82 protein-coding genes, 2 tRNA genes and 4 pseudogenes (1 of these 88 cut by a window edge) are annotated in these 91221 nt (G+C 70.1%); 48 read left to right on the top strand and 40 right to left on the bottom strand.

Annotation, left to right across the window (positions count from 1 at the left end; all coding sequences use genetic code 11):
• A pseudogene (locus SSQG_RS42725) lies at window positions 1-109 on the bottom strand (SigE family RNA polymerase sigma factor); the annotation flags it as partial.
• A gap of 651 nt (window positions 110-760) precedes the next feature.
• On the opposite strand from SSQG_RS42725, the gene SSQG_RS16495 reads away from it, so the two are divergent.
• Window positions 761-1729: a daunorubicin resistance protein DrrA family ABC transporter ATP-binding protein gene (locus SSQG_RS16495; RefSeq protein WP_003990931.1), complete on the top strand. Its 969-nt coding sequence runs from the start codon at window positions 761-763 to the stop codon at window positions 1727-1729.
• A complete protein-coding gene (locus SSQG_RS16490) occupies window positions 1726-2544 on the top strand; it encodes an ABC transporter permease (RefSeq protein ID WP_003990930.1) in 819 nt (272 codons plus the stop codon). The genes SSQG_RS16495 and SSQG_RS16490 overlap by 4 nt, the downstream gene beginning before the upstream one ends.
• Here SSQG_RS16490 and SSQG_RS16485 read toward each other — a convergent pair.
• From SSQG_RS16485 to SSQG_RS16465, 5 genes and pseudogenes are all read right to left on the bottom strand, one after another.
• Window positions 2525-5664, bottom strand: a pseudogene (locus SSQG_RS16485) (ATP-binding protein). The gene SSQG_RS16490 and the pseudogene SSQG_RS16485 overlap by 20 nt on opposite strands.
• A gap of 336 nt (window positions 5665-6000) precedes the next feature.
• Window positions 6001-7023, bottom strand: coding sequence for a LacI family DNA-binding transcriptional regulator (locus tag SSQG_RS16480; RefSeq protein ID WP_039932876.1), 1023 nt, complete (start codon window positions 7021-7023; stop codon window positions 6001-6003).
• Window positions 7024-7087: 64 nt separating this feature from the next.
• Complete coding sequence (locus tag SSQG_RS16475) at window positions 7088-7921, bottom strand: ATP-binding cassette domain-containing protein (protein WP_003990927.1); 834 nt, start codon at window positions 7919-7921, stop codon at window positions 7088-7090.
• Window positions 7918-8931, bottom strand: coding sequence for an ABC transporter permease (locus SSQG_RS16470; protein ID WP_003990926.1), 1014 nt, complete (start codon window positions 8929-8931; stop codon window positions 7918-7920). The genes SSQG_RS16475 and SSQG_RS16470 overlap by 4 nt, the downstream gene beginning before the upstream one ends.
• 156 nt (window positions 8932-9087) lie before the next feature.
• A complete protein-coding gene (locus SSQG_RS16465) occupies window positions 9088-10104 on the bottom strand; it encodes a sugar ABC transporter substrate-binding protein (protein WP_003990925.1) in 1017 nt (338 codons plus the stop codon).
• Window positions 10105-10353: 249 nt separating this feature from the next.
• Between SSQG_RS16465 and SSQG_RS16460 the strand changes: the two genes are divergently transcribed.
• From SSQG_RS16460 to SSQG_RS16445, 4 genes are all read left to right on the top strand, one after another.
• Window positions 10354-11340 carry a carbohydrate kinase family protein gene (locus tag SSQG_RS16460; protein WP_003990924.1) on the top strand — a complete coding sequence of 329 codons (987 nt, stop codon included), beginning with the start codon at window positions 10354-10356 and terminating at the stop codon, window positions 11338-11340.
• Window positions 11341-11355: 15 nt separating this feature from the next.
• The gene (locus tag SSQG_RS16455; RefSeq protein ID WP_003990923.1) at window positions 11356-11661 is read left to right on the top strand and encodes a putative quinol monooxygenase; all 306 of its coding nucleotides are present in this window, start codon (window positions 11356-11358) and stop codon (window positions 11659-11661) included.
• 108 nt (window positions 11662-11769) lie between these two features.
• Window positions 11770-13398: a helix-turn-helix domain-containing protein gene (locus tag SSQG_RS16450; RefSeq protein ID WP_039932875.1), complete on the top strand. Its 1629-nt coding sequence runs from the start codon at window positions 11770-11772 to the stop codon at window positions 13396-13398.
• Between the two features lie 357 nt (window positions 13399-13755).
• Window positions 13756-15219: an amino acid permease gene (locus tag SSQG_RS16445; protein WP_003990921.1), complete on the top strand. Its 1464-nt coding sequence runs from the start codon at window positions 13756-13758 to the stop codon at window positions 15217-15219.
• Between the two features lie 100 nt (window positions 15220-15319).
• On the opposite strand, the gene SSQG_RS16440 is transcribed toward SSQG_RS16445, so the two are convergent.
• Window positions 15320-15889 (bottom strand): DinB family protein, encoded by a 570-nt coding sequence (locus tag SSQG_RS16440; protein ID WP_003990920.1) that lies wholly within the window; start codon window positions 15887-15889, stop codon window positions 15320-15322.
• A 94-nt stretch (window positions 15890-15983) separates the two neighbouring features.
• On the opposite strand from SSQG_RS16440, the gene SSQG_RS43455 reads away from it, so the two are divergent.
• Entirely contained in the window at window positions 15984-16109 is a 126-nt protein-coding gene (locus SSQG_RS43455; RefSeq protein WP_276327075.1) for a hypothetical protein, read from the top strand.
• A gap of 553 nt (window positions 16110-16662) precedes the next feature.
• Here SSQG_RS43455 and SSQG_RS16430 read toward each other — a convergent pair.
• Together SSQG_RS16430 and SSQG_RS16425 are read right to left on the bottom strand one after the other, a co-directional pair.
• Window positions 16663-17757 carry an alanine racemase gene (locus tag SSQG_RS16430; protein ID WP_003990919.1) on the bottom strand — a complete coding sequence of 365 codons (1095 nt, stop codon included), beginning with the start codon at window positions 17755-17757 and terminating at the stop codon, window positions 16663-16665.
• Window positions 17758-17885: 128 nt separating this feature from the next.
• Window positions 17886-18614, bottom strand: coding sequence for an SDR family oxidoreductase (locus SSQG_RS16425; RefSeq protein WP_003990918.1), 729 nt, complete (start codon window positions 18612-18614; stop codon window positions 17886-17888).
• Between the two features lie 73 nt (window positions 18615-18687).
• Here SSQG_RS16425 and SSQG_RS16420 point away from each other — a divergent pair, with 73 nt between their 5' ends.
• A complete protein-coding gene (locus SSQG_RS16420; RefSeq protein ID WP_003990917.1) occupies window positions 18688-19065 on the top strand; it encodes a MerR family transcriptional regulator in 378 nt (125 codons plus the stop codon).
• Window positions 19066-19207: 142 nt separating this feature from the next.
• On the opposite strand, the gene SSQG_RS39220 is transcribed toward SSQG_RS16420, so the two are convergent.
• The 4 genes from SSQG_RS39220 to SSQG_RS16405 form a co-directional block, all read right to left on the bottom strand.
• Window positions 19208-19462, bottom strand: a complete 255-nt coding sequence (locus SSQG_RS39220; RefSeq protein WP_003990916.1) for a hypothetical protein — start codon at window positions 19460-19462, stop codon at window positions 19208-19210.
• A 253-nt stretch (window positions 19463-19715) separates the two neighbouring features.
• Entirely contained in the window at window positions 19716-20582 is an 867-nt protein-coding gene (locus SSQG_RS16415) for an alpha/beta fold hydrolase (protein WP_003990915.1), read from the bottom strand.
• 118 nt (window positions 20583-20700) lie between these two features.
• Complete coding sequence (locus SSQG_RS16410; protein WP_003990914.1) at window positions 20701-21099, bottom strand: hypothetical protein; 399 nt, start codon at window positions 21097-21099, stop codon at window positions 20701-20703.
• A gap of 91 nt (window positions 21100-21190) precedes the next feature.
• Window positions 21191-21391, bottom strand: coding sequence for a hypothetical protein (locus SSQG_RS16405; protein WP_039932872.1), 201 nt, complete (start codon window positions 21389-21391; stop codon window positions 21191-21193).
• Window positions 21392-21717: 326 nt separating this feature from the next.
• On the opposite strand from SSQG_RS16405, the gene SSQG_RS16400 reads away from it, so the two are divergent.
• The gene (locus SSQG_RS16400; protein WP_003990912.1) at window positions 21718-22413 is read left to right on the top strand and encodes a DUF4190 domain-containing protein; all 696 of its coding nucleotides are present in this window, start codon (window positions 21718-21720) and stop codon (window positions 22411-22413) included.
• Between the two features lie 314 nt (window positions 22414-22727).
• On the opposite strand, the gene SSQG_RS16395 is transcribed toward SSQG_RS16400, so the two are convergent.
• From SSQG_RS16395 to SSQG_RS16380, 3 genes and pseudogenes are all read right to left on the bottom strand, one after another.
• Window positions 22728-23309, bottom strand: a complete 582-nt coding sequence (locus tag SSQG_RS16395; RefSeq protein WP_003990911.1) for an HD domain-containing protein — start codon at window positions 23307-23309, stop codon at window positions 22728-22730.
• 14 nt (window positions 23310-23323) lie between these two features.
• Window positions 23324-23998, bottom strand: a pseudogene (locus SSQG_RS16390) (transcriptional regulator); the annotation flags it as partial.
• Between the two features lie 609 nt (window positions 23999-24607).
• On the bottom strand, window positions 24608-25045 hold the full coding sequence (locus SSQG_RS16380) for a hypothetical protein (RefSeq protein WP_003990907.1): 438 nt from the start codon (window positions 25043-25045) through the stop codon (window positions 24608-24610).
• Between SSQG_RS16380 and SSQG_RS16375 the strand changes: the two genes are divergently transcribed.
• Window positions 25036-25539, top strand: a complete 504-nt coding sequence (locus tag SSQG_RS16375; protein WP_106434171.1) for a potassium channel family protein — start codon at window positions 25036-25038, stop codon at window positions 25537-25539. The two genes, SSQG_RS16380 and SSQG_RS16375, sit on opposite strands and share 10 nt — an antisense overlap.
• Window positions 25540-25702: 163 nt before the next feature.
• The gene (locus tag SSQG_RS16370) at window positions 25703-27067 is read left to right on the top strand and encodes a chloride channel protein (protein WP_039932871.1); all 1365 of its coding nucleotides are present in this window, start codon (window positions 25703-25705) and stop codon (window positions 27065-27067) included.
• Window positions 27068-27224: 157 nt separating this feature from the next.
• Here the strand turns inward: SSQG_RS16370 and SSQG_RS16365 are convergent, their stop codons facing one another.
• Window positions 27225-27509: a hypothetical protein gene (locus tag SSQG_RS16365; RefSeq protein ID WP_003990905.1), complete on the bottom strand. Its 285-nt coding sequence runs from the start codon at window positions 27507-27509 to the stop codon at window positions 27225-27227.
• Window positions 27510-27981: 472 nt separating this feature from the next.
• Between SSQG_RS16365 and SSQG_RS16360 the strand changes: the two genes are divergently transcribed.
• Window positions 27982-29400 carry a DUF2252 domain-containing protein gene (locus SSQG_RS16360; RefSeq protein WP_003990903.1) on the top strand — a complete coding sequence of 473 codons (1419 nt, stop codon included), beginning with the start codon at window positions 27982-27984 and terminating at the stop codon, window positions 29398-29400.
• A gap of 1524 nt (window positions 29401-30924) precedes the next feature.
• Here SSQG_RS16360 and SSQG_RS38525 read toward each other — a convergent pair.
• A pseudogene (locus tag SSQG_RS38525) lies at window positions 30925-31137 on the bottom strand (GNAT family N-acetyltransferase); the annotation flags it as partial.
• A gap of 53 nt (window positions 31138-31190) precedes the next feature.
• Between SSQG_RS38525 and SSQG_RS16355 the strand changes: the two are divergent.
• Window positions 31191-31487, top strand: coding sequence for a tRNA-dihydrouridine synthase (locus SSQG_RS16355; protein WP_158681053.1), 297 nt, complete (start codon window positions 31191-31193; stop codon window positions 31485-31487).
• A complete protein-coding gene (locus SSQG_RS16350; RefSeq protein ID WP_003990900.1) occupies window positions 31484-31870 on the top strand; it encodes a TraR/DksA family transcriptional regulator in 387 nt (128 codons plus the stop codon). The genes SSQG_RS16355 and SSQG_RS16350 overlap by 4 nt, the downstream gene beginning before the upstream one ends.
• A 183-nt stretch (window positions 31871-32053) precedes the next feature.
• Here the strand turns inward: SSQG_RS16350 and SSQG_RS16345 are convergent, their stop codons facing one another.
• Entirely contained in the window at window positions 32054-32407 is a 354-nt protein-coding gene (locus SSQG_RS16345) for a hypothetical protein (RefSeq protein ID WP_244299150.1), read from the bottom strand.
• Window positions 32408-32453: 46 nt separating this feature from the next.
• On the opposite strand from SSQG_RS16345, the gene SSQG_RS16340 reads away from it, so the two are divergent.
• The 7 genes from SSQG_RS16340 to SSQG_RS16315 all read left to right on the top strand — a co-directional run bounded on the left by SSQG_RS16340 (window position 32454) and on the right by SSQG_RS16315 (window position 37939).
• Entirely contained in the window at window positions 32454-33035 is a 582-nt protein-coding gene (locus SSQG_RS16340; protein ID WP_039932867.1) for a hypothetical protein, read from the top strand.
• A 277-nt stretch (window positions 33036-33312) separates the two neighbouring features.
• Window positions 33313-33624 carry a putative ATP-grasp-modified RiPP gene (gene tgmA, locus SSQG_RS16335; RefSeq protein WP_003990897.1) on the top strand — a complete coding sequence of 104 codons (312 nt, stop codon included), beginning with the start codon at window positions 33313-33315 and terminating at the stop codon, window positions 33622-33624.
• Window positions 33621-34619 carry an ATP-grasp ribosomal peptide maturase gene (gene tgmB / locus SSQG_RS16330; RefSeq protein WP_003990896.1) on the top strand — a complete coding sequence of 333 codons (999 nt, stop codon included), beginning with the start codon at window positions 33621-33623 and terminating at the stop codon, window positions 34617-34619. Before tgmA ends, tgmB begins: the two co-directional genes overlap by 4 nt.
• The gene (locus SSQG_RS44005; RefSeq protein ID WP_425314994.1) at window positions 34576-34719 is read left to right on the top strand and encodes a DUF6959 family protein; all 144 of its coding nucleotides are present in this window, start codon (window positions 34576-34578) and stop codon (window positions 34717-34719) included. Before tgmB ends, SSQG_RS44005 begins: the two co-directional genes overlap by 44 nt.
• 869 nt (window positions 34720-35588) lie before the next feature.
• A complete protein-coding gene (locus SSQG_RS16325; RefSeq protein ID WP_003990895.1) occupies window positions 35589-36056 on the top strand; it encodes a hypothetical protein in 468 nt (155 codons plus the stop codon).
• A gap of 763 nt (window positions 36057-36819) precedes the next feature.
• On the top strand, window positions 36820-37248 hold the full coding sequence (locus SSQG_RS16320) for a hypothetical protein (protein ID WP_003990894.1): 429 nt from the start codon (window positions 36820-36822) through the stop codon (window positions 37246-37248).
• Window positions 37249-37714: 466 nt separating this feature from the next.
• Window positions 37715-37939 (top strand): hypothetical protein, encoded by a 225-nt coding sequence (locus tag SSQG_RS16315; protein WP_003990893.1) that lies wholly within the window; start codon window positions 37715-37717, stop codon window positions 37937-37939.
• A 90-nt stretch (window positions 37940-38029) separates the two neighbouring features.
• Here the strand turns inward: SSQG_RS16315 and SSQG_RS16310 are convergent.
• From SSQG_RS16310 to SSQG_RS16300, 3 genes are all read right to left on the bottom strand, one after another.
• Window positions 38030-38105, bottom strand: a tRNA-Arg gene (locus tag SSQG_RS16310).
• 90 nt (window positions 38106-38195) lie between these two features.
• The gene (locus SSQG_RS16305) at window positions 38196-39911 is read right to left on the bottom strand and encodes an IclR family transcriptional regulator domain-containing protein (RefSeq protein WP_003990892.1); all 1716 of its coding nucleotides are present in this window, start codon (window positions 39909-39911) and stop codon (window positions 38196-38198) included.
• Window positions 39912-40023: 112 nt separating this feature from the next.
• Window positions 40024-41250, bottom strand: a complete 1227-nt coding sequence (locus SSQG_RS16300; RefSeq protein WP_208865650.1) for a M6 family metalloprotease domain-containing protein — start codon at window positions 41248-41250, stop codon at window positions 40024-40026.
• A gap of 690 nt (window positions 41251-41940) precedes the next feature.
• Between SSQG_RS16300 and SSQG_RS16295 the strand changes: the two genes are divergently transcribed.
• Both SSQG_RS16295 and SSQG_RS16290 read left to right on the top strand, forming a co-directional pair.
• On the top strand, window positions 41941-42585 hold the full coding sequence (locus tag SSQG_RS16295) for a TetR/AcrR family transcriptional regulator (protein WP_039932864.1): 645 nt from the start codon (window positions 41941-41943) through the stop codon (window positions 42583-42585).
• Window positions 42586-42749: 164 nt separating this feature from the next.
• Complete coding sequence (locus tag SSQG_RS16290) at window positions 42750-44294, top strand: MFS transporter (protein WP_003990889.1); 1545 nt, start codon at window positions 42750-42752, stop codon at window positions 44292-44294.
• Between the two features lie 142 nt (window positions 44295-44436).
• Here SSQG_RS16290 and SSQG_RS16285 read toward each other — a convergent pair whose 3' ends face one another.
• The gene (locus SSQG_RS16285; protein ID WP_003990888.1) at window positions 44437-44970 is read right to left on the bottom strand and encodes a MarR family winged helix-turn-helix transcriptional regulator; all 534 of its coding nucleotides are present in this window, start codon (window positions 44968-44970) and stop codon (window positions 44437-44439) included.
• A 90-nt stretch (window positions 44971-45060) separates the two neighbouring features.
• Between SSQG_RS16285 and SSQG_RS16280 the strand changes: the two genes are divergently transcribed.
• Complete coding sequence (locus SSQG_RS16280; protein ID WP_039932861.1) at window positions 45061-45846, top strand: dioxygenase family protein; 786 nt, start codon at window positions 45061-45063, stop codon at window positions 45844-45846.
• A gap of 45 nt (window positions 45847-45891) precedes the next feature.
• Here the strand turns inward: SSQG_RS16280 and SSQG_RS16275 are convergent, their stop codons facing one another.
• Window positions 45892-46410: a GNAT family N-acetyltransferase gene (locus tag SSQG_RS16275; protein ID WP_003990886.1), complete on the bottom strand. Its 519-nt coding sequence runs from the start codon at window positions 46408-46410 to the stop codon at window positions 45892-45894.
• Window positions 46411-46602: 192 nt separating this feature from the next.
• Here SSQG_RS16275 and SSQG_RS16270 point away from each other — a divergent pair, with 192 nt between their 5' ends.
• Window positions 46603-47601 carry a sigma-70 family RNA polymerase sigma factor gene (locus SSQG_RS16270; RefSeq protein WP_003990885.1) on the top strand — a complete coding sequence of 333 codons (999 nt, stop codon included), beginning with the start codon at window positions 46603-46605 and terminating at the stop codon, window positions 47599-47601.
• 338 nt (window positions 47602-47939) lie between these two features.
• The gene (locus tag SSQG_RS16265) at window positions 47940-48653 is read left to right on the top strand and encodes a TetR/AcrR family transcriptional regulator (protein WP_003990884.1); all 714 of its coding nucleotides are present in this window, start codon (window positions 47940-47942) and stop codon (window positions 48651-48653) included.
• 186 nt (window positions 48654-48839) lie between these two features.
• Here SSQG_RS16265 and SSQG_RS16260 read toward each other — a convergent pair whose 3' ends face one another.
• Window positions 48840-49811 (bottom strand): helix-turn-helix transcriptional regulator, encoded by a 972-nt coding sequence (locus SSQG_RS16260; RefSeq protein ID WP_003990883.1) that lies wholly within the window; start codon window positions 49809-49811, stop codon window positions 48840-48842.
• A 62-nt stretch (window positions 49812-49873) separates the two neighbouring features.
• On the opposite strand from SSQG_RS16260, the gene SSQG_RS16255 reads away from it, so the two are divergent.
• The 4 genes from SSQG_RS16255 (at window position 49874) to SSQG_RS16240 (ending at window position 55440) form a co-directional block, all read left to right on the top strand.
• The gene (locus SSQG_RS16255; RefSeq protein ID WP_003990882.1) at window positions 49874-51379 is read left to right on the top strand and encodes an MFS transporter; all 1506 of its coding nucleotides are present in this window, start codon (window positions 49874-49876) and stop codon (window positions 51377-51379) included.
• A 152-nt stretch (window positions 51380-51531) separates the two neighbouring features.
• Window positions 51532-52293, top strand: a complete 762-nt coding sequence (locus SSQG_RS16250) for a DeoR/GlpR family DNA-binding transcription regulator (protein WP_003990881.1) — start codon at window positions 51532-51534, stop codon at window positions 52291-52293.
• Entirely contained in the window at window positions 52290-53237 is a 948-nt protein-coding gene (gene pfkB, locus SSQG_RS16245; RefSeq protein WP_003990880.1) for a 1-phosphofructokinase, read from the top strand. The genes SSQG_RS16250 and pfkB overlap by 4 nt, the downstream gene beginning before the upstream one ends.
• Window positions 53238-53382: 145 nt before the next feature.
• Window positions 53383-55440, top strand: coding sequence for a PTS fructose transporter subunit IIABC (locus SSQG_RS16240; RefSeq protein ID WP_003990879.1), 2058 nt, complete (start codon window positions 53383-53385; stop codon window positions 55438-55440).
• Between the two features lie 322 nt (window positions 55441-55762).
• Here SSQG_RS16240 and SSQG_RS16235 read toward each other — a convergent pair whose 3' ends face one another.
• The 4 genes from SSQG_RS16235 to SSQG_RS16220 form a co-directional block, all read right to left on the bottom strand.
• A complete protein-coding gene (locus SSQG_RS16235; protein ID WP_003990878.1) occupies window positions 55763-56509 on the bottom strand; it encodes a DUF6227 family protein in 747 nt (248 codons plus the stop codon).
• Window positions 56510-56688: 179 nt separating this feature from the next.
• Complete coding sequence (locus SSQG_RS16230) at window positions 56689-57903, bottom strand: L,D-transpeptidase (protein ID WP_003990877.1); 1215 nt, start codon at window positions 57901-57903, stop codon at window positions 56689-56691.
• A gap of 164 nt (window positions 57904-58067) precedes the next feature.
• On the bottom strand, window positions 58068-59108 hold the full coding sequence (locus SSQG_RS16225; protein ID WP_039932857.1) for a P1 family peptidase: 1041 nt from the start codon (window positions 59106-59108) through the stop codon (window positions 58068-58070).
• A gap of 80 nt (window positions 59109-59188) precedes the next feature.
• Window positions 59189-60472, bottom strand: a complete 1284-nt coding sequence (locus SSQG_RS16220) for a low temperature requirement protein A (protein WP_003990875.1) — start codon at window positions 60470-60472, stop codon at window positions 59189-59191.
• Window positions 60473-60528: 56 nt separating this feature from the next.
• On the opposite strand from SSQG_RS16220, the gene SSQG_RS40345 reads away from it, so the two are divergent.
• Window positions 60529-60705, top strand: coding sequence for a hypothetical protein (locus SSQG_RS40345; RefSeq protein WP_003990874.1), 177 nt, complete (start codon window positions 60529-60531; stop codon window positions 60703-60705).
• A gap of 52 nt (window positions 60706-60757) precedes the next feature.
• Here the strand turns inward: SSQG_RS40345 and mscL are convergent, their stop codons facing one another.
• The 6 genes from mscL to SSQG_RS16195 form a co-directional block, all read right to left on the bottom strand.
• Window positions 60758-61216, bottom strand: coding sequence for a large conductance mechanosensitive channel protein MscL (gene mscL / locus SSQG_RS16215; RefSeq protein ID WP_003990873.1), 459 nt, complete (start codon window positions 61214-61216; stop codon window positions 60758-60760).
• A 123-nt stretch (window positions 61217-61339) separates the two neighbouring features.
• A complete protein-coding gene (locus SSQG_RS16210; protein ID WP_167545786.1) occupies window positions 61340-61939 on the bottom strand; it encodes a hypothetical protein in 600 nt (199 codons plus the stop codon).
• Between the two features lie 257 nt (window positions 61940-62196).
• Window positions 62197-63090 (bottom strand): S-methyl-5'-thioadenosine phosphorylase, encoded by an 894-nt coding sequence (locus SSQG_RS16205; RefSeq protein WP_425315017.1) that lies wholly within the window; start codon window positions 63088-63090, stop codon window positions 62197-62199.
• 108 nt (window positions 63091-63198) lie between these two features.
• Window positions 63199-63519 (bottom strand): FmdB family zinc ribbon protein, encoded by a 321-nt coding sequence (locus SSQG_RS39205; RefSeq protein ID WP_003990870.1) that lies wholly within the window; start codon window positions 63517-63519, stop codon window positions 63199-63201.
• A gap of 67 nt (window positions 63520-63586) precedes the next feature.
• Complete coding sequence (locus SSQG_RS16200) at window positions 63587-64906, bottom strand: MFS transporter (RefSeq protein WP_003990869.1); 1320 nt, start codon at window positions 64904-64906, stop codon at window positions 63587-63589.
• A 320-nt stretch (window positions 64907-65226) separates the two neighbouring features.
• Window positions 65227-66789, bottom strand: a complete 1563-nt coding sequence (locus tag SSQG_RS16195; protein WP_003990867.1) for a potassium/proton antiporter — start codon at window positions 66787-66789, stop codon at window positions 65227-65229.
• 217 nt (window positions 66790-67006) lie between these two features.
• Between SSQG_RS16195 and SSQG_RS16190 the strand changes: the two genes are divergently transcribed.
• Complete coding sequence (locus tag SSQG_RS16190) at window positions 67007-69823, top strand: penicillin acylase family protein (RefSeq protein WP_003990866.1); 2817 nt, start codon at window positions 67007-67009, stop codon at window positions 69821-69823.
• A gap of 46 nt (window positions 69824-69869) precedes the next feature.
• Here the strand turns inward: SSQG_RS16190 and SSQG_RS16185 are convergent, their stop codons facing one another.
• Window positions 69870-70457, bottom strand: a complete 588-nt coding sequence (locus tag SSQG_RS16185; RefSeq protein ID WP_052310292.1) for a 5-formyltetrahydrofolate cyclo-ligase — start codon at window positions 70455-70457, stop codon at window positions 69870-69872.
• Between the two features lie 132 nt (window positions 70458-70589).
• On the opposite strand from SSQG_RS16185, the gene galU reads away from it, so the two are divergent.
• The 7 genes from galU to SSQG_RS16150 all read left to right on the top strand — a co-directional run bounded on the left by galU (window position 70590) and on the right by SSQG_RS16150 (window position 76097).
• Window positions 70590-71492, top strand: a complete 903-nt coding sequence (galU, locus tag SSQG_RS16180; protein ID WP_003990864.1) for a UTP--glucose-1-phosphate uridylyltransferase GalU — start codon at window positions 70590-70592, stop codon at window positions 71490-71492.
• A gap of 4 nt (window positions 71493-71496) precedes the next feature.
• Window positions 71497-72834 (top strand): gephyrin-like molybdotransferase Glp, encoded by a 1338-nt coding sequence (gene glp, locus SSQG_RS16175; protein ID WP_003990863.1) that lies wholly within the window; start codon window positions 71497-71499, stop codon window positions 72832-72834.
• 62 nt (window positions 72835-72896) lie between these two features.
• Entirely contained in the window at window positions 72897-73406 is a 510-nt protein-coding gene (gene moaC, locus SSQG_RS16170) for a cyclic pyranopterin monophosphate synthase MoaC (protein ID WP_003990862.1), read from the top strand.
• The gene (locus SSQG_RS16165; RefSeq protein ID WP_003990861.1) at window positions 73403-73939 is read left to right on the top strand and encodes a MogA/MoaB family molybdenum cofactor biosynthesis protein; all 537 of its coding nucleotides are present in this window, start codon (window positions 73403-73405) and stop codon (window positions 73937-73939) included. Before moaC ends, SSQG_RS16165 begins: the two co-directional genes overlap by 4 nt.
• Before the next feature lie 23 nt (window positions 73940-73962).
• Entirely contained in the window at window positions 73963-74583 is a 621-nt protein-coding gene (locus tag SSQG_RS16160) for a GNAT family N-acetyltransferase (protein ID WP_039932853.1), read from the top strand.
• Between the two features lie 172 nt (window positions 74584-74755).
• A complete protein-coding gene (glpR, locus tag SSQG_RS16155; protein ID WP_003990859.1) occupies window positions 74756-75940 on the top strand; it encodes a gephyrin-like molybdotransferase receptor GlpR in 1185 nt (394 codons plus the stop codon).
• Between the two features lie 83 nt (window positions 75941-76023).
• Window positions 76024-76097 (top strand) — tRNA-Ala (locus tag SSQG_RS16150).
• 66 nt (window positions 76098-76163) lie between these two features.
• On the opposite strand, the gene SSQG_RS16145 is transcribed toward SSQG_RS16150, so the two are convergent.
• On the bottom strand, window positions 76164-76640 hold the full coding sequence (locus SSQG_RS16145; protein WP_003990858.1) for a GNAT family N-acetyltransferase: 477 nt from the start codon (window positions 76638-76640) through the stop codon (window positions 76164-76166).
• Window positions 76641-76700: 60 nt separating this feature from the next.
• On the opposite strand from SSQG_RS16145, the gene SSQG_RS16140 reads away from it, so the two are divergent.
• Window positions 76701-77504: an exodeoxyribonuclease III gene (locus SSQG_RS16140; RefSeq protein ID WP_039932851.1), complete on the top strand. Its 804-nt coding sequence runs from the start codon at window positions 76701-76703 to the stop codon at window positions 77502-77504.
• Window positions 77505-77563: 59 nt separating this feature from the next.
• Here the strand turns inward: SSQG_RS16140 and SSQG_RS16135 are convergent, their stop codons facing one another.
• Both SSQG_RS16135 and SSQG_RS16130 read right to left on the bottom strand, forming a co-directional pair.
• Window positions 77564-78583, bottom strand: coding sequence for a recombinase family protein (locus SSQG_RS16135; RefSeq protein ID WP_158681051.1), 1020 nt, complete (start codon window positions 78581-78583; stop codon window positions 77564-77566).
• A 459-nt stretch (window positions 78584-79042) separates the two neighbouring features.
• Window positions 79043-79687: a MerR family transcriptional regulator gene (locus tag SSQG_RS16130; protein WP_003990855.1), complete on the bottom strand. Its 645-nt coding sequence runs from the start codon at window positions 79685-79687 to the stop codon at window positions 79043-79045.
• Window positions 79688-79817: 130 nt separating this feature from the next.
• Here SSQG_RS16130 and SSQG_RS16125 point away from each other — a divergent pair, with 130 nt between their 5' ends.
• The 4 genes from SSQG_RS16125 (at window position 79818) to SSQG_RS16110 (ending at window position 83464) form a co-directional block, all read left to right on the top strand.
• Complete coding sequence (locus SSQG_RS16125; RefSeq protein WP_003990854.1) at window positions 79818-81380, top strand: flavin-containing monooxygenase; 1563 nt, start codon at window positions 79818-79820, stop codon at window positions 81378-81380.
• The gene (locus SSQG_RS16120; RefSeq protein ID WP_003990853.1) at window positions 81377-82300 is read left to right on the top strand and encodes an alpha/beta fold hydrolase; all 924 of its coding nucleotides are present in this window, start codon (window positions 81377-81379) and stop codon (window positions 82298-82300) included. Before SSQG_RS16125 ends, SSQG_RS16120 begins: the two co-directional genes overlap by 4 nt.
• On the top strand, window positions 82297-83181 hold the full coding sequence (locus SSQG_RS16115; protein ID WP_003990852.1) for an SDR family oxidoreductase: 885 nt from the start codon (window positions 82297-82299) through the stop codon (window positions 83179-83181). The genes SSQG_RS16120 and SSQG_RS16115 overlap by 4 nt, the downstream gene beginning before the upstream one ends.
• Before the next feature lie 76 nt (window positions 83182-83257).
• The gene (locus SSQG_RS16110) at window positions 83258-83464 is read left to right on the top strand and encodes a hypothetical protein (RefSeq protein ID WP_003990851.1); all 207 of its coding nucleotides are present in this window, start codon (window positions 83258-83260) and stop codon (window positions 83462-83464) included.
• Between the two features lie 111 nt (window positions 83465-83575).
• On the opposite strand, the gene SSQG_RS16105 is transcribed toward SSQG_RS16110, so the two are convergent.
• Window positions 83576-86836: a S41 family peptidase gene (locus tag SSQG_RS16105; protein ID WP_003990850.1), complete on the bottom strand. Its 3261-nt coding sequence runs from the start codon at window positions 86834-86836 to the stop codon at window positions 83576-83578.
• 179 nt (window positions 86837-87015) lie between these two features.
• Here SSQG_RS16105 and SSQG_RS16100 point away from each other — a divergent pair, with 179 nt between their 5' ends.
• The 4 genes from SSQG_RS16100 to SSQG_RS16085 all read left to right on the top strand — a co-directional run.
• On the top strand, window positions 87016-87615 hold the full coding sequence (locus SSQG_RS16100; protein ID WP_003990849.1) for a TetR/AcrR family transcriptional regulator: 600 nt from the start codon (window positions 87016-87018) through the stop codon (window positions 87613-87615).
• Between the two features lie 104 nt (window positions 87616-87719).
• On the top strand, window positions 87720-89972 hold the full coding sequence (locus SSQG_RS16095; RefSeq protein ID WP_003990848.1) for an MMPL family transporter: 2253 nt from the start codon (window positions 87720-87722) through the stop codon (window positions 89970-89972).
• Window positions 89973-90054: 82 nt separating this feature from the next.
• Entirely contained in the window at window positions 90055-90570 is a 516-nt protein-coding gene (locus SSQG_RS16090; RefSeq protein WP_039932848.1) for a YbaK/EbsC family protein, read from the top strand.
• Window positions 90567-91221 carry the 5' portion of a DMT family transporter gene (locus tag SSQG_RS16085; protein WP_003990846.1) on the top strand. It continues 191 nt past the right edge of the window, so only the first 655 of its 846 coding nucleotides appear in the window; the start codon lies at window positions 90567-90569; the stop codon falls past the right edge of the window. The genes SSQG_RS16090 and SSQG_RS16085 overlap by 4 nt, the downstream gene beginning before the upstream one ends.

Raw genomic sequence — 91221 nt, 5'->3', positions numbered from 1 at the left:
CCTCCGCGGCATGCCGGTCCCCTCCGGTGAGCAGCACCGCGAGCCGCAGCAGCGCGGTGGAGCGCATCGCTACGAACTCCCGGAACTCGTCGTGATTCGAGGCCTTCATCGACCCTCCCCTTCTCAAACGACCACGACGCGACGAGCCGCCCGGGGCTATCCCTCAGCGAGCGAAATTGTCTGCCCACTCCTGTAGTTGATACGAACCCCTGGTCGGCGAGAGAGGGACACGTGACCACCCTCCCGCAACCGTCTTGTGCCGATCCTTGCGCTGCCTCACCCTCTAGGTATGCATCGACGGGGGCGCGTAGGGCGCGTAGTCATCAAGAATGCCGACGGCAGCCAGACGATCCGCGAGAGGGGCAGGAAGACCCGGCACATTCCCGCCCCCGCTCAGCCGACCGCCACGCCACGCGAAACGGACGCGGCCCCGTCGGCCGGGCACCTCTGCCACGTACTCATCCGCTCCGACGCGGGGTCCTACGCATGCCCGTACTGCAAGGCGCGGTACACCGTGAAGAAGAAGGCCACCGAGAGTCGCCGGCCGGAGCCCGGGACAGGCCTCGGACTGGACCTGACGTAACTGAACCTGGCCCAGGTAGAAGGCGCTACCTGCCGCCGGCCGACTTCGTCGCGGCGGTGCTGTCCTGCGAGGGGACCTGAGGCGAGCAGGCCCCATTTCACCGCTTCGGCCGTCGGTGACGGATGCTGAAACCGCGCTGAAAGGTCGCTGAACGCGCCGCCCCGCAGACTCCGGGGCATGACGACAACGACCCACGCATCCGCCATCGCGGCCACGGGGCTGCGGAAGTCCTTCGGGGACAAGCTGGTCCTCGACGGCATCGACCTGTATGTGCCCGCGGGCACGATCTTCTCCCTGCTCGGCCCGAACGGCGCCGGCAAGACCACCGCCGTCAAGATCCTCTCCACCCTCATCACCGCCGACGCCGGCGACATCCGCGTAGGCGGCCACGACCTCGCCACCGACCCCCACGCCGTACGATCCGCGATCGGCGTCACCGGGCAGTTCTCCGCCGTCGACGGCCTGATCACCGGCGAGGAGAACATGCTCCTCATGGCGGACCTGCACCACCTGCCGAAGCGTGAAGGACGGCGCGTGGCCGCCGAGTTGCTGGAGCGCTTCGACCTCACCGAGGCCGCGAAGAAGCCCGCCTCCACCTACTCCGGCGGCATGAAGCGCCGTCTCGACCTCGCCATGACCCTGGTCGGGGACCCGCGCATCATCTTCCTCGACGAGCCCACCACCGGCCTCGATCCGCGCAGCCGCCACAACATGTGGCAGATCATCCGCGAGCTCGTCTCCGACGGCGTCACCGTCTTCCTCACCACCCAGTACCTGGAGGAGGCCGACGAACTCGCCGACCGCATCGCCGTGCTCCACGACGGCACGATCGCCGCCGAAGGCACCGCCGAGGAGCTCAAGCGGATCGTCCCCGGCGGACACGTCCGGCTCCGCTTCACCGACCCGGCCGCGTACAAGTCGGCCGCCTCCGCGCTGCGTGAGGTCACCCGGGACGACGAGGCGCTGGCGCTACAGATCCCCAGCGACGGCAGCCAGCGCGAGCTGCGCGCCGTCCTCGACTGGCTGGACTCGGCCGGCGTCGAGGCCGACGAACTGACCGTGCACACCCCCGACCTCGACGACGTGTTCTTCGCCCTCACCGGCCCGGCCCGCACCCCCGACCAGACCAAGGAGAACGTCCGATGAGCACCTCCCCGGCTCCCACCCGCCCGACCCGGATCTCCCTCGCCGTACGCGACTCGAACACGATGCTGCGCCGCAACCTCCTGCACGCGTGGCGCTACCCGTCCGGAACGCTGAACCTGCTGCTCACACCGATCATGATGCTGCTGCTCTTCGTCTACATCTTCGGCGACGTGATGAGCGCGGGCATCGGAGGCGGCGGCGCCGACCGCTCCGACTACATCGCCTACATCGTCCCGGGCATCCTGCTGATGACCATCGGCAGCACCGTGATCGGGGCCGCGGTGTACGTCTCCATGGACATGAGCGAGGGCCTCATCGCCCGCTTCCGCACGATGGCCGTCTACCGAGGTTCGGTGCTGGTCGGGCACGTCGTCGGCAGCGTGCTCCAGTCGGTCGCCAGTGTGGTCCTCGTCGGTGCCGTCGCAGTGGCCATCGGCTTCAGATCCACGGACGCCACGGCCCTGGAGTGGCTGGCCGCGTTCGGGCTGATCACGCTGTTCGCCCTGGCGCTCACCTGGATCGCGGTCGGCATGGGCATGGCCAGTCCGAACCCCGAGGCGGCCAGCAACATGGCCATGCCGCTGATCCTCCTGCCGCTCATCTCCAGCGCCTTCATCCCGGCCGACACGATGCCGGGCTGGTTCCAGCCGATCGCCGAGTACCAGCCGTTCACCCCCGCCATCGAGACCCTGCGTGGACTCCTCCTCGGCACCGGGATCGGCAACAACGGGTGGATCGCGCTCGCCTGGTGCCTCGGCCTGACCGCGCTCGGCTACCGCTGGTCGACGGCGCAGTTCAACCGCGACCCGAAATGAGTGCGCGGGCTGCCTCCCGCAACCCGTCCCGCTCCAGGGCGGCGTACTCCGACACCGCGTCGGCGTACGCCGCCCTGTCGGCCTCCTCGGCGGCCCGCCGGGCACGGCCTGCGGACATCGTGGGAAACGTCTGCGGCACGCGCATCCGCTCCGCCAGCGCCAGCAGCCGCACCGCCGAACCGTCGTCGCCCGCGGCGAGCCGGACCAGGCCGAGGGCCAGCACATCGGCGCCGGACACCGGGATCTCCCCGGCCGGGCGGGAGCCGTCGGCGAGCAGCGAACGCAGCCGTCCCTCCAACTCGGCCACCAGACCGGCGACCGGCTCCAGCCGCCCGGCGTACGCGTGCGCGACCACCGCGTAGACCTCGATCGCCCGCGCCCACGCCTCCGTGCCGGAGTCGGCGTGCGGCGAGCCGCTCGCGCGCAGCCGCTCCGCGGCCATCCGCCACCGCTTGAGCCCCAGCTCGGTCAGCCCCCGGGCCAGCGCGATCTCGGCCCGGGCGGCCAGATCGGTCGTGAAGGCCGAGGTCTGCTCCGACGGCCGGCTCCGCTCCACCTGCCGCTGCCACTCCTCGGCCTCGTCCGGCTCACCGCGTTGCAGACAGGCCAGCACGAGGCCCCGGCGCAGGCCCGTCGTGGGGCGACTGGTCGCTCAGGTGCTCCCAAGGCGTCCAGCGCCGCCAGCAGATGCCGGTACGCCTCCTCGCCGAGACCGGCGTCCCCGCACAGCTCGCTGCAGCGGGAGTGGCCGAGCAGCTTGAGCGACGGGTTGGGCACGGCGTCGACCGCGGCGAGCAGCCGGCGGGCGGAGGCCAGCGCACGCTCGTGCTCGCCTTCGTGCTCCCAGAGATAGCTGGCCACGGCCTCGGCGACGCCCGCCAGCAACGGCGCGTCGCTCGCGCACAGTTCCTCCAGGGCCTCGTAGCCGGGCGGGCGCATGTCCGCAAGCGCGCACAGCACGACGGCGAGTGCCCGCAGCAGCGTGTCCGGCTGCGCGGGCGGCAGCCGGCGCAGGGTGACGAGATGGCGCGCCTGGAGCGGGCCGTACCCGACGAACGGGGCGGTGACGCAGGCGACGCAGAGGGCACGGGTGACCTCGGTGTGCCGGGCGTCGGGGCGGTAGTGCGACAGCGGCGCCGCGGTGTCGGCGGCCAGGGCGAAGACCCGGTGGAAGGACGTCGAGTCGGTGAGCCAGATACCGGCCAGCACCGCGCCGGCCGCCGCGGTGGCGGCGTGGTCCTCGCGGGCGAGGGCGTAGCGCAGGGCGAGCACCAGGTTGTCCTGCTCCGCGCGCAGCCGCGGCCAGTGCCGCAGCGGCTCACCGCCGAACAACACGTCGTGGTTTTCCAGTCCGAAATCCCGTGCCCAGCCCAGGAACCGGTCGGTGACCGCCTCCTCCTCCCCGGCCGCCGCGCGCCGGGCGGCGCTGAACTCCCGCACCGTCTCCAGCATGCGGAAGCGGATCCCGGCCGCGGTGTCGCCGGCCTTCAGCAGCGACTGGTCCACCAGCTGCTCCAGCAGGTACAGCGCGTCGACGCCGTCCCCCAGCAGGTGTTCCGCCGCGCTCTCGGTGAAGCCGCCGGGGAAGACCGACAGCGCCCGCAGCGCCGCCCGCGCGTCCTCCTCCAGCAGATTCCAGCTCCACTCCACGACCGCGTGCAGGGTGCGGTGCCGCTCGGGTGCGTCCCGGGCCCCGCCGCGCAGCAGCGCGAACCGGTCGCCGAGGCGGCGGGCGATCTCGGGGACGGACAGCACCCGTACCCGCGCCGCCGCCAACTCCACGGCGAGCGGCAGCCCGTCGAGATGCCGGCACAGCTCCGCCACCGCGTCGGGCGGCAGCTCGACGCCGGGCCGCGCGGCCCGGGCCCGCTGCCCGAAGAGCTCGATCGCGATGTCCGCGCTCAGCTGCGGCAACTGGTACACCGCTTCCGAGCTCAGCCCCAGCGGTGACCTGCTGGTGACCAGCACCCGCAGGCCCTCGGACCGCGCCACCAGCTCCCGCACCAGCTCGGCCGCGCCCCGGACCACCTGCTCGCAGTTGTCCAGCACCAGCAGCGCGGGGCTTGCGCCGAGGGCGGCGACGATCGAGGCGGGCACATCCGCGCCACCGCCGTACGCCCCGGCGCCCCCGGGTGGCGCGTCCCCCCGGCCGAGGACCGACGCCACCTCGACGGCCACGTCCTCGTCCGCACGGACCCCGGCCAGCGAGACGAAGTGCACCACCCGCTGCTCCGCCCGGCGGCTGACGGCGTAAGCGAGCCGCGTCTTGCCCAGCCCACCGGGACCGACGATCGAGACCAGCCGCGAAGAGCGCAACAGCCCGCCCACCGCCACGAGGTCCCCGTCCCGTCCCAGCAGCGGATTCGGATCATGCGGCACTCCGTACCGGACCGCGGGGGCCTCGGCCTGAAGCAGCTCCTGATGCACGCCCTTCAGCCCGGCGCCCGGATCGGTGCCGAGGTCGTCCCGGAGCTCGCGGCGGTACGCGTCGTAGCGGGCGAGCGCCGCCGACGGCCCGGCCGTGGCCGCCTCGGCGCGCAGCAGCTCGGCCAGTACTTCCTCGTCGCGGGGCGCCCCGGCGAACACCTCGGTCAGCGGTGCCACGGCCTCGGCCCGGCGCCCCACCCGGCCGAGCGCGAGCGCACGCGAGCGTACGAGGGAGTCGTAGAGCGGCGCCCGCTCGGCCCGCAACTCCGCCACCGGGTCACCGGGCACGACGTCGATGACCGGGGCGGCGTCCCAGAAGGCAAGGCCCTCCTCCGCACTCGCCAGAGCGGCGGCATGATCCCCGGCCCGCGCATACCGCGCGCCCGCCTCGGCACACCGCACCACCACCGAACTGTCGACCTGCTCCTCACCCAACGCCAGCCGGTACCCGGTCGGGGTGCTGACGACGACATCGGCCCCGAGCTGGGAGCGGGTCCGGGAGACCAGGATCCGCAGCGCGTTGCCCGGGTTGGCCGGCAACTCGTCCCGCCACAGCCCCTCCACCAGCCGCGCGGTGCTGCAACCGGCGCGCAACTCACCCGCGAGCAACGCGAGCAGCCCGCGCAGCCGGGGCGCGGTGATCTCCCGCCCGCGATAGGCCACGCGCGACAGGAGGATCAACTCGGTCTTCACTTGGTCAGGTTATCGACAGGGGGTGTCTGGGCGGCTGGTCAGCGCAGGGGCCGGCCGGGCGCGCGCAGAGCCGCAGGCCATCCACGAGAGCTCGGCCACTCCTTGGTCACCATCACACCCGCACGTACACGAGCTTGTCCCCCGAGCCGGACCTGGCGATCGCCGAAGCCGCGGCCCGGCACCCTGGCTGGTCTGAGTAGCGAAGGAGGCATGGAAGGTGAGAGCGGGAGGCAACGGGTGGGCCGTTCTTGCCTCGAGCCGGTGGGGTCGTGCTGCGTCATGGCGGAAGCCCTCACCCGCGAAAACGGAAGTCCCCCCGCGAGAAACGCAGGCCGCCTACGGCTTGGGCGCCGGTTGCTCCCCCGACCCTCGGACGATCAGGCGAGTGGGCACGGTGATGGTGCGCGCCCGGGTGCGGTCGCCGTCGAGCCGGGCCAGGGCGGTGGCCGCGGCGCTGCGGCCGATCGCTTCGGGGTCCTGGGCGACGACCGTCAGGGCGGGTTCCAGGGCTTCGGCGAGGGACACGTCGTCGAAGGCCACGACGGCGACGTCCTTGCGTTTGCTGCGGGCGAGTTCGGCGACGATGCCGAGCGCCATGATGTTGTTCCCGGCGAACAGGGCCGTGGGGGGATCGGGCAGTTCGAGGAGTTGGGCCGTCACCGCCTCCGCCCCCTGCTGGTCGTGTGCGCTCGCGACGAGTGAGCGATCGTGGGCGATGTCGGCCGTCCGCAGGGCCTCGCGGTAGCCGGCGAGGCGCTCGCGGCGGGTGTAGAGCTTGGTGGGCAGGTCGCCGACGAAGCCGATACGGCGGTGGCCGTGGGCGATGAGGTGGGCGACGCCCTCCTGGGCCCCCGCACGGTTGGAGCTGACGATGCTGTCCGTGGACAGGCCGACCCCTGGCCGGTCGAGGAAGACGATGGGCAGCCCCGCCGTACGGTGCGACTTGAGGTCGGAGTGGTCGGCGCCCACGGACGGCACGACGATCAGGATGCTGACGCGCCGGGCGAGGAACTGGGCAGTCAGGGCGCGTTCACGCTCGGGGTCGTCCGCGGACGAGCCCATGAGCAGCGTCAGTCCGCGGTCCCGGACCGTGTCCTCGATACCGCGGGCCACGGCTCCGAAGAAGGGGTTGGCCAGGTCGGGGACGACCAGCCCTATGGTCGTGTCCGGGCCGCCGACGCGGATGTTGCGTGCCATGAGGTTCGGCTGGAAGCCGAGCTTGGCCACCGCCGCGAGCACCTGTTCCCTGGTTTCGGCTGAGGCGGGACCGTCCTCGTTGAGGACGCGGGAGACGGTCTTGGCGCTGACGCCCACTTCTCGGGCCACGTCTGCCAGGGTCGGGCGGCGGTTCGCTGCCATGGAGGAAACAGTCTCCTGTGCTCGTCGGTCCCGGCCGCGGCCTCGGCCGGAACTTGTGAGTGCTTCAGTTGGCCTGGACTCCCGCGGCCTTCGCGGCCTCGGAATCCGCTACGACAGTATCTCCGGCCTCGTCGACGTTCAGCGCACCGGTCATGATGGCCACGACCTCCGCCATGGAGTAGTCGGACGGCTTGATCACGGCGGCGCGCCGGCCCAGCCGGTGGACGTGGATCCGGTCGGCGATCTCGAAGACGTGCGGCATGTTGTGGCTGATCAGGACGACCGGCATGCCCTTGTCCCGGACCCGGCGGATCAGGTCGAGGACCTGACCGGACTCCTTGACGCCGAGGGCCGCCGTGGGTTCGTCCATGACGACGACGCTGCGGGCCCAGGCGACGGCGCGGGCGACCGCGACGGCCTGCCGCTGTCCGCCGGAGAGGGTCTCGACCGGCTGGGTCAGCGAGCGCAGGCCGATCTTCAGGTCGGCCATGTGATCGGCCGCCTCCTGACGCATGCGCTTCTTGTCGAGCATGCGGAAGGCGCTGCCGAGGAGGCCCGGTCGGCGCAGTTCGCGGCCGAGGAACATGTTCGAGGCGATGTCCATGGAGGCGGCCACGGCGAGGTCCTGATAGACCGTCTCGATGCCGTGGGCGCGTGCGCTCTGCGGGCCGGAGAACTGGATCGGCTTGCCGTTCAGGCGTATCTCGCCCTCGTCCGGCACCACCGCGCCGGTCAGGGCCTTGATGAGGCTGGTCTTGCCGGCGCCGTTGTCGCCGATGACGGCGAGGACCTCGCCGGGCAGCAGGTCGAAGTCGGCGCCGTCGATGGCGGTGACGTGGCCGTAGCGCTTGACCAGACCGCGAGCCTGCAGAACGGGGGTCTCAGTGGTGGTGGTCATCGGACCTTCCTCCGGGAGATCTGGTCGACGGTCACCGCGAGGATGACCAGGACACCGGTGATCAGCGTCTGGTAGATCGAGGCGACGCCCATCAGCTGGAGCCCGTTGCGGAAGACGCCGACGATGAGGACGCCGATGAACGTGCCCAGGACCGACCCGCGTCCGCCGAAGAGGCTCGTGCCGCCGAGGACCACGGCGGTGATGCTGTCGAGGTTGTCGGTCTGCCCGGCCTGCGGGTCGCCGACTCCGGTGCGGGAGATGAGCAGCAGGGCGGCGACGCCGTAGAGGAGACCGGCCACGGTGTAGACACCGATGGTCAGCCGGGAGGTGCGGATGCCGTTCAGTCGCGCCGCTTCCGGGCTGTTGCCCAGCGCGTAGACGTGCCTGCCCCAGCCGGTGCTGCTCAGCGCGTAGGCGAGGAGGAGGAACAGGGCGATGGTGACCAGCGAGCCGTAGGTGATGTCGGTCTTGCCGAGCGGGAAGGTCTGCCCGAGGGCCGTCAGCGGGCCGGGCAGGTTGCTGACCGTCTGCTCCTCGGAGTAGATGTGCGTCAGCGCGAACGCGACGTTGAGCATGCCGAGGGTGACGATGAACGGCGGCAGCGGGATCTTCTTCACCAGGGCCCCGTTGAGCATGCCGAAGCCGCCGCAGACGACCAGGCCCAGCGCGATCGCGGCGAGCGGTGGCAGGGAGCCCTCGGCGGCCATCTTGGCGATCACGATGCTGCCGAACGCCATCACCGCCCCACAGGACAGGTCGATGCCCGCGGTCAGGATGATCAGGGTCTGGCCGATGGCCAGCGTGCCGACGACCATGACCTGCTGCACGATCAGCGAGAAGTTCCCGCCGGTGAGGAACTGGTCGGTCGAGACGGAGAAGAAGACACAGGCCAGCAGGAGCGCGACCAGCGGGCCCGTGGTCGGTTGCGTGAGCAGTCTGCGGACCGTGGTCGGCGCTTTGAGCTCCGCGTACGGCGTGGACGTGGAGGGTGGCGTGGACGTGGCAGTCATGCGAGGTCCTTGTCGGAAGACAGAAGTCCTTGTCCGTCCTTGTCGGGCGACAGGACGACGAGGGGGCGGCCTTCCCAGGTCGGGGAGGAGGGGCAGGCCGCCCCGCTGAGGGGTGTCGAACGGCAGCGGCTACGAGGCCGGCCGGGGGGCGGCGGCTCAGCCCCAGCAGTTCTCCAGGCCGTAGGCGGTGTCCTTGGAAGCGACCCCGTCCTGCGCCTTGTCGGTGATCAGGGTGACGCCGGTGTCGGTGTAACCCGATGCCTTCTTGCCGTCCTTGGCGTAGGTCACCACGGCCTTGACGCCCTTGGCGGCCATCTTCAGCGGGTACTGCTGCGAGGTCGCGGCGATCTTGCCGTCCTTGACGGCCCGGGTGCCGGTGCAGCCGCCGTCGACGGAGACGATCAGAACGTCCTTCTCCCGGCCCTTGGCCTTGAGCGCGGTGTACGCGCCCAGTGCCGCCGGTTCGTTGATCGTGTAGACGACGTTGATGCCGGGTTCCTTCTGGAGGCAGTTCTCCATCGCCGTCTGGCCCTTGGACTGGTCGCCGCCGGTGTCCTGAGCACAGGCGACGTCCTTGTCGGTGGCGCCGAAGCCCTTGAGGAAACCGTTGTGCCGCTGAACGCCGACGGACACACCGGGCGCGAGGTCCAGGGCGGCTATCTTCGCGGTCTTGCCCTTCATCGCGGCCTTGGCGTACTCGCCGATCAGCTCACCGGCCTTGAGGTTGTCGGTGGCGAAGAGGGCGTCGACCGCGCTCTGCGGCTCGGTCGGGGTGTCCAGGGCGATGACCAGGACGCCCTTGGCCTTGGCCTTCTCGATCGCGGGCACGATCGCCTTGGAGTCGCTGGGGGTGATCAGGATGCCCTTCACACCGGAGGCGACCATGTTCTCGATGGCCGTGACCTGCCCGGCGTTGTCGCCGTCGAACTTGCCGGCCGCGGTCATGAGTTTGACGCCTTCGGCCTTCGCGGTCTTCTCCGCGCCCTCCTTCATCTTGACGAAGAACGGGTTGGTGTCGGTCTTGGTGATGAGGCCGACCTTGACCTCGCCCGAGCCGGTGCTCGCGCTGCCCGATCCCGATCCGGATCCACAGGCGGTCAGGGCGAGCGCTGCGACACCCGTGCACGCAGCGGCTCTGAGCAGAGAGGAGGGCAGACGAGAGGTGCGTGACATGAACGACTCCAGCGGGATGTCGGGCGGTTGGCCGGCAGCGGGGCCTGCCGTCCCGCGATGTCAACGATGACTGATGTCATCGTTGACACTGCTTGGCGAGGATGATGGACTCCGTTCCCCGGCAACGTCAATGCCTTTCACTCGTCACAAATCGGCAACGTCCCCCGGCGGTCGCCCGCCCGAAGCCGCTCGTCGGCGTGCCCGGGTCATGCCCCTTTGTGCTCCGCCCGTTCCGAGAGAAGAGCAGCCATGAGTCCACCCCAGATCACCGTCCTGGGAGAATGCGTCGCGGACGCGTTCACCGAACCCGCGAGTGCCCGCGACGAACTCGCCCTGCGCGTGCTGCCGGGCGGCGGCCCCGCCAACACGGCGGTGGCCCTGGCCAGGCTCGGCACTCCGGCCCGCTTCCTCGCGCGGCTGTCCGGCGACGTGTTCGGCCGCCTCTTCCGGGCCCACCTCGCGGCATCCGGCGTGGACCTCTCCCACGCCGTCGAGGCCGCCGAGCCCAGCACGCTCGCCGTCGCCGAGCTGGACGCCCAGGGCCGGGCCGAGTTCTCCTTCCACGCCCAGGCCACCGCCGACTGGCAGTGGACGCGAGCGGAACTGGCCCGGGCGGACCTGACCGACACCGCCTGTGTGCACACCGGGTCGCTGGCCCTGGTCAAGGAACCCGGGGCGGCGCTGGTGGAGGACTTCCTGGCAGCGGCCGCCCCCGGGGCCACGATCAGCATCGACCCCAACGTCCGCCCGCTCCTGATGCACCCCGAGGCCTACCGTGCCCGCCTGTCCCACTGGTGCTCTCTCGCGGACGTGCTGCGGCTGAGCGAGGACGACCTGGAGCTCCTCCTGCCCGGAACGCCGCCCGAGCAGGCCTGCGACACCTGGCATGCGGCGGGCGCGCGGCTCGTCGTGATCACACGCGGCGCCGACGGCGCCCTGGCCTCACTCGACGGGGAGCGGGTCCAGGTGCCGGCGGTGGCGACTCCGGTCGTCGACACGGTCGGCGCGGGAGACTCCTTCACCGCCGGCCTGCTGCACCACCTCGGCGCGCACGGCCTCCTCGGCGGCAGACTGACGGACCTGAGCCTCGCCGATGTCGAGGCAGCCTGCCGGTTCGCCGTGCAGGTCGCGGCCCTGACCTGCTCGGTCGCCGGGCCCAACCCGCCCTGGCAGGACCAGCTGGCGCCGTTCCCGACGGACGACGCCGTCGGTCGGCCTCTCGATTCCGCCCACTGACAAGGACAGGAAGCCATGACGAAAACCCTGCTCGCCGAGTTCACCGCCCGAGAAGGAACGGAGGACGAGGTCGCCCGCCTGATCGGGGACTACGCCCTGAAGGTGCGCGAAGAGGAAGGCAACCTGGCCTTCGACGTCTACACCAAGACGGCCGAACCCCGCGCCTACTGGATCTTCGAGGTCTACCGCGACGAGGACGCCTTCCAGGCCCACCTGAACGCCCCGTACGGCGCCCCGTTCAACGCCGCCCTCATCCCGCTGATCGAGGAGGACGCGTCCGTACTCACGTTCCTCAGCCCGTGTGCTCCCTCCCGCGCATGACGCCCATGCCGTCGTACCCGTCGCGGTCCACACATGCTCCAGGGCGGTGTCTGCCGCCGGACAGTTAGCATCAGGACTCCGGCGTGGCTCCCAGCAAAGGCGACGATCATGGATCCGGCCGCGGTAACTCCGCTTCCCGCGGGCATCAGCCTGCGCGAGTTGCTGATGGCTCTGGGCGATTCCCTGGTGGAGGTGCAGGCCGCTCCCGCCGGACTGGACGTCGAGATCCGTGGCGTGGCCCTGCTCGATCCCGAGGAGCCGCCGACCACTCGGCCGGGCGAGCTGGTCCTCGTCATCGGTGCCCGTGGCCGAGCCGCCTATCCCGCGCTGCGGGCCGCCGGGCGGGACGGAGCCGCCGGCGTCGTGGTCAAACTGGATGGTCCCGGTCAGGCCGCGGCTCTCAGCGAGACCGCCACCGAGGCCGGGGTCGCCCTGCTCTCGCTGCGCAGCGCAGCACGCTGGGAACAGGTGCACGCGGTGGCCCGCGCCGCCCTCGACGACGCGCCCCCGGGCCACCGCGGCGAAGCCGACGAGAGCGACCTGTTCTCGCTCGCCCAGACCACCGCCATCCTCACCAGCGGCATCGTCAGCATCGAGGACGCCGCCAACCGGGTGCTGGCGTACTCCCGCTCCACCGACTCCGACGAGATCGACGACCTGCGGCGGCGGTCCATCCTCGGCTGGCAGGGACCCGAGGCGTATCTGGCGAAGCTGCGCGAGTGGGGGGTGTTCCAGCACCTGCACTCCAGCGACGAGGTGATCAGCATCGACAGCCACCCCGAGCTGGGGATCCGCCGTCGGCTCGCGGTGGCCATCCGGTCCGGGGACCGGCAGTTGGGGACCATCTGGGTGCAGGAGGGCTCGACACCGCTGTCCGAACACTCGGGCCAGGCACTGCTGGGTGCCGCCCGGGTGGCCGCGCTCCACCTGGTGCGCCGCCGCCGGGAGCTCTCGGAGAACCTGACGTTCACCCGAACCCTGCTGGCCGGACTCCTGGAGGGGAACACCGGGCCACAGCCGCTGGCCACCCACCTGGGATTCGACGCGACCCGCCCGGCCGCCGTCCTGGGCTTCTCCTACGGAACCGCGGAGGCCGTCGCCGCACCGGAGCTGACCCATGCCGAAGTCACCAACCTGGTCTCCGTGCACATAGCCGCCCGGCACCGCAGCGCGCTGGTCGCGCAGGTCGACCCCCGCATCTACGTGCTCCTGCCCCAGCTTCCGCGCAGCATCGACATAGCCACGCTGCGCGGCTGGGGCCAGGAGATCACGGACGCCGTACGCCGACACCTGGGCCTGCCGTTGCGTGGCTCGGTCGGTTGCGTGGTGCCCACGCTCGGCGACGTCACGGAGTCGCGCCGGGAGGCCGACCGCATCCTCGACGCCATGCTGGGAGCCGACGTACACACCGCGGTCGCCGCGTTGCCGGACATCCAGTCGGAAGTACTGGTCAGTGAGGTGCTGACGCTGCTGTCCGGCCATCCCGAGATACGGGATCCACGACTGACCGCCCTCGTCGCCCACGACAGCCGGCACCAGGGCCGCCTGGCGGAGACCCTTCTGACCTACCTGAACTCCTTCGGTGACGTACGGGCGGCCGCCGCCCAGCTGCATGTGCACCCCAACACGCTGCGCTACCGCCTTCGCCGGGCCGAGGAGCTGACCGGTCTCGACCTGAGCCGTCCTGACCAGCGTCTGCTCGCCATGCTCCAGCTGCGGCTGCCACCCGGCACCTGATCCCGCTTCCCCTCCGCATTGGCGGGCCGTACAGCCATCGGCGCCGAATTCGTCGTACTGGACAAGCCCGCCGCCCCACGACTCCTCATACGCTGGCGCAAATCTCCTCCCGAAAGTGACACGGACCGCATCTCATGAGGAGGCGGAGCGCAGCGCGGCCGTGCGGTGACGACCCCATCACCTGCACGGCATCCGGATACCGCGCCGTCGCACCCTGAACGCTTTCGGAAGCTGCAAGGCCATGGCCCTCCCCCCGCCATACCGGCCTGCCCGTCCCCGCCGTCGAGGCGATGCCCCAGGAACCACGGCAGCCACTCCCCACACGGCTTCCCAACCACCCAACGGATGGATGTCGACATGACCACACGTCCCCCAGATGCTCCGGCCGCTGACACCGCCCCACCTGCCGACGGTCACTCCCCGGAGCAGGCAGGCCTGAAGGCCGGTCTCAAGAACCGCCATCTGTCCATGATCGCCATCGGTGGTGTGATCGGCGCCGGCCTGTTCGTGGGCTCCGCCTCCGGTATCGCCGCCGCGGGGCCCGGCATCCTGCTGTCGTACGCGCTGGTCGCGGCCCTGGTCGTGTTCGTGATGCGGATGCTCGGCGAGATGGCCGCGGCCTACCCGACCTCCGGCTCCTTCTCCGCTTACGCGGACCGGGCGCTGGGCCGCTGGGCCGGGTTCTCGATCGGCTGGCTGTACTGGTTCTTCTGGGTCGTCGTGCTCGCCGTGGAGGCGACGGCGGGTGCCGTGATCCTGGAAGGGTGGGTGCCGGCCGTGCCGCAGTGGGCCTGGGCGCTGATCGTGATGGTGGTCCTCACCGCCACCAACCTGATCTCGGTCGGTTCCTTCGGCGAGTTCGAGTTCTGGTTCGCCGGCATCAAGGTCGTCGCCATCGGAGGCTTCATCATCCTCGGCGGCCTGGCGATCTTCGGTGTGCTGCCCGGCTCCGACCACCCCGCGACGGGCTTCGGCAACCTCACCGAACACGGCGGCTTCCTGCCGAACGGCGGCGGAGCGATCCTCACCGGCATCCTGCTGGTCGTCTTCTCCTTCATGGGGAGCGAGATCGTCACCCTCGCCGCCGCCGAGTCCCCGGACGCGCGGCGGGCGGTCGCGAAGGCCACCCGGAGCGTGATCTGGCGGGTCGGCGTCTTCTACATCGGCTCGATCCTCGTCGTGGTCTCCCTGCTGCCCTGGAACGACCCCGCGGTCGAGAAGAAGGGGTCGTACGTCGCGGCCCTGGACACGATCGGCATCCCGCACGCCGGCGAGATCATGAACTTCATCGTGCTGACCGCCGTGCTGTCCTGTCTCAACTCCGGCCTCTACACCGCCTCCCGTATGGCCTTCTCCCTCGGACAGCGCGGCGACGCCCCGCGGTCCTTCGTACGGACGAACGCGCGAGGCGTCCCGCAGGTCGCGATCCTGGCCTCCGTGGCCTTCGGCTTCGTGGCGGTCGCCTTCAACTACCTGTGGCCGGACACGGTGTTCCAGTTCCTGCTGAACTCCTCCGGTGCGGTCGCGCTCTTCGTGTGGCTCGTCATCTGCTTCTCGCAGCTGCGGATGCGGGGGATCATCCTGCGCGAGAACCCGGAGAAGCTCGTCGTCCGGATGTGGCTGTTCCCGTATCTGACGTGGGTGACGATCGCGATGATCTCGTTCGTGCTCCTCTACATGCTCACCGATGACAAGGAGGGCGGCGGACGGAGCCAGGTACTGCTCTCCCTGCTCGTGGCCGCCCTGGTGATCGCGATCTCGCTGGTGCGGGAGCGGAGGCGTCGCCCGGAAAGCGCCAATGACGCGGTGGCGCCCCGGTAGCAGCCGCGGACGCCGCGCTTCGGAACAAGGACGTTTGCGGGGTCGACAGGGCGTATCGCCCCCCATGTAGAGGGGGCGATACGCCCTGCTGCGCCGTCGGCTAACCCATGGTCTTGGCGCCGTCCAGGGACTCGCGGATGATGTCGGCGTGGCCGGCGTGCTGGGCGGTCTCGGCGATGACGTGCATCAGTACTCGGCGGGCCGACCATCGCGCGCCCGGCTCGGACCACGGGGCCTTCGGTAGCGGTTGTGTGGCGTTCAGGTCGGGAAGGGTGGCGACCAGTTCGTCAGTTCGGCGTGCTACCTCGGCGTAGTCGACGAGCACGCCGGTCAGCGTCTCGCCGGGCAGCATCCGGAACTCGTCGGCCCGTCGGGCCCAGTCGGCCTCGGTCATGGCGGTGAAGTCGGGCATCGCCGACGGGCCCTCCAGGATGAACTGCGCCCAGGTTCGCTCGACCGCAGTGACATGTTTGATCAGGCCGCCCAGGCACAGCCGGCTGGCGGTGGTCCGGCGCCCGGCCTGCTCGTCGGTGAGGTCACGGGTGGTGAATCGGAGGAAGTGCCGCTGCTTGGCCAGGGACTCCAGCAAGTCGGCGCGCTCGCCGGTGGGGGTCGACTCATGGGCCGAGTCGTGTGCGGCCGGTTCGTTGACAGTCGCGGTCTCGCTCATGGTCGTTACCTCCGTGGTTCGTGTTCCGACGGGCAGGGAGGACGCTAGGGGCCATAGAGGTCAGGTTCTGACCTAAATCCCGGGAGAGGTGAGGATGTTGAGGCTTGACCTGGGGCTGCACCTGTCGAGGACCGAGCAGGGGGCGGGCAAGTACCTGCGCTGCCAGGGCCTGTCGACGGTCGAGGGCGCCGAGGTGCTCTTCGCTGACCGTCCGAGATGACGCTTACGCGAGTCGGATGGTAGACGTGGCGGACGTGTTGCGTCAGGGGAGGGTAGGGGCATGGGTGGGCCTGCGATTCCGGTAGCCGTTATAGCTGCTTTTGTTTTTTGCTTTTCCGTGGTGGCCTACAGGCGGGGCAGGGCGCTGCGCACGCGAGGGATACGTGCACCAGCAAAATGCGTCAACTCCCGGAAAGATGAAAACGGGAAAGCCTACCTTCTGGTTCAATTTCCATCGGAAACCGGAGCGATGCTGCAAACCAGCGTCGGGCCTTTCGTATGGCCTCCCGCCACGGTGGGGGGAGCACTCGAGGTCATCTATGACCCGAAGGATACGAGCAACACCGTAACCCCCGAGCAGATGACGAGCGGAAGGACGCTTCTGTCATTCGCTATCGGTTCTGGGGTACTGCTTTTCCTCTGCTTCGCCGTGATGCTTATCGATTTCGCCGGCTGAGGTAATCGCCGGTAATCGCCCGGAACACTTCCTTGCCTTCGCCGGGATAGCCTCGATTCTGATCTGCTACCGCCGTCTTTCCCGTCTGAAGTGATGCTCAGGTATTGGCCCCTCGTGCTGTGACCTGCCAGCGGTCGATCACCTTGCGGTCTCGGACGACCAGCAGCTCATCGGCGAGATTCACCGGCGTGCAGATGTGGTTGGGGACGACGGCGACCACCGACCCAAGGCGCGGCCCTCTCACGCCTTCCGGAAGGCGGACCACGGCGTGGTGCTCCCACAACCCGGTAATGGATCCCTGCGGGAACTGGGGCAGGTAACCGTGACCCGTCACCCAAGGCGACCGGTCGGAGCCAAGGGCCTTGCTGCCGACGTCCAGCACGAAGCGGTCCGGGGCGGGAACGCTGATCACCGTCGACGCAGCGACCAGCGCCAGATCCTCCACCCCACAGGTTCCGATGGCCAGCTGGGTGGCGTCATTGAAGACGTAGACACCCGGCCGCAATTCGTTCACTGCCCCCGGCTGCCACTGTCCCGCCGTCGGCGTCGACCCGCCGCTGACCACACGGACGTCGAGCCCGAGATCCCGCAGCACCTGTGCGGCCTGGCCCAGCGTGCGCTCCTCGTCTCGTGCGGCGTGCTCTCGTGCCCGCGCGTCGTGTCCGTAGCCGTGTCCTGGGAACGTGAACACGCCCGCAACAAGGAGTCCCGCGTCGGCGGCCGCCTTCCCCACCTCACCAGCCATGTGAGGCTGCACTCCTGTGCGACGGCTCCCGCTGTCGACCTCGACAAGTACCTCGACAGGCCGGGCGCTGCCGTGCACGGCGTTCCCCAGCCGCTGTGCGCCTTCGATCGACTCAACGCCGACTCTCAGGGCAATGCGGTCCGCCAGTCGGCGCAGCCGCTGCGCCTTGTCGGCATCGAGCCACACGGGGTATGCGATGAACAGGTCGTCCACGCCGACCCGAGCAAATGCCTCGGCTTCGCCGATCGTGGCCACCGACAGCCCGCGCGCACCAGCCCGAAGCTGAAGGTCCCCGATCTGCGCGCACTTGTGGGCCTTGGCGTGCGGACGCAGGACGAACCCTTGAGCCCGCGAAGCCTCAGCCATCCGCTCGATGTTGCTTTCCAGCACATCCGGATCGACCACGAGCGCCGGCGTAGCCAGCCCATCGGGCAGCAGTATCGCCATCTCTTGCCTCCCACCATGGAACACGTCGAGATGATCATGGCAGGTCTGCAGAGGAGGGCCACGGGGCCATCGCCCCAGGTGATACGTACCAATCGAGACGACCGAAGTCAGCGCGGCCCGAGGACCCCTCAGGCCGCCATCAGCGCCGCCAGGGCGCGGTCCATCGCGGCGTTGAACTCTTCCGGCGTCAGCGGCAGCCGGGACTTGACGTCCCGACTCCACTGGTCGGCGAGGACCTCGGCGGAGCCCGCCTCGACACCGTCGAGTGCCGCGTCGGCCAGATCCAACGGCGCGATCTTGTCCACGGGCCAGCCCGCGGTCATGTCGGTGTCGGCCAGGCCGAGGTGTACCGCTGTCACCAGCGTGCCCTGCTCGGCGAGTTCCAGGCGGACGCCGTTGGTCATGGCCCAGGCGGCGGCCTTGGTCAGGTGGTAGGCGTTGGAGCCCTTGACCCCGAACCACGACATGGCGGAGAGGACGTTGACGATCGCACCCCCGCCGTTCCCGGCGAGCGCCGGCGCGAACTCACGGATCATTCCCAGGTGCCCGAACACGTTGGTCTCCAGCTCCTGCCGTACCGCGTCCAGCGAACCGGTCACCAGGTCGGTCCCCGTACTGATTCCCGCGTTGTTGATGAGTAGCGAGACGTCCGGGGCGGCCTCGGCGGCGGCCTTCACAGCTGCGGGATCGGTGATATCGAGGGGCAGCACCTCGACCCCGGGCAGGTCCACGGTCTCCGGCCGGCGGGCCGTCGCGTAGACCTTGCGGGCGCCCCGTTCGAACAGGCGCTGGGCGAAGGCGCGGCCCAGGCCGCGGTTGGCTCCGGTGACAAGGGCAACTGAGTTGTTGATGTCCATGCCCGGTACGCTAAAACCTGACGCTAACGTCAGAGGCAAGTGCTGGCCATTAGAGCCTGGGGGAGGAATCACCATGACCGTCGGGCAGGCCGCGGACGAGCGGCTGCTTCGCATCGGCGAGGTGGCACGGGGTGCTGGCGTCTCAGTACGCGCCGTGCGCTACTACGAGCAGCAGGGGCTCCTCATCGCGGAGCGCAGCCCGTCCGGCCAGCGCCTCTACCGCCAGGACACCGTCACCCTGGTGCGCTTCTTCCAGCAGATGTTCGCCGCCGGTCTGACCAGCCGAAGGATCGCGGAACTCCTTCCATGCTGGGACACCGGGCACACCGACGCCGAGCAACGAGCCATGCTGCGTGCCGAGCGCGACCGCATACAGGCCAAGGTCGACGACCTGCAGGCCGCTCTGGACCGCCTCGACGAGGTCATCGCGATCACGGACACGCACCCGTAGGCGCGGTCGGTCGGACGTCGCACCAGCGATCTACGGCTGGAGTATTAGGGGTTCGATCCGGGCCCGCTTCGGATGCGGCCTGCGACTGGTGCGACGGCCGGACAGAGTCGCTGGAGTACGCCCCCGTCCGGCGTCGTTGATGTCAGCCGTGGATGTCAGAAGTTGGCGGTTGCGTGGCGTCGCTACGGCGAGGGGTTGGTTTCCTGCGACTGGCGAGGCGGCGCCAGGCCACCCACAGATTGATCACAAGCAGGACCGCTCCTGCGATGGGCCAGCCCATGGATCCACCGTTGCGGTAGGTCTCGATGCCCACCGCCAGCAGCATGACGCCGATTACTGGGCCCAACAGGTCCATGAAGGCGTCCAGACGACTGGCGATCTTCGAAAGGTTGGTCACGGCTTGGTCGTGACATTCAACGCGGCACCTGCAAAGGCGCAAGGTCAGGAACGCACGGAACTGCCGCTGTCCGTCAGCTCCCCCGAGAGCTTTTGCCCGCTCTTGCCTTCGGGCGGGAGGGGGCTTCTCGTCAGGCCCAGATCGCGGCGAGGGCTCGGTCAATGTCCGACAGCCCCTCCAGCCGTTACCCCGGAGGGCCAGACGATTCGCTGGTAGCCGGACCGAGGGAGCTCGACCGCCAGGTTGATGTCACTTATCCCAGCACGCGCCCGAGGAAGCCGCGCAGGTAACCCGCGACGACGTCCAGGTGGCTCTCCAGAAGGAAGTGACCGCCGTTGACCAGGTGCACCTCCGCGTCCTTGGCGTCGCGGGCGAAGGCCAGCGCGCCCGCGGGGCCGAAGATTTCGTCGTTGCGGCCCCACACGGCGAGCACCGGGACCCCGCTGGTGCGCAGGAATTCGTGCAGCAGCGGGTAGAGCGGGCGATTGTTCTGGTAGTCGCGGAACAGCGCCAGCTGGACCTCGTCGTTGCCCTCGCGGGAGACGAGGGCGAAGTCGTGCTCCCAGGTGTCCGGGCTGACCAGGCTCGGGTCGGGCACGCCGTGCACGTACTGCCAGCGGATGGCGTCGACGCCCAGCGCGGCGCGGACGGCGGGTTCGGTGTCGGGGCCGGGGTTCGCCCCGTAGGCCCAGACGTCGGCCCAGAACGACTCGACGAAACCGTCCTCGTAGCCGTTGCCGTTCTGGGTGACGATGGCGGAGATCCGTTCGGGGTGCTGGAGCGCGAGGCGCCATCCGATGGGGGCGCCGTAGTCCTGGACGTAGAGGGCGTAGCGGTCCAGGCCCAGTTGGTCGAGCAGGCCGGAGGTGAGTTCGGTGAGGGCGTCGAAGGTGTAGGTGAACTCCCCTACGAGGGGGGCGTCGGAGCGGCCGAAGCCGAGGTGGTCCGGCGCGATGACGTGGTACTTGTCGGCCAGTAGCGGGATGAGTTCGCGGAACATGAACGAGCTGGTCGGGTAGCCGTGCAGCAGGACGATCACGGGGGCGTCGGCGTGGCCGGCTTCGCGGTAGAAGATCTCATAGCCGTCGACAGTGGCGGTCCGGTGGTGCACCGAGTTCATATCTGACTCCTTTGAAATGCGTACTCTGGTTGGTTTCTCGCCCTGCACCCGCGACATCGACGAATTCCGCGCGGTAACCGGCAAGCCGTGACCTGCGGGTGCCTTGCCCTGAGCCGGGTCACATCACGGCGTCGGTCTGCAGTGGGCCCGCGGTGACACGGAGCGTCCGGATGCGCACCGGCTCTTCCTGGTCGAGGTAGAAGATGTGCATGAAGGGGGCGCGCACCACCCGCTCCGGTTCGCTCTTCTTGGCCATGACCGCCTCACCGCGCAGCAGACGGACGCCGTCGCCCGCGGTCCAGAACTCCAGGACCTCATGGCTGATGACCAGCGGCGCGTCGATCTTGACGAAGAACTCCTTGATGGCCTCGACGCCGTGGATGTGCGCGGCGCCGAAGTACATGTCGGTGTTGTCGGTCAGTGGTGCGAAGCCCTTGCCGAACTCCAGGGTGTCGATGGCGTCCATGAACTCCAGTACCCAGCCGGGGACGGCTGTCGCTTGTGCGTTGTCTGCCATGGTGTGAACTTCCTGATGGGACTGCGGCGCGTGACCCTTGCCGACCCGCCTTCCCTACCCCCGCGGATCTGAACGCCGTCCCGCGGGGGCGTCAAAAGGCCATCGCTGCGACATGGGAAGAGAACAACCCGTCGACCACCTCGCCGACCTCGCGGCCGTCGTATGCGACGAGAAGCGGGTGGCGCGCACCACCGAGGTCCTGCACCGCCTCGAGAAGCGCAACCACGCCGTCTACGAGCACGGCGGCCGGCTGAAAGCGTTTTTTGACGGAGTACGGAGAGGAGCCGGGCACCTCTGGAAGCGGCCTCACTGCCTCACTCGATCGCTGCCCACTGGGGGGTCACTGAGCTCGGCGAGCTCCTCCGCACTGCGCTCCAGAGCGCGGTCGACGCCCTCCCGGCGTACCACGGGATAGCCGTCGTAGGGACCTTTAAGTGCTCCCGGAAACGGCCTCTCTGACGCCCACCGCAAGCTCACTCACTGACAGGCAGCGGGGCCCGACCTCGCAGCCCCCGGCAGTTCATAACGATCAGGTGAATAACACCAGCTCGAGGCAACCACACAGCAGCTCCACAAGTCACACACCCGCAAGTCACAACGCAAGTCCCAGGGGGGACCATGAGCCAGCAGTACCCGCCCCAGCCCCAGCAGCCCGGCTACGGCGAGCCTCAGCAGCCCGGCAGCAACGGCCTGGCCACCACCGCACTCGTCCTCGGCATCATCGCCGTCGTAGTCAGCTTCATCCCTGTCCTCAACGTTGTCGTCTGGCCGCTCGCGATCCTTGGCGTCATCTTCGGCGCCATCGGCCTCTCCAAGGCGGGCAAGGTCCGCAAGGGCAAGGGCGCCGGCATCACCGGCCTCGTCACGTCGGCCGTAGCGATCGCGATGTTCTTCGCCATGAACGCCCTGTTCTTCTCCGCCGTCGACAAGGCCAGTGAGGAGCTGGACAAGTCGTACGACTCCACCACCGTCGGCGACGGCAAGTCCAAGACCGGCGGCGCCAAGGAGTCCGAGGTCATGAAGGACTTCAAGGTCACCAAGTGCGACGTTGTCACCGGCGACCTCGGCATCAAGGAGATGGCCATCCACGTCGACTACGCCAACAACGGCGACCGCCGGTACTCGTACTTCGTTGAGGGCGAGGTCCTGGCCGACGGCAAGAAGGTCAACGACTTCATGTCAACCGCCGAGAACCTCTCCCCGGGCCAGAAGTTCACCGACAAGGACGCTGGTGCGCTGGTGAACGCGGACGAGATCAAGGACGCCAAGAAGCTCGAGTGCAAGACCATCAAAGCGTCCCGAACCGACTTCTGATCGCTGACGTCGCGCGACGCTGACCCCCCACCCCCAGGCCTCGCCGCGCACCCCGCAGCGGCGGGGCTGGCTGCATCATGGAGACCATGGAGTCGCAGCACGGCCCGGGCGCCGGACGGGCTGGAGCGGGGCGGAGACATGAGCGCAGGCCCGACCGGGGGCCGGGCCGCGCGCGGGGAGCGGAGCGAGCCGCCTTGAACAGGTAGAGAAAGTTGCAACTCAGTCGGTCGGCTGCGGCCTGAAGTCGAGTGCAAGTTGATCGGACAAGGCGGCAGTTCAGTGTTCGGCAGCCGCTGGATGAGCAGCAGTAAGAATCAGTTCGACTCGCCCAGCGTGCTGCGCAGCCAGTCCAACGGGTCCGTCGCCAGCAGCTGGTCGGCCAGTTCGTTCGCGGTCTTCGTGACGAGGCGACCGCGGCTGTTGTCGATCCACCGCTGTGCGTGCTGATAGCCCTGGGCTTTGTACTCGATGCCCTGCAGCATGCATTCGAGCTTGTCCGCGTCTCGTGCGCAGATCGCTTCGGGGGATTCCCGGGCCTCGTACTCACTGATCAGTTCGCGCACCGTGGACGCGAGCGCCTCGGGCATACCCGCCACCTGGTCGGCGGTGACCACCGCGGGGTCGGCTTCACCGGCACCGTACTTCTTGGCCAGGTGGTTGACGTCCCCGGTCCTGGTCTCCTGCGAGTCGTGCCACACCGCCAGGAACGCGGCACGGGCCGGGTCTGCCCCCTCCAGTTTGGCGATGATCGATGCGATCAGCGAGGTGCGCCAGGAGTGCTCGGCAACGCTCTCCGGGTCGCGCACGCCAGCCATCCACCACCCGGTGCGCTTCGACTGCTTGAGCGTCCCCGCTTCGTACAGGAACCGTGCCACCTGGGTCAGCTCTTCGGTCACGGTCGAGTCTCCTCTCACGCCTCAGCAAGGCGGATCGCATACCTGATGCTGTCCAGTTCACGGCGAGCGCGAGCCGACAACTCCCGGCTATCCAACATCACTGGCAGCCGGTCGCGCAGGGCTCGGTTTGCTGCCCCGGGCTTCAGCAGGTTCGGCCGGATGGCAAGCAGGGACCACAGGGAGTGGACGGTCAGGTCGACGTACCCGTGGTGAGGAGCCAGCCCGTTTACGAGGTGGGAGAGCAGCTTGTCCCCGGGCCACTGTCCAGGCTCTCGGGAAGCGATGAAGTCGTCGGACAGTTCGAGGTGGCGGCTTTCGCCCACCCAGTACGCCCAGTAGTTCAGGTTCGCGGCCTCGCCACGGTCGTCGTCCAGCAGGACGGTGTCGATGAAATGGCCCATCCGCTCACGGTCGCCCTGCCGTGCGGCGACGGCCGCTACCGAGCGGGCGTTCAACCAGTCGATGAGCCACCCTCCGGGCCGTTCCGTGGCCTGCTGGTGGGCGAGCCACTCGGAGGTGTCGGGCTGGTCGTCATAGCCGTACAGGTACAGAGCCTGGCGCCGCAGCAGGAACTGCTCCTCGCTTCGCGCCTGTTCTGCGGTGTCCCGCATCCGGGCGAAGAACTTGCGGCGGTTGGTGGCCGGCAGCTGGGGCGCTGACGGTACGGGGCCTCGGCGCGGCCGCCGGGGCGTCCGAGCGCTGCAGCCGTCCCCAGCCGTTGCCGTCACTGCCGCCGAACATGCTGGCGTAGGCCTGACCCGGACATCACCTGTTGCAGGCGGCAACGACACCCAGAATCACAAGGGCGACTAGGAACATCGCCACGCAGCCGCCTACCGCACTCTCCGTCTCAGCGATGATTCCCTTGGGCTTCGGTCGAGACCTTTCGTAGTCACGCATGCCCCGTGCCACCGCGCGCCTGATCTCGTCTTCGTCCACGTGCTTGCCCCCGCGTCCCGCAGCGTCCCGAACCAGCACGGGCAACATACCCGCTACAGCACCGCTCCCCTGGCTTCTTCGTCCCGAAGCAACTTGGGTGGGGGTGCTGCCTTGGGCTGGTGTGGCTCTCACCTGTGCTGATGGTCGCCAGACGTTCGCGGTTGTTCGCCGGTGTCCGTGGGCGTTGCCACGCAGTTAAAGGCTGTCCCGCAACTCTGGAGACGGCTTGCCGATGTCCGGTTCGTCCCGCTTGGCAGGAATCCCGGTGAGACCGCGAGTCGGGGTGGAACCGGACAAGTCGATCCGGCTGTGGTGATCTACCAGCCTTTGCTCCGAGTTACGGGACAACGCTTAGACACTCACGGATGCCGCTCAGGCAGGTCCGGCCTTGCCCCGTGGCGTTCGTAAAGCCGTCGTACCTGCTTGATCCAGAACCTGTCCTTCTCATTCTTCGACGCACTCATGGGCAGGAGTTGAAGCTCCTTGGCGAGCTGGTAGAAGCCGGGGCCAGCATCGTTGGCGGTCAGGTAGTTGACGAGAGCCGACAGCATCAGCGGGGGATCAGAGGGTGCGATCTGTTGGTCTCGTTCCACGATCAGACCGAGCAGATGTCCCATAGCTGCTCGCTCGTCGGCACGCTCAAAGTCGAAGAGTCGACAACCAGTTCGCCTGGCCAAAGTGACGTTGAGCTCGGTGTACGAAGTGAGCTTGCCCAACTTCGCCCGCTCAACGAGGAACTCGCGCCCTGAGTCCACCAGGCAGTCCCACTCGCTGTCCTCGCGGCCATATGCAGACATCCCGCCCCCTGTGTGTCATACCGGTCCGTGCGAACGTACCACTGGACAAGGGGCTCGACCTCGGTACAGCGATCGCGCTGGCCGTAAGTCTCGTGCTTCTCGCCGGCGTACTCGCCCGGCAGATCCGGATCATCACGAGATCCGATCATCCCCGGCTACGCGCCATCGAGACCCTGGCCACCGTCGGGCCGATCTTCCTGATCATCTTCTCGGCGGCGTATGTGATCCTTTCTCAGAATCGAGCAGACTCGTTCTCGGAGGTGTTAGGGCGCACCGACGCCTTGTACTTCACCGTCACCGTGTTCGCCACGGTCGGATTCGGGGACATCACCCCGGTCACAGGGACGGCACGGGTTCTGACCATGGTGCAGATGCTGGCCGACGTGATTCTGGTGGGAATGGTTGCCCGGATCCTTCTCGGCGCCGTCCAGATCGCAGAAGATGGCCGGGCAGGCGGCTCCGGTGAGCCATCGGCCGCGGAAGGCCAAGGGTGAGAGGCCGGAGTCACCTCCATGGGCGGCCTCGAAATGTCTGCGCGGGAACGGCGTGCCAGGCTCGGAACCGAGCCTCTCGCATCGGGTGGCAGGGCGTTTCAGGTTCGCCAAAGCGGCCGGTGAGACCGCCGACGAGGTCCGCGTTCGCGAGGAGACATTGCGCATGCCGGTCGCCAAGGCTGGACTCGGGGCCGCGTCGCCGCCGGACCCGCAGACCCTTCTTCGAAGCCGCGAGTACCTGCGGCTCCTGGTGCTGGCCGCACTGATCGGTGTGCCGGTGTCCGCGGTGGCGTTCGGCTTCCTGGCGCTGGTCGGCGAACTTCAGCCACTGATCTACACGGATCTGCCCAAGGCGCTGGGTTTCGACGGAACGCCGCTGTGGTGGCCGCTGCCGCTGCTCGCCGTCGGGGGACTGCTGGTGGGACTGACCGTTCAGTACCTGCCGGGACACGGCGGCCACGAACCGACAGCCGGGTTCAGGGCCGCCGGCGTGCCCACACCCATCGAGCTGCCCGGGATCTTCCTCGCCGCACTGGCGACGCTCTGCTTCGCCGCTGTCCTCGGGCCCGAGTCCCCTCTGCTGGCGCTCGGCGGAGGACTCGCCGCCGGCGCCGTGCGCATGGTCAAACGCGATCCCCCGGAGCAGGTGAGCGCGGTGTTGGGCGCGGCGGGCAGTTTCGCGGCCATCAGCTCGCTCCTCGGGTCTCCCCTGCTCGGAGCGTTCCTGCTGATGGAAGCCTCGGGGCTGGGTGGGGCGACGATGGCGCTGGTGCTGCTGCCTGGCCTGTTGGCATCGGGTATCGGCGCACTCATCTTCATCGGACTGGGAAGCTGGACCGGGCTGGGCACCTACTCGCTGGCACTGCACGACGTCCCCAAGGCCACACTTCCGACAGCGGCGGAGTTCGGCTGGGCTCTGGTCATCGGTCTGTCGGCCGCATGCGTGGGCGTGGGGATCCGATGGCTCGCCGTCCGGCTCAGGACGCACGTCGAGAGGCGGCGGGTGCCGGCCACGGTGGTCATGGGCCTGGTCGTGGCGGGGCTGGCGATCGGCTACGCGGAGGGGACCGGCAAAGCAGCGAGCGACGTGCTGTATTCGGGGGACACGGCGTTGGACCCACTCCTCACGCACAGCGCCGCATATTCGGCGGGAGCGTTGTTGCTGCTGGTGGTGTGCAAGGGGTTGGCCTATTGCGTATCGCTCAGCAGTTTCAGGGGAGGTCCGGTCTTTCCCGCGATGTTCGTGGGAGCGGCGGGCGGCATCCTGTTCTCTCACCTGCCAGGACTGACGCTGGTCGCGGGGTTCGCCATGGGTATCGGAGCGATGAGTGCCGCGATGCTGAGACTTCCGCTGGTCTCCGTCCTGCTCGCGACACTGCTGATCGGGGCGCAGGGGCTCACCGTCATGCCGCTGGTGATCGTCGCGGTCGTGGTCTCGTACGTCGCGACCGCCAGGCTCACTCCTCCTCCTGCGCCGGAAGCGGGCCACCCGGAGCCGGGCCAGCGGCCAGGCCGCGCGCAGCAGTGAACTCGCGGGGGGGGGGCGTCCGCCAGAGCGGGCCTGCGTCAAGCAGCACCCCGGATTCGGTCCGGAGACCCCGTAGTCCCAGGCTCGGCAGGAACCAGCACTCCACCGGCGCCGGGCCCAGGACCGATGGGTGGAGCGGCTTCGCGGCTTCGCCGTACTAGTGGGAGACCGACCCGTTCTGGGCGTCCGACGCGGACTGCCACGCCCGCACACCTGCTCGGGACGCCTCCTTGGCCTGGTTCCACTTCGCGGCCGCCTGCTGGGCCGGGGGCACGTCCATGTCGCGGATCATGCGCCGACCTGCGGTGAACAAGGCGAAGGCCCCGATGGCCATACCGGCGCACGCGACGACGGCGCCGGCCGCGGTGAGCACGGCACCGGTCTTGACGAGACGGGTGTCGATCTCGATCGTCCGCTGAAATGGGTCGTGCTGCTGCTTCATGACTCCACCATCCAACGGGGGAACGCAGCTCGCATCCCGGCCAACGGCTCAGAACGCCGTACGCGATCGGGTGTGCAACGCCAGGACGGCCGTCGGGCCTGCCTCGGACGACGCGCGATCGTGGGCCCCGGCTCTGCGCAATCAGGCCGAGCACGCTTGCGCCGGCCGTGAAGCTGTACGTGCTCATGGTGCTCCCCGGGTGTCCGACGGCCGGGTCGACACCAAGTCGTCCGGAGCACCGTCCGGAGTTAAGTTGGACGTGGATACGCCCATCTCATTCGGCGGGCCGGAGCCGGACCGTCCGATGTGGCATGACCCGGCCGGTTCGAGGTCAGGGGCAAGGCCCACGACCTCGGCGACCTCCGAACCGTCGGCGCGAGCTTCCTTCCGAGCATCGGAACAGTCGATCCGCACCCGACGGCCGCCGCCGACGCCCTCCGCGTCGGTCACCACACATCGTGGAGCGTCCGCAATGACAGACAACCAGCTCTCCGGCGACGAGACACGGCATCTCACCCCGAAGGAGAGGGTCGCCCGAGGCAAGGCCGCACGGGCAGACGTACCCCGGTCCAGCCACGCCGAGTTCGTGCCCCCGCCGAAGCGCCCGGACCCGGTGGAGATCATTGAGAAGCAGTCCGCGACGCGAGTGCCGGAGCTCGTGCCGATCCGTTACGGCAGGATGAGCGAGGCGCCGTTCCGCTTCTACCGCGGGGCCGCCGCCATCATGGCAGCCGACCTCGCGGAGACGCCGCGCAGCGGAATCAGGGTGCAGTGTTGCGGCGACGCTCACATGCTGAACTTCCGGCTGCTCGCATCGCCGGAACGCCGGCTGATGTTCGACATCAACGACTTCGACGAGACGCTGCCCGGGCCATGGGAGTGGGACGTCAAGCGGCTGTCGGCCAGCCTGGTCATCGCGGGCCGGGCCAACGGCTTCACCTCCAAGGACCGGGCGTCGGTGGTGCGGGCGGCCGTGCGGTCCTATCGGGAGCGCATGCGGAGCTTCGCCGGAATGGGCAATCTCGAAGTCTGGTACACCCGCTTCGACGCGGACGAACTGCAGGCGCAGTTCGCCCCGGTGTTGAGCGCCGGGCAGCGCGATCGCTGGGAGCACACCCGGAAGCAGGCACGTGCGCATGACACGCTGCAGGTCTTCGAGAAACTCACGCACGTGATCGACGGAAGGCGGCAGATCGCTCCCGACCCACCGCTGCTGGTACGGCTCCAGGATCTGCTGCCCGACACCGAACGCGGCAGGCTGGAGCAGGAGATCAGTCGCCTCATCGAGCGCTACGGCCAGACCCTGCAGACGGACCGCCGATTCCTGCTGGAGACCTACCGCCTTGCCGACATCGCTCGGAAGGTCGTCGGTGTGGGCAGTGTGGGAACCCGCTGCTGGATCATCCTGCTGCTCGGCAAGGACGACGAGGATCCCTTGTTCCTCCAGGCCAAGGAGGCCGACGAGTCGGTTCTTGCACCTTACGTCGGAGGCAGCGCATACGGCACGCAGGGCGAGCGCGTCGTCGCCGGCCAACGGCTCATGCAGGCCACCAGCGACATCTTCCTGGGGTGGGAGCGCGTCACGGGCATTGATGGCAAGCGACGGGACTTCTACGTACGCCAGTTGCGGGACTGGAAGGGTATCGCTGTGGCCGAGAACATGTCGCCGAAGACGATGGGCCTGTTCGGCCGGCTGTGCGGTGCCACGCTGGCCCGGGCCCACGCCAGGTCCGGGGACAGGATCGCGATCGCCTCGTATCTGGGTGGTGGCGATGTCTTCGACCGCGCGCTGGCGACGTTCGCTGAGCTGTACGCGGACCAGAACGAGAAGGACCACCAGGCCCTGGTTGATGCCATCCAGGCCGGACGGGTCCCGGCAGAAGCGGCCTGACGGCACAGGGCGGGCAGACATCTGACTGGCCCGGCGGACGGTGACCCTCTGCCGTGCGGTCGATCTTCCGATCACGCCGGTCGCACGCTGCAGGCGACCGGAACGCCGTATCGCTGCCCGCGGAGAAGTACGCCGATGTGCCGCCAATCTCCGCCGGGCCGGTCATCGCCTGGCACCGACACCTCCAGCAAGCCGGGAGAGTGCGACAGGGCAGACCGCGGTGACGCCGAGTGGTCGCTCTTGTGCGGTATCGCCGACGCCGGCGGCGTGAGTGACGGCAGGGACCGGTTCGTTTCCCATGCCGGCCAGTGAGCAGTGGGCGGGCCATAGGCAGTTCAGGCGAAGGACCCGGCCTTCCAGGGGTGGCGGCCGACATCACTCTTTCGGCGGGCCGTTGGGAGTCAGGCGTCATCGTTGGGGTCGGTATGGCGGTGCAGCAGGGTGAGCAGTGGTAACGGACAACGTTCTGGGCGAGGCCGCCCGGCGGAGGTGTGTATGAGCGGTTCGGATGGGCCGGCCTGGGCTCCAGAGGGGCGGTCCGGGCTCTGCCGGACGCTGCATGACCAACTCGTCGAGGCGATCAACGTCATCCGCTCGCAGGCGGCGGCCGTGCCCTCGGTCCCGGGCCTTGAACCGGTGGACGAGAGGTCGGTCCAGGCGCCCCGGAGCTGACGGCGGTGGCCGATGAAGAAACCACCGCAGAAACCACCGAGGCGGAGATCTGGTCGGCGTTCGGACGTCACAGCTGCGTGGGCTGTTTGCTGCCCCTGGGCTCGACCGCCGACCCGGCCCCTGCCACGGCCCGAGCCCTGCCCGGGTAGGCAGGAGCGGCCGCGCAAGATCGTCGCCGCTCAGGACCAGCTGCCCGTAGTAGCCCTGGTACTCGGTCTTGAGGGCGGCGCGCATCAGCGACTCAAGACGCTCGACCAGTTTCTCGGACCGGCGCCGGGCCAGTTCATCCTCGACGGGCATCCTGCACAGCTCCCCACCCTCCGCACCCACGGCATGTGTGCCATATGTGTGCTGCAAGCGCAGGGACCCTTCGGTCCGTCGGACGGAAGGGCCCCTGACCTGGTGTTCTCTGTGCCCCGGCAGGATTCGAACCTGCGACACCCGCTTCAGAAGGACGCGATTGGCTCTCTCACCTGGAAAGTGTGCTCTTTCCCTCGCAGCCAACAGGATCCTCAGCAAGTCCTATCGTCGAAGGTCAAGAGCACTTTCCGTGCTTCTGGTCAACTCCATCGGTAACCTCGCCATACAGATCAGGCAACTCGCTCAAGTTCCCATTGGCGACCCCATGAACAAGCCGGAGAAACACCTCGCGCGGACTCAGACTCACAAGACCCCCCAAGTAATACGCACAGGCAGCTAACGGTCATTATCGCCTGATGCGGGCCCGTACTGCGGAGTGTCTCGACCAGCAGCACCCGTCAGACCCCACCCGTGCGCTGGACGCGGACATGCGGTTACCGGGACATCGTCGGGCAGGGGTGCGCTGCTTCGACGCATGCCGCATGCTGCCGGTCAGTGAATGGCGCGGATCATCACAGTGAGGACCGGCGAGGCCGGTGACGGCTGGCTCTGTCCGATGTCTTCGTACCCCCAGGTTTTGTAGAGCGCGTGGATCTTTCCGTCGCCGGCGGCCGGGTTGACCATGAGCGTCACATATGGCTCATCGCGTGTGGCGAGGAGTGCGGTGTGGATGCACCGGGCAGTGCCGGTCTTCCACCAGGCCGGCCAGCGGCGGGCTCGTCCACAACGCCCGTATCGAAGTGGAGCCCGGCTACCAGGTGCCCTTCGCCCGAACCGTCGGCGAGGGCGCGGCCCTGCCCGTCTCCGCGGTCGGTCTGATCACCGCACCGGAGCAGGCCGACCGGATCCTCGTGGACCGCTCGGCCGACGCGATCATGCTCGCGCGCGAAGTGCTGCGCAACCCGACCTGGCCGCTCCTCGCGGCCCACGTGCTCGGTGACGACGTCCCGTGGCCGAAGCAGGTACCAGCGTGGCCGCCCACGCCATCGCTGAAGCCGTCGTCGACCGAGCACCCGGGAATTCGACGCAAGACAATGAGGTTTCCTCCGATATGAGCGATGAATACACCAATGCCGCTTTCGCCGCGTCCCAGGGCGAGTCGATGCGGGCGCTGCTCGCGGCCGACCGTGTCAGCACGCTGCACCAGATATCCGCCCTTAGCCGTGAGTTCGAAGGGATCGTCGAGGCGAACGCACTGGTGGCCATTGACGACGAGCACGACCCGGAGGGCGCGAGCACGGCCTTCGAGCGGGCGCACGTCGCCGCCCTGCTGTCCCAGGCGCGCGAGCATCTGAACGATCTCGATCGCGCCCTGGAACGGCTGGAGAGAGGCGACTACGGGCGCTGCGAGCAATGCGGTGAGCCGATCCCGACGGAGCGCCTCGAAGTTCGCCCGGCGGCGAAAACCTGCGTGCGCTGCGCGTCCACAGCTCGTTGAAGGGTGCACAGTCGAGGACGCGACAGGACGCCTGGGTGGTGACGCCGGCGTAGTGGCGCGCGTGTGGCACAGCGCCTGGAACGCCGAAGGGCCAGCTTGGGAGGGAGTCCCTCCTGAGCTGGCCCTTCTGGCTGCACCCCCGGCAGGATTCGAACCTGCGACACCCGCTTTAAACGTCGTTTCTTATGGCTTCGGTGGAGAGTGGACAGCTTCAGGGAAGCCCAGTTCGTCCAGCAGCGCGTCGAACAGCTCCTCCACGAAGGTCTCCCGTGCACGCAGCAGTTCCTCGATCCGAGACGGCTGCGCCGCGGCCTGGACACCAGCTGCTGAAGCCCACACGAGAGTGCCTTCGGCGTCGGCCGGCACCTCCGCATCCAGCTCTGCACGCTTATGTCCGATGGCCTCTTCGAACTCCGGGGTGCCCACCCACAGGCTCACGTCGTCCACGTCCTCGGGTTCCTCAACGAGGAGAGCCGCGGCGTTGTCCAGGTTGAGCCATGCCTGCCCGCGGTGCCCGTTGGTGTCCAGGCCGGTCACGAGGGCGATGCTGAGGCGGACCACATGCGACAGGGGAGGCGCGAGCATGACCAGCGACCACAGCCAGCAGGCCTTACGACCCATCAAGGCTGGGCCCGGCGTGCTCATTCACCCCACTGCCGACCGGCGGTTGACCTCGGAGCACTGGCTGTTGGCAACACTTCCGGCACCGAGCCGTGACCGCGCCCGGCTGGAATGGGACCAGTACCAGGTGACGCTGCTGCCGCTGGGCACCCTGTTCTCAGCTGTGCGGATCCCCGGCCGCCTCCTCGTGGCCCTCACTGGCATCGCCGAGGGCTCAGAGCTGGACCGGTTCCTGCGCGAGACCCTCGACGGCGGCCCGGTCATCTGCGATCCGTACTTCCACCGGTACTACGCCCTGGTCCCCGCGAGCATGCCGAGGACATGGCACCAGGCCCTCGACGACTGGCGGGCCATGGACGTGGACTGCCTCGGCCGCGGCAGCTACCTCGGCGTGCCGAGAGTGGACGCCGTGCAATGGACCCGTCGCCGCGCCACCTACTGGTCGACGCCTATGGACTCGCCCTCGACGCTCTGCTCGCCCGTCGAGGTCGCCCGCTTGATCGCCGCCGGACGGCACTGCATGCCCGCGGAGCCGGAGGGATGAGCGGCCGCGAGTATCCGTCGTCCGTCGGCGCGCCCTGGGCAGCCGCGTTCGAGCGCCTGGCGGACCACTGCATGACGTGCCCGGCCTGCACGGCCGCCGACGACCGGGCCGCGAACCTTCGGCTGACGTGCCCCGCAGCCGTACGGCTGAGCAGGGAATGCCGGGATGCACGCCGCGCCGCCTGATCCAAGGAGACTCCCGCCCCCGGCCCCCAACCCTGGACAGGTCGAGCGCCGGGGCGGGCTCGTCAAGCAACCGAAGAAGAGAGGAAGAACTCTTGTTTGCTCACTCCGATCGGCTCCCGACCGGGACGCCTTTGCCGTCCGGCGCGGCCACGCCGTCCCCTTGGGGCGTGCGGCGCATGGCTCCGTATCCGGCGATGGCGTCGGGCTACGCCCGCGTCGAGCTCGACCGAACCACCCAGACGGGCCGCTACTTCGACGCCGACGGCCATGTGCTGGAGGTGGGGAAGCACGGCACCAGCAGTGGCACGAACCCGGCGACCAACACCGGTAATCCGTCAGACGGTTCCGGTGGTGGTGGCAGCGGCGGCGGTGACCAGGACACGGGGAACGACACCGACCAGTGAGCGATCTCGGTCCGGTGCTGGTCGTCACCAATCTGGACGACCCCACGGCCGATGTGGTGATCAGTGAGCTGCACGACCGGGGTGTCCCGGTCGTGCGGTTCGACTCGGGGGACTTCCCTCACGCCCTGTCGGTCACGGCCACGATCACGTCGAACGGCGTGGGAGGAACGCTGTCCACGCCGTCACGGGCCGCCGACCTGACACAGGTCCGGTCCCTGTACTACCGCCGGCCTTCCGGCTTCACCTTCCCGCATCTGGACGAGCAGGACGCCCGGTTCGCGGTCGCTCAGGCCCGCTACGGTCTGGGGGGAGTCCTGGCGTCGCTTCCCGGCTGCCTGTACGTCAACCACCCGCACCGCATTGGGGACGCCGAGTTCAAACCGTCCGGCTTGGCCGCCGCTGCGGCTGCGGGGTTCCATGTCCCGCCGACGGTCATCACCTCGGACCCGGATGCCGCGCGGTCGTTCATCAAGCAGCACGCACCCGTGATCTACAAGCCTCTGTCGGCGCCGCTGTATCGCATCGACGGGGTTTCCTGCACCGTGGAGGTCGCCGAGGTGGCGGCCGATGACATCGATGAGGCCGTCTCCGGCACCGCGCACCTGTTCCAGCAGCGGATCGAGAAGACCGCGGACGTACGCGTGACCATCATCGGTGACCGGGTGTTCCCTGTCCGCATCGACTCGGACCTGTTGGACTGGCGCACCGACTACAGCCGCCTGCGCTACTCCGTGGTCAGCCCGCCGCCCGGCATCGTCGACGCCCTGCACGCATACCTGGCCCGCTTCGGTCTCGTCTTCGGCGCTTTCGACTTCGCCATCGACCGCGAGGGGCAATGGTGGTTCCTGGAGTGCAACCCGTCCGGGCAGTGGTATTGGCTGGAACCGGAGACCGGCTCGCCGATGCTCGAGGCCATGGCCGACCTGCTGGAGAGGAAGCCTCCGCAGCGACGTGGCCGAGGTGGTGGCGGCATGCGAGCGAGGCGACGTAGATGAAGCCCGGGACTCCGCCGGCCTTCTTCTGGCGAACCTGGATGGTCTGCTGGCGCGGTACGAGGCTGCGTTGAGCGAGCACGAGATTCCGCGGCCGTACTGAGCTGCCGAACCATCTGCTTGGGAAGCTGCGATCATTTGCAGGCGGGTTGGGTGCTGACCTGGACGAACGGCTGTGATGCAGCTTCGTCGAGCCCGGTTGCTTCACTGCGGTTCCCCGCTGTTCCCCGCTGGATCTGGTGCGCTTGTGGTGCGAGTACACCACAGCCGCAACCTTCTGGTCCGTAGCTCTACAGAGATCGGGTCAATGGTGGTCATAGAAGCCGTCGGGGGCCATGAGGATCGGTGTTGGGCGCTGCCGTTGCTGGGGTTGCTGTACCTCGCTGCTGCACCTCAGCTCTCTGCCGTCGGCACGTTGTCAGTGGCCGGTGCTAGGGCAGGCCTCTAGGCGCTCCGGGGCGGCGTTGTCTGCGATCCGATTGTGGCGGAGGGTGTCCTCTGGGGCCCTCCGGGTGGTATGCGCTCGCGGTCCGGAGCCTTTGATCGGGGCGCGCGGACCTGGGTGAGGCGCGCGGGTTCGGGGCCCAGAGGGGTTGTGCGCTGGCATTTTCCCGTCAAGATAGTCCGGCTCGTGGTGCCAGTTTCCGCGTACGGCTGGCATTCACGAGGCGTCGGCAGTGTCGCTTAGGGATTAGCGCGGCCACTGCGCCTCCCGAGGACGTGCAGCACAAGCGGATGCGGCCGGGCCTTCGTGCGGAGGGTCCTTTGCATCCGGGGCTGCGCGGTTGGCAGATCAGCTGTACACGAGCCGGGCGCTGTGCGTGGCCGCGACCCACAAGCGGTCATGACTCAATGTATTCGAGCATGCACGCTATGTGACTACAGCCGGAGTGGTGGCTATGCAAAGCGGGGAGCCCTCTCTGGGGTCGCTCGCTGACTCCAACAAACGTCCAAACCAAAGGGAGTTAACCCATGAGTACACCCCCCAACCTCACCGTCCTCAACACCAACCGGGCGCCGGACAACACCCACCTGGTCTGGGACGACGCCCGTCAGGAGCTGACCGACACCAACTGGGCCGACCTGCCTGGTGCATCCATCCCCCTGCAAGTCGGACAAAACACCCCCTCGTACGGAGCCCTCTTCGTCGCAACCTTCAGCGCCGAGGCCATCGTCGAACACCCCGAAAACAACGCCGTAGCAAACGTCACCGTCTTCTTCGGCAACGACCAGGCCGCGCCGGTCAGCACCAACCACCGCTTCGTCACCGCCCGCGGCGGACCGGAATGGTCCTCGCACACCCTGATCCGCGTCGTCCAGTTCCCCGTCAGCCTGACCACACGCAACGTCACCGCTCAAGTCAAGGTCAAGGTCGGGCGAGCCAACACGACAGCAGGCTTCCAGAACTGGGTGCTCAAGGTCGAGCGCTACAACCTCTGATCGAACACCGCATCCCGCGCCGCCGCCTCTCCCCTCCTATGGAAGATGTACCGGCGTCGTTGGCCCGCTCGGATTCGGGTGTTGCCGAAACCTGGCCCTTGGATGTCGAGTTGAAAGGGGTTCTGACTTAAGTCACAGAAAGCAAGCCAGGATGGCGGGTGCGGCGAGCAAGCACCCGCCACGTATGTTGTAGCAACCTCCCACCGGCCTTAGCCACGCTGCCATGCTTTTGATCTTTAACCCGCTGACGCCTCTGCTCCGCCCCAGCCAGCCACTCAGCGATGGCGCGACCGGTCCGCAGACCGCGACGAAACCGGGCGCCGCGCCACGGATCTTCTCGGAGTTCGACCGGCGGTCCTACAGGGCTGGTCGCCGTCGTGCACTTGGTCGTGCCGATACTCGCGACCATGTGACCTGGACCAATGGGCGGTTGGGTGGCATGGGTCGCGCTTGGTGGGTGTCGGCCTGGCCCTGGTGCTCGGAGCGGTCGTGCTGCTTCCCGGTCTGGAGAAACCTCATGAGGCAGAGCTCAGAGGAAGCCGCACGCAAGCAGGCGCCAGCTGCGGGAAGTATCGGTCGGTGGGCGCGTCGGCTCTGGCGCGCCGCGTGCGGAACCGGATAGTGCAGGATTTTCGGATTCCGGGCATTCAGTTCCCACGATGTCGGCGTTTCTCACAAATAAGCAACGATATGTTTCGGAAAGCTGACCCGAGGACTAAAACCGTCCGGGCTCTGCGCGGACGGACGACGCGAAGGGATACCCGTGGCCGACCTGAAGGTGACCCTCTATAGCGGCCCCGACTACACCGGGCCTTCAAAGCAACTGGACTACGAGGACACGCACCCGGACCGGGTTTACTCGCTCAAGGCCCTCGGTCTCCCCTGCGTGCGCTCTATCAAGCTGCCCGACCCCGTCCCTGTGGACGAGGGGAGGCCAGAGGCGAAGGAGGCCCGCCTGGTCCGGGTCTTCCGGTACAGGCCAGCCAGCGTCTACGTGGCCGAAGGGCAAGAGGACTACAAGGACATCCAGGAATCCGTGCCAGATCTGGGTGAGGTGTGGTGCAAGGGTCCGTACTTCCATGTCGGGTACCGGAGCATCGGAGTGTGGCAACCCAACTGGATCTCGGACAACGACCTCACCTTCCTCTGTACCAGTAGCACCGACGGCCCGCCCGCAGAGGTGATCGACTAGGGACTGGGACTATCCAGTGGGTCGCCTGATCATCACGCCGGTGTCTCATTCCGTTCTGTTAGCGGGAGGCGTCACCCGCTGGGGTCTCTACGGGCAGAACCGACTGTCCTGCGGAGGACGGATGAGCCGGCTCCGCCACTACCCCATGCTTGCGCCTCAGCCGTCAGCCACGATGTAGCCCTTGTTTGGCGTCAGGCGGCTGACTGCTTTGAGCGCGGCACGGGCGCCGGCCGGGCTGGAGCGGGGCGGAGACTGGAGTGCAGGCCCGGCCGGGGGCCGGGCCGCGCACGGGGAGCGGAGCGAGCCGCCTTGAAACCCCGTAGAGAAGTTGTAACTCAGTCACTGGCGGGCTCGAAGTTGTGTGCGTTGATGCGGAGTTCTCCGCGTCGTGGGGAGAGGGCTAACGGCAGGAAGGCCGCTGACCGGAGCGCGTGGGTCATTGTGAAGCGCACGGGCCGTACTGACGATGGACCGGAATGGGCGCACCGAGGATGTCCTGGTTGACGTCGACTCCGGTTCGTGGGCCGTGGTGTACGAGGACGGCGGCCGGTGGTTGGTCCGGCAGGGTGGGCCGGAGGGGCTGTGGGACCGCGTGGAAGAACAGTTCGGCCGCTGGCACGCCGCCGGTGCACCGGAGCTGGAGGAGTTCACCGTCACCGTTACCCCGGAGGGCCAGACGATTCGCTGGTAGCCGAAGCGAGGGGAGCTCTCGACCGCCCGCGTTGATGTCAGAAGCGCATGTCAAAGGCCCCGGACCATGATCGGTCCGGGGCCTTTGCGCTGGTGCCCCCGGCAGGATTCGAACCTGCGACACCCGCTTTAGGAGAGCGGTGCTCTATCCCCTGAGCTACGAAGGCAGTGGCAGCGGACGCAAGCAGCGGCGTGCCTGTGGTCGGGGATGACCACAGGCGTCAGCGTACCGGATACGGGTCGGGCGGGTGTGGGGGTCAGGTCAGGGGGACGTGGGTGAAGCGGGCGGCGGTGTGGAGGTCTGACTCGATGCGGGTGGCTGCCACCAGCAACGCAGGAAGTAGGTCCGTCACGCACTCGCGCAGGGTGTGGCGGCTGGCGTGCATCGCGGTGTTCAGGGCGGCCACGACCTGTCCCGACCGGTCGCGGATCGGGACCGCCAGGGAGCGGAGGCCCTCTTCCAGTTCCTCGTTCACCAGGGCGTATCCCTGGGAGCGGACCGAGGTCAGGGCCTTTTCGAGTGCATGGGCGTCCGTGATCGTGTGGGGGGTCAGGGGGCGCAGGGGGCCGAGAGGAGGGCCCGGGGCGGGTGCGTCGGACAGGAGGACTCGGCCCAGGGCCGTCGCGTAGGCCGGCAGGCGGGTGCCCACCGTGATGTTCACGCTCATCACCCTGCCCGTCGCCACCCTCGCCGTGTACTGGATCTCCTCGCCCGAGTCCGACAGCACCGCCACGGACGTCGACTCGTGGATGCGGGAGGTCAGGTCCGACAGGTGGGGCTGGGCGATCTCCGGGAGGGTCGTGCGGGAGAGGGGTGGGAAGCCCAGGGAGAGGACGCGGGGGGTGAGGGCGAAGGTGCGGTCGTCGGTCCTCGTCACCAGGTCCAGGTGTTCGTAGGTGATCAGCGCGCGGCGGGCCGTTGCCCTGGCCAGGCCCGTCGCCTTGGCCACCTCGGTGAGCGTCAGCTCCGGCCTGCCCGCGCCGAAGGCCGTGAGGACCGTCAGGCCGCGGGCCAGGGACTCGATGAACTCGCGGCCCAGTTCCTGCTTCGACGCGCCCGTCCAGAGCGCCAGGTCCGCGGGGGGTGCGCCGGGCTCCGGGGGAGGGGTGCTGTGCAGGTCGCGTTCCATCTCCTTCACCGCCGCGCGGAGTTTCGGCAGGAGGGTGGTGCGCAGGTTGTGGGCCGTGTGGCGGCTGGTGTGGCTGACCACGCTTGCCACGCAGGCCACCTGGCCGCGATTACCCTTCCCGTCGTCGGCTCGGGGAGAACGGACCGGGACCGAGACCGCCACCAGGCCCGGCTCGATCAGCTGGTCGTCCAGGGCCCAGCCGTTCGCCGCCGCCTCCTCCGCGCGGCGTACGAAGTCCTCGTTCTCCCTCGCGTCCGGGCGGTACTTGCGCGGCGGTACGGCCGGGAAGGAGAAGTCCCTCGGGTCCGAGGTCCTGCGGTCACGCCAGCGCTGCCAGTCGGTGTCCGTCCACTCCGACGCGAACAGCGGGCCGGGGGCGGTGCGTTCGGCGGGGAGCAGGTCGCCGATGCGGAAGCTCAGGGACATCGCGCGGCGGCGGGTCGCCTGGTGGATGAAGCGGATGCCGTCGCGGTCGGCGACCGCCAGGGAGACCGACTCGTCCAGTTCGTCGGCGAGCGCGTCCGCGCGGGCGGAGAGGAGGGCGGGGAGGCGCAGGGCGGAGAGGTAGGCGTTGCCCAGTTCCATCAGGCGGGGGGTCAGGTGTACGTCCCTGCCGTCCACACGGACGTAGCCCATGCGGGAGAGCGTGGCCGTGATGCGGTCGACCGTGGAGCGGGCGAGGCCGGTGGCCCGTTCCAGGGCGCTCAGGCTCAGCGTGCCGTCCGCCTCGGTCAGTTCCCGGAGAACCGCGATGCCGCGTATCAGCGGGGTGACCGCCTCCGTAGGAGCCCCCTGCGCGGGAGCCGCCTCGGCAGGCCCTCCCGTCTCGAGGGAGTCGTTCATGGGCTTCGCGGGCATCTGCTCTCCGGTACGGCGGTCGCTGCAGGCCTACCGTAATCCGGAATCGGGTCCTCGCAGGTGGGCCGAGCGCCCTGCCTCGCCGGCTCCTCCCGCGTTACCCGCGCGTCACCCGCACCCGGTAGTCCCCCGAGGGCTCCGTCCTCGTCACCTTGATCACGACCCGCCTCCGTACGTCCCGGAACGTCTCCCCGGGCGTGAACGGAGCGTCGGAGAGCTCCGCGTGGACGTTCGGTGCCCGCGTGCAGCCGCCGCTGTCCCGTCGGGAGTCGTGGACCCTGACCGGGCCCAGGCCCGTGTCCACCTCGGCGTCGACCTTGTAGACGAGGACACCCGGGCGGCACACGGTCTCGTCGTTGCCGGCGCGGGTGCGCAGTTCGACGGCGTAGGCGGTGCGGCTGTCCAGGGGGACGACGATCAGCTTCGAGCCGCCCGCGCGGGCCAGCGGCGTCAGGGTGTACTCGGTGGTGCCGGGGGTCGCCACGCAGTGCACCTGCGCGGCGTCGAGCCAGCCCAGCTTCCACTTGTGCCAGCCGAGGAAGTCGTTGTTGGCGCCCCAGTCCTCGCTCATGATGTCCCAGTGGCCGACCGCGCCCCCGCCCTCGGCGGTGTACAGGTCGGGCAGGCCGAATATGTGGCCGTTCTCGTGGGGGAGGACGCGGTAGCCGGTGCGGTCGTAGGAGCCGGAGCCGTCGTCCTGGCGCGAGTAGACGAAGGAGGCGTTGGCCACGGGGATGCCGTCGGCCGCCGGGGCCTCGGGGTTGCCGGCGAAGGTGACGGACAGGACCGTGTCGAGGGCGGACGGGCCGGCGTTCGGGGTGACCAGGATGTTCAGCAGGTCGTACGCGCGGAAGTCCACCTTCGGGTCGGCCGCGGCCACGATGTCCCGGACCAGGGCGCGGTAGCCGGGGTCGAACGGGGCCCCGCGCTCTATGGCGTACTCGCGGAAGGACTTCGGCATCCGCAGCCACCCGGGGATCGGGGTCTCGGGGCGGTAGTCGAGGCGGCCGTAGGAACTGGTGCGGAACCACTGCCGGGTCTGCGGGAAGAACTCCCGGAAACGGTCCAGGGCATCGCCCTCACCGGGTGCGTCGGAGAAGTCGATCATCAGATTGAGGGCGTGGACGACGCCGGTGGAGCGGGAGTAGCCCTCGGAGGTGGGGATGCCCTCGGACATCTGGACCTCGCGGGCGCCGTGGATCATGCAGGGGCCGTGCGCGGAGGTGCGGGACAGGGCGATCGGGCCCGCTCCGGCCGACGAGGCGCCCGGGGCGAGACGGGCCGTGCCGGCGGAGGTGCTGACCGCGAAGGTCAGGGTCGTCACGCACGCCAGGGCGGCCAGGCGGCGCCCGGGTATACGCCCAGGTGTCCGCCCAGGTACCCGCCTGGGTATCCCATGGCCGGGCGGGCCCGTGCCACCTGACTCGGGATGGGGCGGGCCCGTACTCCTCCCCGACCCGGGGTCGGGTGCCTCTGTACGCCCCCGCCCTGAACCGGTGGGCGGTGTACGCCGTGCACCGGTCGGCTGCCCACGACCACGCCCCTGTCCACGCCAAGGCCCTCGCCCTCGGCCTCGCCCCACCGGCTGACCCCGCCCCGCACCCGGCTGCCTTGTGCCGCTGCCGGGCCGGCGTCGACGAGGCTGCGGCTGCGGCTGCATGCAAGGCACCTCCCGCGCCACGGCAGCCTCCGGTCTCCGGCTGCACCCTTGCGCTCACCCTGCGGCGGGGGAGGTGGGGCGCGCGCGTTGGAGGAGACCGATCGTGGGTTTCCCGTCAGTAGCGCCCCGCTGCGGTTGTGAGCCAGGTCACAGAGAAAAAACACCGGGGGCGGGAAATACCGGGGACCCAGTCCCCGTTTAGTCATGTGTCCGAGTGAAACGGGGAGCCTCTCCCCGGATCACCTCACCGCACGCCTCAGACCGCAGCTCACGCAAGACCGCTTCTCACGCAAGACCGCAGCTCACGCAAGACCGCTTCTCACGCAAGACCGCACCTCACACAAGGAGTACGCCGTGCAGACCGCCACCCCCGTACAGCGCAAGGCGCCCCGGCCCCGCGCCGACGCCCTGCGCAACCGGGAGCGGATCGTCACCGCCGCCCGGGAGATGTTCGTCGAGCACGGCCCCGAGGTGCCGCTCGACGAGATCGCCCGCCGGGCCGGCGTCGGCAACGCCACGGTGTACCGCAACTTCCCGGACCGCGACGCGCTGGTGCGCGAGGTCGTCTGCTCCGTCATGGACCGCACGGCCGCGGCGGCCGAGTCCGCGCTCGCCGAGAACGGTGACGCGTTCGAGGCGCTGGAGCGCTTCGTGCACGCCGCCGCCGACGAGCGGATCAGCGCGCTGTGCCCGATGGTCTCCAGCACGTTCGACAAGCACCACCCGGACCTGGAGGCCGCGCGCGAACGGGTCGAGAAGCAGGTCGCGGAGGTCATGGACCGGGCCAGGGCGGCGGGGCAGCTGCGCTCCGACGTGGACGTCGGGGACGTCATGATCGCCGTGGCCCAGCTCAGCCGGCCTCCGGCCGGTACGGACTGCTTCCGTGCCGACCGCTTCGTCCACCGCCATCTTCAGCTGTTCCTGGACGGTCTGCGGGCTCCCGCTCGCTCCGTTCTGCCGGGCACGGCCGTGACCCTGGAGGACCTGCGCCAGTCCTGACCGATTAGTTCAGCCCGTCCCACCCGTCTGAAACCGAGACGACAGTCCCAGTGGCCGTCACAGGACGCGCCCCTACCTTTCGTCGTCCTTTTTTCAGCACGAACTCCTGTTTCCACTACGAAGCCCTGATTTTTCCGTCACGAAGTCCCGAAGTGGGTACCTCCATGTCTCAAACAGCCTCAAAGGCCCTCAACGCCCCATCCGAACCGGATCCGGGCCGCTGGAAAGCGCTGGTCTTCATCGCGCTCGCCCAGCTGATGGTCGTCCTGGACGCCACCATCGTGAACATCGCCCTGCCCTCCGCCCAGCAGGACCTGGGCATCTCCGACGGCAACCGGCAGTGGGTCGTCACGGCCTATGCCCTCGCCTTCGGCGGTCTGCTGCTGTTCGGCGGCCGGATAGCCGACCTGTGGGGACGCAAGAGGGCCTTCGTCCTCGGTCTCGGCGGCTTCGCCGCGGCCTCCGCGCTCGGCGGCGCCGCCACCAACGAGGCGATGATGTTCGGCGCCCGCGCCCTCCAGGGCGCCTTCGGTGCCCTGCTCGCGCCCGCCGCGCTCTCCCTGCTCGCCGTGATGTTCACCGACGCCAAGGAGCGCGCCAAGGCGTTCGGCATCTACGGCGCGATCGCCGGTGGTGGCGGCGCCGTCGGCCTGATCCTGGGCGGCTTCCTCACCGAGTACCTGGACTGGCGCTGGACGTTCTTCGTGAACATCCCGTTCGCCATCGTCGCCGCGGCCGGCGCGTACTTCGTGATCCGTGAGCCGGAGGGCGGCCGCAACCGCTCCCCGCTCGACATCCCCGGCGTCATCCTGTCCACTCTCGGCCTGGTCGCCCTCGTCTACGGCTTCACCCGCGCCGAGTCCGACGGCTGGAGCGACGCCGTGACCGTCGGCATGTTCGTCGCCTCGGCCGTGCTGCTCCTGGCCTTCGTGGTCGTCGAGTCGAAGGTCAAGGCCCCGCTGCTGCCGCTGCGCGTGATCACCGAACGCAACCGTGGCGGGATCTACCTCTCCCTCGGTCTCGCGATCATCGCGATGTTCGGTCTGTTCCTCTTCCTGACCTACTACCTGCAGATCGTGAAGGGGTACTCGCCGGTCAAGACCGGCTTCGCCTTCCTGCCGATGATCGCGGGCATGATCACGGGCTCCACCCAGATCGGCACGCGTCTGATGACCCGGGTCGCGCCGCGCCTGCTGATGGGCCCCGGCTTCCTGGTCGCCGCGCTCGGCATGCTGCTGCTGACGCAGCTGGAGATCGGCTCCTCGTACGCCGCCCTGCTGCTGCCGGCGATGCTGCTGCTCGGCCTCGGCATGGGTACGGCGTTCATGCCGGCCATGTCCATGGCCACCCAGGGCGTCGAGCCGCGGGACGCGGGTGTCGCCTCCGCGATGGTCAACACCTCGCAGCAGGTGGGCGGCGCGATCGGCACGGCCCTGCTGAACACGATCGCGGCCTCGGCCACCACGTCCTACATCGCCGACCACATCGTCGGTGCCACCAGCCGGTCCCAGCAGCAACTGGTCCAGCTGGAGGGCATGGTCGAGGGCTACACGAGCGCCATCTGGTTCGCCGTCGGCATCCTCGTCGTGGCCGCCGGCATCGCCCTGACCTTCGTCAACGCCGGCCGGCCCGGCAGTGCCACGGTGACCGGCTCCGGCTCGGACACGGATGTGGCGGACGAGGTGCAGGTCCCGGTCGTCGCCCACTGACGGCTGTATGACGGCATGACGTGTATGACGGCATGACGGCTGTATGACGGCCGTACCCGAGAACCCCACTCAGGGCCATCCGTAGGTACGGGGAAGGGGACGCCTCGTACCTACGGAATCCAGGACCTGCCCGGCTCCCGCGTCAGCGGAGCCAGGGCAGGTCCGCACCCGCTTCGGTCGGCTGAAGTCCCTCGGCGATGATCCGCATGATCTCGCCGAGGGACTTCTGCTGTTCCGGGTCGAGCCGGTCGAAGACCGCCTGGCGTACGGCGTCCACATGGCCCGGCGCGGTCTGCCGCAGCACCTCGTGGCCCTCTTCGGTCAGCACGGCGAACTGGCCCCGCTTGTCGTCGGGGCAGTCCTCGCGGCGCACCCAGCCGTTCTTCTCCAGGCGCGCGATGGCGTGCGAGAGACGGGAGCGGGTGATCTTCGCCAGCATGGCGAGCTCCGTCATCCGAAGCCTCCGCCGCGGCGCCTCCGCCAGCTTCACCAGCAGGCCGTAGTAGACGTGCGGCATGCCCGCGTCGCGCTGGAGCTGACGGTCGAGATGGTCGTCGAGGAGGGTGGCCCCCTCCATGAACCAGCGCCAGACGCGCTGCTCCTCGTCGGTGAGCCAGCGCGGCTCCCGGGCTTTTTCCGTGCTGCCCTCAGTCGGTGCGGGTGCGGGTGCCTTCATGTCTTCCACTCTACGTGGCCCCTCCTTGAACTTTAAACAAATGGCCCGTACAGTTTTGTTAGGGAACCATGTTTTGGAAGGAGTCGCAGCATGTCCGCCGCCACCCAGGAGCGCATGCCCGCTCTGTACCTCAGCCACGGCGCCCCGCCGCTGGCGGACGACCCGTTCTGGCCCGGCGAACTGGCCGCCTGGTCGGCAGGCCTGCCGCGCCCCAAGGCGGTCCTCATGATCTCCGCCCACTGGGAGGAGGCCCCGCTCGCCATCGGCGCCACCGAGACCGCCCCCCTCGTCTACGACTTCTGGGGCTTCCCGGAGCACTACTACCGGGTGACCTACGACGCGCCCGGCGCACCGGAGCTCGCCGAGTCGGTACGGAAGCTGCTGCGCGCCCCCGGCATCCCCGTCCAGGACGTCCCCGACCGTGGCCTCGACCACGGCGCGTACGTCCCGCTGGTCGAGATGTACCCGGAGGCCGACATCCCGGTCCTCCAGGTGTCCATGCCGACGCTCGACCCGGTCCGGCTCATGGAGATCGGCCGCAAACTCGCCCCGCTGCGGGACGAGGGCGTGCTGATCGTCGGCTCCGGCTTCTTCACCCACAACCTGGCCGCGCTCCGGCAGGGCGGCATACCCGCCTGGTCGTCCGAGTTCGACGACTGGGGACGGCGGGCACTGGAGGCGCGTGACGTGGACGCGCTGCTCGACTTCACCCGCAAGTCGCCGGCCGGGCAGCTCGCCCATCCGCGCACCGAGCACTTCGCACCGCTGTTCGTGACCATGGGCGCGGCCGACGCGACCGGTGAGCTGGACGCGCAGAAGTCCGTGATCGACGGGTTCTGGATGGGGCTGGCGAAGAGGTCCGTGCAGTTCGGCTGAAACCGTTCCCGGCACCCGACCGCGCTGTGACACCCGACCGCGTTGTCACAGGGGCTTCTCGTACCAGGCCACGTCCCAGTAGCGGCCGAACTTGCGGCCGACCTCCCGGTAGGTGCCGACGTACCGGAAGCCGAAGCGCTCGTGCAGCCGGGCGGACGCCTCGTTCGGCTGGGCGATGCCGGCGTAGGCGCGGTGCAGGTCCTCGCCGGACAGGGCCTCGAAGAGGGCCTCGTAGAGCAGCGTGCCGACGCCTCGGCGGCCGGCGTGCGGGGAGACGTACACCGTCGTCTCCACGGAGGTCGCGTAGGCGGGCTTCGCTCGGTAAGGGCTGGATGTGGCGTAACCCAGAATCTCCTGTGAGTCCGGCGTCACGGCAACCATCAGGCGGTGCGGGCCGTCTACTGGGTGGGAGAGCAACCAAGGGCGGCGCTCTTCCGGAGTGAAGATTTCGGTGTCGAATGTGAATGCCGTCTCGCGAACGTAGTGGTTGTAGAGGCCTGTGAGGCTCACGAGGTCACCCTCGACCCCCGGCCTGACCTGCACCTCCGTACGCTCCGTCGACATTCGACCTCCCTGTGTGGCCGGACAGGGTACTGCATGATCAGAAAAATTGACGGGTCGGTTGGGAATTCTGTCCTGATTCCAGTCGTTGTTTCCATCGGATGCAGGGCACCCGAGGAGAGTCCGGAGAGTCCCGGAGACGGAGTCCAGCGTCCGAAGGACCACCCGCTGACCTCACCACGCAAGGGAGCACGCATGGCAACCCGTGCCGTCGCCCGTCGTCAGTCCGCCACCGGCGAGACGGCCCAGGCGGCAAGCAGTGTTCGCGCCCATGGCGGCGAGATCGCCGACCGCGACCTGGTCGGCATGTACCTCGACGAGATCGCTCGCACACCGCTGCTCGACGCCGCCAGGGAAGTGGAGCTGTCCCAGGTCATCGAAGCGGGTGTGTTCGCCAAGCAGGTCCTCGACGGCTTCGAGGAGACGAAGGCGGAAGCCACCCGCGAGGAGCTCGAGTCCCTGGTCGCCGACGCGGAGCGCGCCAAGGACATCTTCATCCGCTCCAACCTGCGCCTGGTCGTCGCGGTCGCCCGCCGCTACCCCCGCAGCGGCTTGCCGCTGCTGGACCTGATCCAGGAGGGCAACGCGGGCCTGGTGCGCGCGGTCGAGAAGTTCGACTACCGCAAGGGCTTCAAGTTCTCCACGTACGCGACGTGGTGGATCCGCCAGGCCATCACCCGCTCGATAGCCGACCAGTCCCGTACGATCCGCCTGCCCGTCCACCTCGTGGAGGAGCTCGGCCGGATCCGCCGGGTGCAGCGCGAGTTCAACCGTGAGCACGGGCGGGACCCGGAGCCCACGGAGATCGCCGCCGAGCTCGGCTCGACGCCGGAGCGCGTCACCGACGTGCTGGACTGGGCCCGCGACCCGGTCTCGCTGAACATGTCGGTGGACGACGAGGGCGAGACCCAGTTCGGTGACCTCCTGGAGGACACCTCGGCGGTGTCGCCCGAGCAGTCGGTGCTCACGCTGCTGCGCAGCGAGGAGCTCGACGACCTCATCGGCCGCCTCGACCAGCGCACGGCCTCCATCATCAAGATGCGGTACGGCATCGAGGACGGCCGTGAGCGCACCCTGACCGAGGTCGGCAAGGAGCACGGCCTGACCCGCGAGCGCATCCGGCAGATCGAGAAGCACGCGCTGCTGGAGCTGAAGAAGCTGGCGCGCAGCACCGGTTTCGACGCGGCTGCGTGACACCGCGTACGCCGGGTGGCGAAAGACCGCGCAAACATGGCGATGTAAAGCCGCTTCAACCCGCAGGGCTCAGGGAACAAGAATTCCGGGTCCACCAGTTCGGGCCCGGGGTCACGCCCCTGGCCCCTGAGAGCCAAGTCCCGTCGCACTCCCCCCGGCGCCGGGACTCTCCCAAGGCCGGGCTTCGGCGCCCCTCCCCCCGGGCGCCGGGGCCCGGCTCTTTTCTGCCGACCGCCCTTGCGCCGGCGGGGCGCTGAAGGGCGGGTCACCCCGTACCTGAACCACGGGGTGGCCCGACCAGATGGCAGATTGTGCCACATGGGCATAGCCTGCCGGGCGTGAGCAGCACCACCCCGACCCCGACCCCGCCCCAGGCCTCGCTGACCGAGCGGCGGAAGGCCGAGACGCGGATGGAGATCGCCCGCGCGGCGGCCGGCCTCTTCGTACGGCACGGCCTGCGCGCCACCCGCGCCGAGGACATCGCCCAGGCCGCCGGCATCGCCCCGCGCACCTTCTACCGGTACTTCGCCACGAAGGAGGAGGCCGTCGCCCCGCTCTACGCGGTCGGCGCCCAGCGCTGGGTGGAGGCGGTACGTGCCGCCCCCGCCGACGTGAGCGTGCTCCAGGCCCTGGAGCAGGGGGCCCGCCACACCCTCACCCCGGGCGCCGGCGTCTCCGCGTCCTCCTGGGAGTGCGTCCGCACCCTCCTGCGCCTGGCCGAGGCGAACCCGTCCCTGCGCAGGGTGTGGGCGGAGGTGTGCCAGACGTCGGAGCGGATGCTGGGGGAGGTGCTGGCGGAGCGGATGACCCGTGCCGGGGCGGCAGGAGGTTCCGTGATGACGGGCGGTGCTGACAACGTTGCCGCCGTCCCCGAGCCGCGCTACCCCACCACCCCCGAGCCGCGCTTCACCGCCGCCGTCGCAAGTGCCGCGGTGCGCGCCGCCTTTGAGGGCTGGGCCGAGGGCGACGGACCCGTCGAGGGCCCGGGGAGCCCGGCGGAGCTGGCGCTGCGGAACCTCGCGGCGCTCAAGGACTTCCCGTGGGGGGCGTGAGACAACTTCCGGTCGTGAGACAACTTCCTGTGGCGGCCGCAGGGCGACGGCTCGTGGCGGCCGTGGGAGGACTGCCGATGGGGTCCCGCGGGAGGACGGCCCGTGGGGTCTCCCCCGTGGGGTCCGTGGGAGGACGGCCCGTGGGCCCGGTGAAGCGGCGGCTCGCGGGGCCCGTGGGGCGACGGCTCACGCCCCGCCCGCCGCCGCCCTGCTCAAGCGCGCCCCCAACTCCCGCACAGCGGCCATGAGTTCCTCAGGCTGATGCACCACGAAGTCGCACTCCAGCATCGCCAGCCGGAACGCCACGCGCTGTACCGCGTCCGCCGAGGTCCCCCGTAGCCGACAGCGGTGGTCCGCCAACGGCTCGGGTGTGCCGAGCCAGTTGGGCAGCCGGGCGGCGACGAACTCGGCCGGCGCGGCGAAGGTGACCTCGAAGTCGTAGGACTCCTGGCGCCGTTGCATCGACCGCCGCAGGTACTCCGCCGCGCTTCCCGTGGGCAGCTCGCGCGGCGCGAACCGTGCCCCGGTGGCGAACGGCTCGCTCACCCGGTCGACGCGGAACGTACGCCAGTCGTCCCGGTCGATGTCGTACGCCACCAGGTACCAGCGGCGGCCCGTCGACACCAGCCGGTGCGGCTCGGTGAGGCGGCGGGACTCGGTGCCGTCCGCGGCCCGGTAGGCGAACCGCAGCCGCTCGTGCCCGGCCACCGTCGAGGCCATCACGGTCAGCGTCTCGGGCGCGATACTCGGCCCGTCACCGCTGGTCAGCGGTGTGGTCGCGGCCTGGAGTGTGGCCACGCGGTGGCGCAGCCGGCCGGGCAGCACCTGCTCCAGCTTGGCCAGCGCCCGTACCGACGCCTCGTCCAGGCCCTCCACCGCGTGCCCCGCCCCGGCGCGCAGCCCGACCGCGATGGCCACGGCCTCCTCGTCGTCCAGCACGAGCGGCGGCATGGCCTTGCCCGCGACCAGCCGGTAGCCGCCGTCGGCACCCTTGCTGGCCTGCACGGGATAGCCCAGTTCGCGCAGGCGGTCGATGTCCCGCCGGACCGTGCGGCGGGAGACCCCGAGCCGGTCGGCGAGCTCGCCGCCGGGCCATTCGCGGGGCGTCTGGAGGAGGGAGAGGAGCGTCAGCAGCCGAGCCGGAGTGTCCGTCGTCATACCGATGAGCATGCCGCACCATTAGGACACGATCTGACCTAGTGAGCCAGTAGCTTCGAGGCATGACCTCCACCGAGACCCCTCTCAGCACAGGCGGCGACGGCACCGACCGCCGTCGCTGGTTCGCCCTCGCGATCGTGATGACCGCGGCCTTCATGGACCTCGTCGACGTCACGATCGTCAACGTCGCCATCCCGTCGATCCAGCGGGAGGCGGGCGCGTCCTTCAGCCAGATCCAGTGGATCACCGCCGGATACGCCCTCGCCTTCGCCGCCGGGCTGATCACCGGCGGCCGGCTCGGTGACATCCACGGCCGCAAGCGGATCTTCCTGATCGGCATCGGCGGCTTCACCGTCGCCTCCGCGCTGTGCGGCCTGGCGGTGAACCCCGAGATGCTGGTCGCGTCGCGGATCCTCCAGGGCGGCATGGCGGCGCTGATGGTGCCGCAGGTGCTGTCGATCGTGCACGCGACCTTCCCGGCGCACGAACGCGGCAAGGTGTTCGGGATGTTCGGCGCGGTCGTGGGCCTCGGAGCCGTGTCCGGTCCGGTGCTCGGCGCACTGCTGACCGAGTGGGACCTGTTCGGGTGGGGATGGCGGTCGATCTTCCTGATCAACCTGCCCGTGGGCGTCGCGGGCCTGGTCCTCGGCAGCCGCTTCATCAGCGAGTCCAAGGCACCGCGGGCCCTGAAGCTGGACCTGGTGGGCGTCGCGCTCGTGACGCTGGGCCTGCTGATGCTGATCTACCCGCTCACCCGTGGGCGCGAGCTGGGCTGGCCGACGTGGGGGTACGTCTCGATGGCCGGGTCGCTCGTCGTCCTCGCGGTGCTGGTGGCGTACGAGAAGCGGAAGGCCGCACGGGACGGCTCCCCGCTGGTGGAGCTGTCGCTGTTCCGGGTCAAGAGCTTCGCCGCCGGGATCGCCGTGCAGACCGTCTTCGGGGTCGCGCTGGGTGTGTTCTTCCTGGTCTGGACGCTGTACATGCAGATCGGGCTGGGGTGGAGCCCGCTGAAGGCCGGGCTGACCGGGGTGCCGTTCTCGATCGCCGTGTCGGCCGCCGCCGGGATGTCGGTGCAGATGCTGGTCCCGCGCTTCGGGCGCAAGGTGCTCCAGGCGGGCGCGCTGGTGATGGCGGCCGGGGTGCTCCTCTACATCTGGGAGTCCGGCCACTACGGCCTGGACATCGCGCCCTGGCAGATGGCGCTGCCCCTGGTGGTGATGGGGGTCGGCATGGGTCTGATCGTCGCGCCGCTGACCGACGCGATCCTCTCCGAGGTGCCGCGCGAGCACTCCGGCTCGGCCTCCGGCCTGATCAACACCGTGCAGCAGATGGGCAACGCCCTCGGGCTCGGCCTGGTCTCGGTGGTCTTCTTCGGCACGATCGGTGACCACCTGCGCCCGGACCAGGTGGGCCCGGCCTTCTCGGACGCCTTCCACAACGCGCTCGGCTGGGTGGCCGGGGTGCTCGGCGTCATCTTCCTGCTGATGTTCGCCCTGCCGAAGCGGCCGGCGCAGCACGTCGAGGGGGAGCAGGCGGTGACCGGACAGCAGGAACCGGCGCTGGTCTGACGACGGGGGACGGGCCCGGCACCACACGGTGCCGGGCCCGCCGTCATTTCTGATCATGCCCGATTGGGTCCGAAACTGTTTACTTCGCGGAAATCTCGGCGTAGCCTCCCGCTGAAACCACACGTTCGGGCACGAGGCGGAGGTGAACAGACATGTACGCACCGGAACGGCAGCAGGAGATCCTCCGGCTCGCCCGCGACGGCGGCCGAGTGGATGTCGTGTCGCTGGCCGAGGAGTTCCAGGTGACGGCGGAGACGATCCGCCGGGACCTGAAGGCCCTCGACCGCGCCGGCCTGGTCCGCCGGGTGCACGGCGGGGCCATCCCCGTAGGGCGACTCGACTTCGAGCCGGACCTCGCCGAGCGCGAGACGACGGCCGCCGACGAGAAGGACCGCGTCGCCAAGGCGGCCCTCGCGGAACTGCCCGGCGAGGGCACGATGATCCTCGACGCCGGTACGACGGTGGCCCGGATGGCCGCGTCCCTCCCCCTGGAGGCCTCCCTCACCGTCGTCACGCACAGCCTGCCCATCGCGGCCCGGCTCGCCGACCACCCCGGCATCCAGCTCCACCTCGTCGGCGGGCGCGTACGGCACCGGACGCGCGCCGCCGTGGACGCCTGGGCGCTGCGCGCGTACGGCGAGATCCGCGCCGACGTCCTGTTCGTGGCCGCCAACGGCTTCTCCGCCGAACACGGCCTGACCACCCCCGACCTCGCCGAGGCCGCAGTGAAGCGCGCGGCCCTGGCCGCCGCCCGCCGCGTGGTGCTGCTCGCCGACTCCTCCAAGCACGGCCAGGAGCACTTCGCCCGCTTCGGCGACCTGAGCGATGTGGACCTGCTGATCACCGACAGCGGGCTGAGCCCCGAAGACGCCCTCGCCATCGAGCGCGGCGGCACGGAAGTAGTGCGCGCATGATCCTCACCGTCACCCCCAACCCGTCCCTGGACCGCACGTACGAGGTGCCGTCCCTCGACCGCGGCGAGGTCATCCGCGCCACCGGCGAGCGGATGGACCCGGGCGGCAAGGGCGTGAACGTCTCGCGCGCGGTCGCGGCGGCTGGGCAGCGCACCGTGGCGGTCCTGCCCCTGGGCGGCGCCCCCGGCGCGCTCGTCGCCGACCTGCTCGACGCGCAGGGCATCGAGGTCGCCCCGGTCCCGGTCGCCGGCGCCACCCGCTCCAACATCGCCCTCGCCGAGTCCGACGGCGTCCTGACGAAGATCAACGCGCCGGGCCCGGAACTGTCCGAGGCGGAACGCGAACTGCTCCTGGAGACCGTACGGCAGCAGTCCCGCGACGCCGCCTGGATCGCCTGCTGCGGCAGCCTCCCACGCGGCCTCGCCCCCTCCTGGTACGCCGACCTGGTCGCCCGCGCGCACGCCGCCGGTGCCCGTATCGCCCTGGACACCTCCGGGCCCGCGCTGCTGGAGGCGCTGCGCGAGCGGCCCGACGTGGTCAAGCCGAACGCCGAGGAGCTCGCGGGAGCCGTCGGCCGCCCCCTCGCCACCGTCGGCGACGCGGTGAAGGCCGCCGAGGAACTGCGCGAGATGGGTGCCCGGGCCGTGCTCGCGAGCCTCGGCGCGGACGGGCAGCTGCTCGTCTCCGACGAGGGTGCCTGGTTCGGCAGCGCCCGGGTGGCCGCCGTCCGCAGCAACGTGGGCGCCGGCGACTCCTCCCTCGCCGGTTTCCTGATCGCCGGGGGCAGCGGCCCCGAGGCCCTCGCCTCCGCGGTCGCCCATGGCGCCGCCGCCGTCCAGCTGCCCGGCAGCGTCATGCCGAAGCCGGGCGACCTGGACCCGGCGGCGGTCACGGTCACGGCCGACATCCCGGCCGACCGGGTACTGAAGGAGCCGGTGTCATGACCTACGTCGAGCAGCACGTCCCCGCCCGCGAACGGCAAACCTCCCCGTTACTGCCCGCCGCCGCCTCCGTCACCCCCCACCACACCCCCGTCCCCCTCCGCGCCCATCCCACTGACCGGGCGATACGCGAGCTAAGGAGCCCGCGATGAGCGACATGATCACCGCGGACCTGGTCGATCTCGACCTGTCCGCCGACACCAAGGAAGCGGCGGCGCGCGCCCTCGCAGAGCGCATGGTGGCCCTGGGCCGGGTGACCGACCTGGACGGCTTCCTCGCCGACGTGGCCGCCCGCGAGGCCCAGATGCCGACCGGCCTCGACGGCGGCATCGGCATCCCGCACTGCCGCAGCGAGCACGTCACCGAGCCGACGCTCGCCTTCGGGCGCAGCGCGAACGGCATCGACTTCGGTGCGGCCGACGGCCCCGCCGACCTGATCTTCCTGATCGCCGCGCCGGCCGGTGCCGACGACGCCCACCTGACGATCCTGTCGTCGCTGGCCCGGCAGCTGATGAACACGGAGTTCACCGACGCCCTGCGCTCGGTGGGCGACGCGGCGGCCGCTGCGGCACTGATCCGCGGTGACGAGCCCGACGAGGCCGAGGCGCCCGCGGACGCGGGTTCCCAGGACACCGTGGCGTCGGCGGGAGCGGCCTCTCCCGCCGCCGCCACGGTCACCGACGACGGCGAAGACGCCCCCGAGGAGCGCCCGTTCCGGATCGTCGCCGTCACCTCCTGTCCCACCGGCATCGCCCACACCTACATGGCGGCCGAGTCGCTGGAGAACGCAGGCCGTGAGGCGGGCGTCGAGGTCACCGTCGAGCCCCAGGGCTCGGCCGGCTTCACCCGGCTCGACCCGGAGGTCATCGCGGCGGCGGACGCCGTGATCTTCGCTCACGACGTGCCCGTACGGGAGAAGGAGCGCTTCCTCGGCAAGCCGACCGTCGACGTCGGTGTGAAGGCGGGCATCAACCGCCCCGCCGAACTCATCACCGAGGTCCGCGAGAAGGCCGCCCGAGGCGAGGTCACCTCCGGCTCCCCGGGCGCCACGCCCGTCGAGCGCACCGGCGAGTCCGGCGAGGGCTACGGCACCAAGCTGCGCAAGTGGCTGATGTCCGGCGTCAGTTACATGGTGCCGTTCGTCGCGGCGGGCGGTCTGCTCATCGCCCTGGGCTTCGCCATCGGCGGCTACAAGGTCGACAAGGCCCCGTCGGTGATGGACCACTTCCTCTGGACGCAGGCCGACAGCTGGGCGGCCCTGCTCTTCCAGATCGGCGGCGTCGCCTTCGGCTTCCTCGTCCCGGTCCTGGCCGGCTACATCGCCTACGGCATGGCCGACCGGCCCGGTCTCGTCCCCGGCTTCGTCGGCGGCTCGATCGCCCTCACCATCAACGCCGGCTTCCTCGGCGGTCTGGCGGCCGGTCTGATCGCCGGTGGCGTGGTGATCGCCATCCAGAAGGTGAACATCCCGGCGGCGCTGCGCGGCATCATGCCGGTGGTGGTGATCCCGCTGATCTCCTCGGCGATCGTCGGCTTCCTGATGTTCGTCGTCATCGGCAAGCCCATCGCCGAGGCGCAGAAGGGCATGACCGACTGGCTGAACAGCCTGTCCGGCAGCAACGCCATCCTGCTCGGCGCCCTCCTCGGCCTGATGATGTGCTTCGACCTCGGCGGACCCGTCAACAAGGTCGCCTACACCTTCGCCACGGCCGGTATCGCGGTCTCCAACCCCAGCGACTCCGCGATGAAGATCATGGCGGCGGTCATGGCGGCCGGCATGGTGCCGCCGCTGGCCATGGCCCTGGCCACGACCGTGCGCGGCAAGCTCTTCAACCAGACCGAGCGCGAGAACGGCAAGGCCGCCTGGGTGCTCGGCGCCTCCTTCATCTCCGAGGGCGCGATCCCCTTCGCCGCGGCCGACCCGCTGCGCGTCATCCCGGCGTCCATGGCCGGCGGCGCGATCACCGGCGCCCTGTCGATGGCCTTCGGCGCCACCCTGCGCGCCCCGCACGGCGGCATCTTCGTGGTCCCGCTGATCGGCAACCCGCTGCTCTACCTGGTCGCCATCGCCGCGGGCGTCTGCGTCACGACGGCCCTGGTGGTCGTCCTGAAGGGCATGCGCAAGCAGGCCCCGGGGGCCGCCACGGCATCCGGCGAGGGCACCGCCGCGGCCGCCGCGGAGACCAAGCAGCCCGTAGCGGCCTGAGGGCCGTCGCAGGACGTCCGTTTCGGGGTGTGTGAACCGTTCATGCCACCTGCGAGATAGATCACGAAAATCACGGCCCGGGACTGAAGTCCCGGGCCGTGGTGTCTACTGGGGCACATGCCCGATCACGTCTCCCGGTGGCCCGAAGGTCACTCCCTCCCGGCTCTCCCGCAGCAGCGGCAGACAGGCCCCCGGTCGGAGTCCGTGGAACTGAGCCCGGAAGAGAGAGACGCCTTCGCCGAGCTGGCGCGCAGGCTGGGCGGCAGGGAAGCCTAGGAGACCTGTGCGGCTCGCGGCCTAGGAGACCTGCGCGGCCCACGGCCTAGGAGAGCTGCGAGGCTCGCCGCTCCATCGCATCGCGCGCCGCGTCCTCGCTGACGTACACCTCGCACATGTGCCGCCCGTCCGGCGTCGCCGTGTGCTCCACCTCCCAGAGGGAGACCTCCTCGCCGTCGCGCAGCAGGAACGCGTGCTCGTAGAGCGAGAAGCCCAGCCCCGCCCGGCCCGCCCGGCAGGGGCGGCCGAAGGCCTGGGTGATCCGGTGACCTGACGCCGTGGCCAGCCGGGCTGCCGTGTCCGCGCCCGGCCGGTCCGGGTTCTCCGCGCGGCGCAGTAAACGGCGCGCGTGGTCCGCCGAGTCGTCCCCGGCGTAGGAGTGCCGGGGAGTGGGGACCGGGGACAGCTGCACCGTCACCGGCAGTTCGAAGTCCGGCGTGTCCGGCGGCAGCGGCAGACGGCTGGTGGCGGCGCGCAGCTCCTCCTCGTCGACATACACCTCGTGCTGCGGTTCGCTGCCCCGGGCGGTGTTGTGGACGAGCTCCCAGAGGGTGAGCGCCGAGCCGTCGGCGAGCAGCCAGGTGTGCCGGTAGGTCTCCCGGTGCAGCCCCTCGCTGTGGTGCGCGGAGTGCAGCGAACCGTCGTGCGCCAGCGCGCAGTCGAGCTGCCGTATCGTCTCGTCGGGCAACTCGAAGGAGTTCAGGGCGCGGCCGAGGAGTCGCGCGAGGTGCTCCTCCGGAGACTCGGGCGAGTCGTGTGGTTCGTACGCTGCCGTCTCGTACGGAACGCTCAAGGTTTCTCCCGGCGTTGCTGCATGTCACCTTGTGGGTGCATACCGTAGCCTCTCGGTCGGACATCATGTCCGGGAACCGAGAAAACGTACGTCCAGGAAAACGCGCGGGCCGCGCGAATAGTTCCCGCGCGGCCCGTTCTGTCCGTCAAAAACCCTTGCTGGGAGGGTCGTTCAGTCGCTCAGGAGGCGCTGTCCGCGCCCCACTGGCTCCACGCCATGTTCCAGCCGTTGAGCCCGTTGTCCGGCGCCACCGTCTTGTCGGGGGAGTTCTTGACGATCACCACGTCCCCGATGAGCGAGTTGTCGTAGAACCACTTGGCGGAGGTGCTGCCCTGGGCGCCCTGGACGTCTGCGAGGCCGACGCAGCCGTGGCTGGTGCCCTCGCGGCCGAACGGCGGATTGCCCTTGTTGTACCAGTAGTTGCCGTGGATGAACGTGCCGGACGTCGTCAGACGCATCGCGTGCGGCACGTCCGGGATGTCGTACTCACCGCCCAGCCCGACCGTCCGGCTGTTCATCCGGGTCTGCACGAACTTCTCGGAGATCACCATCTGCCCGTTGTACGTGGTGTGCTCCGGGCTGCCCGCCGAGATCGGGACCGTCTTGACGGTGTTGCCGTCCCGGACGACCGTCATGGTCTGCGTGCCCGCGTCGACCGTGGAGACCTGCGAGCGGCCGACGGTGAAGGTGACCGTCTTCTTCTGCACACCGAAGACGCCGTTCGTGCCCTCGACCCCGTCCAGGTCGATCTTCATCGTGACCTTGGAACCGGCCTTCCAGTACTCCTCGGGCCGGAAGTCGAGACGCTGCGCGTTGAACCAGTGCCCGACCACCTTCTGCCCGCTGCTGGAGGTGACCGTGATGTGCGACCGCACGTCCTTCCGGTTGGTGATGGCCTTGTCGAAGGTGAACGACACCGGCATGCCCACACCCACCGTGGCGCCGTTGTCCGGCGTGTACGTCCCGATGAAGCTGTTCGAGGACGTCACCGTGGTGAAGATCGAGTTGGCCGCGGCCGTACGGCCCTCGGTGTCCTTCGCGGTCGCCGATATCTGGTACTTCGTCCCGCGCTCCAGCTGTTCCTTCGGCTTCCAGGTCTTCCCGTCGGCCGAGACCGAGCCCGGCACGGCCTGACCACCACCCGCCACCGTCATCTTCACCTCGGTCAGCTTCCCGTCGCTGACCTTCACGCCGGTCGTGTTGATGGAGGCGCCGGTCGAACCGTCCTTCGCCGAGATGGCGATCTTGGCGACGGACGTCTTGGCCGAGTCGCCGTCGTTGGCGTCGTCCTTGGCGTTGGCGCTGCCACCGCAGGCGGTGAGCGTCAGGGCGCCGACCATCAGGGCGGCACAGGCCCCCAGTGTGCGCCGCGCTGCAATGTCCGGCGTTGTCACGGGCTTCCCCCAGTTGGTGTGATGTGCGTGATCCGCTCCAGTCGTGAGGGAAGAGGGGCCGGACGGCCGGTCGGGTTCCGTCCGACCGCCATGAACGACATCACCGTTACAGCGCTGGGACAATGTCCCGCAACGCCGTGAAGTGGCTCTACACGTCCGCCGGTTCAGCGGCCCGCGTACAGCTCCCCGTACGACGGCCACGCCCCGCCCGGACCGTCGACCGGCTCCGCGGCGCGCACGGCCCGGACGATCGCGCGCGTCACCATGTCGGCGCCCGCCGCGAGGATCTCGTTCAAGGCGAGGGGGTTCGCGGCGTCCAGGGCACGCCCTCCCGTCGCCAGGGCGAACACGGTGTCGCCGTCGTTGAGGAGGTGCACCGGCCGCACTGCCCGGGCGATGCCGTCGTGTGCCGTACCGGCCAGCTTCTGCGCCTGCGCCTTCGGCAGGTCCGCGTCCGTGGCGACCACCGCGAGCGTGGTGTTGAGCGGCGGAGGCGCGCTCCTCGCCGCGGTCTCGGCGAGACGCCGCTGCGCGGCCTCGTGGAGCTCCGCCTCCGGGTACTCCACACGTCCCTCGAACAACTCCCCGTACAGCACCCCCGTCTCCGGGGCCAGCACCGACCCCGCCGCGTTGGCCACCACCAGCGCCGCCACCCTGATCCCCGAGCCGAGCACGGTGCTCGCGCTGCCGACACCCCCCTTCATCACCCCGACCACCGCGCCCGTACCGGCGCCCACACACCCTTGAGTCACCGGTGCGCCAGGCTCGCTCGCCGCGGCCGCCTCGACCGCCGCACGCCCCGTGGCCGCGTCGGGCCGAGCCCGGAAGTCGCCGCCCCGCCCCAGGTCGAAGACGCAGGCTGCGGGCACCACCGGCACGACGTGCCCCGGCTGCGCACCGACACGGATCCCGCGCTCGTGTTCCTCCAGCCAGGCCATCACCCCCGACGCCGCGTCGAGTCCGTACGCGCTGCCGCCGGTCAGTACGATCGCCTCGACCTTCCGGACCACGTTGCGCGGGTCGAGCGCGTCCGTCTCCTTGGTGCCGGGACCACCGCCCCGCACGTCCACGGCGGCCACGGCCCCGCCCTCCGGGGCGAGCACCACCGTGGTGCCGGTGAGCCAACCGTCGCCGGTGCGGGTCGCGTGCCCCACCCGCAGGCCGGAGACATCCGTCAGAGCGTCCACCAGAGCGTCAACTGTCATGGCGCCCAGTGTTGTGCAGGAGCGACCCCCGCGGGCGTAGTCAGCGGGTCGGCGCCCTCAGCGGAGAGCCCGCCGCCCCCTCAGCCCGCCCGGCCCGAGAAGGCGGGGCTCCTCACCGGACGTGCGACCAGGGTCTCTCCCGCCACCACCGACAGCGCGCACACCACACCCGCCGCGAACACCGCCCAGTCACCCAGGAACGTGCAGCAGATCACCAGCAGTGCCGTCGACGGCAGCACCAGCTGCTGGGCGATGCCCGCCTTGAAGTGCCGCGAGTGCAGGGCCCACAGAGTCAGCAGGTACAGGGCCGTCGGCAGCGTCACGGCCGCGGACGCCGCCAGCGTCGAGGTGTGCGCCTCGCCCACCGTCTGCTCCACGGCCACCTCCAGGCCGGCCCCGATCGCGGCCGCCGAGGCGAAGACCAGATAGTGGCCGTAGCCCCACAGGAACGCCTGCCGGTTGGACCGCAGATGGCCGTGGATGGGCACCGCGAAGTAGACCCACCACGCGGCGAAGATGATCAGCAGCCCGCCCGCCGCGATGGGGAGGAGCTCGCCCAGGGCGTCGTTCTCGTCGATGCCGGACTTCACGGCGACCGTGGCCGCGGCGATCGTCTCGCCGAGCACGATGATGGTGAACAGCCCGTACCGCTCCGCGATATGGCGGGGATGCCAGGACGTGGAGTGACCCTTCTCCGCGAACGGCGGCACGCACATCTCCAGCAGTGCCATCACGAGGAACCACCACGGCCGGGCACCCTCGGGCAGGAACAGCAGCCCCAGCCAGCCGACCTGGCACGTCAGCACGCCACCGGCGTAGCGCAGGGCCGTCGTCCGCTCCGGGCCCTCGGCGGTCCGGGCCGCCCGCAGCCACTGGGCGGTCATGGCGAGCCGCATGATCAGGTAGCCCAGCCAGACCACCAGGAACTCGTGCTCCTCGAACGCCCGCGAGACCCCCGCCGCGAGGACCAGCACACCCGCGATCTGCACCAGGGTGACGACCCGGTAGAGCACGTCGTCGTTGTCGTACGCCGAGGCGAACCAGGTGAAGTTCATCCACGCCCACCACAGGGCGAAGAACACCATCGCGTAGTCGAGGATCCCCTCGCCCGCGTGCCCCTCGGCGACGGAGTGCACCAGCTCCATGCCCGCCTGGGCGACGGCCACCACGAAGCACAGGTCGAAGAAGAGCTCCAGCGGCGAGGCCGCCCGGTGCGCCTCGTCGCGCCCGCGGGCCCTGAGCCTGCGCAGCGGCCCGCGGTCGCCGGGCGACCCGGAGCCACCGGGCGAACCGGAGCCACCGGGCGAACCGGAGCCGCCGGTCGCGCCGGAGGGGACGGGCGGGGGAGCGGGGCTGGACGTCATGACTCCCAGCACAACAGAAGGCGCCGGGATTTTCTCCGCGACCGTACCCTGGACGCATGAGCACCGCCCCCGACTCCGAGCCGCGCGCCCCGAAGCCCGCGCTGATCTTCGACGATCCGCTCGACCAGCAGTCCTCCGACGACACCGACCGCGGCTGGGGCGAGCGCACCGACACCGGCGGCGCGGCCGACCTCAAGCGCTTCCTCGACGAGAAGCCGCCCCACCACCTCTGAGTCAGGCGGCCGCCCCACCGTTTCCGGGCCGGGCCGGCCGCTGCCCGTCGCGCTACTGCCGGTCGTTCCCGGCGCCGCGCTGCGCGACCAGTTCGTCGCGGATGTCCTTGAGCACCTCCAGCTCGGTCACCTCGATGACCTCCTGTGCGCCCTCCTTCGCCTTCCGGCGGGCCTCCAGCCGGGCCAGGTACTTCGCCATGGGCAGGACCATCAGGAAGTAGACGACCGCCGCGGTGATCACGAAGCTCAGGGCCGCGCCCAGGACGGAACCCCACAGGATCTGGATGCCCTCCTCGCCCTGGCACGTCGAGCTCAGGCACGAGCTGTAGTGGTCGAGGTTCTTGGTCCCGATGGCCCCGACGATCGGGTTGATGATCCCCTTCACCACGGCGTTGACGATGTTGGTGAACGCGGCGCCGATCACCACCGCCACCGCCAGGTCGACGACGTTTCCGCGCATCAGGAAGGCCCTGAAGCCCTCCCAGATACTCGGTTCCTTGTTCTCGCTCACCTCGGGGCCTCTCCTCGCACAAACAGCTTGTGGAACAAAACGCTCCGCAACCTACGTGAACATTGGGCCGAAGGGAGCACCTGGGTCCCTCTAACGACGGCTTTGACGAGTACATGCACGTGATCACCACAGGGTCACCGCCAACCGCGCCGTGGCACTCGCCCCGGCGAGCCGGGCGGCGGTGGCACGGGGCACCGACAGCACGACCAGCGCCCCGCCGTCGGCCACCCCCTCCTCGGGCTCCGGCACCTTGGTCACCCTGGCTCCCCGCGCGACCACCCGTGCGTCACCACCCGCCACCGTCTCCTCGGCGGCGATGACGTCGACCCGGTCGCCGGGCCGCAGCAGTCGCACGGCGGCCGCGTCGGCGATCCGGACCGGGGCGGTCACCGCCCTCACCTCCCCTTCCGCACCACGCGTCCGCACCGGGTGCGCCCCGGACCCCGAGGCCGCGTGCGCGGGGGGCTGTGCGCGGGGATGGCCACGCGCCCCGTCGGCGTCGCGTGGCCCGGCCGCCACCAGCGCGGTGGCGGTGACCGCGAGCCCGACCGCCACGGCCCGCCGCCGGTTCCGCACGAGCCGGCCCGCCCGGGATCGGCCGCGTACCCGCACCGGATCGAACCGTGGCACCTCCCGGGTCGCCGGCACCTCGGGGCCGGGCGGGTACGGGGAGACGGACCACGAGGGCGTGGAAGGCGCGAACGAAGAGCGCGAGAGGGACATGGGGACCACCACCTGCGACGAGGGAGACGAGGGACCGGCTTGCGCTCCCCACGATGGGGCTTCTCGCCGCCGCCCGCTCAGGCCTGTGGACCTACCCCCGGCCTGTGGACAACTCCCTCACCCGAACGGCGACTTCAGCCCCCGCGGCCCACACCGACGCTCCACACCCCGACGCTCCACACCCCGACACTCCATACCCGACAGCGCCCGCCGCGTCGTGTCGGCGGCCTTCGACAAGGTTGCGGTCCCGAGGTCACCTACGGCAGCGCGAACCCCGGGTCCATCCCACCCAGCGCCCCCGCACACAGACAGTCCCGCTCCTGCTCCGCCGGCAGTCCCGCCACCGCGTCGAACAGCACGCCCCGCATCCGGTCCACGTTCGCCGCGAACACCCGCAGCACCTCGTCGTGCGAGACGCCCTCCCCGGTCTCGGCACCGGCGTCGAGGTCCGTGACCAGGGTCAGGGACGTGTAGCAGAGCTCCAGCTCACGGGCGAGCGCGGCCTCGGGGTGACCGGTCATGCCCACCACCGACCAGCCCTGCGCCTGGTGCCACAACGATTCCGCACGGGTCGAGAAGCGCGGCCCCTCGACGACGACGAGCGTGCCGCCGTCCACCGGCTCCCAGTCCCGGCCGCGCGCCGCCTTCAGCGCGACCGCGCGCCCGGCGGGGCAGTAGGGGTCGGCCAGCGACACGTGCACCACGTTCGGCACCGAGCCGTCGGGCAGCGGAAGTCCGTCGAAGTACGAGTTCGCCCGGGACTTGGTCCGGTCGACCAGCTGGTCCGGCACCAGCAGGGTGCCCGGCCCGTATTCGGGACGCAGACCACCCACCGCGCACGGGGCGAGCACCTGGCGCACGCCGACCGAGCGCAGCGCCCACAGGTTGGCCCGGTAGTTGATCCGGTGCGGCGGCAGGTGATGACCCCGTCCGTGCCGGGGCAGGAAGGCGACCCGCCGGCCGGCGACCTCACCGAGGAAGAGGGAGTCGCTTGGCGGCCCGTACGGGGTGTCGACCTGGACCTCGGTCACCTCGTCGAGGAAGGAGTAGAACCCGGAGCCGCCTATGACACCGATCCCGGCGCTCCCCTTGTCCGCCGATCCCACCGATCCCGCCGAGCCCGCTGATTCCGCAGAGTCGGCCGAGCCCATCGAGCCCGCCACGTTCGCCTTGTTCGCCATGCCCGCACCTTAACCGCACGCGGAAACGCCGAGGGCCCCGTCGCCGTAGAGGCGACAGGGTCCCGTAAGAATCAGGCCTTACGCGGCGGTGGTGCTGCTGGCGGAGCTGCCGGAGCTCGACGACGAGCTCGAACCGGAGCTGGAGCTCGACCCGGACCCGGAGCCCGAGTCCGAGGACGACGAGCTCGACGACTTCGACGACGGGGAGCTGCTCGACGAGGAGCCGCGGCTGTCGTTCCGGTAGAAGCCGGAGCCCTTGAAGACAATGCCGACCGCCGAGAACACCTTCTTCAGGCGGCCCTTGCAGTTCGGGCACTCGGTGAGGGCGTCGTCGGTGAACTTCTGCACCGCCTCGAGGCCTTCGCCGCACTCGGTGCACTGGTACTGGTAGGTGGGCACTGTCTTCCTCCTGGCACTCTCACTCGATGAGTGCTAACGACGATCCATAGTGACGTATTCCGGCCGCTCAGTCCACTGCCACCGGCACGCGGTGACCCACGCCACGTGCCACGGTGCGGCCGTGCGCGGGTGCCACCAGCCGGGAACGCAGGGCCAGGAGGGTCAGCAGGGCCAGCACGGTGCCGCCCATCGGCACCAGGAAGCCGGCGCCGTCCCGAAGGCGGTCCTCCAGCTGCCCGGCGACCGTGACGGCGGCCGCCTGGCCCAGCGCCACGGCACCGGTCAGCCAGGTGAAGGCCTCGGTCCGGGCGCCCGCCGGGACCAGACTCTCGACCAGGGTGTAACCGGTGATCAGGGCGGGCGCGATGCACATGCCGACGAGCAGGCCGAGGCCGGCGAGGACCAGGACCGAGTGGGCGGCCCACAGGCCCGACGCGGTGAGCGCCAGGGCCGTGTAGCCGACGACCAGGCGTCGCTGCGGGGCCGCCTTCCAGGCGATGGCGCCGCAGACGATGCCGGAGAGCATGTTGCCCGCGGCGAAGACGCCGTAGAGGACGCCGTTCAGGCCGGGTTCGCCGATCGACTCGGTGAACGCGGCCAGCGAGACCTGCATACCGCCGAAGACGGAGCCGATGCCGAGGAAGGTCACGATCAGCACGCGCACGCCGGGGACGCGCAACGCGGAGACGTGCTCCACGCGCGCGTGGCCGTCGCGTGAGACCGAGGGCTGGGAGCCCTTCTGCGCGGCGAACAGCAGACCGCCGAGCAGGGTCAGCGAGGCCTCCGTGACCAGGCCTGCGGCCGGGTCGACGGCCGTGCACAGGGCCGTGGCCAGCAGCGGGCCCACGACGAAGGTCAGTTCGTCCGTGACCGACTCGAAGGCCGCCGCGGTGGTCATCAGCGGCGAGTCCTTGAGCTTCACGCCCCAGCGGGCCCGCACCATGGGCCCGACCTGCGGCACCGAGGCGCCGGTCGGGACGGCCGCCGCGAACAGCGCCCACAAGGGAGCGTCCGCCAGGGCCAGCGCCGTCAGCGTCAGCCCGGCCAGCGCGTGCAGCAGTACCCCGGGGATCAGCACCGCGCGCTGCCCGTAGCGGTCGGCGAGACGCCCGCTGTAGGGCGCGAACAGGGCCATGGAGACACCGGTGACGGCCGCGGCGGCGCCCGCCGCTCCGTAGGAGCCGGTGGTGTGCTGCACCAGCAGCACGATGGAGATCGTCAGCATCGCGAACGGCTGGCGTGCCGCGAAGCCGGGGAGCAGGAACGCCCAGGCGCCGCGGGTGCGCAGCAGCCGGCCGTATCCCGGGCGGGCGGAAGCCGTCGAGTTCTCCGAGCTCTCAGGGGGCTTCGGGTTGCGCGACTTCTTCGAGGTGACCGTGGACGCCACGGCCCGTGCCTTTCTGCCGCCTGGTAGCGCGGCCCGGTCAGCGGGCGGCGCCGAGAGCTGTCCTCTTGCGCGGAACTGCGGTAGATGCCGGGGCCCGGTGAGGAGGGGTGACCCGACCGCCATACGGTCGCGCCAGCTCTGCGTCAGGCAGAGTTGGTTCGATCTTGGGTGACGCCTTCATCGTACAGGCGCCGGGGGCTAGCCGCCTGTGAAAAAGAGCACCACGGACTCGTCCGCCTGTGAAACCTCGGGGTGTGAAAGGTGTGAAACCCATCCGTAACACCCCCACACCCCGGGCCCGCCCCCCCGGCAAAGCCCCCTCAGCGGCGCCCTTGGCGCCCCGCCCCGTCCGTCCCCAGCCATCCGGCCAGCTTGCCGCCGTGTCCCACCGCGCGCAGCCGGCTCTCCGTCGCGTCCCGGACGGGGTCCGTGGCGACCACGAGGAGCTCGTCCCCCCGTTGCAAAATCGTCGTCGGCAGCGGAACGAACGATTCGCCTCCGCGCACGATGAGCGTGACGGCGGCGCCGTGCGGCAGCCGCAGCTCGGCCACCTCCACGCCGTGCATCTTCGACTCCTGGGGGATCGCCACGGACAACAGATGGCCGCGCAGCCGCTCCAGCGGGGCCGACTCGATGCCCAGGTCCGCGGCCTCCGAATCCTCGCCGAGGCGCAGCTTGCGGCCCAGCCAGGGCAGCGTCGGACCCTGGACCAGGGTGTAGACGACGACCAGGACGAAGACGATGTTGAAGATCCGGCGGCTGGTGTCGACGCCCTCCACCATGGGGATGGTCGCCAGGATGATGGGCACGGCCCCGCGCAGTCCCGCCCAGGACATCAGGACCTGCTCCTGCCAGGGAGCCCGGAACGGGGTCAGGCAGAGCACCACGCTCAGCGGACGCGCCACCATGGTCAGCACCAGGCCGATGACGAGCGCGGGCACGATGTCGTCGCCCAGGTCGTGCGGGGTGACCAGCAGGCCGAGCAGGACGAACATGCCGATCTGGGCCAACCAGCCGAGCCCGTCGGCGAAGCCGCGCGTGGCCGGCCAGTGCGGCAGCCGCGCGTTGCCCATCACCATCGCGGCGAGGTAGACGGCGAGGAAGCCGCTGCCGTGCGCCAGCGCGCCCGCCGCGTACGCCACCACGGCGATGGCCATCACGGCGATCGGATACAGGCCGGAGGCCGGCAGTGCCACGTGCCTCAGCCCCCAAGAGCCCAGGAACCCCACCGCGAGGCCGATGGCCGCGCCGATGGCCAGCTCCAGCAGGATCACACCCAGCAGTACGTACCAGGGGTCGACCGGGCCCGCCGTGGACAGCGAGACCACGAGGATGACCACCGGGGCGTCGTTGAAGCCGGACTCGGCCTCCAGCGTGCCCTTCACGCGCGCGGGGAGGGGGATCTTGCGCAGCACGGAGAACACGGCCGCCGCGTCGGTCGAGGAGACGACCGCCCCGATGATGAGCGCCTGCCGCCACTCCAGACCGATCAGGTAGTGCGCGGCCGACGCGGTGACCCCGACGCTCACCGCGACACCGGCCAGCGCCAGTGTCGTGGCGGCCGGCATCACCGGCTCGATCTCCTTCCACTTCGTGCCCAGACCACCTTCGGCCAGGATCACGACCAGGGCCGCGTATCCGATGACCTGGGTCAGCTCGGCGTTGTCGAAGTGGATGTCGCCCACGCCGTCCTGGCCCATGGCGACGCCTATCCCCAGGTAGACGAGCAGGCTGGGGAGCCCGCTGCGCGAGGAGATCCGTACCGCTGCGACGGCGACGAGCAGGACGAGCGAGCAGACGAGCAGGAGCTGGTTGAGGTGGTGAATAGTCAGCGGCCGAATCCTTCCCTGGCTCACACGCACCGCGCGTGGGCTCACGTACATCGCACATGACGCTGTCGGCGCACCGCGCCAACTACTTCGTTACCTTACCTAACTCTTGACGATTTCTTGACGCTTCCGAGCGCAAGATCGAACGTCAGTCCGGGCTTGTTCCCGACTCCGCGTCAAGGGGCGCAAGGCCCTGCGCCTATCGTTGCTCCAGCGCTCAGTTAAAAGCACAGCCGAACCTGCCGCTCGCGTTAGGACAGCAAGGACAGCGATGCCCCCCAACACCACCGCCTCCACGGGTCAGCAGCCCGGCAAGTCCGGCAGGAGAAAGGGGCGCAAAGCCCGTCTCGTCGTGCTCCTCCTGGCGCTGGCCCTCATCGGGGGCGTCGCCTTCGGGGGGTACTGGTCCGTCAGCACCGTCCGGGCCTCCTTCCCGCAGACCAAGGGCACCCTCCAGCTCAAGGGCCTCTCGGGACCCGTCGAGGTCAAACGCGACAACTACGGCATCCCGCAGATCTACGCCTCCTCCGACGCGGACCTGTTCATGGCGCAGGGCTACGTCCAGGCGCAGGACCGGTTCTACGAGATGGACGTGCGCCGCCACATGGCGGCCGGGCGGCTGTCGGAGATGTTCGGCAAGAGCCAGGTCGACAACGACGCGTACCTGCGCACGCTCGGCTGGGACCGGGTCGCCAAGGAGGAGTACGACACCAAGCTGTCGGCCGCCACGAAGAAGTACCTCCAGGCCTACGCCCAGGGGGTCAACTCCTACCTCCAGGGCAAGGACGGCAAGGACATCTCCCTGGAGTACGCGGCGCTCGGTTTCACCAACGAGTACAAGCCGCAGGCGTGGACCCCGGTCGACTCGATCTCCTGGCTGAAGGCGATGGCCTGGGACCTGCGCGGCAACATGCAGGACGAGGTCGACCGCGCCCTGCTGACCAGCCGCCTCGGCCCGAAGCAGATCGCCGACCTGTATCCGGAGTACCCGTACAGCCGGAACAAGGCGATCGTCCAGGAGGGCCAGTACAACGAGCTGAACCGGACCTTCGAGCAGGGCGGCACCGCGAGCGGCACGAGCGGTACGAACGGCACGAGCGGCGCGAACGGCGCGAGCGGTACCGCCGGCGCATCCTCGGGCAGCTCAGGCACCTCGGGCAGCTCAGGCACCTCGGGCTCCGGCACCGCCGGCCTCCAGGGTCAGCTCACCGGCCTCACCAAGGTCCTGGACGACCTCCCGCCGGCCGTCGGCGTCAACGGCGACGGCATCGGCTCCAACTCCTGGGTGGTCCGCGGGAAGTACACCATCACCGGCAAGCCCCTGCTGGCCAACGACCCGCACCTGTCGCCCTCGCTGCCGTCCGTCTGGTACCAGATGGGCCTGCACTGCCGCAGCGTCTCCAGCGCGTGCCAGTACGACGTCAGCGGCTACACCTTCGCCGGTATGCCGGGCGTGATAATCGGTCACAACCAGGACATCGCCTGGGGCATGACCAACTCCGGCGTCGACGTCACGGACCTCTACCTGGAGAAGATCGCCGGCAACGGCTACCTGTACGACGGCAAGGTCAAGCCCTTCGAGACGCGCGAGGAGACCATCAAGGTCGCCGGCGGCCCGCCGAAGAAGATCGTCGTCCGGGAGACCAACAACGGGCCGCTGCTGTCCGACCGTGCCGACGAGCTCGTGAAGGTCGGCAAGAAGGCCTCCGTCGACACCGCCGCACCCGACCGGGGCGACGGCTACGGCGTCGCCCTGCGCTGGACCGCCCTGCAGCCCGGCACCACCATGGACGCCGTCTTCGCCATGGACAGGGCGAAGAACTGGACCGACTTCCGCAAGGCCGCCGCGCAGTTCGAGGTGCCCTCGCAGAACCTCATCTACGCGGACACCGAGGACAACATCGGCTACACCCTGCCGGGGAAGATCCCCACCCGCTCGGAGGACGACGACGGCTCCGTCCCGGCGCCCGGCTGGGACCCGAAGTACCGCTGGACCGGCTACATCGACCAGGACGCGCTGCCCTACGAGTACAACCCCGAGCGCGGCTACATCGTCACCGCCAACCAGGCCGTGGTCGACCCGGACAAGTACCCCTACACGCTCACCGCGGACTGGGGCTACGGCACGCGCAGCCAGCGGATCACCGACCTGATCCAGTCGAAGATCAAGGACGGCGGCAAGATCTCGACGGACGACATGCGCCAGATGCAGCTGGACAGCAGCAGTGAGATCGCCCGGCTGCTGGTGCCCACGCTGCTGAAGATCGACCCCGAGAACAAGGACGTCCGCGAGGCGCAGAAGCTCCTCGAGGGCTGGGACTACACCCAGGACGCCGACTCGGCCGCGGCCGCCTACTTCAACGCGGTCTGGCGCAACGTCCTCAAGCTCGCCTTCGGCAACAAGCTGCCCAAGGAGCTGCGCCCCAAGGGGCAGTGCCTGTGGGTCAAGCCGGTCAACACCACCGGCCCGGCCGACGAGGCGCAGGAGACGCGCGAGTGCGGCCAGCGCGACCCCGACCAGGCGCAGCCGGACGGCGGCGACCGTTGGTTCGAGGTGGTCCGGGGGCTGATGGAGCAGCCGGACAGCGACTGGTGGAAGACGCCCGAGGTGGGCACCCGGCCCGCGGCCGTCAACCGCGACCAGCTGTTCAAGCGGGCCATGATCGACGCCCGCTGGGAGCTGACCGCGAAGCTCGGCAAGGACATCGACTCCTGGAGCTGGGGCCGGCTGCACCGTCTGTTCCTGAAGAACCAGACCCTCGGCACCGAGGGCCCCGGTTTCCTCCAGTACACCCTCAACCGCGGCCCGTGGGAGCTGAGCGGCGGCGAGGCGACGGTCAACGCGACCGGCTGGAACGCCGCCGGTGGCTACGGGGTCGTGTGGGTGCCGTCCATGCGGATGGTCGTGAACCTCGGCGACCTCGACAAGTCACGCTGGATAAACCTCTCCGGCGCCTCCGGGCACGCCTACAGCGCCCACTACGTCGACCAGACCGACAAGTGGTCCGACGGCGAACTGCTGCCGTGGTCCTACTCGGACAAGGCCGTCGAGACCGGCACGACCGACAAGCTGGTGCTCAAACCGTGAGCCACTGAAACGGCCCTCCACGCGCGCGTGGAGGGCCGTTTCGCGTTCAGTCGGCCCGTGGCCGGAACCGGCGTACTCCCGAGGGCGTCACCACCGCGTGCACCGGCCGGTCGTGCGGCTCCGCCGGGACGCGCTCGACGACCTCCGTGTCGTACAGCAGCACCACCAGCGAGGGATGCGCCCCGGCCCGCTCCAGCCGCGCCAGGACCCGGTCGTAACTGCCTCCGCCGCGCCCGAGGCGCATACCGCGCGCGTCGACGGCCAGCCCCGGCAGCAGCACGGCGTCGGCGGCGGTGACGGCGTCCGGACCGAGGCGCTCGCCCGTGGGCTCGAAGAGGGCCATCCTGCCGCCGTGTTGGACACGCGCGAGCGAACCCTCCCCCGTGTAGACGCCCCAGTCCAGGTCGTTGTCGGGCAGCAGGGCCGGAAGCAGGACGCGCACGCCCCGGGCGCACAACGTGTCGAGGAGCGCGAGCGTCCCCGGTTCGCTCCCCACGGAGACGTACGCCGCCACCGTGCCGGCCTGGGCCAACTCGGGCAGTTCCAGTGCCCGCCCGGCCAGCACGGCCGAGGTTTCCCGCAGGTCATCCGCCGTCAACCTGTTCCTTGCCGCGAGGAACTCTCGTCGCAACATCCGCTTGTCAGGCTCACCCGGACGTTCGATGTGACTCAAGGGTTGCTCCCGTACCGTGTTAATACGCTCATATGAGCGTCTATGAACCGGAGCCGCAGATTCCGTCCAAAGGCACCGGATAGGGTGGCGGGCATGACTCAGTCGCACCCTCGGATCAGCAAGGCTGTCATTCCCGCAGCAGGCCTCGGCACCCGGTTCCTGCCGGCCACCAAAGCCACTCCCAAGGAGATGCTGCCGGTCGTGGACAAGCCCGCGATCCAGTACGTGGTCGAGGAGGCCGTCGCCGCGGGTCTCGACGACGTCCTCATGGTGACGGGCCGCAACAAGCGCCCCCTCGAGGACCACTTCGACCGCAACTACGAGCTGGAGTCGGCGCTTCAGAAGAAGGGCGACGCCCGCCGCCTCGCCAAGGTGCAGGAGTCCAGCGACCTCGCGACCATGCACTACGTCCGCCAGGGCGACCCCAAGGGCCTCGGCCACGCCGTCCTGTGCGCCGCCCCCCACGTGGGCGACGAGCCCTTCGCCGTCCTCCTCGGCGACGACCTGATCGACCCCCGCGACCCCCTGCTGCAGCGCATGGTCGAGGTCCAGGAGCAGCGCGGCGGCAGCGTCGTCGCGCTCATGGAGGTCGCTCCCGAGCAGATCCACCTCTACGGCTGTGCGGCCGTCGAGACCACCGAGGACAGCGACGTGGTCAAGGTCAGCGGCCTGGTCGAGAAGCCGGAGCCGGCCGACGCCCCCTCCAACTACGCGATCATCGGGCGCTACGTCCTCGACCCGCACATCTTCGACATACTGCGCCGGACCGAGCCGGGCCGCGGCGGTGAGATCCAGCTCACGGACGCGCTCCAGCAGCTCGCCGCCGACGAGAAGATCGGCGGCCCGGTGCACGGCGTCGTCTTCAAGGGCCGCCGCTATGACACCGGCGACCGCGGCGACTACCTGCGTGCCATCGTCCGCCTCGCGTGCGAACGTGAAGACCTGGGCCCGGACTTCCGGACCTGGCTTCGCAGTTACGTAGCCGAGGAGATGTAACACGTTGAGCAGCGCCGCGCCCCGCGTCACCGGCCAGGACCACTCGGGCCCCGACCACCTCTGGTCGGTGGACGAGCACCTGGAGGACATCCTCGCCACCGTCCGCCCCCTGGAACCCATCGAGCTGCACCTGCTCGACGCCCAGGGCTGCGTCCTGGTCGACGACATCACGGTGCCGGTGTCCCTGCCGCCGTTCGACAACAGCAGCATGGACGGGTACGCGGTGCGGGTCGCCGACGTCGCGGGCGCGAGCGAGCGGTTCCCGGCGGCCCTGGAAGTCGTCGGGGACGTCGCCGCGGGCCAGGCCGAGCCGCTCCACGTGGGCCCGGGCCAGGCGGCCCGGATCATGACCGGCGCCCCGCTGCCGCCCGGCGCCGAGGCGGTCGTGCCCGTCGAGTGGACGGACGGCGGGCTCGGCGAGGGCCCGGTCCGCGGTATGCGCGCCCGCGCCCTCGCCCCCGAGGGCGCCACCGGGCACGTGCAGGTGTACCGCCCGGCCGAGCCCCGCGCGCACGTGCGCGCCAAGGGCAGCGACGTGAAGGCCGGCGACCGCGCCCTGGAGGCCGGCACCGTCCTCGGCCCGCCGCAGATCTCCCTGCTCGCCGCGATCGGCCGCGGCACCGTCCGGGTGCGCCCGCGCCCGCGCGTGGTGGTGCTCTCCACCGGCAGCGAACTCGTCCAGCCCGACGAGGAGCTGCGCACCGGTCAGATCTACGACTCCAACAGCTTCGCCCTCACCGCCGCCGCCCGCGACGCCGGCGCCATCGCCTACCGCGTGGGCGCCGTCGCCGACGACGCCGAGACCCTGCGCTCCACCATCGAGGACCAGTTGGTCCGCGCCGACCTGGTCGTCACCACGGGCGGCGTGAGCGTCGGCGCGTACGACGTCGTCAAGGAGGCGCTGTCGCACGTCGGCGACGAGGACGAGGCGGGCAGCGGCATCGACTTCCGCAAGCTCGCCATGCAGCCCGGCAAGCCCCAGGGCTTCGGCTCCATCGGCCCCGACCACACCCCGCTGCTGGCCCTGCCGGGCAACCCCGTGTCGTCGTACGTCTCCTTCGAGCTGTTCGTCCGCCCCGCGATCCGCGCCCTCATGAGCCTGGAGGACCTCCACCGGCCGACGACCCGGGCGACCCTGGCCGCCGACAAGGCGCTGACCTCCCCGAAGGGCCGCCGCCAGTTCCTGCGCGCCACCTGTGCCGGCGGACGCGTGACCCCGGTCGGCGGCGCCGGATCCCACCTGGTCGCGGCCCTCGCCCACGCGGACGCGCTGATCGTCGTCCCCGAGGACACCGAGTCCGTCGAGCCGGGCACCGAGGTCGAGGTGGTCCTGCTCGGCTGAGTCCCGCAGGTTGGGGGTACCGTGTCGCGCACAGCAGGCCCGGACCGGGAGCGCCACACAGCATGAGCACGCAGGACCCCCCTCCGCAGGACACCCCCACGCAGGACCGACTGACGCACATCGACGAGGCGGGCGCCGCCCGCATGGTCGACGTCTCGGAGAAGGACGTCACCGCGCGCACCGCACGCGCCAGCGGACGCGTCCTCGTCTCGCCCCGGGTGATCGAGCTGCTGCGCGGGGAGGGCGTCCCCAAGGGCGACGCCCTCGCGACCGCGCGGATCGCCGGGATCATGGGCGCGAAGCGCACCCCGGACCTCATCCCGCTCTGTCACCCCCTGTCGGTGTCCGGTGTGAAACTGGACCTGTCGGTCGCGGACGACGCCGTGGAGATCCTGGCCACCGTGAAGACGACGGACCGCACGGGCGTCGAGATGGAGGCCCTCACCGCGGTCTCCGTCGCCGCGCTCACCGTGATCGACATGGTCAAGGCGGTCGACAAGGGAGCGGTCATCACGGACGTACGGGTGGAGGAGAAGACGGGCGGCAAGTCGGGCGACTGGAGCCGAGCATGACACCGGACGCACCGATCGGCGGGGCGCTGCCCGCGCCGTACCGCGCGCTCGTCGTCACCGCCTCGAACCGGGCCGCCGCCGGGATCTACGAGGACAAGGGCGGCCCGCTGATCTCCGACGGCCTGAAGCGCTTCGGCTTCGAGGTCGACGGCCCCCAGGTCGTCCCCGACGGCGACCCGGTGGAGGCGGCCCTGCGCGCCGGTGTCGAGGCCGGCTACGACGTGATCGTCACCACCGGCGGCACGGGCATCTCCCCGACCGACCGCACCCCCGAGGCGACCCGCCGGGTGATCGACCACGAGGTGCCGGGCATCGCCGAGGCCATCCGGGCGTTCGGCCGGGAGAAGGTGGCGACCGCGGCGCTCTCCCGGGGCCTGGCCGGAGTGGCCGCCGGGACGCTGATCGTCAACCTGCCCGGCTCCAGCGGCGGTGTGAAGGACGGACTGGCGGTCCTGGAGCCGCTGCTGGTCCATGCCGTCGAGCAGCTCCGCGGCGGCGACCACCCCAGACCCAGCAGCGGGGGTGCGAGCTGAACAGCCCATCCTGGCCCGTCGAGCTGGTGGACGGCGACATCGTCCTCAGGCCGATAAAGCTGCGCGACCAGCGGGCGTGGCGCGAGGTCAACCGGCGCAACCGCGACTGGCTGCGCCCCTGGGAGGCCACCATTCCGCCGCCCACGCCCGGCGGGCCGATCGCGCACCGCCCGACCTTCCGCCAGATGGTCCGCCATCTCAGGTCGGAGGCGAACGCGGGCCGGATGCTGCCGTTCGTCATCGAGTACCAGGGGCGGCTGGTGGGGCAGTTGACGGTCGCCGGGATCACCTGGGGCTCGATGTGCTCGGGGCACGTCGGGTACTGGGTGGACGAGTCGGTGGCCGGCCGCGGGGTGATGCCGACGGCGGTGGCGCTCGTGGTGGACCACTGTTTCCGCACCGTCGGACTGCACCGCATCGAGGTCTGTATTCGCCCCGAGAACGCGCCGAGCCGCCGGGTGGTGGAGAAACTCGGATTCCGGGAGGAGGGGCTCAGGCCGCGTTATCTCCACATCGACGGCGCCTGGCGCGACCACCTCGTCTTCGCGCTCACGGCGGAAGAGGTGCCGGACGGGTTGCTCAGACGCTGGCACCGGGCACGATCGCAGAGTAATCCGGGAATCCGGCACCGCCCCGGTAATTGAATAAATGTTCGAAATTGATCGGCCGATGACCGTCTCGGGGCATTGAATTCCCGACCTCGGTGGTCTGCTGATCGCATCGGTCACAAAAAAAGTTCGAAATATCAGCCAGATCGTGCGACACACCGGCGCAATTGGCGGATGGCCTCACGCAAACCCCTCTACGGTGTGAGACGTGAGCAGCAGCGGCCTCATCTACGCAGTCATTGTCGGGGCCTGGGCCGCCTACTTGGTGCCGATGTGGCTCCGTAGGCAGGACGAGCTGAACGAGGCCCGTCCGACGGAACGCTTCAGCACCGCCATCCGGCTGCTGTCCGGACGGGCGGGGATGGAGCGCCGGTACGCCAAGGACCTGCGGGCGCGCTCCACCGACGAGGGGGAGCAGGACGCCGACGACCTGGACGCCGTCACCGACTCGGTGGACGTCCGGGCCTTCGCCGTGTCCAAGACCCGTCCGCAGACCCAGGTACCCGTACCGTCGCCCGCCCCTGAGCAGGCCCACCCGGCATCCGGGCCGAACGCGGCGAATGCCGACCGCCGGCGCGACCGGGTGCCCCCCGCGCGGCGCGGCCCGTCACCCCAGGCCCAGGCGGCCGCAGCACGAGCCCGGCGCTCAAAGGTGCTCGCGCGCCGCCGGCGCACCACCATCATGCTGTTCCTCGCCTTCACCCTGGGTGCGATCGTGGCCGCGGTCGGAGGCCTCGCGTTCCTCTGGGCCCCGGGCGTGCCCGCCGTGATGCTGAGCGTGTACATCGCGTACCTGCGCTCCCAGGAGCGCCGCCGTTTCGCCTACCAGATGGACCGCCGCCGGGCCGAGGCCGCCGCCCAGCGGCTGCGGGAGCGGCAGCGCCAGCCCCGTCGGCGTGCCTTCGCCGACGAGGAGGCCGACGAACCGGAGCAAGGCCCCGAGCCGATGGCCGACCCCGGCCTGTCGGCCCTCGCGGCGGACCGGCGCGCCCTCGTCGAGCAGACCGACCACGCCGAGTGGGTCGACCAGCAGCGCGAGCGCCAGCGGCGGCCGGGACAGGGCGACAGCTGGGAGCCCGTGCCGGTGCCCCTGCCGACCTACGTGACCGCACCCGTCGCGCCCCGGGCCACCAGCGACGTCGACCTCGGCGCGCCCGACACCTGGAGCTCGGCGCGGTCGAGCGCGGTCACCCCCGAGCACGAGCACGCAACGGCCGACGCCGACGGCGCGGACCCGGTCGGGACGGAACCGCACCCGCACGAGAGAGGGGACGACGACGGGCGCAGTGACGCCCGCCGCGCGGCCTCCGCACGGCGGGCACGAGAGCGCGGCCGCACGCCCCTGTTCGACCAGTACGAGGACGGGGACCGGCCCCGGGCCGCCAACGAGTAGACCCGCGAAGCCGCAGGTGGCCGCCCCGCGGGAACGGATTTCCAAGCAGGCCGATCGGGGTGCTAAAGTTTCACTCGTTGCAAGGGCCTGTGGCGCAGTCCGGTAGCGCACCTCGTTCGCATCGAGGGGGCCAGGGGTTCAAATCCCCTCAGGTCCACGCACAGCTCAGAGCCCCGGTCGGGAAACCGACCGGGGCTCTGACGCATGTTCAGCGCCACACGTGTCAGAGGCTCTTCGCGAAGCAGCGGCTCGCCTCGTGGTGGCGGTAGTAGCCGAACTTCGCACACGGCTCGTAGCCGCTGGACGTGTACAGGGCTATGGCCTCCGGCTGCTTCAGGCCCGTCTCCAGGACCATGCGGACCCGGCCGGCCGCCCGGGCGTCCTCCTCCAGAGCGGCCAGGATCCTGCGGGCCAGACCCCGGCCGCGCACCTGCTCGACCACGAACATGCGCTTGAGCTCGGCGTCGCCGTCCAGGTTGCCCTCGTCGTTCACGTCCTGGGCGCGCCAGCCGCCCGAGGCGACCGGGGTGTCGTGCTCGTCGTACGCGATCAGGTAGATGCCGTTCGGCGGATCGAAGTCCGACGAGGCCATGGGCGTGGCGTCGCCGTCGTCGCCGTAGCGGACGGCGTACTCGGCCTGGACCTGATCGTTCAGCTTCACGGCGTCGGGGTGGTCGAAGGAGACCCGGCGTATGCGCATGCAAGCTACGGTATTCGATCCGGATCTGGACCTGGTCCAGTGTGCGGGTATCGTGCCCGGGTGCTCACTGTGACCTCTGTGAATGTGAACGGGCTGCGTGCCGCCGCGAAGAAGGGCTTCGTGGAGTGGCTCGGGCAGACGGAAGCCGATGTGCTGTGCCTCCAGGAGGTGCGCGCCGAGCCGGAGCAGCTGCCCGAGCACGTCCGTACCCCCGAGGGGTGGCATGTGACGCACGCGCCGGCCGCCGCCAAGGGCCGGGCCGGCGTCTCCCTCTACACCCGTCGCGAGCCCGACCGGGTCCAGGTCGGGTTCGGGTCGGAGGAGTTCGACGGCAGCGGGCGGTACGTGGAGGCGGACCTGCCCGGGGTCACCGTCGCCTCCCTCTACCTCCCCTCGGGCGAGGTCGGCACCGAGCGGCAGGACGAGAAGGAGCGCTTCATGGGCGAGTTCCTCGCCCACCTCAAGGGGCTCCGGGAGCGGGCCGCCGCCGAGGGGCGCGAGGTGCTGGTCTGTGGCGACTGGAACATCGCCCACCAGAAGGCCGACCTGAAGAACTGGCGCGGCAACCAGAAGAACTCCGGGTTCCTGCCCGAGGAGCGCGAGTGGCTCGGGCGGGTGCTCGACCCGGCCGACGGCGGGTACGTCGACGTCGTACGTGCCCTGCACCCGGACACCGAGGGGCCGTACTCGTGGTGGTCGTACCGGGGACGGGCCTTCGACAACGATTCAGGATGGCGGATTGATCTTGCCGTGGCGACTCCTCGGCTTGCGGCACGTGCCGTCAAAGCAGTGGTGGAGCGAGCGGCCAGCCACGAGGAGCGGTGGTCGGACCACGCGCCGGTGACGGTGGTCTTCGAGAGGTGACGCGGACCGAGCGAGGAGGCCGGGAACGGCGGCCTCGCTCGTCCGTCAGAGCTCGAGGCTCAGTTCGCGGCGTCCAGGCCTTCACCGAGAGTAAAGGTCAAGCGTGAGGTGTCCGGTCCCCTGAGCCGGGTGGTGTCACCGCCGCAGCGACCCTTGGCGACCGTGACACGGACGCCGCTTTCGAGGAGCTGCTCCCGGGAGACGGCCGCATCTGTGGCCGTGGCCTCGCGGTAGCGGTGAACCGCGTACTCCTCAAGCCAGTCGGACCGCATCGCGGCGGAAGCCGTGCACACCTCGCTGCGCGCGGTCGCCCGGCACACGTAGTCGCCGTACGGGTACCCCTTGCGCACGGCGAAGTACAAGCGTCCGCCGCAGCCTGAACAGTGCGCGATGCCAGTGAGCATCGCAGGCGTCCGACTTCGTGCGCGACGGGTCCCGTTGGAACGAGCCAGAAGAACCTCTTGCAACGTCTGGAACTCCTCGGCGGACAACACCGGCTGCCCGATAAGTACGGGAGCGCCGGATGTGTCGCGGACTGTCTCGCCTCCATGCGTCCGGTGGCCCATCAACGACGGACTTCGCAGGACCTTGGACAGCGTGCCTGAGGTCCAGCGGAATCGGTCGAAGTCACGTCCATGACGACGACCACCTGTCGGTGCTCCGTGAAGCTGGGCATGGCGGTCGCGTGGCACGAGTACACCTGCATCGTTCAGCTCGCGTGCGATGGCGACCAGCGACCGCCCCGCATGCACCTCTTGTACGATCTTGTGGACCAGGGCGGCGGACTCGGGGTCGGGAGTCAAACCCCATCCGCTGCCAGAGGGATGGGGCGCCTTCCGGTAACCGAAGGGGACCAGCCCGCCGCCGTAGCGGCCGGTCGCGCGCAGTGCCGCATGACTGCTGCTGAGCCGGTCGGAGATGGTGCGTGCTTCCACCTCGGCGTGGTGTGCCAGATCCATGCAACGCCGAATGGTCGAGCTGCCCGCCTGTGGTGTGACGACGAGTGGACAGTCGGCGTCGGGCAGGCCGAAGACGAGTGTCCGGGCGTGCTGCCGTCCCCACGCGATCAACTCGGCCATGTGTGCCATCGACCGCACCGCGCGATCCACGTGTGCCCAGACGACCGCTTCGTACTCGTGAGGCCGACGCAGCCAGGACGACAGGGCGGGCCTCTCGAACGGGACGTCCGGCGGGCGGATACCCCCAGGTCGGAAGCCTCGGCGACCAAGGCGAAGCCCAGCCCTTCGGCGCAGAGCTGGATGGCCGACCGCTGTCGACTCGGCGAAGTCGTCACGCTGGTGAGGCAACTGAGACGTAGAGCGGCAAGGGCCCTCGGTCGCCCGACAGATGGGGAATACGGACGGCGCGGGGTTGATCGGGGGCTACGCTCAAGCACGTCGACGCTCCTTGGAGGTGTCGGCCACGCCTCGGGGCTGCTGACACAGTCGCCGGGGCTTTTTCGATCTCACTCTCGGAGTGTGAGCGGGAGTCCGTGCCTCATAAGCCTGAAATGTGACCCGATGGAGTGAACGTAGGAGCTACGCCTGCCTTCGCATCCGCCGGTCCAACGCCAGCGACAGCTCCGCCTCCACCACGCTCCGGGCCAGTGGGCGCAGGCGGGGCAGGTCGTTCTCGGAGGCGTGGCGCAGGACCAGGTCGGTGAAGAGGTCGGCCAGGGCGTCGGCGTGGGTGCGGACCTGCTTGGCGGCGCGGAGGACCTCAGCGAGGGGGATGCCCTCGTGGACCAGGGCCGAGGAGACGTCCAGGAGGCGGCGGCTGATGTGGACGATCTCGCCGCCGTCGGTGCCGAGGTAGCCCAGTTCCATGGCGGCGGCGAGGTTCTCGGGGGTGGCCTCGCCGGCGAAGTGGTCGGCCAGTTCCTCGGGGGTGAGGTGAATCGGTTCCTCCTCGGTCGGGGCGCCGACGCCGAGCAGGTCGCCGACGTCCCGGCCGTGGTCGAAGGCCTCCGCGAGCTCCGCGATGCCGCTGAGGGTGTGGCCGCGTTCCAGCAGGGCCGTGATCGTGCGCAGCCGGGCCAGGTGGTCGTCGTCGTACCAGGCGATGCGGCCCTCGCGGCGGGGTGGCGGGATCAGTTTGCGTTCGCGGTAGAAGCGCAGGGTGCGCACCGTGATCCCGGCCAGGCGGGCCAGCTCTTCCATGCGGTATTCACGCTTCTCGGCCACCTGGGCACCTTAAGGCGTACCAGGGGTAACTTCCTCGTCCCGCCCCCTACCCATCAGTACGCCGCTGCCCTACGCTCCCATTGCGCCAGTGTTCACTGGCACGGTCCTCGTGGTGTGTGGAGGTGTCGGCATGGGCGAACGCGAACAGGGACGCGAACACGAACGCGAGCATGTGCGGGTCGCGGTGGTCGGGTCCGGGTTCGGCGGGCTGGGGGCCGCCGTACGGCTGCGCCGCGAGGGCGTCACCGACTTCGTCGTCCTGGAGCGGGCGAGCAGCGTCGGCGGCACCTGGCGGGACAACAGTTACCCGGGGTGCCGGTGTGACGTGCCGTCGCATCTGTACTCGTTCTCCTTCGCGCCCAACCCCGACTGGCCGCGCACCTTCTCGGGGCAGGAGCACATCCGCGCCTACCTGGAGCATGTGACGGACGTGTTCCGGCTCCGCCCGCACCTCCGCTTCGACTCGGAGGTGAAGCGGATGACCTGGAACGGCGACCGGCTGTGCTGGGACATCGAGACCAGCAGCGGGAGCCTGTCGGCTGACCTCGTCGTGTCGGCCACCGGGCCGCTGTCCGACCCGAAGATCCCGGACGTCCCGGGGCTGGACTCCTTCCCCGGCGAGGTCTTCCACTCGGCCCGCTGGGACCACGACTGCGACCTGCGCGGCAAGCGCGTCGCCATGGTGGGGACCGGGGCGTCGGCCGCCCAGATCGTGCCCGCCATCCAGCCCGAGGTCTCGCGACTGACCCTGTTCCAGCGCACCCCGCCCTGGGTCATGCCCCGCGTCGACCGGGACATCAGCGACGCCGAGCGGTGGCTGCACCGGCAGCTGCCCTTCACCTCGCAGCTCAGGCGCGGACTGCTGTGGGGCATCCGGGAGTTGCAGGTCCAGGCGTTCACCAAGCATCCCAAGCAGCTCGGCCTCGTCGAGGACCTGGCCCGGCGCAACATGGCCCGCTCCATCAAGGACCCGGCCCTGCGAGCGAAACTCACCCCCGACTACCGCATCGGCTGCAAGCGGATCCTGCTGTCCAGCGACTACTACCCGGCGCTCGCGCAGCCCAACGTGGACGTGGTGGCGAGCGGGCTCGCCGAGGTGCGCGGCTCCACTCTCGTCGCCGTCGACGGCAGCGAGGCCGAGGTGGACGCGATCGTCTTCGGGACCGGCTTCCACGTCACCGACATGCCCATCGCCGAGCGGGTCGTGGGCGCCGACGGGCGGACCCTCGCCGAGAGCTGGAAGGGCGGTATGGAAGCCCTGCGCGGCGCCAGTGCCGCGGGCTTCCCCAACTGGATGACGATCATCGGGCCCAACACGGGTCTCGGGAACTCCTCGATGATCCTCATGATCGAGTCGCAGCTGAACTACCTGGCCGACTACGTCCGCCAGCTCGACGTCCTCGGCGGCCGGGTCGCCCTCGACGCCCGCCCGAGCGCCGTGCGCGCCTGGAACCACCGGGTGCAGGAGCGCATGAAGCGGACCGTGTGGAACACCGGCGGCTGCACCAGCTGGTACCTCGACGCGAGCGGCCGCAACACCACCATCTGGCCCGGCACCACCGGAGAGTTCCGGCGGGCGACGCGGCGGGTGGACCTCACGGAGTACGCCGTCCTGCGGGCCCCCGTGACGAAGAAGGCCGAGAATAGCGAGAAGGCCGGGAACGCCGAGAGCAAGGCCGGGGTGGACGCGTGAGCCGTCTCCTGCACGTCGACTCCGGCCCCTACGCCCCGCCCGCCCCCGCGCGGGAACTGACCGCCGTCTCCGCCGACGGGGCCCGCCTGCACGTCGAGATCCACGGGCCCGACGGCGGCCCCGCCGTCGTCCTGGCCCACGGCTGGACCTGCTCCACCGCCTTCTGGGCGGCGCAGATCCGCGAACTGGCCGCCGACCACCGGGTCATCGCCTACGACCAGCGTGGCCACGGACGCAGCCCCGCGAGCCCCGCGTGCAGCACCGACGCGCTCGCCGACGACCTGGAGGCGGTCCTCACCGCCACCCTCGCCCCGGGCGAACAGGCCGTCATCGCCGGGCACTCCATGGGCGGCATGACCGTGATGGCGGCCTCCGGGCGGGCCGTCTTCCGCGCGCACACCGCCGCCGTCCTGCTGTGCAGCACGGGCAGTTCGCAGCTGGTCGCGGCCTCCACCGTCGTGCCGATGCGGCCCGGGCGGCTGCGCACCTGGCTGACCCGGCGGATCCTCGGCTCCCGCGCCCCGCTCGGGCCGGTCACGCCCCTGGCCCGCCGGATCCTCAAGTACGGGACGATGGGACCCGGTTCGGCCCCGCACATGGTCGAGGCCTGCGCCCGCATCGTGCACGCCTGCCCGCGCAAGGTCCGCCACACCTGGTCGACCGTGCTGGACCTGCTCGACCTCGACCACGGCGTGCGGGAACTGGACGTGCCCACGGCCGTGGTCGTCGGTACGGCGGACCGGCTGACGCCGCCGGTGCAGGCCCGGGCCCTGGCCGCCGCGTTGCCGCACTGCACCGGTCTCACCGAGCTGCCCGGCATCGGCCACATGACACCGGTCGAGGCGCCCGAACTCGTCGGCGCGAAGATCCGGGAACTCGCCGGCGCACACATCCACGTCGTGACCGAGGAGAGCGCATGAGCAGGGTGAACCTCGAAGGGAAGGTCGCCGTGGTGACCGGGGCGGCGCGCGGCGTGGGGGAGCTGCTGGCCCGCAAGCTCTCCGCGCGCGGCGTGAAGGTGGCGCTGGTCGGCCTGGAGCCGGACGCCCTCAAGCAGGTCTCCGGGCGGCTGCACAGCGACAGCGACCACTGGTACGCCGACGTCACCGACCACGAGGCGATGGCCCGGGTCGCGAGTGAGGTCGAGGCGCGCTTCGGCAGGGTGGACATCGTCGTCGCCAACGCCGGTGTCGCCACGGGCGGGCCGTTCGCCGAGTCCGACCCGGAGTCCTGGCGGCGGGTGATCGAGGTCAACCTGGTCGGCTCGGCGGTGACCGCCCGTGCCTTCCTGCCGCTGCTGACGCGGAGCCGGGGCTATCTGCTGCAGATCGCGTCCCTCGCCGCGATCACCCCGGCGCCGATGATGACCGCCTACTGCGCCTCCAAGTCCGGCGTGGAGGCGTACGCGCACAGTCTGCGCGCCGAGGTCGGGCACCTGGGCGTGAAGGTCGGCGTCGGGTATCTGTCCTGGACCGACACCGACATGGTGCGCGGGGCCGACCAGGACGACGTCATGCGGGAGTTGAGGCAGCGACTGCCCTGGCCGTCCAACAAGACCTACCCCCTGGGTCCCGCGGTGGACCGGCTCGTGGCCGGGATCGAGCGGAGGTCGAGCCATGTGTACGGGCAGTGGTGGCTGCGCGGCATGCAGGGCGTGCGCGGATACCTGCCCGGGGTGATCGGCACGGTGGGGCAGCGGGAGATGCGGCGGTTCGCGGACCGGCTGACGGGCCTGCGCACGGGCCTCGTCGGGGCGGGCGGAGCGGCCGACGAACAGCACAGGACTACGCTCCGTAAGTGATCGACATGCGGACGGTCACGACCCGTGTGAATCTGATCGAGCCAGATCCCCTCACCCCCAACGGGAGTGAACCCACATGGGTATGAAGGACCAGTTCCAGGAGAAGTCCGAGCAGTGGCAGAACCAGGCCCGCCAGAAGGCCGACCAGGCCCGCGAGCAGGTGCAGGGCCGCGGCCGCCGGCGCGACGAGGACATGGACTCGCCGCAGCACCCGCAGCGTGACCGTGACCGTGAGCGGGAGCGCGAGCAGGAGGACCGCTTCGACCAGGACTACGACGCCTGACGTTGCGCGCTGAAGGGAAGGGGTGCCTCGCGCGGGGCACCCCTTCTCGCGTCCTCCGGCTTCCGCACGCCCCGGCCTCCGCACGCCCCGGCCTCCGCACGCCCCGGCTTCTCACGCCCGGGGCGGCAGCTTCGGACGGGAGCGGTCCGGTACGTCGCTGTAAGTCGGCGGCGTCGCCGCAGGGTTGGTCTCCAGCAGCCCGAGGGCCAGCTCCACCGCGTCGGTCAACTGGGCGTGCCGGCCCTCCGCCCAGTCCAGCGGGGTGCGCAGGACGTCGATGTCCGGGGCGACACCCCGGTTCTCCACCGACCAGCCGTACGCGTCGAACCAGGCCGCGTTCATCGGCACCGTGATCACCGTGCCGTCCCCCAGCTCGTGACGGCCGGTCATGCCGACCACACCGCCCCAGGTGCGCTGCCCCACCACCGGGCCCAGCTTCAGCAGCTTGAACGCGGCGATGATCATGTCGCCGTCGGAGGAGGTCGCCTCGTCCGCCAGCGCCACCACCGGGCCCCTCGGCGCGTTCGAGGGGTACGACACGGGCTGTGCGTCGCGGGTCAGGTCCCAGCCCAGGATCGTGCGGCTCAGCGTCTCGACGACCAGCTCGCTGATGTGGCCGCCGGCGTTGCCGCGCACGTCCACGATCAGGGCCGGACGGGACACCTCTATGCGCAGGTCGCGGTTGAACTGCGCCCAGCCCGAACCGCCCATGTCCGGGATGTGTAGATAGCCGCAGCGGCCCCCGCTCAACTGCCTGACCACCGCCCGGCGTTTGGCCACCCAGTCCTGGTAGCGCAACGGTCGCTCGTCGACCAGTGGGACGACGGCGACCCGGCGCGGCGGGCCCTCGCCCTCCGGCGGCTTCGCCGCAGGGGAGAAGGTCAGCTCCACCGTCGTACCGCCCGCGCCCGCCAGCAGCGGATACGGGCCCGTGTCCGGATCCACCGGGCGGCCGTCGACGTGGGTCAGCACCGCCCCCTCCCGGATGCCCGTACCGGCCAGCGGGGAACGGGCCTTGGAGTCCGAGGAGTCGCCGGCCAGGATCCGCTTGACGGTCCAGCCGCCGTCCCGTCGTACGAAGTTGGCGCCCAGCAGGCCCTGCCGCCGCTGGTAGTGCGGCGGGCCCTCACCCCGCCGGGCGGCCGTGACGTAGGCGTGGGAGGTGCCCAGCTCGCCCAGCACCTCGCGCAGCAGGTCCGCGAACTCGTCCGGGGACGCGACCCGTCCGACCAGCGGACGGTACTGGTCCAGCACCCCGTCCCAGTCGATGCCGCACATGCCCGGATCCCAGAAGTACGCCCGGGTCAGCCGCCCTGCCTCCTCGTACGCCTGCCGCCACTCCGCCGCCGGGTCGACCACGTGCAGGATCCGGCGTGCGTCGATCCACACCGTCGTGTCCGAGTCGCCCTGCTCGGTGGCCGGAACAGCGCGCAGCTCGCCCTCGTCGGCCACGACCAGCCGGGTGCCGTCGCCGCTGACCGCGAAGAAGTCCAGGTGGACGGCGAGTTCGGTCTTCCTGGCCCTGCTGATGCCGAAGTGCTCCAGTGTCGGCCGGCCGCTGGTGTCGTCCGGGTTGGCGAAGGTCTCGCCGAGCGCGCCCGAGATCGGCCAGCGCAGCCACACCAGCCCGCCGCCCGCCACCGGACGCAGCGCCGAGTACTTGGAGGCGGCCACCGGGAAGGGCGTGACCCGGCTCTCCAGCCCCTCCACCTCCACGGTCACGGCGGCCCCGTTCTTCCCGTTCTCGTCGCCCTCCACCGGGTCCAGACCCCCGGCCGCCGGGCGGCCCTCCGGGTTCACCGCGAACGGGGACGGCGTCGCCGAGGACAGTGGGACGAGGTACGGGCGGCAGCCCAGCGGGAAGGACAGGTCGCCGGTGTGCACGTCGTAGACGGGGTCGAAGCCGCGCCAGGAGAGGAAGGCGAGGTAGCGGCCGTCGCGTGTGAACACCGGGTTCTCGTCCTCGAAACGGCCGTTGGTGACGTCGACGATGAACCGGTCGCCTCCCGCCGCTGTGCCGAGCCGGGCCATCTTGATCTGCCGCAGGGTGCGCCCGATGCCCGGGTGCGACCAGGTCAGCCACTGCCCGTCCGGGGAGAACGCGAGGTCCCGCACGGGCCCGTTGACCGACCGGATCAGCTCGTCGACCCCGCCCTCGGACTCCTCGGTGACGTCGACCAGCAGCAGTCGCCCGTCGTGCGAGGCGACCGCGAGCCGTTCGCCCTCCGGGTCCGACACCAGCTCGCGTACCCGGCCCAGCTCCCCCGAGGCCAGCCGCCTGGGGCCGCGGTCGCCGCTCGCCCGGGGCAGGGAGGCGATCTCGATCGCGTCCTCGCCCTCCGCGTCCGTCACGTACGCCACCCGGCCGCTCGCGCCGAGCATCTCCGGCATCCGCCCCCGGACGCCCGGGGTGTCGGTGAGGGTGCGGGCCGGGCCGTCCCGGTGGGTGAGCCAGTACAGGCTGCCGCGTACGACGACGGCACTGGCCCGCCCGGTCTCGTCGACCGAGATCCCGTCCACGTGCTGGGCCGCCGCCACCTGGTACGGGCGCCGCCCCGCGCGCGGACCGCCCATCCGCACGTCCAGCCGGCGCGGCTCGGAGTCCGGCGACAGGTCGTCGACCAGCCACAGGTCGCCCGCGCACTGGTACACGACCCGGGTGCCGTCGCTGGCGGCGTGCCGGGCGTAGAAGGCCTCGTGGTCGGTGTGGCGGCGCAGGTCGGAGCCGTCGTAGGCACAGGAGTAGAGGTTGCCGACGCCCTCGTGGTCGGAGAGGAAGGCGATCCGGCCGCCGACGAACATGGGGGAGTGCAGATGGCCGCCGAGACCGGCCAGCAGCCGTTCGCCGTGCAGCCAGAGCCGGCCCGTGGCCCCGCCCCGGTAGCGCTTCCACGAGGCCGGTTCGTGCGGCGGGGTGCCGGTCAGGAGGAGGGACCTGCGCTCTGTGCCGATGTCGGCGACCTGGATGTCGGCCACCGGCCCCCAGGGCAGTTTGCGGCCCGGGTCGCCGTCCGGGGAGACCTTGTAGGCCCAGGTGAAGTACGAGAACGGCTCGCCGTGCGAGGCCACGGCCAGGATCTCGCCGTCGGGGGTCCAGCCGCAGACCCGGGTGTCGATGCTGCCCCAGTGGCTCAGCTGCCGGGCCGGGCCGCCGTCCACCGGGAGGAGATGGACCTCGGGCACCAGGCTGCGCCAGTTCGTGTACGCGAGGTGCCGGCCGTCGGGGGAGAAGCGGGCGGGGCCCGTCCTGGTGCGGTCGACCGTGAGCCGCCAGGCGCGGCCCGGGCTGTCGAGGGGGGCGAGCCAGAGGTCGTCCTCGGCCACGAAGCACAGCAGGTCGTCATGGAGGTGCGGCAGACGCAGATAGCTCACCTCCCCATGCTTTGCCCGGGGGCTTACCGCAGCAAGTCAGGGCAAACTGGGTGCGGTGACCCGCGACACGTACGAAACCGTTTCGTTTCTATCGGGGACTGCGCTACATTCGTCGTGTACGAAACCGTGTCGTTCGCGGCAGGTATCGCAGCAGGGACCGGAGCAGGAAGGTGGCAGGGATGGCCGAGGTCGCCGCCGGGCGTCGCAGCCGGATCACCCCCGAGCGTGAGGCCGAGCTGTACGCGGCCGTGCTCGACCTGCTCCGCGAAGTCGGCTACGACGCCCTCACCATGGACGCCGTGGCCGCCCGCACCCGGTCCAGCAAGGCCACGCTCTACCGCCAGTGGGGCGGCAAGCCGGAGCTGGTGGCGAAGGCGATCCGGCACAACAAGCCGGGCAACATCTCCGACGTCGACACCGGATCCCTGCGGGGCGACCTGCACGCCATCACCTCGCGTGAGGACGACTGCACCATGCAGCAGAACGCCGCACTGATGCGGGGTCTGTTCATGGCGGTGCACAGCAACCCGGACCTCCTCCAGGCGTTCAAGGAACTGCTCATCGAACCGGAGATGGAGGAGTTCCACCGCATAGTGCGACGGGCCGTCGACCGCGGTGAAGTCCGCGCCGACTGCCCGGCCCTGGAGTACATCGTGCACATGCTCGTCGGCGCGTTCGCCACGCGCACGCTGATCGACGACCAGCCGCCGACGCAGGAGTTCCTCATCTCGTACATCGACGCCGTGGTCCTCCCCGCCCTCGGCGTCCCCGCCATCTGACAAGTCCCCTTCAGCAAGCCCTCCACCTGACGTAACCGCTCACGTCGTCGGGCTGATCAGCCCTGCCCAGAAACGACCCCACGACCTGAACGGGAGTAGCCCTCGTGGCGACATTCCTCTACAAACTCGGCCGGCTCTCGTTCCGGCGACGGCACTTCGCGGCCCTGATCTGGGTGGCCCTGCTGACCCTCGCCGGAGTCGGCGCGGCCAGCGCCCCCGCCGCGGGCAACAGCTCGTTCTCCATCCCGGGCACCGAGGCGCAGAAGGCCTTCGACCTGCTGGAACAGCGCTTCCCCGGCGCGAGTGCCGACGGAGCGACCGCACGCGTCGTCTTCAAGGCGCCGGCCGGCGAGAAGATGACCGACGCCAGCAACAAGGCGACCGTCGAGAAGACCGTGCGGGCCCTGTCCGACGGCTCCGAGGTCGTCCGCGTCACGGACCCGTACCAGGCGAAGGCCGTCAGCAAGGACGGCACGATCGCCTACGCGCAGGTGTCGTACAAGGTCTCCGGCATGGAGCTCGACGACGCCGCGAAGGACGCCCTGGAGGACAGCGCGCGGGACGCGCGGGCGACCGGGCTGACCGTCGAGATCGGCGGTGACGCGCTCCAGGCGGTTCCGCACACCGGCTCCAGCGAGATCATCGGCATCGCGGTCGCCGCGGTGGTCCTCGTCATCACCTTCGGCTCGCTCGTCGCGGCCGGTCTGCCGCTGCTGACGGCCCTCATCGGCGTGGGCATCGGCGTCTCCGCGATCACCGGCCTCGCCAGCGCCCTCGACCTCGGCACGACCACCTCCACCCTCGCGATGATGATCGGCCTGGCGGTCGGCATCGACTACGCGCTCTTCATCGTCTCCCGCTACCGCGCGGAACTGGCCGAGGGCCGGGAACGCGAGGAAGCGGCGGGCCGCGCGGTGGGCACCGCGGGCTCCGCCGTGGTCTTCGCCGGCCTGACCGTCGTGATCGCCCTGGTCGGCCTCTCCGTCGTCAACATCCCGATGCTGACGAAGATGGGCATCGCGGCGGCGGGAACGGTGGCCATCGCGGTGCTGATCGCACTGACCATGATCCCGGCGCTGCTCGGGTACGCGGGCCGCAGGGTGAAGCCGGCGGGGGAGAAGGGGAAGCTGCTGGGCCGGGCCGCGAAGGTTCCTTCGAAGAAGCCTTCGGAGGAACCTTCGGAGGAACCTTCGCAGAAGCCGGAGCGCCCCAACCTGGGCACGCGCTGGGCGAGCTTCGTCGTCCGCCGCCCGATCGCGGTCCTGCTGCTCGGCGTCATCGGCCTCGGCGCGGCGGCCGTCCCGGCGAGCTCCCTGGAACTGGGCCTGCCCGACGACGGCTCCCAGCCCACCTCCACCACCCAGCGCCGCGCCTACGACCTGCTCTCCGAGGGCTTCGGACCGGGCTTCAACGGCCCGCTGATGGTCGTCGTCGACGCGAAGGGAAGCGACGACCCGAAGGCGGCCTTCACGAAGGTCGGCGACGAGATCAAGGGCCTGAAGGACGTCGTCACGGTGACGCCGCCGGCGCCCAACAAGGCCGGTGACACGGCGACCATCACCGTCGTCCCCGGCTCCAAGCCGTCGTCCGTCACGACGGAGAACCTGGTGCACGGCATCCGGGACGCGGGTGCGGACATCAAGGCCGACACGGACGCGAACGTCCTGGTCACAGGCAGCACGGCGATGAACATCGACGTCAGCGAGAAACTCAACGACGCGCTCGTGCCGTACCTGGTCCTGGTGGTCGGCCTGGCCTTCCTGCTCCTGATCGTCGTCTTCCGCTCGATCCTGGTCCCCCTGAAGGCGGCCCTCGGCTTCCTCCTCTCGGTCATGGCGGCCCTCGGCGCGGTCGTCGCGGTCTTCCAGTGGGGCTGGCTGTCGGGCCTGATGGGCGTGGAGCAGACCGGCCCGGTCATGTCGATGATGCCGATCTTCATGGTCGGCGTGGTCTTCGGCCTCGCGATGGACTACGAGGTCTTCCTCGTGACCCGGATGCGGGAGGCCTACGTCCACGGCGAGAAGCCCGCCCAGGCGATCGTCACGGGCTTCCGGCACGGGGCGAGGGTGGTGACCGCCGCGGCGGTCATCATGATGGCCGTCTTCGCCGGCTTCATCGGCTCGTCCGAGTCCATGGTCAAGATGATCGGCTTCGGCCTCGCGATCGCGGTCTTCTTCGACGCGTTCATCGTCCGCATGGCGATCGTCCCGGCCGTCCTGGCCCTCCTCGGCCGCAAGGCCTGGTGGCTCCCGAAGTGGCTGGACCGGGCCCTGCCCAACGTCGACGTCGAGGGCGAGGGCCTGCGGGGCCCGGACTCCGACAAGGGGGACGCGGACCGGGAGCTGGTACGCGCCTGACCTGGCAGTTGCTCCGCGAGCGGGTTGCGCTCCGCGCCAACCCGCTCGCGTGGCCCATACACCCACCGCTACCGTGCCCCCCATGACGACGACAGCCGCCACTGACGCCGAGAACTCCGGAGCACACCCCCTGTTCGCGCAGGCCCTGCGGGAGCTGGGGCTCGCCGGTTTGCTCACCCGGATCCGCCGGTTCCCTGAAGCCACCCGTACCGCCACCGAGGCCGCCGCCGCCGTGGGGTGCGAGTTGAGTCAGATCTGCAAGTCGCTGATCTTCGCTGCCGACGGCGTGCCCGTCCTGGTGCTCATGGACGGGGCGTCCCGGGTGGACCTCGAGCTCGTGCGCAAGGAGCTCGGTGCGGAGAAGGTCACCCGGGCCAAGGTCGATGTCGTACGGGAGACCACCGGGTACGCGATCGGTGGCGTGCCGCCCTTCGGGCACCGGACGAAGACGCGCGTGCTCGCCGACCGGTCCCTGCTCCGGCACGAGACCGTCTGGGCCGCCGCCGGGACGCCGTACACCGTCTTCCCCATGGCACCCGAGGACCTCGTCGCCCATGCCGGCGGCACGCTCGTGGACGTGCGCGAGAGCGCCTCGTGACGCCGCTGGTCACAGCCGCCGTACTGCTCGCCGCCGTCACCCACGCCAGCTGGAACGCCATCGCGCACAAGATCACCGACAAGCTGGCCGGGTTCGCGCTGATCTCGGGCGGTGGGCTGCTCATCGGGCTGGCCATGGCGCCCTTCGTGGCGTTCCCGGCGGACCGGGCCTGGCCCTACCTGCTCGGTTCCGCCGTCATCCACATCGCCTACTACGCACTGCTGATGACGTCCTTCCGGCTGGGCGACTTCGGGCAGGCCTATCCCATCGCGCGCGGCACCGCGCCCCTCGTGGTGACGGTGCTCGCGGCGGTCTTCGCCGACGAGGTGCCCGACAGGTGGGCCGCGGCCGGTATCGCCCTGTCCTGCGCGGGGCTGACCGGCGTCGCCCTGTGGGGCCTGCGCGGGCACCGGCCCGACTGGGCCGCGATCGGAGCGGCCCTGGCGACCGGGCTGGCGATAGCGGCGTACACCGTCGTCGACGGGCTCGGCGTGCGCGCCTCCGGGTCCTCCCTCGGGTACATCGCCTGGCTGTTGGCGGTCCAGGGGGTCGTGATCCCGGCGTACGCCGTGAGCCGCTGGCACGGGGGGACCGTGGCGACCCTGCGGCCGTTCGCGGGGATCGGGCTGGTCGGGGCCGCTCTCTCCGTCG

It is taken from the genome of Streptomyces viridochromogenes DSM 40736 (genome assembly GCF_000158955.1).
GTDB lineage: Bacteria > Actinomycetota > Actinomycetes > Streptomycetales > Streptomycetaceae > Streptomyces > Streptomyces venetus.
This window is presented reverse-complemented; position numbering and strand designations above follow the sequence as displayed.

Excerpts from the sequence above, each read along its gene's own strand:
- SSQG_RS16495 (WP_003990931.1), top strand. The coding sequence starts at position 761 with ATGACGACAACGACCCACGCATCCGCCATCGCGGCCACGGGGCTGCGG.
- SSQG_RS16490 (WP_003990930.1), top strand. The coding sequence starts at position 1,726 with ATGAGCACCTCCCCGGCTCCCACCCGCCCGACCCGGATCTCCCTCGCC.
- SSQG_RS16480 (WP_039932876.1), bottom strand. The coding sequence starts at position 7,023 with ATGGCAGCGAACCGCCGCCCGACCCTGGCAGACGTGGCCCGAGAAGTG.
- SSQG_RS16475 (WP_003990927.1), bottom strand. The coding sequence starts at position 7,921 with ATGACCACCACCACTGAGACCCCCGTTCTGCAGGCTCGCGGTCTGGTC.
- SSQG_RS16470 (WP_003990926.1), bottom strand. The coding sequence starts at position 8,931 with ATGACTGCCACGTCCACGCCACCCTCCACGTCCACGCCGTACGCGGAG.
- SSQG_RS16465 (WP_003990925.1), bottom strand. The coding sequence starts at position 10,104 with ATGTCACGCACCTCTCGTCTGCCCTCCTCTCTGCTCAGAGCCGCTGCG.
- SSQG_RS16460 (WP_003990924.1), top strand. The coding sequence starts at position 10,354 with ATGAGTCCACCCCAGATCACCGTCCTGGGAGAATGCGTCGCGGACGCG.
- SSQG_RS16455 (WP_003990923.1), top strand. The coding sequence starts at position 11,356 with ATGACGAAAACCCTGCTCGCCGAGTTCACCGCCCGAGAAGGAACGGAG.
- SSQG_RS16450 (WP_039932875.1), top strand. The coding sequence starts at position 11,770 with ATGGATCCGGCCGCGGTAACTCCGCTTCCCGCGGGCATCAGCCTGCGC.
- SSQG_RS16445 (WP_003990921.1), top strand. The coding sequence starts at position 13,756 with ATGACCACACGTCCCCCAGATGCTCCGGCCGCTGACACCGCCCCACCT.
- SSQG_RS16440 (WP_003990920.1), bottom strand. The coding sequence starts at position 15,889 with ATGAGCGAGACCGCGACTGTCAACGAACCGGCCGCACACGACTCGGCC.
- SSQG_RS43455 (WP_276327075.1), top strand. The coding sequence starts at position 15,984 with ATGTTGAGGCTTGACCTGGGGCTGCACCTGTCGAGGACCGAGCAGGGG.
- SSQG_RS16430 (WP_003990919.1), bottom strand. The coding sequence starts at position 17,757 with ATGGCGATACTGCTGCCCGATGGGCTGGCTACGCCGGCGCTCGTGGTC.
- SSQG_RS16425 (WP_003990918.1), bottom strand. The coding sequence starts at position 18,614 with ATGGACATCAACAACTCAGTTGCCCTTGTCACCGGAGCCAACCGCGGC.
- SSQG_RS16420 (WP_003990917.1), top strand. The coding sequence starts at position 18,688 with ATGACCGTCGGGCAGGCCGCGGACGAGCGGCTGCTTCGCATCGGCGAG.
- SSQG_RS16415 (WP_003990915.1), bottom strand. The coding sequence starts at position 20,582 with ATGAACTCGGTGCACCACCGGACCGCCACTGTCGACGGCTATGAGATC.
- SSQG_RS16410 (WP_003990914.1), bottom strand. The coding sequence starts at position 21,099 with ATGGCAGACAACGCACAAGCGACAGCCGTCCCCGGCTGGGTACTGGAG.
- SSQG_RS16400 (WP_003990912.1), top strand. The coding sequence starts at position 21,718 with ATGAGCCAGCAGTACCCGCCCCAGCCCCAGCAGCCCGGCTACGGCGAG.
- SSQG_RS16375 (WP_106434171.1), top strand. The coding sequence starts at position 25,036 with ATGCAGACATCCCGCCCCCTGTGTGTCATACCGGTCCGTGCGAACGTA.
- SSQG_RS16380 (WP_003990907.1), bottom strand. The coding sequence starts at position 25,045 with ATGTCTGCATATGGCCGCGAGGACAGCGAGTGGGACTGCCTGGTGGAC.
- SSQG_RS16370 (WP_039932871.1), top strand. The coding sequence starts at position 25,703 with ATGCCGGTCGCCAAGGCTGGACTCGGGGCCGCGTCGCCGCCGGACCCG.
- SSQG_RS16365 (WP_003990905.1), bottom strand. The coding sequence starts at position 27,509 with ATGAAGCAGCAGCACGACCCATTTCAGCGGACGATCGAGATCGACACC.
- SSQG_RS16360 (WP_003990903.1), top strand. The coding sequence starts at position 27,982 with ATGACAGACAACCAGCTCTCCGGCGACGAGACACGGCATCTCACCCCG.
- SSQG_RS16350 (WP_003990900.1), top strand. The coding sequence starts at position 31,484 with ATGAGCGATGAATACACCAATGCCGCTTTCGCCGCGTCCCAGGGCGAG.
- SSQG_RS16340 (WP_039932867.1), top strand. The coding sequence starts at position 32,454 with ATGACCAGCGACCACAGCCAGCAGGCCTTACGACCCATCAAGGCTGGG.
- SSQG_RS16325 (WP_003990895.1), top strand. The coding sequence starts at position 35,589 with ATGAGTACACCCCCCAACCTCACCGTCCTCAACACCAACCGGGCGCCG.
- SSQG_RS16315 (WP_003990893.1), top strand. The coding sequence starts at position 37,715 with ATGGACCGGAATGGGCGCACCGAGGATGTCCTGGTTGACGTCGACTCC.
- SSQG_RS16305 (WP_003990892.1), bottom strand. The coding sequence starts at position 39,911 with ATGAACGACTCCCTCGAGACGGGAGGGCCTGCCGAGGCGGCTCCCGCG.
- SSQG_RS16290 (WP_003990889.1), top strand. The coding sequence starts at position 42,750 with ATGTCTCAAACAGCCTCAAAGGCCCTCAACGCCCCATCCGAACCGGAT.
- SSQG_RS16285 (WP_003990888.1), bottom strand. The coding sequence starts at position 44,970 with ATGAAGGCACCCGCACCCGCACCGACTGAGGGCAGCACGGAAAAAGCC.
- SSQG_RS16280 (WP_039932861.1), top strand. The coding sequence starts at position 45,061 with ATGTCCGCCGCCACCCAGGAGCGCATGCCCGCTCTGTACCTCAGCCAC.
- SSQG_RS16275 (WP_003990886.1), bottom strand. The coding sequence starts at position 46,410 with ATGTCGACGGAGCGTACGGAGGTGCAGGTCAGGCCGGGGGTCGAGGGT.
- SSQG_RS16270 (WP_003990885.1), top strand. The coding sequence starts at position 46,603 with ATGGCAACCCGTGCCGTCGCCCGTCGTCAGTCCGCCACCGGCGAGACG.
- SSQG_RS16260 (WP_003990883.1), bottom strand. The coding sequence starts at position 49,811 with ATGACGACGGACACTCCGGCTCGGCTGCTGACGCTCCTCTCCCTCCTC.
- SSQG_RS16255 (WP_003990882.1), top strand. The coding sequence starts at position 49,874 with ATGACCTCCACCGAGACCCCTCTCAGCACAGGCGGCGACGGCACCGAC.
- SSQG_RS16250 (WP_003990881.1), top strand. The coding sequence starts at position 51,532 with ATGTACGCACCGGAACGGCAGCAGGAGATCCTCCGGCTCGCCCGCGAC.
- pfkB (WP_003990880.1), top strand. The coding sequence starts at position 52,290 with ATGATCCTCACCGTCACCCCCAACCCGTCCCTGGACCGCACGTACGAG.
- SSQG_RS16240 (WP_003990879.1), top strand. The coding sequence starts at position 53,383 with ATGAGCGACATGATCACCGCGGACCTGGTCGATCTCGACCTGTCCGCC.
- SSQG_RS16225 (WP_039932857.1), bottom strand. The coding sequence starts at position 59,108 with ATGACAGTTGACGCTCTGGTGGACGCTCTGACGGATGTCTCCGGCCTG.
- SSQG_RS16220 (WP_003990875.1), bottom strand. The coding sequence starts at position 60,472 with ATGACGTCCAGCCCCGCTCCCCCGCCCGTCCCCTCCGGCGCGACCGGC.
- SSQG_RS40345 (WP_003990874.1), top strand. The coding sequence starts at position 60,529 with ATGAGCACCGCCCCCGACTCCGAGCCGCGCGCCCCGAAGCCCGCGCTG.
- SSQG_RS16210 (WP_167545786.1), bottom strand. The coding sequence starts at position 61,939 with ATGTCCCTCTCGCGCTCTTCGTTCGCGCCTTCCACGCCCTCGTGGTCC.
- SSQG_RS16205 (WP_425315017.1), bottom strand. The coding sequence starts at position 63,090 with ATGGGCTCGGCCGACTCTGCGGAATCAGCGGGCTCGGCGGGATCGGTG.
- SSQG_RS16195 (WP_003990867.1), bottom strand. The coding sequence starts at position 66,789 with ATGTACGTGAGCCCACGCGCGGTGCGTGTGAGCCAGGGAAGGATTCGG.
- SSQG_RS16190 (WP_003990866.1), top strand. The coding sequence starts at position 67,007 with ATGCCCCCCAACACCACCGCCTCCACGGGTCAGCAGCCCGGCAAGTCC.
- SSQG_RS16185 (WP_052310292.1), bottom strand. The coding sequence starts at position 70,457 with ATGTTGCGACGAGAGTTCCTCGCGGCAAGGAACAGGTTGACGGCGGAT.
- galU (WP_003990864.1), top strand. The coding sequence starts at position 70,590 with ATGACTCAGTCGCACCCTCGGATCAGCAAGGCTGTCATTCCCGCAGCA.
- moaC (WP_003990862.1), top strand. The coding sequence starts at position 72,897 with ATGAGCACGCAGGACCCCCCTCCGCAGGACACCCCCACGCAGGACCGA.
- SSQG_RS16165 (WP_003990861.1), top strand. The coding sequence starts at position 73,403 with ATGACACCGGACGCACCGATCGGCGGGGCGCTGCCCGCGCCGTACCGC.
- SSQG_RS16145 (WP_003990858.1), bottom strand. The coding sequence starts at position 76,640 with ATGCGCATACGCCGGGTCTCCTTCGACCACCCCGACGCCGTGAAGCTG.
- SSQG_RS16135 (WP_158681051.1), bottom strand. The coding sequence starts at position 78,583 with ATGGCCGAGTTGATCGCGTGGGGACGGCAGCACGCCCGGACACTCGTC.
- SSQG_RS16125 (WP_003990854.1), top strand. The coding sequence starts at position 79,818 with ATGGGCGAACGCGAACAGGGACGCGAACACGAACGCGAGCATGTGCGG.
- SSQG_RS16115 (WP_003990852.1), top strand. The coding sequence starts at position 82,297 with ATGAGCAGGGTGAACCTCGAAGGGAAGGTCGCCGTGGTGACCGGGGCG.
- SSQG_RS16110 (WP_003990851.1), top strand. The coding sequence starts at position 83,258 with ATGGGTATGAAGGACCAGTTCCAGGAGAAGTCCGAGCAGTGGCAGAAC.
- SSQG_RS16100 (WP_003990849.1), top strand. The coding sequence starts at position 87,016 with ATGGCCGAGGTCGCCGCCGGGCGTCGCAGCCGGATCACCCCCGAGCGT.
- SSQG_RS16090 (WP_039932848.1), top strand. The coding sequence starts at position 90,055 with ATGACGACGACAGCCGCCACTGACGCCGAGAACTCCGGAGCACACCCC.